The organism is Streptomyces sp. NPDC007157, assembly GCF_040634235.1.
Classification (GTDB): Bacteria; Actinomycetota; Actinomycetes; order Streptomycetales; family Streptomycetaceae; genus Streptomyces.
Window position 1 is genome coordinate 57,354 of the sequence record NZ_JBEYFE010000019.1, and the last position, 110,406, is coordinate 167,759.

General features: G+C 71.3%; 108 protein-coding genes and 4 pseudogenes (2 of these 112 running past the window's edge). 52 read left to right on the forward strand and 60 right to left on the reverse strand.

Going from position 1 to position 110,406, the window contains the following annotated elements:
* A protein-coding gene (locus ABZ642_RS30250) for a M1 family metallopeptidase (protein WP_360489611.1) crosses the window boundary here: on the forward strand, window positions 1-1,343 show its 3' portion. It extends 31 nt beyond the left edge of the window; 1,343 of the gene's 1,374 nt are visible here — the last part of the coding sequence; its start codon lies beyond the left edge, outside the window; the stop codon is at window positions 1,341-1,343.
* A gap of 12 nt (window positions 1,344-1,355) precedes the next feature.
* Complete coding sequence (locus ABZ642_RS30255; RefSeq protein WP_360489612.1) at window positions 1,356-1,754, forward strand: YchJ family metal-binding protein; 399 nt, start codon at window positions 1,356-1,358, stop codon at window positions 1,752-1,754.
* 16 nt (window positions 1,755-1,770) lie between these two features.
* Here ABZ642_RS30255 and ABZ642_RS30260 read toward each other — a convergent pair whose 3' ends face one another.
* On the reverse strand, window positions 1,771-2,472 hold the full coding sequence (locus ABZ642_RS30260) for a FadR/GntR family transcriptional regulator (protein ID WP_360489613.1): 702 nt from the start codon (window positions 2,470-2,472) through the stop codon (window positions 1,771-1,773).
* A gap of 160 nt (window positions 2,473-2,632) precedes the next feature.
* Here ABZ642_RS30260 and ABZ642_RS30265 point away from each other — a divergent pair, with 160 nt between their 5' ends.
* The 3 genes from ABZ642_RS30265 to ABZ642_RS30275 all read left to right on the forward strand — a co-directional run bounded on the left by ABZ642_RS30265 (window position 2,633) and on the right by ABZ642_RS30275 (window position 5,751).
* Window positions 2,633-3,154, forward strand: a complete 522-nt coding sequence (locus ABZ642_RS30265) for a gluconokinase (protein ID WP_360489614.1) — start codon at window positions 2,633-2,635, stop codon at window positions 3,152-3,154.
* 81 nt (window positions 3,155-3,235) lie between these two features.
* A complete protein-coding gene (locus tag ABZ642_RS30270) occupies window positions 3,236-4,633 on the forward strand; it encodes a gluconate:H+ symporter (protein WP_360489615.1) in 1,398 nt (465 codons plus the stop codon).
* Between the two features lie 119 nt (window positions 4,634-4,752).
* Window positions 4,753-5,751: a nitronate monooxygenase gene (locus ABZ642_RS30275; protein ID WP_360489616.1), complete on the forward strand. Its 999-nt coding sequence runs from the start codon at window positions 4,753-4,755 to the stop codon at window positions 5,749-5,751.
* A 19-nt stretch (window positions 5,752-5,770) separates the two neighbouring features.
* On the opposite strand, the gene ABZ642_RS30280 is transcribed toward ABZ642_RS30275, so the two are convergent.
* The 3 genes from ABZ642_RS30280 to ABZ642_RS30290 all read right to left on the reverse strand — a co-directional run bounded on the left by ABZ642_RS30280 (window position 5,771) and on the right by ABZ642_RS30290 (window position 8,145).
* Window positions 5,771-6,394, reverse strand: a complete 624-nt coding sequence (locus ABZ642_RS30280; RefSeq protein WP_360489617.1) for a cytochrome b/b6 domain-containing protein — start codon at window positions 6,392-6,394, stop codon at window positions 5,771-5,773.
* Window positions 6,378-7,100 (reverse strand): molybdopterin-dependent oxidoreductase, encoded by a 723-nt coding sequence (locus tag ABZ642_RS30285; RefSeq protein WP_360489618.1) that lies wholly within the window; start codon window positions 7,098-7,100, stop codon window positions 6,378-6,380. The genes ABZ642_RS30280 and ABZ642_RS30285 overlap by 17 nt, the downstream gene beginning before the upstream one ends.
* 73 nt (window positions 7,101-7,173) lie before the next feature.
* Window positions 7,174-8,145, reverse strand: a complete 972-nt coding sequence (locus ABZ642_RS30290) for a hypothetical protein (RefSeq protein WP_360489619.1) — start codon at window positions 8,143-8,145, stop codon at window positions 7,174-7,176.
* Window positions 8,146-8,536: 391 nt separating this feature from the next.
* On the opposite strand from ABZ642_RS30290, the gene ABZ642_RS30295 reads away from it, so the two are divergent.
* The 4 genes from ABZ642_RS30295 to ABZ642_RS30310 all read left to right on the forward strand — a co-directional run bounded on the left by ABZ642_RS30295 (window position 8,537) and on the right by ABZ642_RS30310 (window position 10,885).
* Window positions 8,537-9,430 carry a DMT family transporter gene (locus ABZ642_RS30295; RefSeq protein WP_360489620.1) on the forward strand — a complete coding sequence of 298 codons (894 nt, stop codon included), beginning with the start codon at window positions 8,537-8,539 and terminating at the stop codon, window positions 9,428-9,430.
* A gap of 33 nt (window positions 9,431-9,463) precedes the next feature.
* Window positions 9,464-9,973, forward strand: a complete 510-nt coding sequence (locus ABZ642_RS30300) for an NUDIX domain-containing protein (protein ID WP_360489621.1) — start codon at window positions 9,464-9,466, stop codon at window positions 9,971-9,973.
* 208 nt (window positions 9,974-10,181) lie between these two features.
* Entirely contained in the window at window positions 10,182-10,574 is a 393-nt protein-coding gene (locus ABZ642_RS30305) for a DUF202 domain-containing protein (RefSeq protein ID WP_360489622.1), read from the forward strand.
* Window positions 10,571-10,885 (forward strand): DUF202 domain-containing protein, encoded by a 315-nt coding sequence (locus ABZ642_RS30310; protein WP_360489623.1) that lies wholly within the window; start codon window positions 10,571-10,573, stop codon window positions 10,883-10,885. Before ABZ642_RS30305 ends, ABZ642_RS30310 begins: the two co-directional genes overlap by 4 nt.
* A gap of 9 nt (window positions 10,886-10,894) precedes the next feature.
* On the opposite strand, the gene ABZ642_RS30315 is transcribed toward ABZ642_RS30310, so the two are convergent.
* Window positions 10,895-11,836 (reverse strand): NADP-dependent oxidoreductase, encoded by a 942-nt coding sequence (locus ABZ642_RS30315; protein WP_360489624.1) that lies wholly within the window; start codon window positions 11,834-11,836, stop codon window positions 10,895-10,897.
* A 127-nt stretch (window positions 11,837-11,963) separates the two neighbouring features.
* Between ABZ642_RS30315 and ABZ642_RS30320 the strand changes: the two genes are divergently transcribed.
* The 3 genes from ABZ642_RS30320 to ABZ642_RS30330 all read left to right on the forward strand — a co-directional run bounded on the left by ABZ642_RS30320 (window position 11,964) and on the right by ABZ642_RS30330 (window position 14,674).
* Window positions 11,964-12,260: a hypothetical protein gene (locus ABZ642_RS30320; protein WP_360489625.1), complete on the forward strand. Its 297-nt coding sequence runs from the start codon at window positions 11,964-11,966 to the stop codon at window positions 12,258-12,260.
* A 170-nt stretch (window positions 12,261-12,430) separates the two neighbouring features.
* Window positions 12,431-13,453 (forward strand): phosphotransferase family protein, encoded by a 1,023-nt coding sequence (locus ABZ642_RS30325; protein WP_360489626.1) that lies wholly within the window; start codon window positions 12,431-12,433, stop codon window positions 13,451-13,453.
* A gap of 6 nt (window positions 13,454-13,459) precedes the next feature.
* Window positions 13,460-14,674, forward strand: coding sequence for an acyl-CoA dehydrogenase family protein (locus ABZ642_RS30330; RefSeq protein WP_360489627.1), 1,215 nt, complete (start codon window positions 13,460-13,462; stop codon window positions 14,672-14,674).
* A 64-nt stretch (window positions 14,675-14,738) separates the two neighbouring features.
* Here ABZ642_RS30330 and ABZ642_RS30335 read toward each other — a convergent pair whose 3' ends face one another.
* The 5 genes from ABZ642_RS30335 to ABZ642_RS30355 form a co-directional block, all read right to left on the reverse strand.
* Window positions 14,739-15,452, reverse strand: coding sequence for a class I SAM-dependent methyltransferase (locus ABZ642_RS30335; protein ID WP_360489628.1), 714 nt, complete (start codon window positions 15,450-15,452; stop codon window positions 14,739-14,741).
* A gap of 97 nt (window positions 15,453-15,549) precedes the next feature.
* Window positions 15,550-16,245 (reverse strand): type 1 glutamine amidotransferase domain-containing protein, encoded by a 696-nt coding sequence (locus tag ABZ642_RS30340; protein WP_360489629.1) that lies wholly within the window; start codon window positions 16,243-16,245, stop codon window positions 15,550-15,552.
* A 109-nt stretch (window positions 16,246-16,354) separates the two neighbouring features.
* Window positions 16,355-16,948, reverse strand: coding sequence for a TetR/AcrR family transcriptional regulator (locus ABZ642_RS30345; RefSeq protein ID WP_360489630.1), 594 nt, complete (start codon window positions 16,946-16,948; stop codon window positions 16,355-16,357).
* Window positions 16,949-16,977: 29 nt separating this feature from the next.
* Complete coding sequence (locus ABZ642_RS30350) at window positions 16,978-18,654, reverse strand: AMP-binding protein (RefSeq protein ID WP_360489631.1); 1,677 nt, start codon at window positions 18,652-18,654, stop codon at window positions 16,978-16,980.
* Window positions 18,651-19,415 (reverse strand): SDR family NAD(P)-dependent oxidoreductase, encoded by a 765-nt coding sequence (locus ABZ642_RS30355; RefSeq protein WP_360489632.1) that lies wholly within the window; start codon window positions 19,413-19,415, stop codon window positions 18,651-18,653. Before ABZ642_RS30355 ends, ABZ642_RS30350 begins: the two co-directional genes overlap by 4 nt.
* A 252-nt stretch (window positions 19,416-19,667) precedes the next feature.
* Here ABZ642_RS30355 and ABZ642_RS30360 point away from each other — a divergent pair, with 252 nt between their 5' ends.
* Window positions 19,668-20,903, forward strand: a complete 1,236-nt coding sequence (locus ABZ642_RS30360; protein ID WP_360489633.1) for a DUF1343 domain-containing protein — start codon at window positions 19,668-19,670, stop codon at window positions 20,901-20,903.
* Between the two features lie 79 nt (window positions 20,904-20,982).
* The gene (locus ABZ642_RS30365) at window positions 20,983-22,302 is read left to right on the forward strand and encodes a serine-threonine protein kinase (protein WP_360489634.1); all 1,320 of its coding nucleotides are present in this window, start codon (window positions 20,983-20,985) and stop codon (window positions 22,300-22,302) included.
* A gap of 24 nt (window positions 22,303-22,326) precedes the next feature.
* Here the strand turns inward: ABZ642_RS30365 and ABZ642_RS30370 are convergent, their stop codons facing one another.
* On the reverse strand, window positions 22,327-25,116 hold the full coding sequence (locus ABZ642_RS30370; protein WP_360489635.1) for a penicillin acylase family protein: 2,790 nt from the start codon (window positions 25,114-25,116) through the stop codon (window positions 22,327-22,329).
* Between the two features lie 268 nt (window positions 25,117-25,384).
* On the opposite strand from ABZ642_RS30370, the gene ABZ642_RS30375 reads away from it, so the two are divergent.
* On the forward strand, window positions 25,385-25,987 hold the full coding sequence (locus ABZ642_RS30375; RefSeq protein ID WP_360489636.1) for a hypothetical protein: 603 nt from the start codon (window positions 25,385-25,387) through the stop codon (window positions 25,985-25,987).
* 104 nt (window positions 25,988-26,091) lie between these two features.
* Here ABZ642_RS30375 and soxR read toward each other — a convergent pair whose 3' ends face one another.
* Window positions 26,092-26,550: a redox-sensitive transcriptional activator SoxR gene (gene soxR / locus ABZ642_RS30380; RefSeq protein WP_360489637.1), complete on the reverse strand. Its 459-nt coding sequence runs from the start codon at window positions 26,548-26,550 to the stop codon at window positions 26,092-26,094.
* 113 nt (window positions 26,551-26,663) lie between these two features.
* On the opposite strand from soxR, the gene ABZ642_RS30385 reads away from it, so the two are divergent.
* The gene (locus tag ABZ642_RS30385) at window positions 26,664-27,125 is read left to right on the forward strand and encodes a MaoC family dehydratase (RefSeq protein WP_360489638.1); all 462 of its coding nucleotides are present in this window, start codon (window positions 26,664-26,666) and stop codon (window positions 27,123-27,125) included.
* 87 nt (window positions 27,126-27,212) lie between these two features.
* Here ABZ642_RS30385 and ABZ642_RS30390 read toward each other — a convergent pair whose 3' ends face one another.
* The 3 genes from ABZ642_RS30390 to ABZ642_RS30400 form a co-directional block, all read right to left on the reverse strand.
* Window positions 27,213-27,836 carry a TetR/AcrR family transcriptional regulator gene (locus ABZ642_RS30390; protein WP_360489639.1) on the reverse strand — a complete coding sequence of 208 codons (624 nt, stop codon included), beginning with the start codon at window positions 27,834-27,836 and terminating at the stop codon, window positions 27,213-27,215.
* Between the two features lie 91 nt (window positions 27,837-27,927).
* Window positions 27,928-28,215 carry a YiaA/YiaB family inner membrane protein gene (locus ABZ642_RS30395; protein ID WP_360489640.1) on the reverse strand — a complete coding sequence of 96 codons (288 nt, stop codon included), beginning with the start codon at window positions 28,213-28,215 and terminating at the stop codon, window positions 27,928-27,930.
* Window positions 28,216-28,274: 59 nt separating this feature from the next.
* The gene (locus ABZ642_RS30400; RefSeq protein WP_360489773.1) at window positions 28,275-29,426 is read right to left on the reverse strand and encodes an acyl-CoA dehydrogenase family protein; all 1,152 of its coding nucleotides are present in this window, start codon (window positions 29,424-29,426) and stop codon (window positions 28,275-28,277) included.
* 65 nt (window positions 29,427-29,491) lie between these two features.
* On the opposite strand from ABZ642_RS30400, the gene ABZ642_RS30405 reads away from it, so the two are divergent.
* A complete protein-coding gene (locus tag ABZ642_RS30405) occupies window positions 29,492-30,139 on the forward strand; it encodes a TetR/AcrR family transcriptional regulator (RefSeq protein ID WP_360489641.1) in 648 nt (215 codons plus the stop codon).
* Between the two features lie 139 nt (window positions 30,140-30,278).
* Window positions 30,279-31,220: a DMT family transporter gene (locus ABZ642_RS30410; RefSeq protein WP_360489642.1), complete on the forward strand. Its 942-nt coding sequence runs from the start codon at window positions 30,279-30,281 to the stop codon at window positions 31,218-31,220.
* Window positions 31,221-31,234: 14 nt separating this feature from the next.
* Here the strand turns inward: ABZ642_RS30410 and ABZ642_RS30415 are convergent, their stop codons facing one another.
* The 9 genes from ABZ642_RS30415 to ABZ642_RS30455 all read right to left on the reverse strand — a co-directional run bounded on the left by ABZ642_RS30415 (window position 31,235) and on the right by ABZ642_RS30455 (window position 40,062).
* Window positions 31,235-32,323, reverse strand: coding sequence for a Zn-dependent alcohol dehydrogenase (locus ABZ642_RS30415; RefSeq protein WP_360489643.1), 1,089 nt, complete (start codon window positions 32,321-32,323; stop codon window positions 31,235-31,237).
* 13 nt (window positions 32,324-32,336) lie between these two features.
* Complete coding sequence (locus tag ABZ642_RS30420; protein ID WP_360489644.1) at window positions 32,337-33,725, reverse strand: aldehyde dehydrogenase family protein; 1,389 nt, start codon at window positions 33,723-33,725, stop codon at window positions 32,337-32,339.
* 102 nt (window positions 33,726-33,827) lie between these two features.
* Window positions 33,828-34,280 (reverse strand): DUF3574 domain-containing protein, encoded by a 453-nt coding sequence (locus ABZ642_RS30425; RefSeq protein WP_360489645.1) that lies wholly within the window; start codon window positions 34,278-34,280, stop codon window positions 33,828-33,830.
* Window positions 34,281-34,468: 188 nt separating this feature from the next.
* Window positions 34,469-35,125 (reverse strand): class F sortase, encoded by a 657-nt coding sequence (locus tag ABZ642_RS30430; RefSeq protein WP_360489646.1) that lies wholly within the window; start codon window positions 35,123-35,125, stop codon window positions 34,469-34,471.
* Window positions 35,112-35,891, reverse strand: coding sequence for a hypothetical protein (locus ABZ642_RS30435; RefSeq protein WP_360489647.1), 780 nt, complete (start codon window positions 35,889-35,891; stop codon window positions 35,112-35,114). Before ABZ642_RS30435 ends, ABZ642_RS30430 begins: the two co-directional genes overlap by 14 nt.
* 101 nt (window positions 35,892-35,992) lie before the next feature.
* Entirely contained in the window at window positions 35,993-37,237 is a 1,245-nt protein-coding gene (locus ABZ642_RS30440; protein ID WP_360489648.1) for an MFS transporter, read from the reverse strand.
* 23 nt (window positions 37,238-37,260) lie between these two features.
* Entirely contained in the window at window positions 37,261-38,673 is a 1,413-nt protein-coding gene (locus ABZ642_RS30445) for a CitMHS family transporter (protein WP_360489649.1), read from the reverse strand.
* A gap of 138 nt (window positions 38,674-38,811) precedes the next feature.
* Entirely contained in the window at window positions 38,812-39,429 is a 618-nt protein-coding gene (locus tag ABZ642_RS30450) for a TetR/AcrR family transcriptional regulator (RefSeq protein ID WP_360489650.1), read from the reverse strand.
* A gap of 90 nt (window positions 39,430-39,519) precedes the next feature.
* Window positions 39,520-40,062, reverse strand: a complete 543-nt coding sequence (locus ABZ642_RS30455) for a hypothetical protein (protein WP_360489651.1) — start codon at window positions 40,060-40,062, stop codon at window positions 39,520-39,522.
* A 157-nt stretch (window positions 40,063-40,219) separates the two neighbouring features.
* Here ABZ642_RS30455 and hmgA point away from each other — a divergent pair, with 157 nt between their 5' ends.
* Genes hmgA through ABZ642_RS30470 form a run of 3 tightly spaced genes read left to right on the forward strand, consistent with a single transcriptional unit; the run spans window position 40,220 to window position 43,515 of the window.
* Window positions 40,220-41,575, forward strand: a complete 1,356-nt coding sequence (hmgA, locus tag ABZ642_RS30460) for a homogentisate 1,2-dioxygenase (RefSeq protein ID WP_360489652.1) — start codon at window positions 40,220-40,222, stop codon at window positions 41,573-41,575.
* 26 nt (window positions 41,576-41,601) lie between these two features.
* Window positions 41,602-42,351 carry a GntR family transcriptional regulator gene (locus ABZ642_RS30465; protein WP_360489653.1) on the forward strand — a complete coding sequence of 250 codons (750 nt, stop codon included), beginning with the start codon at window positions 41,602-41,604 and terminating at the stop codon, window positions 42,349-42,351.
* 12 nt (window positions 42,352-42,363) lie between these two features.
* Window positions 42,364-43,515, forward strand: coding sequence for a type ISP restriction/modification enzyme (locus ABZ642_RS30470; protein WP_360489654.1), 1,152 nt, complete (start codon window positions 42,364-42,366; stop codon window positions 43,513-43,515).
* 144 nt (window positions 43,516-43,659) lie between these two features.
* On the opposite strand, the gene ABZ642_RS30475 is transcribed toward ABZ642_RS30470, so the two are convergent.
* Window positions 43,660-44,370: a TetR/AcrR family transcriptional regulator gene (locus ABZ642_RS30475; RefSeq protein ID WP_360489655.1), complete on the reverse strand. Its 711-nt coding sequence runs from the start codon at window positions 44,368-44,370 to the stop codon at window positions 43,660-43,662.
* Between the two features lie 63 nt (window positions 44,371-44,433).
* Here ABZ642_RS30475 and ABZ642_RS30480 point away from each other — a divergent pair, with 63 nt between their 5' ends.
* From ABZ642_RS30480 to ABZ642_RS30490, 3 genes are all read left to right on the forward strand, one after another.
* Window positions 44,434-45,369 carry an ATP-binding cassette domain-containing protein gene (locus ABZ642_RS30480; RefSeq protein WP_360489656.1) on the forward strand — a complete coding sequence of 312 codons (936 nt, stop codon included), beginning with the start codon at window positions 44,434-44,436 and terminating at the stop codon, window positions 45,367-45,369.
* A complete protein-coding gene (locus ABZ642_RS30485; RefSeq protein WP_360489657.1) occupies window positions 45,366-46,142 on the forward strand; it encodes an ABC transporter permease in 777 nt (258 codons plus the stop codon). The genes ABZ642_RS30480 and ABZ642_RS30485 overlap by 4 nt, the downstream gene beginning before the upstream one ends.
* 156 nt (window positions 46,143-46,298) lie before the next feature.
* Window positions 46,299-47,495, forward strand: a complete 1,197-nt coding sequence (locus tag ABZ642_RS30490) for a CaiB/BaiF CoA-transferase family protein (protein ID WP_360489658.1) — start codon at window positions 46,299-46,301, stop codon at window positions 47,493-47,495.
* A 15-nt stretch (window positions 47,496-47,510) separates the two neighbouring features.
* On the opposite strand, the gene ABZ642_RS30495 is transcribed toward ABZ642_RS30490, so the two are convergent.
* The 3 genes from ABZ642_RS30495 to ABZ642_RS30505 all read right to left on the reverse strand — a co-directional run bounded on the left by ABZ642_RS30495 (window position 47,511) and on the right by ABZ642_RS30505 (window position 49,252).
* Window positions 47,511-47,783 carry a hypothetical protein gene (locus tag ABZ642_RS30495; protein WP_360489659.1) on the reverse strand — a complete coding sequence of 91 codons (273 nt, stop codon included), beginning with the start codon at window positions 47,781-47,783 and terminating at the stop codon, window positions 47,511-47,513.
* A gap of 126 nt (window positions 47,784-47,909) precedes the next feature.
* Window positions 47,910-48,713: an anti-sigma factor gene (locus tag ABZ642_RS30500; RefSeq protein WP_360489660.1), complete on the reverse strand. Its 804-nt coding sequence runs from the start codon at window positions 48,711-48,713 to the stop codon at window positions 47,910-47,912.
* Window positions 48,710-49,252 carry a sigma-70 family RNA polymerase sigma factor gene (locus ABZ642_RS30505; RefSeq protein WP_360489661.1) on the reverse strand — a complete coding sequence of 181 codons (543 nt, stop codon included), beginning with the start codon at window positions 49,250-49,252 and terminating at the stop codon, window positions 48,710-48,712. The genes ABZ642_RS30500 and ABZ642_RS30505 overlap by 4 nt, the downstream gene beginning before the upstream one ends.
* A 206-nt stretch (window positions 49,253-49,458) precedes the next feature.
* Between ABZ642_RS30505 and ABZ642_RS30510 the strand changes: the two genes are divergently transcribed.
* The 4 genes from ABZ642_RS30510 to ABZ642_RS30525 all read left to right on the forward strand — a co-directional run bounded on the left by ABZ642_RS30510 (window position 49,459) and on the right by ABZ642_RS30525 (window position 56,050).
* Window positions 49,459-50,982 carry a DUF4331 domain-containing protein gene (locus tag ABZ642_RS30510; RefSeq protein ID WP_360489662.1) on the forward strand — a complete coding sequence of 508 codons (1,524 nt, stop codon included), beginning with the start codon at window positions 49,459-49,461 and terminating at the stop codon, window positions 50,980-50,982.
* 179 nt (window positions 50,983-51,161) lie between these two features.
* Window positions 51,162-52,568 carry a tetratricopeptide repeat protein gene (locus tag ABZ642_RS30515; RefSeq protein ID WP_360489663.1) on the forward strand — a complete coding sequence of 469 codons (1,407 nt, stop codon included), beginning with the start codon at window positions 51,162-51,164 and terminating at the stop codon, window positions 52,566-52,568.
* A gap of 29 nt (window positions 52,569-52,597) precedes the next feature.
* A complete protein-coding gene (locus ABZ642_RS30520; protein WP_360489775.1) occupies window positions 52,598-54,397 on the forward strand; it encodes a nickel transporter in 1,800 nt (599 codons plus the stop codon).
* A 12-nt stretch (window positions 54,398-54,409) separates the two neighbouring features.
* Window positions 54,410-56,050 carry a serine/threonine-protein kinase gene (locus ABZ642_RS30525; RefSeq protein WP_360489664.1) on the forward strand — a complete coding sequence of 547 codons (1,641 nt, stop codon included), beginning with the start codon at window positions 54,410-54,412 and terminating at the stop codon, window positions 56,048-56,050.
* A 58-nt stretch (window positions 56,051-56,108) separates the two neighbouring features.
* Here the strand turns inward: ABZ642_RS30525 and ABZ642_RS30530 are convergent, their stop codons facing one another.
* Window positions 56,109-56,906, reverse strand: coding sequence for an SGNH/GDSL hydrolase family protein (locus ABZ642_RS30530; RefSeq protein ID WP_360489665.1), 798 nt, complete (start codon window positions 56,904-56,906; stop codon window positions 56,109-56,111).
* Window positions 56,907-57,097: 191 nt separating this feature from the next.
* Here ABZ642_RS30530 and ABZ642_RS30535 point away from each other — a divergent pair.
* From ABZ642_RS30535 to ABZ642_RS30560, 6 genes and pseudogenes are all read left to right on the forward strand, one after another.
* Window positions 57,098-57,394 (forward strand): annotated as a pseudogene (locus ABZ642_RS30535) (S8 family serine peptidase); the annotation flags it as partial.
* A gap of 155 nt (window positions 57,395-57,549) precedes the next feature.
* On the forward strand, window positions 57,550-57,996 hold the full coding sequence (locus ABZ642_RS30540) for a hypothetical protein (RefSeq protein ID WP_360489666.1): 447 nt from the start codon (window positions 57,550-57,552) through the stop codon (window positions 57,994-57,996).
* Between the two features lie 421 nt (window positions 57,997-58,417).
* Entirely contained in the window at window positions 58,418-59,239 is an 822-nt protein-coding gene (locus ABZ642_RS30545) for a glycosyltransferase family 2 protein (protein WP_360489667.1), read from the forward strand.
* Complete coding sequence (locus ABZ642_RS30550; protein WP_360489668.1) at window positions 59,236-60,249, forward strand: glycosyltransferase family 2 protein; 1,014 nt, start codon at window positions 59,236-59,238, stop codon at window positions 60,247-60,249. The genes ABZ642_RS30545 and ABZ642_RS30550 overlap by 4 nt, the downstream gene beginning before the upstream one ends.
* Window positions 60,242-61,042 (forward strand): polysaccharide deacetylase family protein, encoded by an 801-nt coding sequence (locus ABZ642_RS30555; RefSeq protein WP_360489669.1) that lies wholly within the window; start codon window positions 60,242-60,244, stop codon window positions 61,040-61,042. Before ABZ642_RS30550 ends, ABZ642_RS30555 begins: the two co-directional genes overlap by 8 nt.
* Window positions 61,035-64,910 (forward strand): lipopolysaccharide biosynthesis protein, encoded by a 3,876-nt coding sequence (locus tag ABZ642_RS30560; protein ID WP_360489670.1) that lies wholly within the window; start codon window positions 61,035-61,037, stop codon window positions 64,908-64,910. Before ABZ642_RS30555 ends, ABZ642_RS30560 begins: the two co-directional genes overlap by 8 nt.
* Before the next feature lie 24 nt (window positions 64,911-64,934).
* Here ABZ642_RS30560 and ABZ642_RS30565 read toward each other — a convergent pair whose 3' ends face one another.
* A complete protein-coding gene (locus ABZ642_RS30565; RefSeq protein ID WP_360489671.1) occupies window positions 64,935-66,359 on the reverse strand; it encodes a xylan 1,4-beta-xylosidase in 1,425 nt (474 codons plus the stop codon).
* Window positions 66,360-66,534: 175 nt separating this feature from the next.
* Here ABZ642_RS30565 and ABZ642_RS30570 point away from each other — a divergent pair, with 175 nt between their 5' ends.
* Window positions 66,535-67,629 carry a DUF5925 domain-containing protein gene (locus tag ABZ642_RS30570; RefSeq protein WP_360489672.1) on the forward strand — a complete coding sequence of 365 codons (1,095 nt, stop codon included), beginning with the start codon at window positions 66,535-66,537 and terminating at the stop codon, window positions 67,627-67,629.
* Between the two features lie 15 nt (window positions 67,630-67,644).
* Window positions 67,645-68,415, forward strand: a complete 771-nt coding sequence (locus ABZ642_RS30575; protein WP_360489673.1) for a DUF72 domain-containing protein — start codon at window positions 67,645-67,647, stop codon at window positions 68,413-68,415.
* Between the two features lie 239 nt (window positions 68,416-68,654).
* On the opposite strand, the gene ABZ642_RS30580 is transcribed toward ABZ642_RS30575, so the two are convergent.
* Complete coding sequence (locus ABZ642_RS30580) at window positions 68,655-69,023, reverse strand: GntR family transcriptional regulator (protein WP_360489674.1); 369 nt, start codon at window positions 69,021-69,023, stop codon at window positions 68,655-68,657.
* 70 nt (window positions 69,024-69,093) lie between these two features.
* Between ABZ642_RS30580 and ABZ642_RS30585 the strand changes: the two genes are divergently transcribed.
* Both ABZ642_RS30585 and ABZ642_RS30590 read left to right on the forward strand, forming a co-directional pair.
* On the forward strand, window positions 69,094-70,023 hold the full coding sequence (locus tag ABZ642_RS30585) for a GNAT family N-acetyltransferase (protein WP_360489675.1): 930 nt from the start codon (window positions 69,094-69,096) through the stop codon (window positions 70,021-70,023).
* Entirely contained in the window at window positions 70,004-70,504 is a 501-nt protein-coding gene (locus ABZ642_RS30590) for a DUF402 domain-containing protein (RefSeq protein WP_360489676.1), read from the forward strand. Before ABZ642_RS30585 ends, ABZ642_RS30590 begins: the two co-directional genes overlap by 20 nt.
* Before the next feature lie 47 nt (window positions 70,505-70,551).
* Here ABZ642_RS30590 and ABZ642_RS30595 read toward each other — a convergent pair whose 3' ends face one another.
* Window positions 70,552-71,166 (reverse strand): methyltransferase domain-containing protein, encoded by a 615-nt coding sequence (locus ABZ642_RS30595; RefSeq protein WP_360489677.1) that lies wholly within the window; start codon window positions 71,164-71,166, stop codon window positions 70,552-70,554.
* Window positions 71,167-71,306: 140 nt separating this feature from the next.
* Here ABZ642_RS30595 and ABZ642_RS30600 point away from each other — a divergent pair, with 140 nt between their 5' ends.
* Window positions 71,307-71,441: a hypothetical protein gene (locus ABZ642_RS30600; protein WP_360489678.1), complete on the forward strand. Its 135-nt coding sequence runs from the start codon at window positions 71,307-71,309 to the stop codon at window positions 71,439-71,441.
* A gap of 21 nt (window positions 71,442-71,462) precedes the next feature.
* Here the strand turns inward: ABZ642_RS30600 and ABZ642_RS30605 are convergent, their stop codons facing one another.
* The 3 genes and pseudogenes from ABZ642_RS30605 to ABZ642_RS30615 form a co-directional block, all read right to left on the reverse strand.
* Window positions 71,463-71,912 (reverse strand): N-acetyltransferase, encoded by a 450-nt coding sequence (locus tag ABZ642_RS30605; protein WP_360489679.1) that lies wholly within the window; start codon window positions 71,910-71,912, stop codon window positions 71,463-71,465.
* A gap of 363 nt (window positions 71,913-72,275) precedes the next feature.
* Window positions 72,276-73,136 carry an alpha/beta fold hydrolase gene (locus ABZ642_RS30610; RefSeq protein ID WP_360489680.1) on the reverse strand — a complete coding sequence of 287 codons (861 nt, stop codon included), beginning with the start codon at window positions 73,134-73,136 and terminating at the stop codon, window positions 72,276-72,278.
* Between the two features lie 169 nt (window positions 73,137-73,305).
* Window positions 73,306-73,520: pseudogene (locus tag ABZ642_RS30615) on the reverse strand (MarR family transcriptional regulator); the annotation flags it as partial.
* Window positions 73,521-73,950: 430 nt separating this feature from the next.
* Here ABZ642_RS30615 and dnaE point away from each other — a divergent pair.
* Both dnaE and ABZ642_RS30625 read left to right on the forward strand, forming a co-directional pair.
* Complete coding sequence (gene dnaE / locus ABZ642_RS30620) at window positions 73,951-77,403, forward strand: DNA polymerase III subunit alpha (RefSeq protein WP_360489681.1); 3,453 nt, start codon at window positions 73,951-73,953, stop codon at window positions 77,401-77,403.
* A gap of 5 nt (window positions 77,404-77,408) precedes the next feature.
* Complete coding sequence (locus ABZ642_RS30625) at window positions 77,409-78,389, forward strand: ImpB/MucB/SamB family protein (RefSeq protein WP_360489777.1); 981 nt, start codon at window positions 77,409-77,411, stop codon at window positions 78,387-78,389.
* A gap of 99 nt (window positions 78,390-78,488) precedes the next feature.
* On the opposite strand, the pseudogene ABZ642_RS30630 reads toward ABZ642_RS30625, so the two are convergent.
* Together ABZ642_RS30630 and ABZ642_RS30635 are read right to left on the reverse strand one after the other, a co-directional pair.
* Window positions 78,489-78,671, reverse strand: a pseudogene (locus tag ABZ642_RS30630) (aldo/keto reductase); the annotation flags it as partial.
* An 84-nt stretch (window positions 78,672-78,755) separates the two neighbouring features.
* The gene (locus ABZ642_RS30635) at window positions 78,756-79,736 is read right to left on the reverse strand and encodes an aldo/keto reductase (protein ID WP_360489682.1); all 981 of its coding nucleotides are present in this window, start codon (window positions 79,734-79,736) and stop codon (window positions 78,756-78,758) included.
* Between the two features lie 216 nt (window positions 79,737-79,952).
* On the opposite strand from ABZ642_RS30635, the gene ABZ642_RS30640 reads away from it, so the two are divergent.
* Window positions 79,953-80,819: a helix-turn-helix transcriptional regulator gene (locus tag ABZ642_RS30640; RefSeq protein ID WP_360489683.1), complete on the forward strand. Its 867-nt coding sequence runs from the start codon at window positions 79,953-79,955 to the stop codon at window positions 80,817-80,819.
* Window positions 80,820-81,006: 187 nt separating this feature from the next.
* Here the strand turns inward: ABZ642_RS30640 and ABZ642_RS30645 are convergent, their stop codons facing one another.
* The gene (locus tag ABZ642_RS30645; RefSeq protein ID WP_360489684.1) at window positions 81,007-81,489 is read right to left on the reverse strand and encodes a nuclear transport factor 2 family protein; all 483 of its coding nucleotides are present in this window, start codon (window positions 81,487-81,489) and stop codon (window positions 81,007-81,009) included.
* A gap of 105 nt (window positions 81,490-81,594) precedes the next feature.
* Between ABZ642_RS30645 and ABZ642_RS30650 the strand changes: the two genes are divergently transcribed.
* Together ABZ642_RS30650 and ABZ642_RS30655 are read left to right on the forward strand one after the other, a co-directional pair.
* Entirely contained in the window at window positions 81,595-81,867 is a 273-nt protein-coding gene (locus tag ABZ642_RS30650) for a LysR family transcriptional regulator (RefSeq protein ID WP_360489685.1), read from the forward strand.
* A complete protein-coding gene (locus ABZ642_RS30655) occupies window positions 81,827-82,255 on the forward strand; it encodes a hypothetical protein (RefSeq protein ID WP_360489686.1) in 429 nt (142 codons plus the stop codon). The genes ABZ642_RS30650 and ABZ642_RS30655 overlap by 41 nt, the downstream gene beginning before the upstream one ends.
* An 82-nt stretch (window positions 82,256-82,337) precedes the next feature.
* Here the strand turns inward: ABZ642_RS30655 and ABZ642_RS30660 are convergent, their stop codons facing one another.
* From ABZ642_RS30660 to ABZ642_RS30705, 10 genes are all read right to left on the reverse strand, one after another.
* Window positions 82,338-84,416 carry a SpoIIE family protein phosphatase gene (locus ABZ642_RS30660; protein WP_360489687.1) on the reverse strand — a complete coding sequence of 693 codons (2,079 nt, stop codon included), beginning with the start codon at window positions 84,414-84,416 and terminating at the stop codon, window positions 82,338-82,340.
* Window positions 84,417-84,652: 236 nt separating this feature from the next.
* Window positions 84,653-85,732 carry a S1 family peptidase gene (locus ABZ642_RS30665; protein WP_360489688.1) on the reverse strand — a complete coding sequence of 360 codons (1,080 nt, stop codon included), beginning with the start codon at window positions 85,730-85,732 and terminating at the stop codon, window positions 84,653-84,655.
* Window positions 85,733-85,963: 231 nt separating this feature from the next.
* On the reverse strand, window positions 85,964-86,812 hold the full coding sequence (locus ABZ642_RS30670) for a slipin family protein (RefSeq protein ID WP_360489689.1): 849 nt from the start codon (window positions 86,810-86,812) through the stop codon (window positions 85,964-85,966).
* Window positions 86,813-86,935: 123 nt separating this feature from the next.
* On the reverse strand, window positions 86,936-87,835 hold the full coding sequence (locus tag ABZ642_RS30675) for a S1 family peptidase (RefSeq protein WP_360489690.1): 900 nt from the start codon (window positions 87,833-87,835) through the stop codon (window positions 86,936-86,938).
* A 250-nt stretch (window positions 87,836-88,085) separates the two neighbouring features.
* Window positions 88,086-88,865, reverse strand: coding sequence for a DUF1684 domain-containing protein (locus tag ABZ642_RS30680; protein ID WP_360489691.1), 780 nt, complete (start codon window positions 88,863-88,865; stop codon window positions 88,086-88,088).
* A 93-nt stretch (window positions 88,866-88,958) separates the two neighbouring features.
* Window positions 88,959-89,774: an LLM class flavin-dependent oxidoreductase gene (locus ABZ642_RS30685; protein ID WP_360489692.1), complete on the reverse strand. Its 816-nt coding sequence runs from the start codon at window positions 89,772-89,774 to the stop codon at window positions 88,959-88,961.
* Between the two features lie 22 nt (window positions 89,775-89,796).
* A complete protein-coding gene (locus ABZ642_RS30690; protein WP_360489693.1) occupies window positions 89,797-89,955 on the reverse strand; it encodes an amino acid ABC transporter ATP-binding protein in 159 nt (52 codons plus the stop codon).
* The gene (locus tag ABZ642_RS30695) at window positions 89,952-90,083 is read right to left on the reverse strand and encodes a hypothetical protein (protein WP_360489694.1); all 132 of its coding nucleotides are present in this window, start codon (window positions 90,081-90,083) and stop codon (window positions 89,952-89,954) included. Before ABZ642_RS30695 ends, ABZ642_RS30690 begins: the two co-directional genes overlap by 4 nt.
* 36 nt (window positions 90,084-90,119) lie before the next feature.
* Window positions 90,120-91,877: an FAD/NAD(P)-binding protein gene (locus tag ABZ642_RS30700; protein WP_360489695.1), complete on the reverse strand. Its 1,758-nt coding sequence runs from the start codon at window positions 91,875-91,877 to the stop codon at window positions 90,120-90,122.
* Window positions 91,874-92,038, reverse strand: a complete 165-nt coding sequence (locus ABZ642_RS30705; protein ID WP_360489697.1) for a hypothetical protein — start codon at window positions 92,036-92,038, stop codon at window positions 91,874-91,876. The genes ABZ642_RS30700 and ABZ642_RS30705 overlap by 4 nt, the downstream gene beginning before the upstream one ends.
* Before the next feature lie 872 nt (window positions 92,039-92,910).
* Between ABZ642_RS30705 and ABZ642_RS30710 the strand changes: the two genes are divergently transcribed.
* On the forward strand, window positions 92,911-93,351 hold the full coding sequence (locus tag ABZ642_RS30710) for a cell division protein SepF (protein WP_351699550.1): 441 nt from the start codon (window positions 92,911-92,913) through the stop codon (window positions 93,349-93,351).
* A gap of 37 nt (window positions 93,352-93,388) precedes the next feature.
* Here the strand turns inward: ABZ642_RS30710 and ABZ642_RS30715 are convergent, their stop codons facing one another.
* Together ABZ642_RS30715 and ABZ642_RS30720 are read right to left on the reverse strand one after the other, a co-directional pair.
* On the reverse strand, window positions 93,389-94,582 hold the full coding sequence (locus ABZ642_RS30715; RefSeq protein ID WP_360489699.1) for an acyl-CoA dehydrogenase family protein: 1,194 nt from the start codon (window positions 94,580-94,582) through the stop codon (window positions 93,389-93,391).
* Window positions 94,583-94,683: 101 nt separating this feature from the next.
* Window positions 94,684-96,285, reverse strand: a complete 1,602-nt coding sequence (locus ABZ642_RS30720; RefSeq protein WP_360489701.1) for an MFS transporter — start codon at window positions 96,283-96,285, stop codon at window positions 94,684-94,686.
* A 260-nt stretch (window positions 96,286-96,545) separates the two neighbouring features.
* On the opposite strand from ABZ642_RS30720, the gene ABZ642_RS30725 reads away from it, so the two are divergent.
* Together ABZ642_RS30725 and ABZ642_RS30730 are read left to right on the forward strand one after the other, a co-directional pair.
* Complete coding sequence (locus tag ABZ642_RS30725) at window positions 96,546-97,925, forward strand: hypothetical protein (RefSeq protein ID WP_360489703.1); 1,380 nt, start codon at window positions 96,546-96,548, stop codon at window positions 97,923-97,925.
* A gap of 238 nt (window positions 97,926-98,163) precedes the next feature.
* Window positions 98,164-99,195, forward strand: a complete 1,032-nt coding sequence (locus ABZ642_RS30730) for a phosphatase PAP2 family protein (protein ID WP_360489705.1) — start codon at window positions 98,164-98,166, stop codon at window positions 99,193-99,195.
* A gap of 112 nt (window positions 99,196-99,307) precedes the next feature.
* On the opposite strand, the gene ABZ642_RS30735 is transcribed toward ABZ642_RS30730, so the two are convergent.
* Complete coding sequence (locus ABZ642_RS30735) at window positions 99,308-99,523, reverse strand: I78 family peptidase inhibitor (RefSeq protein ID WP_360489707.1); 216 nt, start codon at window positions 99,521-99,523, stop codon at window positions 99,308-99,310.
* A gap of 462 nt (window positions 99,524-99,985) precedes the next feature.
* Window positions 99,986-100,666: a transglycosylase family protein gene (locus tag ABZ642_RS30740; protein WP_360489709.1), complete on the reverse strand. Its 681-nt coding sequence runs from the start codon at window positions 100,664-100,666 to the stop codon at window positions 99,986-99,988.
* A gap of 542 nt (window positions 100,667-101,208) precedes the next feature.
* On the opposite strand from ABZ642_RS30740, the gene ABZ642_RS30745 reads away from it, so the two are divergent.
* Entirely contained in the window at window positions 101,209-101,994 is a 786-nt protein-coding gene (locus ABZ642_RS30745) for a hypothetical protein (RefSeq protein ID WP_360489711.1), read from the forward strand.
* 193 nt (window positions 101,995-102,187) lie between these two features.
* Window positions 102,188-102,598: a hypothetical protein gene (locus tag ABZ642_RS30750; protein WP_360489713.1), complete on the forward strand. Its 411-nt coding sequence runs from the start codon at window positions 102,188-102,190 to the stop codon at window positions 102,596-102,598.
* Between the two features lie 55 nt (window positions 102,599-102,653).
* Here ABZ642_RS30750 and der read toward each other — a convergent pair whose 3' ends face one another.
* The 6 genes from der to ABZ642_RS30780 all read right to left on the reverse strand — a co-directional run bounded on the left by der (window position 102,654) and on the right by ABZ642_RS30780 (window position 107,630).
* Window positions 102,654-104,132, reverse strand: a complete 1,479-nt coding sequence (gene der / locus ABZ642_RS30755) for a ribosome biogenesis GTPase Der (RefSeq protein WP_360489715.1) — start codon at window positions 104,130-104,132, stop codon at window positions 102,654-102,656.
* A gap of 77 nt (window positions 104,133-104,209) precedes the next feature.
* The gene (locus tag ABZ642_RS30760; protein WP_360489779.1) at window positions 104,210-104,797 is read right to left on the reverse strand and encodes a lysophospholipid acyltransferase family protein; all 588 of its coding nucleotides are present in this window, start codon (window positions 104,795-104,797) and stop codon (window positions 104,210-104,212) included.
* A 125-nt stretch (window positions 104,798-104,922) separates the two neighbouring features.
* Window positions 104,923-105,609, reverse strand: a complete 687-nt coding sequence (cmk, locus tag ABZ642_RS30765) for a (d)CMP kinase (RefSeq protein WP_360489717.1) — start codon at window positions 105,607-105,609, stop codon at window positions 104,923-104,925.
* 96 nt (window positions 105,610-105,705) lie between these two features.
* Window positions 105,706-106,791, reverse strand: a complete 1,086-nt coding sequence (locus ABZ642_RS30770) for a prephenate dehydrogenase (RefSeq protein WP_360489719.1) — start codon at window positions 106,789-106,791, stop codon at window positions 105,706-105,708.
* Window positions 106,788-107,150, reverse strand: coding sequence for a chorismate mutase (aroH, locus tag ABZ642_RS30775; protein ID WP_360489721.1), 363 nt, complete (start codon window positions 107,148-107,150; stop codon window positions 106,788-106,790). Before aroH ends, ABZ642_RS30770 begins: the two co-directional genes overlap by 4 nt.
* A 96-nt stretch (window positions 107,151-107,246) precedes the next feature.
* Entirely contained in the window at window positions 107,247-107,630 is a 384-nt protein-coding gene (locus ABZ642_RS30780) for a YidB family protein (protein ID WP_360489723.1), read from the reverse strand.
* Window positions 107,631-107,732: 102 nt separating this feature from the next.
* Between ABZ642_RS30780 and ABZ642_RS30785 the strand changes: the two are divergent.
* From ABZ642_RS30785 to ABZ642_RS30795, 3 genes and pseudogenes are all read left to right on the forward strand, one after another.
* A pseudogene (locus tag ABZ642_RS30785) lies at window positions 107,733-107,822 on the forward strand (hypothetical protein); the annotation flags it as partial.
* An 81-nt stretch (window positions 107,823-107,903) separates the two neighbouring features.
* The gene (locus tag ABZ642_RS30790; protein WP_360489781.1) at window positions 107,904-108,404 is read left to right on the forward strand and encodes a Rieske (2Fe-2S) protein; all 501 of its coding nucleotides are present in this window, start codon (window positions 107,904-107,906) and stop codon (window positions 108,402-108,404) included.
* Window positions 108,405-108,426: 22 nt separating this feature from the next.
* The gene (locus tag ABZ642_RS30795; RefSeq protein ID WP_360489725.1) at window positions 108,427-109,170 is read left to right on the forward strand and encodes a nucleotidyltransferase domain-containing protein; all 744 of its coding nucleotides are present in this window, start codon (window positions 108,427-108,429) and stop codon (window positions 109,168-109,170) included.
* Here the strand turns inward: ABZ642_RS30795 and ABZ642_RS30800 are convergent.
* Both ABZ642_RS30800 and ABZ642_RS30805 read right to left on the reverse strand, forming a co-directional pair.
* Window positions 109,096-109,848 carry a nucleotidyltransferase domain-containing protein gene (locus ABZ642_RS30800; RefSeq protein ID WP_360489727.1) on the reverse strand — a complete coding sequence of 251 codons (753 nt, stop codon included), beginning with the start codon at window positions 109,846-109,848 and terminating at the stop codon, window positions 109,096-109,098. The two genes, ABZ642_RS30795 and ABZ642_RS30800, sit on opposite strands and share 75 nt — an antisense overlap.
* Window positions 109,849-109,852: 4 nt before the next feature.
* Window positions 109,853-110,406 carry the 3' portion of an ADP-ribosylglycohydrolase family protein gene (locus ABZ642_RS30805; RefSeq protein WP_360489729.1) on the reverse strand. Its footprint extends 469 nt past the window's final position, so 554 of the gene's 1,023 nt are visible here — the last part of the coding sequence; its start codon lies beyond the right edge, outside the window; the stop codon is at window positions 109,853-109,855.

The window sequence follows — 110,406 nt, forward strand, 5'->3', positions numbered from 1 at the left end:
CGTACTTCCCGGACAACGGCGATCCCCGGTACCGGGTGCATCGCTATGAGCTCACGCTGGACTACCGGCCCGGCCCCAACCGACTGACCGGCTCGGTACGGATCAACGCCATAGCGGGCCGGGCGGCGCTGCCCGAGTTCCAGCTGAACCTGGCCGACTTCAAGATCGGCCGGATCCGGGTGGACGGGCGTCAGCCGCACTGGACGCACCGCGGCGGCAGGCTGCGGGTCAAGCCCGCCAAACCGCTGCGGGCCGGGGCCGCGTTCACCGTGGAGATCCACTGGTCCGGCAACCCCAGGCCGGTGAACAGCCCCTGGGGCGGGATCGGCTGGGAGGAGCTGACGGACGGCGCGCTGGTGGCGAGCCAGCCGGTGGGCGCGCCCTCCTGGTTCCCGTGCAACGACCGGCCGGCCGACAAGGCGTCCTACCTGATCTCGGTCACCTGCCCGTCCGCGTACTCGGTGGTGGCCGGCGGCCGGCTGCTGACCCGGACCACCAAGGCGTCCACGACGACCTGGGTGTACGAGCAGGCGGCGCCGACGTCGAGCTACCTGGTGGGCCTCGCGATCGGCAAGTTCCAGACGGTGATCCTCGGCGACCCGGGGTTCGGCGGGATCCCGATGCACGGGCACATACCCGCGCATCTGCTGCCCGAGTTCTCGCGGGACTTCGCCCGGCAGCCCGCGATGATGGACCTGTTCCAACGGCTCTTCGGGCCCTACCCGTTCGAGGAGTACGCGGTCGTCGTCACCGACGAGGAGTTCGATGTCCCCGTCGAGGCACAGGGGTTGTCGCTGTTCGGCGTCAACCACGTGGACGGTGCCCGGGGTTCGGAACGGCTGGTGGCGCACGAACTGGCGCACCAGTGGTTCGGCAACAGCGTGTCCATCGCGGACTGGCGGCACATCTGGCTGAACGAGGGGCTCGCCAAGTACGCGGAGTGGCTGTGGTCGGAGCGGTCCGGTGGCCGCAGCGCCCAGCAACTGGCGGCCATCGCGCACCGGGCGCTGTCCGGGCTGCCGCAGGACATCCGGATCGCCCATCCGGGCCGCAAGGCGATGTTCGACGACCGGCTCTACGAGCGCGGCGGGGTCGCGGTCCACGCGCTGCGCTGCGCACTCGGCGACGAGCGGTTCTTCCACATGCTGCGGGCGTGGGCCGGCCTGCACCGGGGCGGGACCGTGACGACCGCCATGTTCACGGCGCACGTCAACCGATTCGCGGACGAGCCGCTCGACGCTCTCCTCGACGCCTGGGTGCACGGCGCGGCACTGCCCGCGCTGCCCACCCTGACCGTGCCGGCCCGTCCGGTGCAGCCGCCCACCAACGCCGAGTCGGCGTAGGGGGGCGGACTCTTGGCAGCGAAGCGATCCCGGCGGCAGCCCGCCGCCGACTGCCCGTGCGGCCTGGCGGAGACGTACGAGCAGTGCTGCGGCCGGTTCCACCGCGGTGCGGCGGCGGCGCCCACCGCCGAGGCACTGATGCGCTCGCGTTACAGCGCCTTCGTCAAGGGTGACGAGCCGTACCTGCTGCGCACCTGGCATCCCCGGACCCGCCCGGACCGGCTCGACCTGGACCCCGGGATGCGGTGGACCGGCCTGGAGATCCTGGCGACGACCGACGGTACGGCCTTCCACGCCACCGGCACGGTGACCTTCCGCGCCTCCTTCCGGGGCGGGTCCCTGCACGAACTCAGCAGGTTCGAGCGGGTCGACGGCGCCTGGGTGTACCTGGACGGCGACTTCCCGGAGTAGGGCGGCCCGGGGCGGCCTAGGGCGCCAGGATGTCCAGTTCCTGGAGGGCGCCGACCGTGATCTCGCGGGTCAGCTGCTCGGCGCGGTCCGCGTCGCCCTCCCGTACCGCCTCGGCGACCCGGACGTGGAGGGTGACGGCGGCCGGGTCGGGGTCCTCGAACATCACCTCGTGGTGGGTACGGCCCGCGAGGACCTCCGCCACCACGTCGCCGAGTCGGGCGAACATCTCGTTGCCGGATGCGTTGAGGATCACCCGGTGGAACGCCATGTCGTGGATCAGGTACTGCTCCAGCCGGTGGCCGCGTGAGTTGGCCACCATGCCGAGCGCGCACTCGGTGAGTTCGGCGCACTGCTCCGCCGTGGCGCTCTTCGCCGCCATCCGCGCGGCCACCGGCTCGATCGCCGAGCGCAGCACGGTCAGCGAGCGCAGCTGGTGGGGGCGGTCGGCGCCGGCCAGCCGCCAGCGGATGACCTGCGGGTCGTAGACGTTCCACGCGGCCTTCGGGCGGACCGTCACGCCGACCCGGCGGCGGGACTCGACCAGGTGCATGGACTCCAGGACCCGGACCGCCTCGCGCATCACCGAGCGCGACACCTCGAACTGCTGGGCCAGTTCGTCCGTGCGCAGGACGCTGCCCGGCGGGTACTCGCCGGCGGTGATCGCGGGGCCGAGGGAGTCGAGTACGCGGCCGTGCAGCCCGCGGCCCATGGTGCTCATGCACTCAGCGTACCGAGCGGATCACAGAGCCAAAAAGTCAGACTTATTTGTCACAGACTCTTGAATTCGTCGTACCTAATGGGTTTCAGTGAGGCCGACGCCGGATGTCGTACACCGGTGTCTCTCGTCGAGGAATCCCGAGGAAGACAGCGAGGCAGTGATGCGGACCCCCCATGTCGTCGTGGTGATGGGCGTCGCCGGCACGGGCAAGACCACGATCGGTCCTCTGCTCGCCGCCCGGCTCGGCGTCCCCTACGCCGAGGGCGACGACTTCCACCCGCCGGCCAACATCGCCAAGATGTCGGCCGGGCACCCGCTGGAGGACGCCGACCGGTGGCCGTGGCTGGACGCCATCGGCTCCTGGGCGCACGGGCGGGAAAGCCTGGGCGGAGTGGTCAGCAGTTCCGCGCTGAAGCGGTCGTACCGTGACCGGCTCCGCGCCGCCGCCCCGGGGGTCGTCTTCGTGCACCTCACCGGTGACCGGAAGCTCATCGAGGACCGGATGTCGCATCGGCAGGGTCACTTCATGCCGACCGCGCTGCTGGACTCCCAGTTCGCCACGCTCCAGCCGCTGGAGGCGGACGAGCCGGGGGTCGCCGTGGACGTCACCGGCAGCCCCGAGGAGATCACCGCCCGGGCCGTGCGGGCCCTGGACGCGCTGCCCGACCTCACCCGGCGGTAACGCCCCCTCTTCGGCAGTACCCCCCCTTTTTTTTGCCCCGTATCCGCAAGTTCTCCGTCCCCGTATCTCCAAGGAACCACCGTGACCAGACTCAGCGTCGAGATGCTGGCAGCGGACACCGTCGCGCCCATCACCTCGGCCGGACATGCCCAGCTCGGCATCGCCGTCCTTGCGGCCTTCGCCGTCATCGTCCTGCTCATCACCAAGTTCAAGCTCCACGCCTTCCTGGCGTTGACCATCGGCTCGCTCGCGCTCGGCGCGTTCGCCGGGGCACCGCTGGACAAAGTCATCACCAGCTTCACCGCCGGCCTCGGCTCCACGGTCGCCGGCGTGGGTGTCCTGATCGCGCTCGGGGCGATCCTGGGCAAGCTGCTCGCCGACTCCGGCGGTGCCGACCAGATCGTCGACACGATCCTCGCCAAGGCCGGCGGCCGCTCCATGCCGTGGGCGATGGTGCTGATCGCCTCCGTGGTCGGTCTGCCGCTGTTCTTCGAGGTCGGCATCGTGCTGCTGATCCCGGTGGTGCTGATGGTCGCCAAGCGTGGCAACTACTCCCTGATGCGCATCGGCATCCCGGCACTGGCCGGTCTGTCCGTGATGCACGGCCTGGTGCCGCCGCACCCCGGCCCGCTGGTCGCGATCGACGCGGTCGGTGCCAACCTGGGCGTGACCCTGGCCCTCGGCGTCCTGGTGGCCATCCCGACCGTGATCGTCGCCGGTCCGCTGTTCTCCAAGGTCGCCGCCCGCTGGGTGGACGTCCCGGCCCCCGACCGGATGCTCCCGCAGCGTCCCTCGGAGGAGCTGGAGAAGCGCCCCGGCTTCGGCGCCACCCTCGCCACCATCCTGCTCCCGGTCGTGCTGATGCTGGCCAAGGCGCTGGTGGACATCGTCGTCGACGACCCGGCGCACACCGTCCAGCGGGTCTTCGACGTCATCGGCTCCCCGCTGATCGCCCTGCTCGCGGCCGTGATCGTCGGCTTCTTCACGCTGGGCCGTCCGGCCGGGTTCTCCAAGGAACGGCTCCAGCAGACGGTCGACAAGGGTCTGATGCCCATCGTGGGCATCCTGCTGATCGTCGGTGCGGGCGGCGGCTTCAAGCAGACGCTGATCGACTGCGGTGTCGGCCAGATGATCCTGGAGATCTCCAAGGACTGGTCGATCCCGGCGCTGCTGCTGGCCTGGCTGATCGCGGTGGCGATCCGGCTGGCGACGGGCTCCGCGACGGTGGCGACCGTCTCGGCGGCGGGCCTGGTGGCCCCGCTGGCGGCGGACATGTCGACGGCCCACACGGCCCTGTTGGTCCTGGCCATCGGCGCCGGCTCGCTCTTCTTCAGCCATGTCAACGACGCCGGTTTCTGGCTGGTCAAGGAGTACTTCGGGCTGAGCGTCGGACAGACCGTCAAGACCTGGTCGATCATGGAGACGATCATCTCGGTGGTCGCGGGCGGCCTGGTCCTGCTCCTGTCCCTGATCATCTAGAGGCACTGGGAGCACGGCGCCGTCCGGCGGCGGACCGGAGCCGGTCGTCCAGGGTGGCGCCGGCCTTCGAAGGTGCGGGGCGGACCGTCGGTTTTCCGGCGGTCCGCTACCGTTCGGCCATGTTGCGGACGAGATTCACCGACATGTTCGGACTTTCCCATCCCGTCATGTGTGCCCCCATGGCCTTGCACAGTGGCGGGACACTGGCTGCCGCGGTCTCCGCCGCCGGCGGACTCGGCTGTTTCGGGGGTACGCATCCCTGGCGGGGGCCCGACTGGATCCGTGCGGAGATCGCGACCGTCCGCGCCGCGACGGACCGGCCCTTCGCGGTCGGGTTCATCACGCCGTTCCTCCCTCTCACCGAGGCGCTGTTCGACGCCACGCTGGAGGAGCGGCCGGCGGTCGTCGCGCTGTCGTTCGCCGATCCCCGGCCGTGGCTCGCCCGGGCCAAGGACGCGGGAGCCCGGGTGATGTGCCAGGTCCAGGACTACGAGGACGCCGCGGCGGCCGTGGCCGCGGGGACCGATGTCCTGGTGGCACAGGGCAACGAGGCCGGCGGTCACACCGGGACGATGGGCCTGCTGCCGTTCCTGGCCGGCCTCGTGCGCCGGTACCCCGATGTCCCGGTACTGGCCGCGGGCGGCATCGGCGACGGACGCACCCTCGCGGCCGTCCTCACCGCCGGTGCGGACGGCGCCTGGCTGGGCACGGCGTTCCTCGCCACACCCGAGGCGGTCGAGGTGCACGACATCCACAAGCGCCTGATCGTCGAGAGCGACGGCGGCGACACCGTATGGACCCGGGCCTACGACATCGTGTCAGGTCTGCCGTGGCCGACCGGTATCGGCGAACGCGTCCGCCGCAACCGGTTCACCGACGAGTGGTCGGAGCGCGAATCGACGCTGCGGGACCGCGCGGAGGAATTCAGGGATGTGGCGGGCGGCAACCCCTTCGGGGCCCCACCCGACCCCGGCACGAGCGAGATCCTCTACGGCCAGTCGGCGGCCTTCGTCGAGGGCGTGCGCCCTGCCGCCGACGTGGTCCGCGCGATCAGCGATGAGGCCGAAGCGATCCTGGACTCGCGGCCGCGCTCGCTGCTCGGCCGGCCGCCGGCCTGATCGACGTCCCGGCGGGGAATCAGGGCCGCCACAGCGGATGCTCCCGCTTCGCCCACTCCTTGCTCACCTTCCCGGTGCGCAGCCCCCGCCTCGCCTCCGGGTCGGCCATGGCCATGCCGATGTGGCCCGCCAGGACGACGCCGATCGTCAGGGCCAGCCAGTCGTGGACGAAGGTGGCCGAGGTGCGCCACATCAGCGGGGTGAGGTGGGTGAACCACATCAGCAGGCCGGTGGCGAGCATGACCAGGGTGGCGCCGGCGATCCAGTTCGCGTAGATCTTCTGACCGGCGTTGAACTTGCCCGCCGGGCGGGAGGACGGGCGTTTGTCGCGGCTCAGGGCGGCCCGCAGCCAGAGCCTGTCGTGCGGGCCGAAGCGGTTCAGGAAGCCGAGGTCCCTGCGGAAGGCGCGGGAGGCGAGGCCGAGCAGGACCGGGACGGGCAGGGCCAGGCCCGCGCACTCGTGGACGCGGACGACCAGTTCGCGGCGGCCCACCAGGACCGCCAGCTGCGGGATGTAGAGGAAGGCGGCCGTCAGGACACAGATGCCCATCAGCGCCGCCGTCGTGCGGTGGATCCAGCGCTCGGCGGGGGTGAAGCGGTGCAGCCGCCCGGTGGCGGCCGGTGCCTCAGCTCGTAGGCTCATCGTCGCGTCCGTTCGAACGGCCGACCCAGGCGTCGACGTCGTAACCGAGGTGTTCCCAGTATCCCGGCTGCACCTTGTCGGTCACCGTGATGCCGGAGAGCCACTTGGCCGACTTGTAGAAGTACATGGGGGCGACATAGAGGCGGACCGGCCCGCCGTGGTCGTGTCCGATGGCCTTGTCCTGCATGCGCAGGGCGACCAGGATGTCCGGCCGCCGCGCCTGGTCGAGGGTGAGGCTCTCGGTGTACGCGCCGTCGAAGCAGGTGAAGCGGATCGCCTTCGCGGTATCGCTTACTCCCGCCAGATCCAGCAGGTGCGAGAGGCGGACCCCCTCGAACGGGGTCTCCGGCACCCGCCACCCGGTCACGCACTGGACGTCCTTGACCAGCCGGGTCTGCGGCAGGCCGCGCAGGTCGGCCAGGCTGAACGTGCGCGGCCTGTCGACCAGGCCGTCGATCTTCAGCTGGTAGTCCGCGGCGGTCTTGTTCGGCACCGACCCGGTCACCGAGTAGTAGCGGAAGCCGCCGCCGTTGGGGAGCAGGCCGGTCAGGCCCGTGGGGTCCTTGCCGGAGAAGGTGCCGAGGACCGACTCGGTGACGCGTTGCAGCACCGGCGCGGTCACGACACCGAGGGCGCCCAGGCCTACGGTGCCGAGGAACACCCGACGGCCGATCGGCCGACCCTCCTCGGGTCGTTCAGAGTTCACTTACTCATTCGAACACCCTCGGGGCGGGCCCGGCCAGGGAATCCGGCCGCCGTAAGAAATCCACAACATCTTCTTATCGGCCGCCGAGCGCGCGCTCCCGGGCCGCCCGGAACGCCTCGCACGGGTCGCGGTCCGGGTAGGACCAGGGCGCCGGGGTGGCATGCCGGCCGATGCGCTGGAACAGGGCCGCGGCCTCCGCGTACCGGCCGGCGCCGGAGGTGGCGTGGGCGAGGTGGTTGAGGTCGACATGGCGGCGCGGGTGCTCCTCGATCCCCCACTCCAGCCACCAGTCGAAGGCCGCGCTCAGGGCCCGCCGGGCGGACGGCTCGGCCCAGTGGCCGGCCGCGGCCGGGTCGGCGGGGGCCCGGCCGGTGGCGGCGAGCACCCGGTGCCGCTCGGTGTAGGCGACGACGGGGAGGACGGCGAGCGGGGAGTCGGCCGGGGCCGCGGCGGCCGAGCGTTCCGCGAAGGCGCACAGTTCGTACGTCCCCTCGGTCTCGGTCTCCGCGATACGGGCGGCCATCAGGTGGTGGGCGTGGTGGTGCTCGGGATGGCGGTCGCGCACCTCGTGGAACATGCGGCGCGTCTCGTCGTCGGTGCCGAGGCGGCGGGCGAGCAGCAGGAGGCCGAGCCACGGGGTGGGGTCGGCGGGGGCGAGCGCGGCGGCGCCCGAGCAGGCCTCGCGGGCCCGGTCGGGGGGTTCCTTGCCGCGCAGGGCGCGCCGGACCAGGGTCAGGGCGTAGAGGGTGGCGGCACCGGCGGAGCCGGGCTCGGCGAGCAGCCACTCGCGGGCCCAGGCGATGGCGTAGGGCTCGCGGGCGAGGGCGGTGACCCGGTGGCCCCGACGGTCCCAGTCGTCACCCGTGTGGAGCAGCAGGGAGCGGGCGGCCTGCCAGCGGCCCTGGGCCAACGCGGCTCGCGCGGAGATGAGTTCGGCGTCGTCGAGGGCGTCGTCGGGGCAGTGTTCGCACCCGCGGTGCGCTGCGGCGCGGGGACCTTCTGCGACGGCCCGGCCTGGGCCTAAGAGGGGCGGGGTTGTGGGCACCGCGGAACTTCCTGGTTGTCGGGCTGCCATCGGCCGATCACGCACAGCAAACCCCCAGCCAAGACTTTGCGTCAAGCTGAACGGGGCTGGTACCCCGTTCAACTACCCCGAACGCAGCGGAACTTGACGCGCGCCGGGGCCCGTTGGGCGTACCGTGGCCGTGGGGCTCCGGGTTCCGGCTGTGGCGTACGCCATGGCGCGGGCCGCCCAGGCATCGGACCATGGCCGTACCGGTCCCACCGCCGCCCTGATCCACCTGCCGTGTTCGGCTCGGGCACGTGACCGAGTCAACCGCCCGGTTCCGGGTACTCCCGGGGCAACACCCATCCGCGAGCGCTACAGTCGGCCACTACGCATCCCGTAGCCCGGCCGCATGATCGAGGTACGCAGCGTGTCCGTTCTGGTACTGATTCTCGCCGTGAGTGCGGCCTGTTGCCTCGGCTTCGGGTTCGTGCTCCAGCAGAACGTCGCCCAGAAGGCCCCGCTCAGCGACTTCCTCTCCTTCCGGCTGCTGCTCGACCTGATGAGGGTGCCGCGCTGGCTCGGCGGGATCGGCCTGATGGTGGCCGGCATGGTGCTCGGCGCGATCGCCCTCGGCAAGGGGGAGATCTCCCTGGTCGAACCGCTGCTGGCGACGAACCTGCTCTTCGCCCTCGCGCTCTCCCGGCACCAGACCAAGCATCCCCTGAGCCACCAGGGCTGGGCCGGACTCGGCCTGCTCGCCGGCGGGGTGACCACGTTCATCCTGGCCGGCCAGCCACGCGGCGGTGACGCCATCGCCAACCCGCTGCGCCACTGGCTGATCATCGGCGTGGTGGTGGGCCTCGCCCTGGTGCTCACCACCTATGCCAAGCGGTCCCGGCTCAGCGCGGGGCCGACCCTGCTCGCCCTCGCCGCCGGCCTGCTGTACGGCGTACAGGACGCGCTGACCCGGGTCACCAGCACCCGCTTCTCCGAGGGCGGCATCACCGAGGTACTGACCGGCTGGCAGCCGTACGGCGTGCTGGTGCTCGGGGTCAGCGGGCTGATCCTCGTCCAGAGCGCGTTCGAGACGGCGGAGCTGCGCAACTCGCTGCCCGCGCTCACCGCCGCCCAGCCGCTCGCCGGGATCCTGTGCGGCGTCGGCTTCCTCGGGGACCGGCTGCGCACCGACACCGGGGCGCTGGCCTGGGAGGCGGCCGGGCTCGCGGCGATCGTGGCGGGCATCGTGCTGCTCGGGCTGCACCCCGCGATGCCGCGCGGTCCGGCGCCGAAGGAGCCCTCGCTGGACCTCCAGCCGCGCTGACGCCCCGGGGCTCCGGCCTGCTTGGATGGCGGCATGAAGCCTGCTGACGAAATCCTCGACATCGTCGACGAGCACGACCGGGTGATCGGACAGGCCCCCCGCGGTGAGGCGTACGCCCGGGGCCTGCGCCACCGCTGTGCCTTCATCCTGGCCCGCGACGCCGCCGGCCGTGTCTTCGTCCACCGCCGCACCGCGACCAAGCTGGTCTTCCCCTCCCTGTACGACATGTTCGTCGGGGGCGTGGTCGGCGCGGGCGAGTCCTACGACGACGCGGCGCTGCGGGAGGCGGAGGAGGAGCTGGGCGTGTCCGGGCTGCCCCGGCCGACGTACCTCTTCAAGTTCCGGTACGACGACGGCGCCGGCCTCAGCTGGTGGTCGGCGGTGTACGAGGTCCGCTGCGAGCTGCCGGTACGGCCGCAGGTGGAGGAGGTGGCCTGGCACGACTTCCTCACGGAGGAGGAGCTGACGGGGCGGCTCGGGGAGTGGGAGTGGGTACCGGACGGACTGGCGGCGTGGGAGCGACTGCGGGAGTGGCGCGGCTGAGGTGGGGGGCTCACCGGCGCCGGCAGGGTGCCTCCCCCAGGGGGTACCCCCAGCGCCCACCCGACCCGCCCGGGGGCACCTCCCAGACTCTTGAAGGCGCGACGGCCCGCAGCCGGGACGTGCCCCGTAAGGGGTGCGGGGAACTGCGCGAGCAACCCCGCCCACCCGCAGCCGAACCCCCGGCCTTCCCCCGGTAGGGTCCCTGCACGTGATCGAATTCGCGCGGAACGTCCGTTTGTGGTTCGCCCCCGAGGTGGTGCGTGAAGAGGGAACGACCCCCGACTACCGCTTCTCCCTCGCCAACGAGCGGACCTTCCTGGCCTGGTTGCGCACCGCCCTCGCCCTGATCGGCGGCGGTTTCGCCGTGGACCAGTTCCTGCCCGACCTCCGCTGGGCCTGGCGGGTCGGCCTCGCGCTCGCCCTCCTCGCCGCCGGCGTGCTGTGCTCGCTGCGGGCGGTGAACCACTGGGTGCGCTGCGAGCGGGCCATGCGGCGCGGCGAGGATCTGCCGGTCTCCCGGTTCCCGGCCCTGCTCGGCGTGGTCGTCGCCGTGGTCGCCGTCGCGATGGTCGTCGTGGTGCTCGTCGGGTGGGAAGGATGACCACGCCGGCCCGCGACCCGGGGCTCCAGCCGGAGCGGACCCGGCTGGCCTGGCGCCGTACAACCCTGTCGGCGACCGTCGCCGCCGTACTCGCCGCGAAGACCGCGGTGCACGGCAGCACCTCGGCCGTCGGCGTGCTCGCCTGCGCGGCCTGCTGCGTCCTGTGGCTGGGCTTCCTCCTGGTCGCCAACCGCCGGATCCGCGCCCTGACGGCCACCGACCGCCCCTCGGCACTGGCCCCGCGGCACGCGACCGCGGCGGTACTGTGCACGGTCGCCGTCGCACTGTGCGCCGCCGCGCTGGTCGTCTAGGCCTGGGGCCTAGCCCTCCTCCGGCCACTCCACCGTGACCACCAGCTTGCCGCGGGTGCGCCCCTCCTGGCTGCGCCGCTGCGCGTCGGCCGTCCGCTTCAGCGGAAACGTCTCGGCGACATGGACCGTCACCACTCCCTGTTCCGCGAGTCCGGCGAGCCGTTTCAGGTCCTCGGCGTCGGGGCGCGCCCAGCAGTAGCGGCCGCCGAAGTCGACGACGTCCGGGTCGGCGATCGAGGCCATCCGCCCCTCGGGGGCGAGCATGTTCGCCGAGCTGGTCAGGGCATCGCCGCCGACGGTGTCGAAGACCGCGTCGACACCCTCCGGGGCCAGTCCCCGTACGCGTTCGGTCAGGCCGGGGCCGTAGCTCACCGGCTCGCCGCCGAGGCTCCGGACGAAGTCGTGGTTGCGTTCGCTCGCCGTACCGATGACCCGGGTCCCGAGGTGGGCCGCGATCTGGACCGCGACGGAACCGACCCCGCCGGCGGCGGCGTGCACCAGGATCGTTTCGCCGCGCTTGACCTCCAGGGCGTGGACCAGCACCTGGTAGGCGGTGAGCCCGGCCAGCGGCAGCCCCGCGGCCTCCTCGAAGGAGAGGTTGCGCGGCTTGCGGGCGAGGGTGCGCACCGGGGCGGCGACGTACTCGGCGAAGGTGCCCCGGGACAGGAAGTCCTCCCGGACGTAGCCGATCACCTCGTCGCCGACCCCGAACTCGGTGACGGCCGGACCCGGCTGAACGACCACGCCGGAGACGTCCCATCCGGGGATCACCGGGAAGACGGCGTCCATGATGCCGTGCAGATCGCCCTCCCGGCACTTCCAGTCGACCGGGTTGACGGCCGCCGCCCGGACCTTCACCAGGACCGTGTCGGGGCCCACCTTCGGGTCCTTGACCTCGCCGTACTCCAGTACATCGGGTCCGCCGTACCGGCTGTAGCTGATGCCCTTCATGCAACCGACCCTCCGGGCTACTCGGACGCCACGCAACCGGGATGCCCGCATATGTGCCGTTCGCGTGGCAGCCTGTCCGTCGGCAGCACGCCACCTTCCCGACCCCGTACCGCTGAAGGCGACCACCATGACCACCCTTCATCAGGAACACACCTCGCACGGCCACAGCCACGGACCGGACTGCGGGCACGACCAGGTGCCGCACGGCGACCACCTCGACTACGCACACAACGGGCACCTGCACCGCGAGCACGGTGGCCACTGGGACGAATGCGAGCCCGACGGGCACGTCACCCACGAGACCCACGACCACCGGCACGGCGACGGCTGCGGCCACATCGGCGTACTGCACGGCGACCACATCGACTACCTGCACGACGGCCACCGGCACGCCGAGCACGACGGCCACTGGGACGACCACTGAGACGGTCCCCGACCCGAACGACGGCTCCCTGCTCTGCGCGCGCGGGGAGCCGTCATCCCATGGCCGGATCGTAGGGTGGTCCCGGTCACGTTTGGCTCACCCGCTGGACGACATACCGACTGGTCGGCATCATGAGTGACGTCCTGTTCACTCGTTCGTAGGAGCGATGCATGAGCCCCGACCACCCGCCCGGACTGGATCTCGACCGGCTGCGCGGACTGCTCGACCGTGAGCGCCCCGGCCTGGCGACCGGTCCACTGACCGGAAGGCTGATCGAGGGCGGACGGTCGAACCTCACCTACGCGGTCTCCGACTCCACCTCGAAGTGGGTCGTACGACGGCCGCCGCTGGGCCACGTCCTGGCCACCGCGCACGACATGAAGCGCGAGCACCGGGTGATCAGCGCGCTGTACCCGACCGAGGTGCCGGTGCCGCGGCCGGTGCTGCTGTGCGAGGACACGGAGGTCCTCGGGGCGCCGTTCTACGTGATGGAGTTCGTGGCGGGCACCCCGTACCGCACCGCCGACCAGCTCGTCCCGCTCGGTCCCGAGCGCACCCGCAACGCCGTGCTCTCCCTCGTCGACACCCTCGTCGAGCTGCACGCCGTGGATCCGCAGGAGGTCGGCCTCGCCGACTTCGGGCGCCCGGAGGGCTTCCTGGACCGGCAGCTGCGCCGCTGGGGCAAGCAGCTGGACGCCTCCCGCAACCGCGAGCTGGCCGGCATCGACGAGTTGCACGCCGCCCTGGGCCGCCGGCTGCCCGGCTCCCCCGCGCCCACCGTGATCCACGGCGACTACCGCCTCGACAACGTGCTGATCGGCGACGACGACACCATCAGGGCGATCCTCGACTGGGAGATGTCCACGCTCGGCGACCCGCTGACCGACCTGGGCCTGCTGGTCATGTACAGCCAACCGCTGGGCACACCCGACTCCCCGGTGTCGACGACCGCCGAGGCGCCCGGCCACCCGGACCCGCGGGAGCTGATCGAGCGCTACGCGGCCCGCTCGGGGCGGGACGTCTCGCACATCGCCTGGTACACGGCGTTCGCCTGGTTCAAGCTCGCCGTGATCCTGGAGGGCATCCACTACCGGTACACGCAGGGCCAGACGCTCGGGCAGGGCTTCGACCGCATCGGCGAACTCGTGCCCGTCTTCATCGACCACGGACTGACCACTCTCCAGGAAGGCTGACCGGCCATGGACTTCGCGTTCGACGCGCGCACCGAGGAACTGCGCGCCAAGCTGCTCGCCTTCATGGACGAGTACGTCTACCCGGCCGAGGCGGTCGCCGAGGAGCAGCGCGCCGCGCTCGCCTCGCCGTGGGACACCCCGGCCGTGGTCGGGGAACTGAAGGCGGAGGCGCGCAGGCAGGGCCTGTGGAACCTCTTCCTCCCGGACGCCGAGTACGGCGCGGGGCTCACCAACCTCCAGTACGCGCCCCTCGCCGAGATCACCGGCCGCTCCCCGCACCTGGCGCCCACCGCGCTGAACTGCGCGGCCCCGGACACCGGCAACATGGAGGTACTGGCCCAGTTCGCCGACGAGGCGCAGAAGAAGCAGTGGCTGGAGCCGCTGCTGGCCGGTGAGATCCGCTCCGCGTTCGCCATGACCGAGCCGGAGGTGGCCTCCTCCGACGCCACCAACATCACCACGCACATCGAGCGGGACGGCGACGACTACGTCATCACCGGCCGCAAGTGGTACATCTCCGGGGCGATGAACCCGGACTGCAAGATCTTCATCGTGATGGGCAAGACCGACCCGGACGGCGCCGACATCCGGCGCCAGCAGTCCATGGTCCTGGTCCCGCGCGACACCCCGGGTGTCACCGTGAAGCGCGCGATGCAGGTCTTCGGCTACGAGGACCACTCCCACGGCGGCCATGCCGAGGTGGTCTTCGACCACGCGCGCGTGCCGGTGTCGAACCTGGTCGGCGAGGAGGGCGGCGGCTTCGCCATCGCCCAGGCCCGGCTCGGCCCCGGCCGTATCCACCACTGCATGCGGCTGATCGGCATGGCCGAGCGGGCGATCGAGCTGATGTGCCGGCGGGCCGTGTCCCGCACCGCCTTCGGCAAGGAGCTGGCGCGGCAGGGCGTGGTCCACAACTGGATCGCGGACGCCCGGGTGACGGTCGAGCAGCTGCGGCTGCTGGTCCTGAAGACGGCCTGGCTGATGGACACCGTCGGCAACCGGGGCGCCCACGCCGAGATCCAGGCCATCAAGATCGCCACGCCGCGGGCGGTCGTCGGCATCATCGACCGCGCGATCCAGCTGCACGGCGCGGGCGGCGTCAGCCAGGACTTCCCGCTGGCCGACCTGTACGCCGGGGCCCGGACGCTGATGATCGCCGACGGCCCGGACGAGGTGCACCAGCGGTCGCTGGCCCGCCGGGAGCTGAAGAAGTACACGTAGGCGACGCGTGGCCGGGGCCGGTGCGGGCATCGCCGATGCCCGCACCGGTCTCTCACCGGCCGCCTCAGCCCGTCCGGCCCACCACGAGCTGGTAGAAGATCGGCTCGCCGGTCGTCGTCACCCGGTGCTGGAACCGGGTTCGCTCCAGCAGGACAAGATCTCCGCCGGCCACCAGCCGCTCGACGGCGGCGCCGAACCCGTCCTGATCCGCTTCGTCCATCCACCGCTCGTCGATGGTGAAGGCCACGGGCGCGCCGGGGGGCAGCACCGCGAGCGCGTTGACCAGCGCCCGCGGTGTGGCGTGCGTGCCGCCGAACGCGCCGGCCGACACCAACCCGCCGAACGCGTACGGGCGTAGTGCCGCACGGAGTCCGTCGCCGAGCTGGAAGTCGCCGACCACGTAGTCGGCGTAGACGCCCGGCCGGTCGCGCAGACTCGCCTCCCGTGCCGCCGGCAGCGCGTCGACCCCGACGACCCGGGCCACGCCCGCGCGCCGCACGAGTTCACCGACCAGTCCGGTGCCGGCGCCGACGTCGAGCACCGTCATCGAGCCCGGCTCCAGCCCGAGGCTCGCGGCGGCGCGCACGAAACCCTCCGCCGCGACCTGCGGCGACCTGCACCGCAACCGCTCCTGGACGACATGCTCGTAGAGGCCGGGCACGGCGTAGATCCGCGTGTACTCGTGCAGGTGCACCGTCTCGTGCTCGCTCAACTCGATGTACTCGCCGTCGGTCACCGGCGGCCCGAGCAGCCGGACATCCGCAAACGCATCTGCCATGCCGGGGAGACTATGCGCACGTGCCGGTGCGCCGCCACCAGCGGCTGAGCCCGGGCGGCCTCCCGGTCGGTGGTCTTCCGGTACCTTCCGCCGTCGCCTACTTGAGGATCTGGAGCAGATGGTCGGCCAGAATCGTCGCCGAGTGGGGGTTCTGGCCGGTGACGAGATTGCGGTCCTCGACCATGTAGGGCTCCCACATCGGGCCTCGGCTGAAGTCGATGCCGACCTTCTCCTTCAGTTCCGTCTCCAGCAGCCAGGGCGCCCGGGAGGCCATGCCGACGGCTTCCTCCTCCTCGTCGGTGAAGCAGGTGATGCGGTATCCCTCGAAGGGCGACTTGCCGTGGATCCTGGTGGCGAGGATCGAGGCGGGGCCGTGGCACACGATCGCGAGCGGCCTGCCGGAGGCGAGCTGCGCGGTCAGCAGGCGGCCGACATCGGCGTCGAAGGCCAGGTCCGCCATGGGACCGTGGCCGCCGGGCAGGTAGACCGCGTCGTAGTCCTCCAGACGGACGTCCGAGAGCTGGATCGGCCGCCGCATCACCTCGGCGGAGCGGATGATCTGCTCCAGTTCGAGGGCCATCTCCTCACCACCGGCCATCGACGGACGCAGGCTCATCATGTCGACGTTCGGAGTCACGCCGCCGGGCGTCCCGACCACGACCTCGTGACCGGCTTCCGTGATCTTCTTGTAGGGCATGGCGAATTCTTCGGCCCAGTAACCAGTCGCGTACCTGGTGCCGTCCTTGAGAACCCAGTAAGTCGCCCCGCTGACGATGAAAAGGACTTTCGCCATCGCACTCGGTCTCCTTCCCCCCGAGTCGACTCGTGGAGGAATTCAGCCTTTTCAGCCTAGGCACACACCGGGCCGGACGCATGTGCCCAGGGTCTCCAAGCCCTGCCGGTCAGGGGCGCAGGGCTCGCAGCAGCAGGTCGGCCAGCTGGTCGGCGACCTCCTGGGGGGTCATGGGGCCGTCCGGGCGGTACCAGGTCGACAGGTGGTGGACCGAGCCGAAGTGGTAGTCCACGACCAGGTCGGCTGGGGTCTCCTTGGAGAAGACGCCCTCGCGCTGGCCCTCCTCGATCAGCGCGCGGAAGCGTTCGTGGTAGCGCCGGCGCTCGGCGCGCACCTGTTTGTTCTTCTCCGGACTCAGATGGTGCATGGACCGGAAGAAGATCGACGCGTCGTCGAGGTTGTCGATCGTCGTCACGACGACGTCGGCGGCGGCCCCCCGCAGCCGCTTCTCGATCGGCTCGTCCGCGTTCGCGAAGGCGTCGAGCCGCTCCTGCTGCACGCGCAGCACGCGCGCGTACACCTCGTGCAGAAGGTCGTCCTTGGAGCCGAAGTAGTGGTACAGCGCCCCCTTGGTGACGCCGGCCGCCTCCACGATCTCCTGCACCGAGGTGCGGTCGTAGCCCTGCTCGGCGAAGAGCCGGGTGGCGGCGGCCAGGAGCCGCTGCGGAACAGGGGCTCCGTCGCCGTCCGTCGTCCTGGGCACTGCCGCCACCTGCCTCTCTCGTATGTCTGCTAACCCTGTTGCGGTCGGGAACGAAGTTCCCGTCGGAGGATCTTCCCACTTGCCGTCTTCGGCAGGTCGGGCAGGATCTCCACCAGCCGCGGATATTTGTAGGCGGCCAGCCTCTCCTTGCAATAGAGGGCCAGATCGTCCGGATCGGTTGCAGCGCCGGGGCGAAGACTGATGTACGCCTTGACGGTCTCCCCGCGGTAGCCGTCCGGTACGCCGACGACGGCCGCCTCGCGCACCGCCGGGTGGGTGTACAGCACGTCCTCGACCTCGCGCGGCCAGACCTTGAAGCCGGACGCGTTGATCATGTCCTTCTTGCGGTCGACGACGTACAGCCAGCCCTGGGGGTCCATGAAGCCGATGTCGCCGGTGCGCAGCTCGCCGTCCGGGAAGGTCTCGGCGGTGGCCTCGGGCCGCCGCCAGTACCCGGGCACGACCTGCGGCCCGCGTACGACGATCTCGCCCTGTTCGCCGAAGGGCACTTCGCTGCCCTCGTCGTCGACGATACGGACGATCGTGTCGGGGCCGGGCACCCCGACGGCCAGGGTCCCGGAGACCGGGTCCACGGGCGCCTCCAGGGTCGGCGGCACGGCGGCGCAGGGCGCGGTGCATTCGGTGAGCCCGTAGCCGTTCCTGATGTACGGCCCGTAGCCGGCCCGGAACTTCTCCACCAGGGCCGGCGGCAGGGGCGCGCCGCCGGAGGAGATGGTCGCGAAGGAGGCGAAGTGCTCCGGGGTGACGTCCGGGTGGGCGGCCAGCGCCATGAAGGCGGTGGAGGGGCCGACCGTGTAGTGCGGCCGGTGCTCGGCGAACGCCTCCAGGACCAGGCCCGGCTCGAAGCGGTACGTCAGCACCAGCGTGCCGGCGCTGGTCAGGGATGCGCCGAGCTGGCAGACCATGCCGGTGATGTGGAAGAGGGGCGCGAGGGCGTAGTAGACCGGCGCGTCGGGCAGCCCGAGCCCGGTCTTCTGCCGCTCGGCGTTGTACATGATGTTGCCGTGCAGGTTGGTGGCGCCCTTGGGGGTGCCGCTCGTCCCCGAGGTGTAGCTGATCAGCGCGATGTCGGACGGCACCGGGTCGCGTCCCTCGGGGGCCATGCCGCCGCGGCGCGCGACGGCCACCAGGTCCTCGGCGTCGGCGGCCTGCGGCAGCCGCTCGAAGGCCAGCACGCGCGCGTCGTCCCGGGTCTGGAAGTCCAGCTCGCTGGCGGTGAGCACGATCCGCACCGATGAGTCGGCGGCCGTGTCGCGCAGATACGACTCCCAGGCCCGCTGCGAGCAGACCAGCGCGGCCACCTCGCCGTCCCGCAGGACGTGGGAGACCTCCCCCGACTTGTACATCGGGTTGACCGGTACGACGGTCGCGCCCGCCTTCCAGGCGCCGAGCACCGCGATCACGAAGTGCGGCGAGTTCTGCAGGATCACGGCGACCCGGTCGCCGCGCTCCAGACCGTGCTCGGCGAGGTACCCGGCGACGGAGTCGCTCAGCTCGTCGACCTCGCGGAAGCTGAGCCGGGCGTCGAAGTAGGCGAGGAAGGTGCGGTCGGGCGCCTCGGCGACGGCGGCGCGCAGTGCGTGCACCATCGAGGCGGGGGGATCGACCGGGCCGCGCTGGGCCTCGTCGAGAAGCGCCACCCAGGGCCGGGCGGCGTAGAGGGACTGGGTCTGCGGCTGGGTCACCGGGTGGCCTCCCACTTCTGCTGGATGTGGTTCATGTTGGTCAGCCAGCGGTCCGGGGCGGCGGCCCGCGCCTGGTAGAAGTCGGCGACCTCCGGATGCGGCAGGATCAGGAACCGGTCCTCGGACATCCCCTTGAACAGCGCGTCGGCGACGGCGTCCGGCTCGATCGCGGTCGGCTGGAGCACCAGGTCGCCCGCGCTGCCGGTGGCGGCGAGCATGTCGGTGCGGACGCCCTGCGGGCAGATCGCGTGGACCTTGAGGCCACGGTGCCGGTACGTCAGCGACAGCCACTCGGCGAAGGCGTACGCGGCGTGCTTGGTCACGCTGTACGGCGCGGCCCCGATCATGGTGAGCAGCCCGGCGGCGGACACCGTGGACACGAACCGGCCGCTGCCCCGCTCCAGCCAGTCAGGGAGCAGCTCCTGCGCGGCCCGCACATGGGCCATGACATTGACGTCCCAGGCGGCGGCCCAGACCCCGGCCTCGGCCGACTCGGACCCGCCGGAGGCGAGCCCGGCGTTGGCGCAGTAGACGTCCACGCCGCCGCCGAGCGCCTCCCGGGCGGCGCCGACGATGCCGGACGCGTCACCCGGGACGGCGATCCCGCCGATCTCCTCGGCGACGGCGGCCGCCTTCTCCGCGTCCAGGTCGTTCACGACGACGCGGGCGCCTTCGGCGGCGAATCGACGGGCCAGAGCGGCCCCGATGCCACCTCCCGCCCCGGTGACGACGACTCGGGCATCTTGCACGGCTCCCACCATCGGTCTCCTTCGACACGACGCGACCAGACTCGGCTCAGCACGGACACACTAACCGGTCGGTATGTTTGAGAAAAGGGCGACCGTCACACCCCCTAAGGGCACGGGGCCACTGTCCGACACGCGACGACCGCACTCCCCCAGGGGCACAGGCCCACTGCCCGACACGCGACGACTGCAACCCCCTAGGGGCGCGGGGAACTGCGCGACCAGCCATACACGATCCGCACCCGGACGACTACGGAGGCCACCCCCATGCGCCCGTCCAGACGAAGTCTGCTCACCGCGGCCACGGCGGCAGCCGTGACACCCGTACCCACGGCGTCCCCGGCCGACGCCCCCGGCCGCTTCGAGACCGGCTTCGACCGCCTCTCCGCCGACGGCTACTCCCTCCTCGGCCGGCAGAAGGTCGGCATCGTCACCAACCCCACCGGCATCACCACCGACGTCCGCCACATCGTCGACGTCATGCACGCCGACCCCCGGGTCCGGCTGACCGCGGTCTTCGGCCCCGAGCACGGATTCCGCGGCACCGCCCAGGCCGGCGGCTCCGAGGGCCGCTACGACGACCCGGCGACCGGCCTCCCCGTCTACGACACGTACCTCAAGAGCGGACAGCCCCTCGCCGACGTCTTCACCGCCTCCGGCGTGGACACGGTCGTCTTCGACATCCAGGACGTCGGCGCCCGCTTCTACACGTACATCTGGACGCTGTACGACTGCATGGAGGCCGCCCGGCTGGCGGGCAAGCGCTTCGTCGTGCTCGACCGCCCCAACCCGGTGACCGGGCGCGCCGCCCAGGGACCGGTCCTGCACAGGGAGTTCGCCAGTTTCGTCGGCCGGCAGCCGATCGCGCAGGCGCACGGGATGACGGTCGCCGAACTCGCGAAGCTGTTCAACGCGGAGTTCCTGACCGCCCCGGTCGCGCTGGACGTCGTGACGATGACGGGCTGGCGGCGCGACCGCTTCCACGACGCCTACGGACTGCCCTGGGTGCCGCCGAGCCCCAACATGCCCACCCCGGACACCGCCCTCGTCTACGCGGGCACCTGCCTCTTCGAGGGCACCAACCTGTCCGAGGGGCGCGGCACGACCCGCCCCTTCGAACTGCTGGGCGCGGAGGGCATCGACGCGCGGTGGGCGGTCGCCGCCAACGGAGTCGGGCTGCCGGGCGTGCGGTTCCGGGAGGCGTACTTCGCGCCCACCTTCTCCAAGTTCCAGGGCAGGACCGTCGGCGGGGTGCAGCTCCATGTGCACGACCGGGCCGCGTACGACCCCGTACGGACCGGGATCGCGCTCCTGGTCACCGCCAAGAAGGTGTGGGGGGACTTCGCCTGGCGGTCGGACAACTGGATCGACAAGCTCACCGGATCCACGACCGTGCGCACGATGACCGACGCGGGCGCGGGCACGGACGAGATCGTCGGCGCCTGGCAGGACGAACTCGCCGCGTTCCGCCGGATCCGAAAGGAATTTCTGCTCTACAGGTGAGGCGCGTCGTATGGCCAACCTTGCCCGACGGCGGGACGATGCGCGCAGATCGCACCGGTTCGGGGACGAGGAGCCTGCCATGGCGGATCCCGGGATGAGCGTGGCTCCCTACTGGGAGCTGACCTTCGACGCGGACGGCGACCCGGAGGGCGCCGAACGCGACCGGCTGCTGGGCGAGGTCACGGCTCACGGCCTCCATGACCTGATCGTCTTCGCGCACGGCTGGAACAACGACCGTTCGGGCGCCACCTCCCTGTACCGACGGTTCTTCGCACCGATCCCGAAGCTGGTGCCGAAGGCGAGGATCGGGTACGTCGGGGTGGTGTGGCCGTCGATGCGGTTCTGCGACGAGCCGATCCCGGACTTCCCGAAGTCCGTGGTGGCCACGGAGGCGGAGCAGAGACCGGCCCCCGTCCTCGACAAGGACACCCGGCACGCGCTCCTGGACACGTTCCCGGGGCGGGCCACCGTGGTCGACCAGATCGCCCGGATGCTGGACCAGCGCCCGGCGAACGGGCTGGCGGAGTTCGGGCGGCTGGTACGGCTGCTCGTCGAGGTCCTGCCGGGCGGCCCCCAGCCGCTGTTCGCGGCGGACACGGTCGCGGAGGGCGTCCCGCAGAGCGAGCCGGTGCTGTTCACGGGGGACGCGACGGCCCTGTGCGAGGAGTTCGCGCAGACGCTGGCCGCCCTCCGGCAGGGCCCCGGCGCGGCGGCGTTCGCGCTGCCCGACCCCTGGGACGGCGCGAAGGAGCTGCTGCGGCAGGCGACGTACTACGCGATGAAGCGGCGCGCCGGGACCGTCGGGGAGCGTGGGCTCGGGCGGGTCGTCGGGCAGTTGGCCGGCGTGGCCCCGCAGCTGCGGGTGCATCTGGTCGGGCACAGCTTCGGCGGCCGGCTGGTGTCGTTCGCGCTGCGCGGGCTGCCCGGCGGGGTGCGCACGGTGAAGTCCGTGACGCTGCTGCAAGGGGCCTTCTCGCACTACGCGTTCGCCGCCCGGCTGCCCCACGACCCGCGCGCGGGCGGGGTGCTGCAGGGCCAGGAGAACCGGATCGACGGCCCGCTGGTGTGCTGCTACTCCCGCTTCGACGAGGCGCTCGGCACGATGTATCCGCTGGCCTCCCGGATGGCGGACGACTGCGAGTCGGTGCTGGGTGTGGACGTGGGCGACGCGCTGGGCGCCCGGTGGGGCGCGCTGGGGCACGACGGGGTGCAGGCGGTGCCGGGCACCCGGTCGCTGGACCTGGCGGCGGCCCTGCGCGGTCCGCTCGCCGCGCCGGGTTGCGTGAACGTCGACGCGGCGGCGGTCGTGAAGAGGGGCGGCCCGCCGTCCGGGGCACACAGCGACATCGTGCACCCCGAACTGGCGCGGGTGGTGCTGGCGGCGGGGCGGATCGGCTGACCCCGCCGCCGTGGACGTACCGGCTCAGCGGTGCGAGGTGAACTCCACGACCTGCTGGAAGGTCGGGCGGTTCTGCCAGCTGATGTTGTAGTGCTTGATGCCGCCCAGGGTGCGCTGGACGATCGAGTCGGCACACCACTGGTCGCCGGCCGAGCACAGCGAGTCCCCGGGGTAGACCGTGGACGCACTCGTACCGGCCGCCGTCTTCAGCGTGCTGATCAGGATGTCCCGGCAGGCGCTGAGGCTGCCGCCGCCGCAGTACTGCTCGGCCAGCGGCCCCGACACGCTCTGCCCGAGCACCGACCGGATGTCCTTGTCGACATAACTCCACCAGCCGTACTGGAAGGAGCTTCCGGCGTGTGCCCCGGTCGGACCGTGCGCGGCCGACGGAGTCTCGTCGATGTACAGGTTGTTGGTGAACGCGGTGTACAGGTCGGTGCCGAGGCCGGGCTGGAACTCGGCCTTCACCAGCAGCGGCCACCAGGCGTCCAGGATCCGGACGGCGTCGGAGTTGGCGTACGTCTTCGAGCCCGCCGAGGTCTCCGTGCGCTTGCCGCCCGCCGTCAGCCAGGTCTGGAGCTTGGTGACGGCCGCGGCGGCCGTGGAGTCGGTCACCGTGCTGCTGTTGATCACCTTCAGCAGATCCGGCAGCACGTCCTCGGCCCGCAGGTCGGTGAGCGACGCGTCCGACATGGCCTTGACGAGCGAGGAGCGGGTGACTCCCCCGGCCGCGACGAGCTTCTTCACCCGGTCGTCAAGGAGGTTGCCGCGATGGACGGATCCGTCACCCCAGCTCGCTGTCGTGTAGTTCAGCGCCTGTTTGTTGTTCCAGGAGATGTAGTAGTCCTGGTCGATGGAGTTGGGGTGCTGGGAGGCCGGGGTGTAGTCGGACGTGTTGGTGGCCGGGTCCCAGTTCTGCCACTCGTAGGCCGCCTGCGCCCAGACCGGGAACTCGGGGTCGACACCGGTCGCCCGCACCGGGTTGTTGCCGCTGTTGTAGTACGCGGTGTGGGAGGAGTCGGCGTAGAACCAGTTGAAGGTGAAGTTGATGTGCTGCGCCGCGCTCTGGAAGGTCTGCGGGCTCTTCACGTAGTCGGGGTCGTTGAGCATCTGGAAGCCGATGATCGAGTCGGCCTCGTGCATGTAGGAGGAGCGCAGGGTGGTGTAGGCGACCTTCTTTCCGCCGACGGTCGCGCGGTATTCGACGGGTCCGTACTTCGTCTTCCACACGCGCATCGTGTACGAGCCGGCGGCCGTGCCGTCGGCCGTGGTCGGCTTCCAGGAGTTCTTCTGCTCGACCTCGTCCATGGCCGTGCAGGTGCCGTGGTACAGGTAGTGGTAGTCGTCCTGGCAGAGTTCGACTGCGTAGCTGTCGATGATGTCCTGGCCGGAGGTGGTGGCGGACCAGGCGTAGTCCTGGCCGCGGCCGAGTTCGACGTACATGCTCAGGCCGGCGAAGGAGGCACCGCGGGCGCTGATGCCCGGGCCCTGGATCTCCTGGAGCATGAGCAGCTGCGGGGCGAAGTACCCGGTCTGCGGTCCGAAGACGGCGACGGGGTGACCGCTCGCGGTGTACTTGCCGCTGACCACCAGCGCGTTGGACATCCCGCGCTTGGCCGAGCTGAGGGCGGTCGCGGTCGCCGCGGCGGAGGCGGCGGAGGCGCTCTGGTCCGCGCCGGTGCCGGTGGCGTCGTAGACCAGTGGCTCGGTCGTCACCGAACCGGAGTCCGGCAGTGCCTCGCCCTGCGGGTCGGACGGCTTGGTGCCGTACGGGAAGCTCTCGCCGTTGTGGACGGTGAGCGCGGCCTCGGGGTCGTTGCGCTCGCGGAACGACTCCCAGACCTTGGTGCCCTCGGTCACCCCGTACTTCTGCTGGGCGGCGAGCAGCGAGAGGGCGTTGTTGACCTCGCCGCCGCCGCCGGAGCCGAACAGCGTGCCGACCACGGAGGCCAGCGCCACCAGGTCGGTGATCTTGAAGTGGTCGATGGTGCCGGCGTTGGTGATCGAGTCCTTGTGACCGGTCAGGACGTACTCGCCGGGGAAGTAACGGCCGCTGTCGGAGGCGTCGATGTAGGAGTTGATGCCGGCGAGGTAGGCGTTGGCGTCGGCGAGGGCCTGCTGACCGCGGGTGCCGTTGTTGGCGACGGCGTTGTCGATCTGCGCCTGGAGGTCGGCCTCGGTGTAGGGGGCGTTGCGGTAGAACTCCTGCTCGAGGCCCTGGTTGGAGGCGACGCCGCCGGCGAAGGTGGTGAGCTGGCCGCGCCCGACGTGACGGAACACGTCCATCAGCCACAGCCGGTCCTCAGCGGCGGCATAACCGGCGCCGAACTCGGTGCCGTATCTGGTGGTACCGGTGATGTGCGGGACGCCCGTCTTCTTGTCGCGGACGATCGTCACATCGCTGCGGCCCGCCGGACTCTCCGTGGAGGCGACTTGATCGGAAGCGACCCCGAACGACGAGTCGTTGAAGAACGTGTTGATCTTCGCGTCGGTGAGGGTGGGGTAACCCGTGGCCAGGTTGTTGTAGGGGCCGAGCTGGTCCTCGGCATGGTCGGGCTGGATGCCGAAGGCCTGGTTGAGGAGGACCTGGGCGAGGGTGGCGTTGCCGTTCTCACCGGGCGGCAGGATGTCCGAACACTGGCCGCCGCAGTAGTCGTTGGAGGCGGTGGCCGCCGCGGCCGGAGTCGCCTGGGCCAGCGGGGAGAGCAGGCCGGCGACGAGGACGCATACAGATGCCGCTTTCAGGAACCCGGGAAGCTTGCGGGGAGTTCTCAGTTTGTCGAACAACGCGTGATGTCTGGTGCGCCGGGGCATGGCGACTCCTCACGACGGGGGTGGTGCCGGACGTTACCGCCGGTATCCCCGGGATTGAAGATGAACATGCGTCAAGTTTTGGAGTGGTCGCCCGCGTCGGTGGCGTCACCGGCCGTCGGTCAAGGCGGGCGGCCTTATGGACGGCATCGGAAATCGGATGGAGCCGATTCGAGTGTCGATACGTCTATACGGCAACGCCGCGCGAAGTCCGTGCGACGCCGCCGAAGTGACCGAAGTACAGGTGCAGGTGTGACGGAGGTGCAGGGCGATGGCCGGTTTCCGGAGTCTGGCGAGACAGGTGCGAGACCCACGGTGTGATCTGGCGCTACGGCGCTATTCGCTGCGCAAGTGCCTGGAGCGGTTCGCCCCTTACGGGCACCGCGCGACCTGGGACCATCTCTGCTCGCGGGCCGGGTTCGGTCCTGAGGACCGGTCCCCCGATCCAGCGCGTCTCGTGGGCGCACTGGAGGAGTTGGAAGAGGCGCGGGCGGTCTGGCAGGCCTACGAGGTCGAGTTCGCCGAGCGCCGCAAGAAGGAGAAGCACGACGGGCTGCGCCGCCCGGGCAGCGTGGACGACTGGCACCGGCTGACCTGGGGCGGATTCGGAGTGGCCTGGTGCGACGACCCACGGGTCCACCCCGACGAACCACTGGCCGAGGTGCTGCGACGGCTGATCGCCGCCCTGGAGCGCGAACCGGGCGCGGTCTGCCCGGTGTGCGCGGGGGAGCGCCTCATCTGGAAGTACGACCTGGACCACGAGCCCTCCGCCGGTCCGGTCTGCGCGGACTGCGGGATTCTGGTGCCGCGTCCGGTGCTCACCCCCGAGGCCCTGGCCTACGCCAGGCGCGGGCGGCTGCTCATGTCGGCCTGACCACCTGGGGGTGCGCCGGGGATGCCGCACCCCCCCAACTGCCGGTGATTCCGGCCACTGTCCATGACGACCGTCACCCTCGCGCAGGCCGGCGCCGGCCGCGTTCAGGGGCGTTCCGGCAACAGGCGTGAGCCCGCCCGGCGTTGACCGAAGGCGTCGTCCGGGTTGGACAATACGCAGGTGTCCAGCGAGAGACAGCCGCAGCCGATGCAGTCGGTGAGGTGATCGCGCAGCCGGTTGAGCTGCTTGATGCGTTCCTCCAGTTCGGCGCGCCACGCCCGCGAGAGACGGGCCCAGTCCTCCCGGGTCGGAGTGCGTTCCTCGGGGAGTTCGCAGAGGGCCTCACGGATGGTGGCCAGAGGGATGCCGACGCGTTGTGCCGCCCGGACGAAGGCCACCCGGCGCAGCGTGTCGCGGGTGTAGCGGCGCTGGTTGCCGGCGGTCCGCCGACTGCTGATGAGACCCTTGGCCTCGTAGAAGTGGAGTGCGGAGACGGCGGCGCCGCTGCGCGCGGACAACTGGCCGACGCTCAGCTCTTGGATCTTCTCGGGAATCTGCGGCACCTCGCAGAGCCTACCGACCGGGGTGAGCCGCGCTCCGTTGACAGGGAGCCCGCACCCGACCATGCTAAGCAGTTGCTTAGGAATGCACGCACGACCGCGAGAGGGCCGGGAACATGGCAGAACCGAGGATCTTCACCTCCCCCGACGAGCTGAAGGCGGCCGTGGGCGAGCAGCTGGGCCACACCGACTGGCTGGAGGTCGACCAGAAGCGGATCGACCTGTTCGCGGAGGCGACCGGCGACCACCAGTGGATCCACGTCGACCCGGAGAAGGCGGCCGCGGGCCCGTTCGGGACGACCATCGCGCACGGCTATCTGACGCTGTCGCTGCTCCCGCTCTTCGGCCCCCAGCTGATCAAGGTCGAGGGCGTGAAGATGGGCGTGAACTACGGCACCAACAAGGTCCGTTTCCCCGCCCCTGTCCCGGTCGGCTCCCGGCTGCGTGCCACCGCCACGATCACCGACGTGTCGGACGTCACGGGCGGTGTCCAGGTGAGCGTCGCCTTCACCGTGGAGCGCGAGGGCGGCGACAAGCCGGTCTGCGTGGCGGAGTCGGTGTCCCGGTACTACCTGTAGGACCACCCGGCCCGCCGGGTTGCTCGGGCCGCCGGGTTGCTCGGCCTGCCGGGTTGCTCGGCCTGCCGGGTTGCTCGGCCCGCTGGGCTACTTGGCCCCCACCATCCGCAGCACGAGGTCGGCGTAGAGCGCGCCGACCTGCTCGGGTGTGCGGGGGCCGTCCACGTTGAACCAGCGGGCGACGTCGATGCAGAGGGAGAGCACCGCGAGGGTGGTGCCGTGGATGTCGATGACGTCGAACTCCCCGGACTCGACGCCCTCCTGGATGATCCCGCGCACCTCGGCGTCGACCTGGCGGCGCAGTCCGAGGATCTCGGCGCGGGCGCCGGGGCCGAGGGCGTCCAGTTCGTACTGCACGACCCGGGCGGTGGTGCGCCGCCCGGCGTGCCAGCGGACGAAGGAGCTGACGCCGTCCGCGAGCCGCTCGGTGGCGGTGCCCTCGCGCCGGGCTGCCGTCCGGAGGATGTCCAGGGCCTTGTCGTGACCGATGCGACTGATCCGGTGGAGCAGCTCTTCCTTGGTCTTGTAGTGGATGTAGAGCGCGGCGGGGCTCATACCGGCGCGGCCGGCGATGTCACGGGTGGTGGTGGCGTGGTAGCCGCGCTCGGCGAAGGCCTCCACGGCGGCGACCAGCAGACGCCGGGCCGCGTCAGGGGTGACCTCTTCCCACGGCTCTACCTCGCCGCCGGTCGTCTCCTCCGCCGTACTCATCGCTCGCTCGCCCCTCTCGATACCGGAGCTCCACCATACCGCCGAAGCTGAGCGAGCGCTTAGTGTGCCCGCTCAGAGCTTGTCCCGCCGCTCAGAGCTTCTCGAAGGGGTCGTGTTCGGCGAGCAGCTTCTCCAGCCGCGCCTGGTCGACGCGGCTGACGATCTGCCCGGCCTCCTGGCGGTCGCGGATGACCTTCGCGAGCGTGAAGGCAGAGGTCACGAGGTAGAGGACGGCGATGCCCAGGAAGGCGCGCACCCAGGCATCGGCGTGCAGCTGGAAGATCCCGATGGCGGTGGCCGTGATGGCGACGGCGAAGGAGGCGACGGCCTGGCCGTAGTAGGCGGCCGTGTTCTGCTGTCTGACCGGTGTGTCATTCATGGTTCGATCATCGGCGGACGTGGCCCGCGCCACATCCGTCGGGATACTCAGGGACCTACTCAGAACGCCGAAACACCCGTCAGCGCCCGCCCGATGAGCAGTTTCTGGATCTGGCTGGTGCCCTCGTAGAGGGTCATCACCCGGGCGTCACGCAGGAGTTTGCCGACCGGGTACTCGTCGATGTAGCCGTAGCCGCCGAAGACCTGGAGGGCGTTGTTGGCGGCGCGCACGGCGGCCTCGGAGGCGAAGAGCTTGGCCTTGGAGGACTCGGTGGCGAACGGCAGGCCGCGGTCGACCAGATCGGCGACCCGCCAGGTCAGCAGCCGGGCCGCGTCCACGTCGACGGCGATGTCGCTGATGAGCTCCTGGACCAGCTGGTGGCCGGCGATCGGCGTGCCGAACTGTTCGCGCTCCCCCGCGTACCGCACGGCCGCGTCCAGTGCGGCCTGGGCTATGCCGACGCAGCCGGCGGCGACCGACATCCGCCCCTTGGCCAGCGCCGACATGGCGACCGAGAAGCCCTTGCCCTCGGGTCCGAGCATCGCGGCGGCGGGGACGCGGACGTCCTCCAGGACGAGCTCCGCGGTGGCCTGGCCACGCAGGCCGAGCTTGCCGTGGACGGCACGGCGGGTCAGGCCGGGGGTGTCGGCCGGCACCAGGAAGGCGGAGACGCCCTGGTGGCCGGGCGCGTCGGTGGAGCGCGCGAAGAGGAGCACCACGTCGGCCCAGGTGCCGTTGGTGATGAACATCTTGGAGCCGTTGACCACGTAGTCGTCGCCGTCGCGAACGGCGCGGGTGGTGAGGTTGCCCGCGTCGGAGCCGGTGCCGGGTTCGGTGAGGCCGAAGCAGCCGACGTACGAGCCGGAGGTCAGCCCCGGCAGCCAGCGCCGCTTCTGCTCCTCGCTCCCCCAGGCGGCGACGGTCTTGGCGACGAGGCCCAGGGAGACCGACACGATTCCGCGCACGGAGGAGTCGCCGCGGCCGAGTTCCTCGGTGACCAGGCAGTACGACAGGTGGTCGCCGCCCGATCCGCCGTACTCCTCGTCCACGGTCAGACCGAGGAAGCCGACCTCGCCGAGCTTCTTCACGATCCCCCGGTCCACCTCCTCGGCACGGTCCCAGGCGATCACGTGCGGGGCGATCTCGCGCTCGACGAAGTCCCGGGCGAGCTGCCGTACGGCGGCCTGCTCCTCGCTGAGTCCCAGGTTCACCATGCGATCACCCCACATTTAAATTAGCACTGCTAGTTTCTTGGTGCAGCCCTACTATGTGCGCCATGGCCCGACCGCGCAAGCCCCTCCTCAGCACCGACCGAATCGTCCGGGTGGCACGGGAACTCGTGGACGCGGAGGGTCTGGCGGCCGTATCCACCCGCCGGCTCGCGGCCGAGCTGGGGGTGAGCGGTCCCTCGCTCTACAACCACTTCCGCACCAAGGACGAGATCCTGGAAGCGGTCGCGGACTCGGTGAGCGCGCAGGTCGACCTGTCGATGTTCGAGGGCGGCGACGGGCGGGACTGGCGGACCGCGCTGCACGACTGGGCCCTGTCGTACCGGACCGCGCTCCGCGACCACCCGAACATCGTCCCGGTCCTGGCCCGCGGCCCCGGCCGCCGCCCCGCCGGACTACGGCTCGCGGACGCGGTCTACGGCGCGATGGTCGACGCGGGGTGGCCGCCGGCGCAGGCGACGTCGATCGGGGCACTGATGCGGTACTTCGTCATGGGGTCGGCGCTGGGGTCGTTCGCCGGGGGCTTCGTGGACGACGCGAGCGCCTACGACCCGGCCGACTATCCGCATCTCGGCCAGGCGCATCTGCTGGCGGACCAGCAGGAGAAGATCGACGAGCGGGCGTTCGAGACGGGGTTGCGGGCGTTGCTGGACGGGCTGGCCCAACAGTTCGCGGCCGCAAAAGAGCGGGCATAGAGGCTGCGGGACGTCCGGCGACCGCCCGCGGCCACGACGTGCCCCCGTCAGGGGCGCGGGGAACCGCGCGACCAGCCGCCCACCCAGCCGTCCGAAATCCGCCAGCCCCGCCCCGCCCCTCCTCTCTACCCTCGGTCCCATGACGCATCCCGCACCTCGCCCCCTTCCCGCCCTCCCCGCCCTCGCCGCCGTCGTCACCGTCGTGCTGTGGGCCTCCGCCTTCGTGGCCATCCGGAGTGCGGGGGACTCCTACTCCCCCGGTGCCCTCGCCCTCGGCCGGCTGTTCTCCGGGTCCCTCGCGCTCGGGCTGCTCTGTCTCGTACGGCGCGAAGGGCTGCCGCCCCGGTCCGCCTGGCGGGGCATCGGGATATCCGGCGTGCTGTGGTTCGGCTTCTACATGGTCGCCCTGAACTGGGGCGAGCAGCAGGTGGACGCGGGGACGGCCGCCCTCGTGGTGAACGTCGGCCCCTTGCTGATCGCCCTGCTCGGGGCCCGGCTGCTCGGTGATCCGATGCCGCCCCGGCTGCTCGCGGGGATGGCGGTGTCGTTCGCGGGTGCGGTGACCGTGGGGCTGTCGATGGCCGGTGGAGGCGGTTCCTCGGTGCTCGGTGTGGTGCTGTGCCTGCTCGCGGCCGTCGCCTACGCGGCCGGTGTGGTCTCCCAGAAGCCCGCCCTGGCCCGGGCGAGCGCGCTCCAGGTGACGACGTACGGGTGTCTCGTCGGCACCGTGGCCTGTCTGCCGTTCGCCGGGCAGCTGGTGCACCAGGTCGCCGACGCGCCGCTGTCCGCGACCCTCGACATGGTGTATCTCGGGGTCTTCCCGACCGCGCTCGCCTTCACGACCTGGGCGTACGCCCTCGCCCGGACCACCGCGAGCCGCATGGGCGCGACGACGTACGCGGTGCCGGCACTGGTCGTGCTGATGTCCTGGCTGGCCCTCGGCGAGGTGCCCGGGCCGGTCACCCTGGTGGGCGGGGTGCTGTGCCTGGCCGGCGTGGCGGTGTCCCGGTCGCGGGCGCGGACGCGGGCTCCCCGTACCGTGCCGGCGGCCGGGGAACCGCACTCCGAACAGGTGCCGTGACGCTCGCACCGGCGTCAGAAGACGACCAGCGCCCGGCCACCCTTGCCCGCCAGCATGTTCTCGAACGCCGCCGGGATGCCCTCCAGCGCGATCCGTTCCGTCACCAGCGCGCCCAGGTCCAGACGGCCGGCCCGGACGTGCTCGGCGAGCACCGGCAGGTCGTGGGCCGGGTCCGAGTTGCCGTAGACGCAGCCGGAGAGGGTGCGGCCCCAGTGGAAGAGCTCCAGGGCGTTGAAGGTGACCTGCTCGCTCTTGCCGCCGATGCCGACCACCGTCGTACGACCGCCCCGGCGGGTGGACTCCCAGGCCGCGCGGATGCTGACCGCGCGGCCGGCGCACTCCACGGAGACGTCGACGCCCTGTCTGCCGGTGAGGGCACGGATCGCCCGGGGTGTGGTGTCGGAGGCGACCAGGTAGTCGGTGGCGCCGGCGGCCCGGGCCAGCTCCTCCTTCGCCGCGGAGACGTCCACCGCGACGATCCGGGACGCACCCGCGATCCGGGCCGCCTGCACCGCGGCCAGGCCCACCCCGCCGACGCCGAACACCGCGACGCTCTCGCCCTCCCGGACCCGCGCGGAGTTGTGGACGGCGCCGTAGCCCGTGAGCACCGCGCAGCCGAGGAGGGCCGCGTCGGTGAGCGGGATGCCGGCCGGGAGCGGCAGGACGCAGGACTCGGCGACCACCGTCTCCTCGGCGAACGCGGCCACGTTCAGGCCGGGGTGCAGGTCGGTGCCGTCCGCCGTACGGGCGTAGACGTCGGCTGCGCCGGCCAGCGCGTCGGCGCACAGCCAGACCTCGCCGAGGGAGCAGGCATGACACCTTCCGCAGGAGGGCGCCCAGTTGAGGACGACCGGGTCACCGGGTGACAGCCGGGTGACGCCCTCCCCCACGGCGACCACGGTGCCCGCGCCCTCGTGGCCGAGGACCGCCGGGACCGGCACCCGCATGGTGCCGTCCGACAGGGAGAGGTCGGAGTGACAGACCCCGGCCGCGGCGAGGCGGATCCGGACCTGGCCGGGGCCGGGGTCCGGGAGGTCGATCTCGGTGACCGTGAGCGGGGCGCCCACGGCGGGCAGTACGGCGGCTCGGACCTTGGCGGCCATCGGAGCAACCTCCTTAGAACTGGAGGGACTTGGTCTGGAGGTACTCGGCGAGGCCGTGCGCGCCGAGTTCCCGGCCGACGCCCGACTGCTTGTAACCGCCGAACGGTGCGAGGGGGTTGAAGCGGCCGCCGTTGATGTCGACCTGACCGGTCTCCATGCGCCGGGCGAAGGCCACCGCCTCCGCCTCGTCCCCGGCCCAGACGGCGCCCGCGAGTCCGTAGACCGTGCCGTTGGCGATCCGGAGCGCGTCCTCCTCGTCCACGTACCGCAGGATCGACAGCACCGGGCCGAAGATCTCCTCCTGGGCGACGGTCATCTCCGGGGTGACGTCGGCGAACACGGTCGGGCTGACGAAGTAGCCCTGCTCGCGCGGGGATTCGGGCCCGCCGGCGACCAGCCGGGCGCCCTCCGCGATGCCCTTCTCGATGTAACCGCGCACCCGTGCCTGCTGCCTGGCGCTGACGACCGGCCCGATCCGGTCCCCGTACTTGGCGGCAGCGGCGGCCGCCAGCTCCACCGCCTGCGCGTACTGGTCGGTGTGCACCAGCATCCGCGTCCAGGCGCTGCACGTCTGGCCTGAGTTGGCCATCACGTTGGCCACCCCGACGTTGACGGCCTTGGCGAGATCGGCACTCGGCAGGATGACGTTCGCGGACTTGCCGCCGAGTTCGAGGGCCACCTTCTTCACGGCCGCGCCGGCCACCGCGCCGATCCGCTTGCCGACGGCCGTGGAGCCGGTGAAGGAGACCAGGTCGACCCCCGGGTGCTCGACGAGGGCCTGCCCGGCGACCGGGCCGAGGCCGGTGACCAGGTTGAACACACCGGCCGGGAAGCCCGCCTCGGCCACCGTCTCCGCGAACAGCTGGGCGGTGAGCGGGGTGTCCTCGGCGGGTTTGAGTACGACCGTGCAGCCGGCGGCGAGCGCCGGGGCGACCTTGGCGACGATCTGGTGCAGGGGGTAGTTCCAGGGCGTGATCGCGCCGACCACACCGACCGGCTCCTGGTGGACGGTCGAGTTGCCGACCTTCTCCTCGAAGAGATGGGTCGCGGCCAGTTCGGCGTACGAGCCGGCGACCGCGATCGGCAGGCCCGCGTGCACGGCCTGCGAGAACTGCGGCGGCGAGCCCAGCTCGGCGGTGACCGTCTCGGCGATCTCGTCCTGGCGGGCCGCCAGGGCGTCACGGAGCGCGCGGAGCCGGGCGGCCCGCTCGGCGGGCGGGGTGGCGGCCCAGGCGTGGAGGGCGGCACGGGCGGCGCGTACGGCGGTGTCGACGTCCAGCGCACCGCCCGCCGGGACCCGGCCGATGACCTGCTCGTCGACCGGGTTCACGACCTCGATCACGTCCTGGCTCTCGGCGGCGCGCCAGGCGCCGTCGATGTACAGGCCGTCGTGTGCCTTCATGCTGCTTCCTCCCGGCGGGGCTGGGTCTCCGGCTCACAAACTAGCGGCGATAGTTTTTTGGCGCCAGGGATCGGCGGCGGAGACACGTGCGGGGCAGGATCATCAGAAGTCGACCTGGGCGCGTTCGTCCACCCGCCCCACGCTCTCCTGGGCGAAGGCCTTCTCGTAGGCCCGCCGGATCTCCTCGATCTTCCGGTCGCCGCGCTTCGCCGCCGACTCCGGATACAGCAGGGTCAGCTCGTACGACCGCTCCTTCTCGATCGCGCCGTGCGCGTCCCGCCACTGCCCGCGCCCGCTCTGCACGGTCAGCCCGTCGGGGAAGTCCGGGGTGACCTCCTTGTCGACGAAGGCCGTGAACTGCCGGTCGGTGACGGCCGGGCCACCGTCCGGCCGGGCGGTGCCGAACAAGAGCCGGGTCTCGACATAGGCCTTTCCGCGCACCGGCACGGCCGTGGGCCGGTCGTCGGCCAACGCGGTGTACGCGGCAGGGGTGCCGGCCAGCAGAACTCCGGCCAGCGCAAGGGCCGACCGGTTACGGAGCGAATGAGTACGCATGCCCCCTTCTTAGGGGTTTGTTCCTGCCAAGTCCCGGATTCCCGCCGGGATTCACCCGTCCAGGTCGAACGGCAGCGCCCCCTCGGGGGCGCGGCGAACTGCGCGACCGGCCACGACGGCGCGGCGGCCCGCATGCGACCGACGGGCCGCAGCGGCCGGGCGGTGCGGGCGACCGCCCGCACCCCCGGTCACCGCGTCGCGGTCAGGTGGGCGAAGACCACCACGTTGCTGGTGTAGCCCGTCCTCCGGCTGAAGAGGCCACCGCAGGTGATGACGCGGAGTTCGGGACGCCGGGTTTTGCCGTACACCTCTTCGCTCGGGAAACCGGCCTTGTCATAGACCTTCACCCGGTCCACGGTGTAGACGGCGGTACGGCCGTCCGCGCGCCTGGCCTCGATCCGTTTACCGGGCTTCACCTGGGCGAGCGCCGCGAAGACGGCGGGCCCCGTCCTGGTGTCGCGGTGGCCGACGGCGACCGCGAGGCCGGACTCACCCGGCGTGGCGCCGCCCTGGAACCAGCCGATCAGCTTCGGGTCGTCGACCGGCGGTGTCTCCAACTGCCGTTCCCGGTCGAGCCGGACCCCGATGACCGGCGCGTCGACGCCCAGGAACGGGATGCGCATCGACGTCGGCCGGGACCGGGGCAGCGGGCGGGGCGGGGGCCCGTCGGACCCGTCCCGGCCCGCGCCCGGGCCGGCCGCCGCCAGGGCGTCCGACCCGTCCGGCCCGTCGGACCCCCAGCACCGGACCACGGTCACCAGGATGATCGCCAGCAGGGCCGTTCTGGCGAGGCGGTAGGCGCGGGTCCGGTACCAGGGCCTGCGTCTGCGCCTACGCGGCGCCATGGGGCCGACGGCGGATCAGCCGGACGTACACCACGCCACTGGCCGCGACCAGGCCCACGGCCGTGGCCGCGGCCACGGGCGAGAACGCGGCCGCCGTGTCGGCGAGGCCGCCGCCACCCGCGTGCACACCGCCCTGCGGGCCGCCGTGGTCGTCACCCTGCGTCCAGGCCGTGTCGCCACGCTGGGAGTCCTCGATCTGCCCGTTGGGGCCGTTGGGACCACCCTGACCACCCTGACCGCCCTGACCGCCCTGGCCGTGCTCGCCGTTCTGGCCATTCTGGCCGTTCTGGCCACCGGGGCCGTTGGGGCCGTTCTGACCGTCCTGGCCCTGCGCCCCGTCCTGCTTGCCGTCATGGCAGTTGAGCCGGAAGACCTTCTCCTTCAGCGCGCCGGCCACCGTCCATGAGAGCTTGTACTGCCCGTCCGCCAGCCCCAGCGGGTCGGTGTGGCCGGCGCCTCCGGCGAGCTGGATGGTGCCGGCGACGGTGGCGGCGGTGGGCAGCGGGGGCTGCGGCGTGATGGTGTAGGCGATGCCGGGGAGGACGTCGAAGTTGACGGCGTCGAGATAGAACCTGCAGACCACCGGGTCTTCCTTGGAGACCCCGTAGGGCACGCCCACCCGGTGGATCCTGATGTCGCCGTTCTCCCCTACGGCCGCCGCGATCGGCGCCGCCACCCACGACGCGCCCGCCGCGGCGAGGGCGGTGAGGACGACGGTGGCGCCCGCACGGGGACCGGCGGCGCGTGGCAGTGTGAGCGTGGGCATGCAAGCTCCTCCGAGTTAGACGATTTTCATACAAATCGGCCTTTCGTCTGGACTGTCACCCATGCACTCCACGGCCCGTGGCATCGACATTCGACGCGCCGTCAGATATCGCTCGTGCGGCGCAACGCCGGGCCCCTGCGCCGCGGACGCCGCACCGGACCGCCGCCCCCGGATGGCCCCGCCGCCCCCGGCGAGCGCACCGCCACCCCCGCCGAGACCAGCAACAACGCGCCCAGCATCACGAACGGCGCGGCCACTCCGGCCACCCCCGCCACCAGCCCCGCCCCGGCCGGCGCGGCCACCTGGCCCAGGCGGTTGCCGGTCAGCCGCAGGGCGAGCGCCGTGGACCGGGCACCCTCGGGCGCGGCCTGGACGACCGTCGTCATCGACAGCGGCTGCCCGACGCCCAGGCAGAAGCCGAGCGCGGCGAGCATCAGGGCCAGGACCCACACCGGCACCGGCAGCGCGATCCCCGCGCACAGCACGGCCGCCAGGAAGCACGTCACGGTCAGCAGGCGCGGCCGGCCGAGCAGGCGCAGCAACGGCGTCAGGACCAGACGGCACGCGATCGTCGCCCCCGCCCGGACACTGAGCAGGACGCCGATCACCGCCGGTGCGATGCCCCGGTGCTCGCCGACCACCGGGAGGTACGCGGTGAGGATGTCGGTCGCGGACAGGACCGACAGGCTGATCAGCATGCCCGCCGGGACGCCCCGGGCGCGCAGGATGCCGCCCACCGGGACGCGCCCGCCCGGCTCGGGACGGGACGTCACCGCCGTACGGTCCTCGATGCGCCACAGCGAACTGAACGCGACCGCGGCCCCCGCACCCGCCACGACGAGGGCGAGTGCGCTGCTGCCCGCCATGTCGGGGCCGCCGATCAGCGCACCCGCGGCGACCGGGCCGATCAGCTGGCCCAGCGACGCGCCGATGGTGAAGTGGCCGAAGTTGCGGTCCTGTTCGTGCGGGGCCGACTGGCGGGCCACCAGCGACTGCGCGCCGATCACGAAGCAGAGATGGCCTAGGCCCATCACCCCGCTCCACAGGGCCATCGCCCAGAGGGAGTTCGCGAGGCCGCTGAGCGCGCATCCGCCGGCTATCAGCACCACGCCGACCGGCAGCAGGGGTGCGCAACGGCCGTGGTCGGTGCGGCGGCCGAGCGGTACGGCGGCGAATAGCGGGAGCAGGGCGTAGACACCGGCGATGACACCGACGGCCCGTTCGTCGGCGCCGAGCGCGAGCGCCCGGTAGGAGACGGCGGGCCGGGCCATCGACACCGCGCCCTGCGCGAAGCCGAAGGCGATGACGAGGCGGAGCAGCCAGCCGCGGTTCCTGCCGGGCGCCATGGTGAAGTCCTCCGTGGGGTGGGTCAGATGATGCCGAACAGAATTCCTGCCCCGAGCACCACGAGTGAGGTGAGCGCGGCCCACTTGACGACGAAGCGGGTGTGGTCGCCGAACTCGACCTTGGCCATCCCGACCAGGACGTAGACGGCGGGCACCAGGGGGCTCGACATGTGCAACGGCTGGCCGATGATCGAGGCGCGGGCGATCTCCACCGAGGAGACTCCGTGCGCCTGCCCGGCCTCGGCGAGCACCGGGAGGATGCCGAAGTAGAAGCCGTCGTTCGACATGAAGTACGTGAGCGGGATGCTGAGTACGCCGGTGACGAGGGCCAGGTGCGGTCCCATGCCGTCGGGGATGTTGTCGACGAGCCAGGTGGCCATGTGGTCGACCATGCCGGTGCCCTGGAGGACGCCGGTGAAGACGGCGGCGGCGAAGACCATGCCGGAGACGTTGAGGACGTTCTCGGCGTGGGCGGCGAGACGGGCCTTCTGGGCGGGCATGTGCGGGAAGTTGACGGTCAGCGCGAGTGCGGCGCCGAGCAGGAACAGCACCGGGATCGGCAGCCACTCCATGATCATGGAGGTGAGCAGGGCGACCGTGAGCAGCGCGTTGAACCAGTACAGCCTGGGGCGCAGGGTCTCGCGGTGCGGGTCGAGGCCCTGGAAGCCGTCGTCCTCGGCCGGCCGGTCCGCCTCGGTGCCGGAGCCGGTTCCCGTGCCGCCGCCGCGCACCGCGGACTCGCCCGAGCCGGCGCCCGCGCCGACCAGTACGGTCTCCGTTTCCCTCTCCTTCTCCTCGACCAGCGCCTCGTCCAGCGTCAGCACACCGAGCCGCTTGCGCTCGCGGCGGCCGAGGACGTAGGCGAGGGCGATCACGAAGACCAGCCCGACGGCGAGCGCCGGGATCATCGGCACGAAGATGTCGCTGGCGTCCAGTTTCAGCGCGGTCGCCGCACGGGCCGTCGGTCCGCCCCAGGGCAGCGTGTTCATCACGCCGTTGGCCATCGCGGCCACCCCGGTCATCACGACCAGGCTCATCTTCAGGCGCTTGTACAGCGGGTACATGGCCGAGACGGTGATCATGAAGGTGGTGGAGCCGTCGCCGTCGAGGGAGACGATGGCGGCGAGCAGGGCCGTACCGACGACGATCCGCAGCGGGTCGGCCTTGCAGAACCTCAGAATCCCCTTGACGATCGGGTCGAAGAGGCCGACGTCGATCATCACGCCGAAGTAGACGATCGCGAACATGAGCATCGCCGCCGTGGGCGCGAGGCTGGTGACGCCGTCGATGACGTAGTCGCCGAGCTTGGCCCCCTTGCCGACGAACACGCAGAACAGCGCGGGGATCAGCACGAGCGCCGCGATCGGCGACATCTTCTTCAACATGATCAGGACCAAAAAGGTCGCGATCATGGTGAAGCCGAGGATGGTCAGCATGAGTGGAACACCTAACGTTCGCCCTTGAACTCCCACCAGGGCCGGCGGTGCGATGACGTTAGGTCGCGTCAAACGTCGTTAACAAGACGTTGACACGCGAGCAATAAGCGCAAAACTCCAGGTCACGAGGGTGTGACCTCAGTCCAGCACCCGCGCCAGATAGGCCCGCAGCAGTTCCCGGGTCTCCGTGATGATCGTCTCGTCGCCCTCCGGGTCCATCCGGAAGGACAGGTGGACCAGGGTGTCGGCGGTCTCCACGGCCACCAGGAACGTGCGGCGCAGGTCCTCGTCCGGGGCGCGGCCGATGTAGTCGGAGAGCAGGTCGGTGAGGCGGTCGGCGACCCTGCGGTTGGGTTCGGCGTGGCGGGCGCCGACCGGGATCTGGTTGCCGAAGTCGACGAGCGAGAAGCCGGGGGCGGTGCGCTTCATGGCCAGGTACTCGTCCAGCACCGCGTCCATCGCCGCCCGCCAGTCGCCCTTCGGCGCGTCCTTCAGCCGCTCGGCGACCCGCTCGGTGTAGCGCTCCAGGTTGCGCTGGGCGAGGGCGTCGACCATCTGCCGCTTGTTGCCGAAGAAGCGGTAGACCGAGCCGATGGGCACCTCGGCGCGCACCGCGACGGCCCGGGTGCTCAGCTCCTCGTAGCCCACCTCGTCGAGGAGGTCGGCGCAGGCGTCGAGAATCCTGGTCAGCCGTTCCGCACTGCGGCGCTGGACGGGAGCTTTGCGTAGCGAGGGCGCTGGGGGCACGGGCTTCATGATGCCTTTCCGCAGGGATCAGGTGAACCTCGCCCCCCAGTACGGAGACGGATGGCCCATGCACTCATCCGGGTGTGCCGCCGTCGCCGCTCACGGCACCCGTGCGCGTGCCGTCGGTGTCGCCTTCGCCGTCTCCGCACCCGACGCCGTGACGTCCGCCGTGCTCTCGACCGGTTTGCCGTGTACGGCCCACACCGTGCCGTCGTCCGCGTAGAGCCGGGCGGTGATGTGGTGGGTGCCGTGCGGGACGAGCTCGGCGGGGAGGTGGTACGCGGGGGTGCGCAGCCGGGTGACCAGGCCGCCGTCCACGAAGAGGTAGGCGAGGCCGCGCCCGGCGACCGCGCGGGCCGCGGTGCCGGCCCGGGAGAAGTGGAAGCGGTGCACGTCGAGCCGTACGTCCCAGCCGCCCGCGGTGTCGGGCGTGACCACCGTGCCCACCTCGGGCGCCTGCTTCTTGTCGATCTCCCGGTAGTGGCGTCCGCCCTCGTCCGTGTCGTCCAGGATCTTGCCCACCGGTGAGGGCGACCCCGTCTCCCGTTGCTCGTGCGCCTCCCCGGTCCCGCAACCCGCCGCCGCGACCAGCAGCAGCACGCAGACCGCGAGCGCGCCCGGTAGTCCACGCGTCCACGACATGCCCGGGAGCGTAGAACAGCGCGCCGGAGACCGGATCCCCCTGAAGTCGGGTTCTCGCCGTCCCTCGCAGGGATGATCCCGGCCCTCTTGCACCTGCCCCGACTCAATCCTACGGTGATACATAGGAATCAGGTACGCACCGGCCCAGGGAGCGATCATGAGCGATGGGGGCACCTCCCGCGCGAGCGTGTTCGAGCGTGAGGGAGCGCGGAAGACCGCGGAGGGACTGACGTATCTCTCGGGGTTCGGCAACGAGCACTCCTCGGAGGCGGTGCCGGGCGCCCTGCCCGAGGGCCGCAACTCCCCGCAGCGCGCTCCCCTCGGCCTGTACGCGGAGCAGCTCAGCGGTACGGCCTTCACCGAGCCGCGGGCCAGCAACCGCCGCTCCTGGCTGTACCGGATCCGCCCCTCGGCCGCCCACCCGGCGTTCACCCGGGCCGCCGGCGACGGGGCGCTGCGCACCGGCCCCTTCACGGACGTCACCCCGGACCCGAACCGGCTGCGCTGGAACCCGCTGCCGGAGCCGGCGCCCGGTACGGACTTCCTCGCGGGCCTGTGGACCCTCGGCGGCAACGGCGACGCGACCCAGCGCACCGGCATGGCCGTGCACCTCTACCACGCCAACTCCTCGATGGAGCGGGTCTTCTCGAACGCGGACGGCGAACTGCTGATCGTCCCGGAGCGCGGCGGGCTGCTGCTGCGCACGGAGTTCGGCCTGCTGCATATGGAGCCGGGACATGTGGCGCTGATCCCCCGTGGGGTCCGCTTCCGTGTGGAACTGCTGGAGGCCACGGCCCGGGGCTATGTGTGCGAGAACTACGGCTCGCCCTTCCGTCTCCCCGACCTGGGCCCGATCGGTGCCAACGGCCTCGCCAACGCCCGTGACTTCCAGGCCCCCGTCGCCGCCTACGAGGACGTGGAGGGTCCGGTGGAGGTGGTCAACAAGTTCTGCGGCCACCTGTGGACCGCCACATATGACCACTCCCCCCTGGACGTGGTCGCCTGGCACGGCACACATGTGCCCTACCTCTACGATCTCCACCGTTTCAATGTGATCGGCAGCATCTCGTACGACCACCCCGACCCGTCGATCTTCACGGTGCTGACGTCCCCGTCGGACACTCCCGGCCTGGCGGGCGTCGACTTCGTGGTCTTCGCCCCGCGCTGGCTGGTCGGCGAGAACACCTTCCGGCCGCCGTACTTCCACCGGAACGTGATGAGCGAGTACATGGGCCTGGTCGAGGGCGCCTACGACGCGAAGGCGGAGGGCTTCGTGCCGGGCGGCGGCTCCCTGCACAACATGATGTCGGCGCACGGCCCGGACCGGGAGACGTTCGACCGGGCGAGCGCGGCCGAGCTGCGCCCGCAGAAGATCGACGACGGCCTGGCCTTCATGTTCGAGACCCGCTGGCCGGTGACGCTCACCCCGCAGGCGGCGACCGCCGAGCACCTGCAACAGCGCTACGACGACGTGTGGCAGGGCATGGAACGTCACTTCCGGCCCTTGCACTGAAGATCCCCTACCGGTACGGATGGCCCGTGACCTCCTTCGCCCCGGACTCGATCGTCCTGAACCGCAAGCTGCCGCTCTGGTACCAGGTGTCACAGTCGCTGCGCGCCTCGATACTCGGCCGCTCGCCCCGGGACCCGCTCCGGCTGCCCACCGAGGAACAGCTGGCGGAGCACTACGGCGTGAGCGTGCTGACCATGCGGCAGGCGCTGAAAGAACTGGAGGACGAGGGCCTGATCAGCCGGCACCGCCGCCGGGGCACCTTCATCGAACCGGACGCCCGGCGGGGCACCCCGGTACGGCTCCTCGGCTCGGTGGACGCGATCGTGGCCCAGCAGTCCGGTATGACGGCCGAGCTGCTGGACCACGGCACCGCGCCCGTGACGGGCGAACTCGCCGACTACTTCCCGGATCTCGACGAGGTGGCGACGTACCACCGGCTGCGCAGCGACGAACAGACGGGTGAGCCGACCAACCACGCCCGCAACCACGTCCGCCCCGAACTGGCCGAACGCATCGACCCGGAGGACCTGGCCCGACAGCCCATGACCAAGGTGCTCCGCGACGTGGTCGGCGCGGACATCAGCCGTATCACGGACACGGTCGAGGCCCGGCTGGCCGACCCGGAGACGGCCCGGCTGCTCCAGGTCCCCCTCCTCAGCCCGATCCTGCACTACACGGGGGTCACCTACGACACCGCCGGCCGGGTCCTGGACCTGGCGGTCATCCACTACCGGGGCGACCGTTTCTCCTTCACGGTCACCCTCGACGCCACCTGAACTCGTCGTACGATGCCGGGCGTGACGCACGACGACGCTCCGCTGCTGGCGGACCTCATGCCGTGGTCCGTCGCACCACTACGGCTCGGCCGGGGGTGGCCGACGGCCCCCGATCCGTCGACCCTGAAGGCCCGCTGGGACGCCCTCCTCAAGGCCGAGGGCCCCGATCGCGAGGCCCTGTTCGAACCGACGCGCGCCCGTACGGTCCGTTCGGCCGTGCCCCAGCTGCCGGGGCAGCCGACCGGCACGGGGCGGCTGGCGCAGGCCTCGGGCCCGTGCGCGGATCCGGTCCGCGTGCTGTCAGCTCCGTTCGACGAACAGTGGCTCGTCCCGGACCACCGCCTCATCGACGCGGCCCGACCGGAGTTGTGGCGGGTGGCGGACGACCACCAGATCTTCGCGGTGGAGTCGGCGGAGGGCATGCCGTTGCTGGCGACCTCCCTGCTGCCCACGCTTCGCGCGGGCCGCGTCCGCCCGCTGTACCGCCGCCCGGGCGGCGCGGAACCGAACCTGGCACCGGGCCTGCTGGAGCACCTCGCCGACCGCCTGGGCAGCGCTCCCGCCCCGCCGGACGTCCTGGCCTGGGCCCTGGCGACGATCCGCCCGGACCACACGGTCCCGCTCACCGGGGATCCCGACCTCTGGTCCCGGGGCGTGCGGTTGGGCCACCGGGCCCTATGGCTGCTGCGCCGCGACGGCGAACGCCCGAAGCTCCCGGGCGGCCGCCGCCCCTACGTCCGCGCCCCGCTCCCCTCCCGCCCGCTCACCGTCCGCTACGACCCGGAGGAGGAGACCCTGCACATCGACGAGGGCCGCGTCTCACCGGTACCGCCGGAGGCGTGGGAGTTCGCGATGGGTGACGTGAGGATCCTGGAGGCATGGTTCGCGGCACGGACGACCCCGGCGGAACCGGGGACTCTGGCGGCGATCGTTCCGCAGGCCTGGCCCCAGTCATGGACGTCGGATCTGCTGGAGCTGATCACGGTCCTGACCTTGCTGGCCGAGGTACGCGTCGGACAGGCCGAGTTGGAGATCGGGGCACCGATCACGGCGACGGACCTGACGGCAGCGGGCGTACTCCCACCGCCGGAGACCTCCCGCAGACCGGCGTCGATCCTGGAACACACGGAAGAAGGCCCGGCGGGTCAACTGACGCTGCTGTGACCAGCCTTCGCGGGGGGGGCGGGCCGACTTCGACGTGCGGCTACCGCCGCGCGGGCGCGACCAGCCGGCGCGCGGGCACGCCCAACCACCGCGTGGGCGCGACCAGCCGGCGCGTGGGCACGCCCAACCGCGCCAACCCGCGGACTACGACGACGCGAACCCGTCCAGAACCCTCTCCAGCGCCCGCCGGAAAACCCCCTCCAGATCGATCGGCCCCGCGTCCTCCGCGAACGCCGCGGCCATCCGCGGATACGCCCCCGAGGCGATCTGTCCCCCCAGATAGGCGATCCGCACCGCGTTCTCCTGCTCCTCCGACCACGGCAGACTCCGAGCCCGCTCGGCCGTGTCGAGTTCGTTCCGCACATAGGTGGTCACCACGCCGTTCACCATGGCGATCAGCTCCAGCTTCGTCCCGTACGGAGCGTCCAGCGGATCCAGGCAGGCCAGACAGTGCTCCAGGTACCGCAGCGCATGGGGGCTGAACCCATAGACCGGTGACATGAGACGTGGCATCCAGGGATGCCGATACATCAACTCCCGTGTCTGCCCGGCGACCCGCACCATGTCGGCCCGCCAGTCCCCCGTCGGCTCCCACACCTCGTGCTCCGCGCTGACCGCGTCAACCATCAGCTCGTACAAGTCCTCCTTGCGGGGGACGTAGTTGTACAGGGACATCGTCCCGCACCCCACCGCGGCCGCCACATGCCGCATCGACACGGCGTCCAGCCCCTCCGCGTCGGCGATCCGCACCGCGGCCGCCGCGATGTCGGCGCGCGTGAACGCGGGCCTCGGCCCCCGCCCCGCCCGTTCGGGGCGGGCCCAGATCACCTCGGGTTCGGCCCCTCGGACTGACATCGGTCATCACCTCGCCCACCATGCTAGTTACGTACGCCGTACGTAGTGCGCTATGGTCGACCCATGACTACTACGTACGCTGTACTTAGTGAAGGTCTGGAGAAGCGCTTCGGCGCTGTGCATGCGCTGCGCGGCCTCGACCTGGCCGTCCGGCGGGGTTCGGTCTGCGGACTGCTCGGGCCGAACGGGGCGGGGAAGACGACGGCCGTACGGCTGTTGACCACACTCCTGCGGCCGGACGCGGGCTCCGCCCGCGTCGCGGGGCACGACGTCGTCCGGGAGGCGGCTGCCGTGCGCCGCGGCATCGGCGTCACGGGCCAGTACGCCTCGGTCGACGGCGACCTCACCGGCCGCGAGAACCTGCGTCTGTTCGCCCGGCTGCACCGGGTGCGGGGGCCGAACGAACGGGCGGCCGAGCTGCTCGACCGCCTGGGCCTCGCCGAGGCCGCCGACCGCAAGGCCGCCGGCTACTCGGGCGGTATGCGCCGACGCCTCGACCTGGCCGCGAGCCTGGTCCGCCGACCCGAAGTGCTGTTCCTCGACGAGCCCACCACCGGCCTCGACCCGGTGAGCAGGAACGGCATCTGGGACGCGGTGCGGGAGCTGGCGGCCGACGGTACGACCGTGCTGCTGACCACGCAGTACCTGGAGGAGGCCGACCGACTCGCCGACGACATCGTGCTGATGGACGGGGGCCGGGTGGCGCAGACCGGCACACCGGCCGGGCTCAAGGCGCTCGTCGGCTGGTACGCGGAGGCGGTCGTCGCCGATCCGGACGCACTGCCGAGGGCCGCCGCCGTCCTCGACCACCTCACCAAGACCGAGCCGCAGTTCGACCACGACCGGCACACCGTCGGCGCCCTCACCACCGACCCGACGCTCACCCTCCCCCGCCTGGTGCGCGAACTCGACGCGGCGGGCGTGCCGTTGCTCGACGCGAGCCTCAGGCCGCCGACCCTGGACGACGTCTTCCTCCGACTGACGGGAAGTCCCGTATGAGCGCGCTCGCGTACGACGGTGCGGCGATGGTGGGCCGGCAGCTGCGCCGGGTCCGCAACAGCCCGGGCCTCGCGGTCCTCACCCAGATGATGCCCGTCAACATGCTGCTGTTCTTCGGCTATGTCTTCGGCAGCGCGCTGGCGATGCCGGGTCCGGAGTACCGCTCCTTCCTCGTCCCGGGGCTGCTGGTGGCGACCGCGGCCGGCGGGGTGATGACCGGGATGTTCCAGGCCGCCCAGGACACCCACCGGGGGGTGACGGACCGTTTCCGGACCATGCCGGTGAGCCGTGCCGCGGTACCTCTGGGGCAGGCCGTGGCCGATCTCGTCGTCACCACGGCGGGTACCGTGCCGCTGCTCCTGGTGGGCCTTGCTGTGGGCTGGCGCGTCGAGGGATCGGCGGTCGCGGCCGTCGGCGCGGTGGGCCTGCTGCTCCTGTTCCGGTTCGCCTGCACGACCGTCGGCATCTTCCTCGGTCTGCTCAGCCGCAGTGAGGAGGCCGCGGGTCAGCTCGGCGCGGCGTCCTTCGTCCTGCCGCTGCTCTCCAACGCCTACATCCCCACCGGCAACCTCCCCGGCTGGCTGCGCACGGCGGCCGAGTGGAATCCGATCAGCGCGGTGACGACGGCCCTGCGCGACCTCTTCGGCAACGCGCCCGTCCCCGTGGGCGCCGCCTGGCCGGTGGCCCACCCGGTCGCGGGCTCGCTCGCCTGGAGCGCGCTCCTGATCGCCGTCTTCCTGCCGGCGGCGGTACGCCGGTACGACCGCGGCTGACACAACCGGCAGCGGCGGCAGGACCGGCGCCGCCGACCGCCCCGGCGGCGGTGGCGCGGCCGACGGCCCCGGTGGCGGTGGCGGTGGCGCGGCCGACGGCCCCGGCCATGACGGCACTGCTGACAGAACCGCCGGTCGCGGGACATGATCCAGCCCATGGACCGTCTCCCGCTGCCCCTGGAGGGCATCACCGTCGTCGCCGTCGAACAGGCCGTGGCCGCGCCCTTCGCCACCCGGCAGCTCGCCGATCTGGGGGCCAGGGTCGTCAAGGTCGAGCGGATCGACGGCGGCGACTTCGCGCGCGGCTACGACACCGCCGCCCACGGGCTGGCCTCGCACTTCGTGTGGTGCAACCGGGGCAAGGAGTCCATCGCGCTGGATCTGAAGGACCCGCGCGGACTGGACGTCGTGCGACGACTCGTCGCGGACGCGGACGTCTTCGTGCAGAACCTCGCGCAGGGGGCCGCCGCCCGGCTCGGCCTCGACGCGGCCACGCTGTGCGCCGCGCACCCCCGCCTGGTCGCCGTGGACGTGTCCGGATACGGCGCGTCAGGACCGTACGCCGGCAAACGCGCGTACGACATGCTCGTGCAGTGCGAGGCGGGGCTGGTGTCGGTCACCGGGACGCCGGAGCAGCCGGTGAAGGCCGGGATCCCGGCGGCGGACATCGCGGCGGGCATGTACGCCTTCTCGGGCGTCCTCGCGGCGCTGGTCCGGCGCGGGACGACCGGCCGGGGCGGGCCGGTGGAGGTGTCCATGCTGGACGCGCTCGCCGAGTGGATGGGGCATCCGCTGCATCACACCCTGCACGGCGGGACCCCGCCGGAGCGCACCGGCCTGGCGCACGCGGTGATCGCGCCGTACGACGCCTACCCGACCGGGGACGGCGGGCGGGTGCTGCTGTCGGTGCAGAACGACCGGGAGTGGCGGCGACTTGCCGAACAGGTGATCGGGCGGCCGGAGTTGGGTTCGGACCCGGCGTTCGCGACGAACGCCGCACGGGTGGCGAACCGGACCCGGACCGACGAGCTGGTCGCGACGGCCCTCGGATCGGTCGGCGCCGACGAGGCCGTGGCACGCCTCGAAGCCGCGGGCATCGCGTGCGCGCGGCTGCGGGACCTGTACGAGCTGGCGGAGCATCCGCAGCTGGCGGCCCGGGAACGGTGGCGGGAGGTGGGGTCGCCGGTCGGGCCGCTGCGTGCGCTGCTGCCGCCCATCACGCTGCCCGGTGGGGACGAGGCACGGATGGGAGACGTGCCCGCGCTCGGACAGCACACCGAGGCGCTGCTGCGTTCCGTGGGGATGACGGACGCCGAGACAGCAGCGCTGCGCCGGGACGGTGTGGCTGCCTGAGCGCGAGCCTGACGGTCAGTTCTTGTCGCTGCCGCCGAACAGCGAACGGCGCAGTCGACGCAGTGGCGCGAAGAGGGAGACGCGGCTGACCCGCGCGCCCCGGTCGCTGCGCTGCGCGGGTTCACGCGCGGTCAGCTCACGCATCAGCGACGTCGCCTCGACCGCCTGCTGCTGCGGTATGGCGGGACCCGCCAGCACCGACAGATGGCGGTCGAGGCGCGAACTGGTGGCGCCGCTCCCGCAGGTGATCGCAGGAACCCTCGCCCTGCTGCGTGTTATCTGATCCATGTCACTCCCCACCCGTACGAGTCCACCCGGCCCGGGCAGGGTAACCCTATCGCCCCGATGGGGCACTCGTGTATCGCGGTCACAGGATTCACCTTCCCCGCAAGGCTGTTGACGACCCCTCTTCGACTACTCTCCGAATCCGACCGATTTCAGGGCGAGTTGGACAACCGGCTGGCTGGTGGGCTGCGCCGAGCCGCCGGCGGGCTCGACGGTTACGGCGAGTGACGTGGCGGACTTGTCGAGTCCGGTGGCGATCAAGGGCGTGTCGGCCTTGAAAAGCCCGAGGGAGCGCGGTTGCACATGGGGGCGCATCAGCCAGAGCTGGTGTACGCGCCCCTTCGGCAGAGCACCGTATCCGCTGAGCGTGACGACGGCCTGCCCCTGCGACGCGGAGACCACCGCGCCGATACTTCGGCCCTGGGCGTCCTTGCCGCTCGTCGCACGGGCGTCGGTCGCGGCCAGAACGTGGGCGATGTCACGCGACTGGGCCCGCTCCGCGTCCAGTTGGTCCTGGGTCCGGCCGGCCTGCACCGCGAAGAGGGAGGCGACGACCAGCGCGGCGGCCGCGGTGGCGGTGGCGAACGGCACGAACAGGGAGCGCTGCCGCCTGCGCGGCGGCGGGGGCTGCCCGCCCCAGACATGCGGCGGCAGGTTGGGGACGTGCTCACGGGCGGGGGTCGGAGCCTGCGGGGTGGCGCGTACGGCGGCCAGCACCCGGTCGCGCATCGCGAGGGGCGGTGAGGCGGCCGTGGACCAGGCCAGCCGTACCGCGTCCTCGGTCAGCGCCCGGACCTCGGCGGCGCACCGGTCGCAGTCCTTGAGGTGCTTCTCGAAGCGGCGCCGTTCGCCGGGCTCCAGGGCGTCCAGGGCGTAGGGCGCCGCCAGCGAGTGCAGGTCCTCGCGGTGCAACAGGCGGCCGACCAGGCTCATGCGACACCTCCCAGGCAGTCGCGCAGCCGGGTGAGTCCGTCGCGCATCCGTGTCTTGACCGTGCCCAGCGGCAGTTTGAGCCGCTCGGCCACCTCACGGTACGTGTAGCCGTCGTAGTAGGCGAGGGTGACCGACTGGCGCTGGAGGGCGGTGAGCCGGTCCAGGCAGCGGCGTACCCATTCGCGCTCCAGACCGGCCTCCACCTCCTCGGCGACCTGGTCGAAGGCCGGTTCGCCCGCGCGCAGGGCCTCGCGCTGTTCGCGTTCGCCGGCCGCGCGGGCGCTGCGCACCCGGTCGACGGCACGGCGATGGGCGAGGGTGAGGATCCAGGAGAGGGCACTGCCCCGGCCCGGGTCGAACTTGGGTGCGGAGCGCCAGAGTTCGAGGAGCACCTCCTGGGCCACCTCCTCGGACTGGGCGGGGTCGCGGACCACACGCCGTACGAGCCCGAACACCGGACCGGACACCAGTCCGTAGAGGTCCTCGAACGCCTTCTGGTCGCCGGCCGCGACGAGCACCAGCAGTTCGTCCGCCTCCACCCCGTTCCCCCTTCTGTGGCCGCACCCGGCCCGTCCTCCCACACCAGGCGTTCGCAACTGACGCACCTCCGGCAGAAGTACGTATGCGGGAGGCAAAAACGCGGGTCGAGCAGGAAGAAAAGATTTTTTTCTTCGGACCAATCCAAACGGCCCTCCTGCTCCGTATACCCGTCCGTCAAGCAAGTTGGGACCGAGGGACGGACGGCATGACACCTCTAATCTCCAGGAGTGGCGCGGGTCGCAAGGGCCTTGTCTCGCTCATCTGTGGGGCACTGGCCACCGGCGGGATCACAGCCGCCAGCGTCGCCGCGCTGGAACCGGGAGCGGCCTCCGCCTCCTCCCACCGGGAAGCCCCGCTCATCTCGGGCACCCCCCAGTACGACAACACCGACCTGTACGCGTTCGTCAGCCCGGACAAGTCCGACACGACGACGATCGTGTCGGACTACATCCCCTTCGAGGAACCGGCCGGCGGCCCGAACTTCTACCAGTTCGCCGACGACGCCCAGTACGACATCCACATCGACAACAACGGTGACGCGAAGGACGACCTGATCTTCCGTTACACCTTCCGCACCCAGATCAAGAACAAGAAGACGTTCCTCTACAACACGGGTGTGGTCGACAACCTGACCGACCCCGACCTGAACGTCACGCAGGCGTACAACCTCGACCTGATCAAGTTCAAGAACGGCAAGCAGCAGCACACGACGAGGATCGCCAGCGACATCCCGGCGGCCCCGTCGGACGTCGGCAAGGCGTCGATGCCGGACTACGGGAAGCTGCGCTCCCAGGCCATCTACAAGACGGTCAACGGCGGCGCGACCTTCGCCGGGCAGGCGGACGACCCGTTCTTCGCCGACCTGCGCGTCTTCGACCTGCTGTACGGCGGCAACCTCAGCGAGGTCGGCCGGGACACCCTCAAGGGCTACAACGTCAACACGATCGCCCTCCAGGTGCCGAACTCCCTGATCCGGCAGTCGGCGTCGCGTCCGACCGTCGGCATCTACGCGACGACCCAGCGCAGGAACGCGCAGGGCTACTACGCGCAGGTCTCGCGCCTCGGCAACCCGCTGGTCAACGAGGTCGTCAACCCGCAGAAGGACAAGGACAAGTTCAACGCGTCCCAGCCCAAGGACGACGCGCAGTTCCTGAAGAACGTGACCAATCCGGAACTGCCGAAGCTCATCCAGGCGATCTACAACATCAAGGCGCCGTCCGAGCCCCGCAACGACCTCGTCGACGTGTTCCTCAAGGGCGTCAAGGGCCTCAACCAGGAGCAGCCGTACGCGACGCCTTCGGAGATGCTCCGCCTGAACACGTCCATCAAGCCCACCGCGAAGCCCAAGCGGCTCGGTGTCCTGGACGGTGACAACGCGGGCTTCCCGAACGGGCGCCGGCTCACCGACGACGTGATCGACGAGGCACTGCAGGTCGTCGAGGGCGAACTGGTCGGTTCCAAGAACGACCTGGGCGACGCGGTCGACAAGAACGACAAGGGCTTCGAGAAGTACTTCCCGTACGTGGCCGAGCCGACGTCCGGTTCACGCGGAGCGCTCGCCAAGGCTGCCGGAAGCAGCACGAAGAGCGCCCTGGGCGACGCCCTGACCAGCTCCGACAGCAGCAACACGACGCTGATCGCCGGGTCCGCGGCCGCGGGTGCGGCAGGCGTGCTGCTGATCGGCACCGCGTTCGGCTGGTGGCGCCGTCGGATGCAGCGGCCCTACTGAGCGCCGTCGCGATTCAGGTAGTGGGGTGACTGCCGGCCCGGTAGTGGCTGGTCGCGCAGTTCCCCGCGCCCCTTACGGGGCGCTGAATGCAACCCATTGACTGGCGCGGCCCGCTCCCCACTCAATCCCCCACGGCAGCGGGCCGCGCCACCCCCATGCGACATCTATGAGGAGAGGGCATGGCCCCGGGTACGAACGACAAGCAGCCCGCCGAGCCGAAGGACGACGAGCGGGTCGCCGCCCTGCGCCGCTTCGCCGCCGCGGGGCGGCACTGGCGGCGGTCCCGACTCGCGGGCTCCGCGGTGCTGTTGGCCATCGCGCTGACCGGTGGGGCGATCGCCTTCGGGGCGTCCGGGAACAGCGGTACGCCGATGGCCGCGTCGAGTGCCGTGTCACCGGCGCTGCTCGCGAGCGGGGATCTCGACAGCAGCATCGCCTCCCTCCAGGCCCATCTCCGCACCCAGCCGAAGGACTCCGACAGCTGGGCCACCCTGGGCCTCGCCTATGTCGAGCAGGCGCGCACCAAGGGCGATCCGTCCCGCTACCCGCAGGCCGAGAAGGCCCTCGCACGCGCGCTCCGGATCACCCCCGACAACGACCAGGCGCTGGCCGGCCAGGCCGCGCTGGCCGCCGCCCGGCACCAGTTCGCTCAGGCGCTCACCTACGCGGACCAGGCCCTGAAGCAGAACCCGTACAACGCCGGCGCCCTGTCCTCCCGTATCGACGCCCTGGTCGAACTCGGCCGCTACGCCGACGCGGCGAAGGCGGCCGACCTGGCCGACCAACGCAAGCCGGGCGTACCCGTGTTCACCCGGTACGCGTATGTGCGAGAGCTGCGGGGTGACGTGAAGACGGCCCGGCAGGTACTGCGGCAGGCACTGTCCACGGCCACCGCGAAGGGCGACATCGCCTACGTGGCCGCGCAGCTCGGCCTGCTCGCCTGGAACCAGGGTGACTACGGAAGCGCGCTCGACTACTACGCCCGCGCGCTGACCGCCGACGAGAACTACCTCCCCGCGCTGGAGGGCCGGGCCCGCGCCCAGGCGGCGAGCGGCGACCGGGCCGCCGCCATCAAGGGCATGGAACTGGTCGTCTCCCGCTATCCACTGCCCCAACCGCTCGTGGAGCTCGGCGAGTTGTACGAGGACCGGAACGCCACGGGCGACAAGGCCAAGGCCGCGGACCAGTACGCGCTCGTCGAGGCCTGGATCGCGCTGGCCCGCGCCAACGGCGTCAACGCCGATCTCGACACCGCGCTCGCCGCCGCCGACCACGGCGACAAGGCCGAGGCGCTGAAGGCCGCCCGCGCCGAGTGGGCGCGCCGCCACACCGTGCACACGGCGGACGCGCTGGCCTGGGCGCTGCACGTCAACGGCAAGGACAAGGAAGCGCTGCCGTACGCCCGTCAGGCCACCGCCACCGGCTACCGCAACGCCTCCTTCGGCTACCACCTGGGCATGATCGAGCTGGCCGACGGCGACAGGGCGGCCGGCCGGGCCGCCCTCACCAAGGCCCTCAAGCTCAACCCCGGCTTCTCCCCGCTGGGCGCCCGTACGGCCCGCAAGGCGCTGGAGGCCTCCAAGTGAACCTCCGCCGCGCCGCCGCGGTCTTCGTCATGGCCGCCGGCCTCACACTCCTGCCGGCCACGGCCGCGAGCGCCCACCCGCTCGGCAACTTCACCGTCAACAAGTACGACGGTCTCGTCGCCGCCCCCGGGCAGCTCCGCGTCGACCATGTCGAGGACCTGGCCGAGATCCCGGCGACCCAGGCCAAGCCCGACCTGAAGCGGCTGGGCACGGCCGGGTGGGCCGAGCAGCGCTGCACGACCGCGGCCGACGGCAGCACCCTCACCGTCGACGGCAGGGCGACCGCGCTCACCGTCGGGACCAGCCACGCCGAACTGCGGCCCGGCCAGGCCGGTCTGAACACCCTCCGCGTGGAGTGCCGGTTCACCGCGCCCCTCCCCAAGGGCAGCACGGTCGCCCTCTCCTTCCACAGCGCGGGCGCCGACACCGGTCCCGGCTGGCGGGAGATCACGGCGCGCGGCGACCGGATGACGCTGACGAGGACGGACGTGCCGAAGACGTCCGTCTCCCACGAACTCACCAGCTACCCCAAGGACCTGCTCTCCTCCCCGGCGGACATCACGACCGCCGCGGTGCGCGTACGGCCGGGCGGCCCGGCGCTCGCCGAGGAACGGCAGGACGCCCCGGGCGCCGCGATCCTCCCCCGGGGCGTCGACCACTGGACCCAGGCCCTGACCGACCTGGTCGCCCGCAACCACCTCACGGTCGGCTTCGCGACGCTCGCGCTGTTCATCGCGATCGGCCTCGGCGCGATGCACGCGCTGGCGCCGGGCCACGGCAAGACCCTGATGGCGGCGACGGCGGCGGCCCGCGGCGGCCGCGCCCGCCTCCGCGACGTCCTCCCGCTGGCCGCGTCGGTCACGGTCACCCACACGCTGGGCGTGGTGGCCCTGGGCGTCCTGGTCACGGCAGGCTCGGCGGCCACCCCGTCGGTGATCGCCTGGCTCGGCATCGCGAGCGGCCTCATGGTCCTGGCGGCGGGCGCGAACCTGACCCGCAGGGCATGGCGGACCCGGACCCACGAGCAGGCGCACGCCCACAGCCACAGCCACCACGACCACGATCACGAGGTGGCCGAGAAGCGCGAACTGGCCCTGGTCGGAGCCCACGAGCACGGCCGCGCCAACGCCCACACGCACGATCACGGCGACAGCCACGCGCACGCCCACGGCGAAGGCCACACGCACGCCCACGGCGAAGGTCACCTGCACGCCCACGATGGCGGGCACGACCACCCTCATGACCACAGCCGCCCCCATGACCACAGCCATGCTCATAGCAACGCCCATGCTCATAGCAACGCCCATGCTCATAGCAACGCCCATGCGCATGACCATGGCGCCCGGCCACACACTTCAGCCCGTCCGGCGCTTGAGGACGAGGCCGTTCAGGCCGAAGAGGGGTCCGGGGGCGCAGCCCCCGAAAGCGGTCACACCGCCATGCCGCACAGTCACGGCGGGTTCACCCACACCCACGACACGGCCCCCACCCTCCGCGGCACCCTCCTCCTCGGCTTCGCCGGGGGCATGGTCCCGAGCCCCTCCGCCGTGGTCGTGCTCGTCGGTGCCGCCGCTCTCGGGCAGGCCTGGTTCGGGCTGCTTCTCGTCGTCGCCTACGGCATCGGTCTCGCACTGACCCTGACCGCCGCCGGGTTCGCCGTCGTCAAGTTGGGTACGGGAATGACCCGGGTGCTGGACAAACGCCCTCGGTGGACCACCCACCCCATGGCCACACTGGTCCGCAGGACCACCCCGCTCGCCTCGGCGCTCGTGGTCGTGGCCCTGGGCGCCGGACTGGTCCTCAAGGGCGCCGCATCCGCACTGCTCTGAGTTACGTTTGTGATGAATCAGCGCGAGCTGCCGTGGGGAGCACCCGTGACCGAAGAGCCGGGCCGTGAGCGAGTGATCGCGGGCCGCTACAGATTGTTGTCCCCGCTCGGCGAGGGCGGAATGGGCACCGTGTGGCGGGCCCGGGACGAGGTACTGGGCCGCGAGGTCGCCGTCAAGGAGGTACGGGCGCCGGCCGGGCTGCCCGGCCCCGACGTCGACCGGATGTACGCCCGCCTGGAGCGCGAGGCCTGGGCCGCGGCCCGGGTCGCGAACCGCAATGTGGTGACGGTGTACGACGTGGCGATGGAGGGCGGACGGCCCTGGATCGTCATGGAGCTGATCCGTGGGGTGTCCCTCGCCGACGTACTGGACACCGAGGGCCCGATGTCCCCGCAGCGGGCCGCCGGTATCGGCGCCGAGGTGCTGTCCGCGCTGCGGGCCGCGCATGCCGCCGGGGTGCTGCACCGGGACGTGAAGCCGGGCAACGTGCTGCTGTCGAACGACGGACGGGTGGTGCTCACCGACTTCGGGATCGCCACCGTCGAGGGCAGCTCGGCGCTGACCATGACCGGCGAGGTGATCGGCTCACCCGAGTTCCTCGCCCCGGAGCGGGCGTTGGGGCGCGCGTTCGGCCCCGAGTCGGACCTCTGGTCGCTCGGTGTGCTGCTGTACGCGGCGGTGGAGGGCACCTCCCCGTTCCGGCTGGACACCCCGCTGAACACGTTGCGTGCCGTGGTGGACGAGGAGCTGCCGCCGCCGTACCGGGCCGGGCCGCTCGCGCCCGTCATCGAGGGGCTGCTCCGCAAGGACCCGGCCGACCGGCTGTCGGCCGAACAGGCCGAGCACGACCTGCGGTTGGTCGCGGCGGGCGGTACCCCCTCTTTCGGGGGCACGCCCGGCACCGCCGCCACCGTGCCGGTCCCGGGGCGGTACGACGCCCCCACCCGCGTCGCCCACCAGCAGCAACCGCCGTCCCCCACACCGCCGTTGCCCACCCCCACGGACACCCGGCCGCCCGCGTCCGACCGCGACGGCAACCGCAGGGCCGGTACCGTGCTGGTCATCGGGCTGGTGCTGGTCGTCCTCGCGCTGGGCGGGCTGACGTACGCCCTCCTCAACCATGACGACGGCGACGGCGGCGGCAACAACGCCGGCCCCAGCCAGTCGGCCAGCAACCTCAGCTCCCCGGCGCCCAGCCGGAGCAGCAAGGAGGAGTCCAAGTCCCCGTCGCCGTCCGCGAGCAGCAGCACGGCCGCGCAGAGTGTGAAGGTCAGCGTGGCCGGATCCCGCACCGACTACTCGGGGAGCTGTCCGCCGTCGACCGCACAGGCCCCCGCCTTCACGGCGACGTTCACGGTCGGGAGCGTGCCCGCGGAGGTGCGGTACCGCTGGGTGCTGAAGAACGGCTCGCTCGACGACCAGGGGTGGAAGACGCTGTCCTTCCCGGACGGCGGCGGGAAGACCCGGCAGACCGGGGTGACCGTGACGACCTGGTCCGACAGCGGGACGCTGAACGACGCGATCGCCGTCGAGGTGCGCGGTCCGGTGAGGACCACGTCCAACTCGGTGCCGTTCTCGGTGACCTGCACCAAGACGACGGAGACCCCGACCGGCGGGGCCTCCTCTTCGCCTTCGCCTTCAAGCTCGTCCTGAGGACCGGCCAGCTCGTCCTGAGGACCGAAGGGCGCGCGTCGGCACTGAGAACCGAAGGTCACGCGTTGCTGGTCAGGACCGGCAGATAGCCGCCGGAGTGGCCGGCCGCGGTGGGGTGGTACGACTCGCCGATGTCCAGCCAGTTGACGCTGTGCAGCCAGGAGCTGCTGGAGCAGATCTCGTGGCCGGTGAACGTGGTGCGGATGTCGCCGAAGACGAAGCCGTGGTCGGCGGCGCGCTTGGCGATCGCGGCGTCGATGTAGTCGGCGGCGTTGTTGATGGCGGAACGCTTGGCCGCGGAGAGGCCGAGGCAGGTGGTGCCCAGCTTGTAGAAGCGGGGGTAGCCGAGGACGACGACCTTGGCGTTGGGGGCCTTGGCGCTGATGGCGTCGTACACGTTGTCGAGCTTGCCGGGGAGTGTGGAGTCGACATAGGCCTCGGCGGTGCTGATCCGGGACAGGCAGGTGCTGTCGGAGCTGAGCACACAGGTCGTCATGACGTCGGCGAAGCCCGCGTCGTTGCCGCCGATGGTGATCGAGACCAGGGCGGTCGAGGAGCTGAGGGTGCCCAGCTGACCGGAGAGCACGTCGCCCGTGGTGGCGCCCGAACAGGCCAGGAACGAGAACGAGGACGGGCTGTGGGCGGCGTTCCACAGGTACGGGTAGGCGTTCGTGCTGCGGTCGCAGCCGCCACTTGAGCTGATGTAGCTGCCGGCGCCGACACCGGACGAGTACGAGTCGCCGAGCGCCACGTAACCGCCGGTCGCGGCCTGGGCTTCGGTTGCGGCCCCGGCGAGAGCGAGGCCGGTGGCGAGGAGGAGTGAAGTCACGTATGCCGTAATTCGGGAACGTCTCATGGAACCTCCCTTTAGCAGGATCTCTGCCACAACTGTCGTACCAACTACGCGTGTTGACGGGAAGTGTCCATGCCAAAACTTTTCGGGCCCCAACCGGCCCCCACCGGACCGATCCTGTGCGTTACCGGTGCGCTGTCGGTGCGTTGGATTGCGTGTCCACGACAAACCTGTGACAGGTCGTCAACTCCCTTGACTCGGTCGACGGTGACACCACCGCCTCCGACGACAACGGCCACGGCCACGGCCACGGCACCCATGTGGCGACCACCATCGCGGGCTCGACCTACGGTGTGGCCAAGAAGGCGAACATCGTGGCGGTACGGGTCCTCGACAACAGCGGCTCGGGCACCACGGCCGGTGTGATCGCGGGCCACACCTCGGCCACCCCGGCCCAGGTCGCCACGGCACTCGTCAACGGAGCGACCTCCAACGTGCTCACCAGCGTGGGCACCGGCTCCCCGAACAAGCTCCTCAAGCTCGTGTCGTAATCGATCAGGGTAGGGACCCAGAACGAGCGACTTGTTCCCCGGAGACAACCCGTGTCTCCGGGGAACGGTCATGTGCGGAGACCCGCTTGACGCCCCCCGTTTTCCTGCGCGACATTGAAGTCCGGCATCCGACGCCTTGGGGGGCAAAGTCGGCCATGCAGACCATACGGTTCAAGACACCATCGCCAGAAGGCGACGAACGGGCACGGCCAGGACCGGGGAGGGACCTGGGACCGCTGCTCGCGGGCGCCGCGACCGCCGTCGCCGGGACCGGCGCGCTGCTCGCACTGACCGATTCGGGCTCGGCACTGCGCGGCCCGTTCACGCTGCTCTTCCTGATCGTCGCGCCCGCCGGGGCGATCGGTCCGGCGCTGCGCGGGCTCGATCCGTTCGCCCGGGCGCTCACCGCACTGGCGGGCGCCGTCGCCCTGGACATGCTGATCGCACAGGGCATGCTCGCCACACACCACTGGTCCTGGCGCGGCGGAGTCGTCGCCGTGACCGCGATCAGCGTTCTCCTGCTTCTGCTGGTACGCCTGCGACCGGTGGAGCGAATTCTCAAACGGACGTCCCGACGGACCGGGAAAATCCGTTCGAGTTAAGGAACAAGGTCGGCCAAATTTACGTAACGGCCAAACCAACAAAAACGTGAGGCGCACTTCCAGGCCTTGCCATACTGGTTCAATCATCAATACCGTCGTACATCTCACCCGCATCGGATCGTCATCAAGCGGCACCAGGGGAGGGCTCAAGGACCGCGATGTTCCGGAGTGGGGCGCGGTAGGGGGGTGCCGTGCTCGGTGACCGCAATGACCACTGCCATTTCGAATGTGACCACTGTTGTTTCCGAGTCGTGCCGCGCGACCGGCTGCCGTTTTCCGGCAGACCGGTTAGCTTTGCCAGCTCACCTGCGGATACGGAGATCCTTCTTCCGTGCCACGGGTGATAACCCCCCTTTCGAACCGGACACAGAAGCGGGCCGCCCAGGGGCGGGTGGTCCACCGGACGAGAGGGACAAGACTCATGAGTTCTGTTCTGCGCCAGCCTGCCTCGGACCAAGATCCGTTAATGGCTGCCGAATACCGACCGATCTCCTCGCACCTGGCGATCACACCGCCGGTGAGCGTGGTGATCCCCGCCATGAATGAGGCGGAGAATCTCCCCTACGTCTTCAAGACACTTCCCGGGTGGATACACGAAGTGGTCCTGGTGGACGGCAATTCCACCGACAACACCGTGGAAGTCGCGCGGGAGTTGTGGCCCGACGTGAAAGTCGTCGAACAGAGTGGCAAGGGCAAGGGGGACGCCCTGATCACCGGGTTCGAGGCGTGCACCGGCGACATCATCGTCATGGTGGACGCGGACGGCTCGGCCGACGGCCACGAGATCGTGTCGTACGTCTCCGCGCTGGTCTCGGGCGCCGACTTCGCCAAGGGCTCGCGCTTCGCCAACGGTGGCGGCACGGACGACATGACCTTCATCCGCAAGCTCGGCAACTGGGCGCTGTGCACGATCGTCAACCGCAAGTTCGGCGCCCGCTACACCGACCTCTGCTACGGGTACAACGCCTTCTGGCGGCACTGCCTGGACAAGATCGACCTCGACTGCACCGGCTTCGAGATCGAGACCCTGATCAACGTCCGGGTGGTCAAGGCGGGCCTGAAGGTGCAGGAGATACCCAGCTACGAGTACCTGCGCATCCACGGCACCAGTAATCTGCGCGCCGTGCGGGACGGGTTCCGGGTCCTCAAGGTGATCCTCGGGGAGCGCTCCAACCGGCGTGCGCTGCGCCGGCAGGTCCGGCACTCCCCGATGCTCAGCACGGGCCAGGGAGAGTCGTCTTGAGCGATCCCGACATCTCCGTCGTGATCTGCGTGTACACCGAGGACCGCTGGGAGGACATCCTCGCGGCGGTCTCCTCGGTGCGCGCCCAGTCGTATCCGGCGCTGGAGACCCTGCTGGTCGTCGACCACAACCCGGCGCTCCTGGAACGGCTCACGAAGGAGTACAAGCAGGCCACGGACGTCCGGGTGCTCGCCAACGCGGGCCCCCGCGGCCTGTCCGCGGGCCGCAACACCGGTATCGCCTGCTCCTACGGCGAGGTGATCGCCTTCCTCGACGACGACGCCGTGGCCGAACGGGACTGGCTGCGCCGCTTCGCCGAGGGGTACGCCGACCCGAAGGTGATGGCGGTCGGCGGCCGGACCATGCCCGTCTGGGCCTCGGGCCGCCGCCCGGACTGGTTCCCGGAGGAGTTCGACTGGGTGGTCGGGTGCACCTACCGGGGGCTGCCACCGGGCCGGGTCCGGGTCCGCAACGTCCTCGGCGGAAACGCTTCTTTCCGGCGTACCGCGTTCGACGTGGCGGGCGGCTTCGCCACCGGCATCGGACGGGACGGCGACAAGCGCCCGCTGGGCTGCGAGGAGACCGAGCTGTGCATCCGGCTCACCCGGGCCCGCCCGGACGCCGTGCTGCTCATCGACGACCGCGCGGTGATCCACCACCGGGTACCGCGGGCCCGTGAGCACTTCGGCTACTTCCGCACCCGCGCCTACGCCGAGGGCCTCTCCAAGGCCCTGGTCGCCCGGAGCGTGGGCGCCGGCAAGGGACTCGAGTCCGAACGCCGGTACACCACGCGTGTGCTGCCCGCGGGGGTCGCTCGTGGCCTGCGGGACGCACTCCTGGCCCGGCCGGGCGGCGCCGGCCGGGCCGGCGCGATCGTCACCGGGGTACTGACGGCCGCGGGCGGCTACGTGGTGGGAAGCGTGCGGGCGCGGCGGGGCGGGGCGACCTTCACCGTCGCCGAGATCGAGGAGCCTCTCATGGCCGAGGCGGAGGGGGGACCTCATGACTGAGGCACCGGTGCCGATCCTCATGTACCACTCGGTCGCGACCGCGCCGAACGAGGCCACCCGCGCGCTGTCGGTGGCACCGGAGGCGTTCGCCGAGCAGATGGCGCTCATCGGCGACCTGGGCCTGACCCCCGTCGACACGGCCGGCCTGGCCGCGGGCTGGCGCGCCGGCGGCCCGCTCCCCGACCGGCCCGTCCTGATCACCTTCGACGACGGCTACGAGGGCGTGCACCGGCACGCCCTCCCCGTCCTCGCCAAGCACGGTTTCGCGTCCACCCTGTTCGTCTCGACGGGCTGGATCAGGGGCGCGTACGACACCGGAGGCGGCCTGGACGCCATGCTCGACTGGGACCAGGTGCGCGAACTCGCGGCCGCCGGCTGCGAGATCGGCGGGCACAGCCACACCCATCCGCAGCTCGACCAGCTGGCCGACGACCGGCTGCGCGCGGAGCTGGTGCGGTGCCGGGAGATCGTCGCCGAGCAACTGGGCACCGAGCCGACCTCGTTCGCCTACCCGTACGGCTACTCCAGCCGCCGGGTCCGGCAGGCGGTGCGGGACGCCGGATACACCCAGGCGCTCGCCGTCGAGAACGGCCTCGCCCGTCGCCGCCAGGGTCCGTACGCGCTGCACCGCGTCACCGTACGCCGCAGCACGGACGCCGCGGAGTTCGCACAGCTGCTCGAAGGCCGTGCGATCGCCCGCAACTTCGCCAAGGACCGTGCCCTCACCAAGGGGTACGCCGTTCTCCGCAGAGCCCGTCAGCTCCGCCGGAAGGCCATTCGTTCCCGTGTCTGACACGACGACCACCACAAACGAGGCCGCGACCCACGACACCGCGGCGCCCGAGCAGTCGGGGCGCCGCCTTCGGCTGCCCGGCAGAGTCAGCTCGTCCGGCGGCAGCCCGCTCTTCCGGAACGCCTACGCGCTGATGCTCAACACCGGCATCTCCGCCGTGCTGGGCCTGGGCTTCTGGCTGGCGGCGGCCCGCTACTACTCCGAGTCGGCGGTCGGCCAGGGCTCCGCCGCGATCGCCGCGATGAAGCTCCTCGCGGGCCTGACCGCGGTGACCCTGACCGGCGCCCTGGCCCGCTTCATCCCGGTGGCGGGCAAGGCCACTGGGCGGCTCATCTTCCGTACCTACGCGGGCAGTTCCCTGATCGTGGCGCTGGCCGCCGGGGTCTTCCTGATGACCCTCGGGATGTGGGGACCGTCGTACCGCTTCCTGCACGGGCCACTCCCCGGACTGGGGTTCGTCGTCGCGGTCGTCGCCTGGAACCTGCTCACGCTCCAGGACGGCGTGCTGACCGGGCTGCGCAACGCGCCCTGGGTGCCGGTGGGCAACACCGTGTTCTCGGCGGTCAAGCTGGGCCTGCTGGTCGCCTTCTCGGTGGCCGTCCCGATGGCCGGTGTGTTCGTGTCCTGGGTCGCGGCGATCGCCACCTCGGTGGTGCCGCTGGGCTGGCTGGTGTTCCGGCGCCTGGTGCCCCGGCACATCAAGGCGACCGAGGAGCACGCCAGGCCGCCCACGCTGAAGGAGATCGGCAGGTTCCTGGCCGGTGACTACACCGGTTCGCTGTTCTCCCTCGCCGTGGTCTACCTGGTCCCGGTGATCATCGCCTCGCAGGTCAGCTCCGAGGACAACGCGTACTTCTACATCACCACCACCATCGGCGGCACCACCAACCTGCTCGCCATCAACATGGGCGCCTCGCTCACCGTCGAGGGCTCGCACGACCCGGCCCGGCTGGCCGCCAACACCCGGGCCGCGCTGAAGCGGATGGCCCGGATCATGATCCCCATCTGCTCGCTGCTGTTCTTCGGGGCGCCCTGGATCCTCGGTGTGTTCGGCGCGGGCTACGCGGACGCGGCGACCCCGCTGCTGCGCTGGTTCGCGGTCGGCGCGCTGCTCAGGGTCGTGATGGAGACATACTTCGCGGTACTGCGCGCCCAGAGCCGGACCGCCGGACTGGCCTGGCTGCAGGGCCTGTTGTGCGTGCTGGTGCTCGGGCTGACCCTGCTGCTGCTGCCCCGGATGGGACTGACCGGCGCGGGCGTGGCCGAGATCTCCAGCCTCGCGGTGATCGTGACGATCGCGGCGCCCAAGCTGTGGCGGACGCTCCGCGCGGCTCCGGCCGAGGTCCCGGAGGACGCGGCACCGAACGGGGACCTCGCCGACCTGGGGACGCTCCCCCACGCTCGGCTTCGCTCGCGCGGGGAGACCCCCATGGCCCCGGCCACGACCGCGGCACCGCGCAGGCGGGGCCCGGCGTGGGCGCTGGACACCGACACCCTCGCCCTCGGCATCCATGTGGACTTCGACCATGTGGAGCGCCGCCCGGATGTCCGTCCGGGTCCGGGAACCCCGCCCTCGGGCACGCCCGTCGTCCTGCCGGACGACCGGCCGACCTGGGCGCTGCGGCCACCGCGGAACCTGGGACTGCCGGTGGAGACGGGGGTCCCCCCGGTCGAGCAAAGCCGGGACTGGGGAAGGGAGCCGGGCTCGGAGGCCTCGCTCGGGCCGGCCGAGTCCTCGCCACCGAAGGAGGCGGAGGTCGACGCGCCGTTCGGGGAGGCGGTCGTACCGGAGGAACACGAAGAGGTGCCGGCCGAGCCTTTGGCGGAGCCCGCGCTGTCGCTCCGGGAGCGGCTGATCCCGACCCGCCAGGGAGTCGTCCTCGGCTGTCTTCTGGTCGCCGCCCTCCTGCTCTACTGGGTGCCTGCCGCCCGGCTCGACGACGCAGACCTGGACCGGATGGGCGGGCTCGGGCTGATCTCGGTGCTGCCGCTGCCGACGCTGGTCGGGGCGGCGCTGCTGGTCACGGTGTTCGCCGCGCTGCTGTGGCTGCGCCGCGAGCACAAGGCGCTGCTCCTGGTCACCCTGCTGGCGACGGTCGTGTCGCTGCACGCGCTGCCCGCCGTGATCGAGACGGAACCGCGGTTCCCGACCGCCTGGCAGCACCTCGGGTTCATCGACTACATCGACCGCACCGGGTCGGCCGTCCCCGACCTGGACGCCCGCTGGAGCTGGCCGGGCTTCTTCGCGGCGGCGGCCTTCATCGGCCGGGCCTGCGGGGTCACGGACTTCACCGAGGTCATCCGCTGGTGGCCGACGTTCGTCCAACTCGCCTTTCTGGCACCGATGTTCCTGCTCGTACGGTCGCTGCGGGCGAGCTGGCGGGCCAAGTGGACCGGCATCTGGATCTTCGTGCTGTGCGGCTGGGTCGGCCAGGACTACTTCTCCCCGCAGGGCTTCACGTACCTCCTCTACCTGATGTTCGTGGCGATCCTGCTCGTCTGGTTCCGCGCCCCGCATGTCGTCTGGACGAGGTTCCGCCCGGGCGAGGCCGAGGTCGAGCCGACCGACCGCCGCCAACAGGCGGTCATGCTGATGGTGTTGATCGGCCTGTACGCGGCGACCGTCCCGGCACACCAGCTGACCCCGTTCATGATGCTGGGTGTGCTGGCGGCCCTGGTCCTGGTCGGCAGGTCCGAACTGCGCGGCCTGCCCATCCTGTTCGGGGTGGTCGCGGCCGTCTGGCTGGGCTTCATGGCCGAGCCGTACTGGTCGGGTCACTTCAACGACCTGTTCGGCGGGGTCGGCGGGGTCGGCAGCAATGTCTCGACCTCGGTCTCCGGCCGCATCCAGGGCGGCAGTTCGACCCACAAGCTGGTCCTGTACGTCCGGGTCCTGCTGGCCGGCAGCGTGCTGGCCCTCGCCGTCTGGGGCTGGTGGCGCCGCCGCTTCCACAAGTACCGCGAGCGGTCCCTGCTGGTCCTGACCTTCGTCCCGTTCCTGGGCTTCGGCATGCAGTCGTACGGCGGCGAGATGGCCCTGCGGGTCTTCATGTTCGCCCTGCCGGGCGCGGCCCTGCTGACAGCTCTCGCCCTGTTCCCGCGTACCGGCGCCACGGCGAAGGAGCGCGAGAAGGACCGGGTCAGCCTGGCGCCGGTGGCGGCGCTCATGGCAGGTCTGCTGCTCATGGGCGGCTTCCTGGTGGCCCGTTGGGGCAACGAGTCCTTCGAGCGGGTCCGGCCCGGCGAGGTCGCCGCGATGGACTATGTGTACGCCCATGACAAGCCGACCGTACGGCTGCTGTGGCTGAGCAACGACACGGTCAACGACGTGACCCCGGCGATTCCGTGGGGCGCGAAGGACATGGAGCGGGTCGACTACGTGCCGACACTGGCGCCGACCGACCCGGTGCTGGTGTCGAGCCTGGTCAAGGCGTTGAAGGAGGCCGGCCCGAACTCGTATCTGATGATCAACAGGAGTCAGGTCGTCTATCTCCGGCTGGACGCCGGATACTCGGCGACCTGGGAGAGCCGGCTGATCCAGAACCTGGACGACCGGCAGGATCTGACGAAGGTCCTGGTCAACGACGACGTGACCATGTACACGTTGCGCACGCGGCCCTCGGGTGCGGTGGCGAAACCTGATCCGGGGCCGATCGGGCCGCGGATCACCTGGACGCCGTGGTCGGTGGTCGGCGCTCTCGCCGCCGTGGCCCTGATCCTGCTGCTGACGGCACGCGAGGTGGTCCGGGTCGCGGTCCGGCCCGGGGTACGTCAGCTGCGGTGGCTCCAGGGCAGCTTCTGGTTCTCGCTGCCCCTGCTCGCGATGGTGCTGGCATCGCTGGCGCAGCGGTTCCTGACGCTCAAGTAGGAGGGGCGAAGTGGCTCATCCGGCTCACCGGGTGAGCCACTTGACCTCGTACCCCTTCAGGTCGAACCGCTTCCCGTCCACCTGCGCGCTGATCGTCCGGCCCAGAGTGTTGACGACGAGCACGGTCCTGTCGCTGGCGAGGACACGCACGTTGGGCGAGTCGTCCTCGGCGACGGGGACCGTCTCGTACCGGGTCCCCGGCGGGAACGCCTTCCCGAACCTCGACACCAGGTCGTACATGGGGAGTTGCCGTCCCCCGTCGGCGCTGTCGGTGGTGGTCCACAGACAGCCGGCGCAGTCGCCGCCCTTCTCGTCCTCCGGGTTCCAGTAGAAGCCGGAGCCGGCGCCGCCCTTCACCATGGCGATCATGCCGGTGGCCTGGACGGCGACCCGGTGCGGTTCGGTCCAGCCGTCGCGTTCGTCGCCGCCGTCGGCGGGCTCGACGTAGTACTCGGCCCACCACAGCGGCAGGTCGTGCGTCTGCTTCCGCACCCACTCGCCGACGTACGTCAGCTTGTCGGTCGCCGCGAACTCGTCCGGCAGCAGGTCGTCGTCGTTGGTGTAGCTGGACCCGTCGACGACCACGAAGTCGGCGCCCGCCTTGTGGGTGTTCCAGTAGTCGAAGGCGTCGATCACCCGCTGGTCCATGACGCCCCAGGGGCCCTTGAGGGTGGGTGAGGCGTTCTCGGTCTGGCGCGGGTCGAAGCTGTCCATGACGAGGTACGGCCCGCCGACCATGATGTCCTTGTCCACGGCCTTCAACGCCTTGTAGACGAGGTTGTACAGCTCGGTGTAGCCCTCGTAGTCCCAGCGGGCCTTGCCGTTGTTCCAGAAGCCCTTGAACTCGTTCCAGACGATGAAGTGCCGTACGTCCGGATAGCGCCTGGCGACGGTCGCGGCGAGGTTCGCGTAGTCCTGGTAGTGGTCGGGGGTGGGGGCGGTCTCCAGGGCGGCCTGGCTCCAGTCGGTGTTGTTCACACCGGCCCTGCCGCCCTTCATCCAGTCCGGCGAGCAGCACAGGGTGATCACCGGGGTGGCGCCCGACCGGCGCATGAAGTCGACCCGGCGGTCCAGGGCGCCGAAGTCGTAACGCCCCTTCACCGGCTCGGGGTTGTCGGCGCCCCAGCCCATGATCGCCTGGTCCTGGGGCAGCCCGCCGTCCCGGGCCAGCAGGTTCTCGACCCGGTCGGTGGCGGTGGTGCTGCCCTCGTCCGCGCTGTACTGCGTGTGGGTGAAGCCCCAGCCCACATACGGCTGGGCCGCGTCGGGCGGGGTGGCCGGGGTGCCGTGCACCTTGTCGCCGTCGCGGGTCGTGCCCGCGGTGCTGCCGCCTCCGCCGGGCAGGGTGTTGACCAGTGTCACGATCAGGGCGAGCGCGGCCACGCCCACACCGAGCAGGGCGGTGAGCCGCCACCGCCGAGCCCCCGAATTCCACTCATGACGTCCCATCAAAGACAACAGTAATGGCGGAAATCGCCCCCGGTGCAGGTATCGGCGATCGACAGCTGTGTAACAGGACCAGGGGGGCACTCCGGATACTCCGGAAGCTCGGCGCACATCCGACACTCTCCGCTCACTTCGGAAAACGGGTGCGCGGCGGGCCCCGGTGTCGGATCATGGCGGCATGTCTGCCAAGCCGCACGAGACGCTGCCGATCCGGCTCAACGTCGACGACTCCGACTCTCCGTCCGACGTCGTCGACGCGCTGTTCCTCGGCCGCTTCGCGACGGGCGAGCAGCCGTACTCGCACGCGGCCAACATCGACCGGGTGCGCACCGGGGCGACCCTGCTGCCGAAGGAGGCGCGGGTGCTGCGGGTGGCCCGCGACGACGACCGCAGCGCCACGCTCGCGGAGGGCGACGGCTGGACGCTGCTGGTCTCCCGCTGGAACCGGGGCGCGGACGTCACGGTCACCGCGACCACCGCCGAGCTGGCCGCGAAGGTGCTGAACGAGGCGACGGACGGCGCGGCGGACGAGCCCGAGCCCCAGCCGGACAACGTGACCATGGGCTTCTGGTACGTCTCCCCCAGGCGCGGCCCGCACCGCACCACCCGGCAGATCTCCGCCGGCACCTGGGACGAGGTACGCGCCAACTACACGACGCCGGTGGCGGACGCGATGGACCGCCTGATGAAGACGACACCCGAGGACATCGCCGGCCGTCTCCTGCTGCTGCACGGCCCGCCGGGCACCGGCAAGACCTCCGCCCTGCGCACGCTCGCCCGCTCCTGGCGGGACTGGTGCCAGGTGGACTGCGTCCTCGACCCCGAACGGCTCTTCTCCGACGTCGGTTATCTGATGGACATCGCGATCGGCGAGGAGGACGGCGCCGGCAAGGGCCGCTGGCGGCTGCTCCTGCTGGAGGACTGCGACGAGCTGATCCGCGGCGAGGCCAAGCACACCGCGGGCCAGGCGCTGTCGAGGCTGCTGAACCTCACCGACGGGCTGCTCGGCCAGGGCCGCAACGTCCTGGTCGGTGTCACCACCAACGAGGACCTGGAACGCCTGCACCCCGCCGTGGTCCGCCCCGGCCGCTGCCTCGCCCGTATCGAGGTGGGCGCGCTGACCCGCCCCGAGGCGGTGAACTGGCTCGGCACGGAAGAGGGCGTGGGCCGCGAGGGAGCAACCCTGGCGGAGCTGTACGCACTGCGCCGGGGCACGGCACCGACCTCGGTACCGGGCGCACGGGAGGACGCGGACGCGGGGCTGTACCTGTAGTGCTTTGATGGGGGTATGCCCCTGTTCATCGGGACCTCGGGCTGGCAGTACAAGGACTGGCGGGACGTCCTGTACCCGGCCGACGTGCCCGTGCGGCGGTGGCTGGAGGAGTACGCGGCACACTTCACGACCGTCGAGCTGAACAACGCGTTCTACCGCCTGCCGAGCCGCGAGAACTTCGCGTCCTGGCGGGACCGGGTCCCCGCGGACTTCGTGATCGCGGTGAAGGCCAGCCGCTATCTCACGCACATCAGACGCCTGAAGGATCCCGGGGAGCCGGTCGACCGCCTGATGACCCACGCGGCGGGTCTGGGCGACCGGCTGGGTCCGGTCCTGCTCCAGCTCCCACCGACCCTCAAGGCCGACCCGGCCCTGCTGGACGCCTGCCTGGCGTGCTTCCCGCGCGACACGAGGGTGGCGGTGGAATTCCGCCACGACTCCTGGTGGACGCCGGAGACCCGCGAGGTCCTGGAGTCCCGGGGCGCGGCCCTGTGCTGGTCCGACATCCGGGCCCACCCCATGACCCCGTTCTGGCGCACCACCGGCTGGGCCTACGTCCGCTTCCACGAGGGCCGGGCCACCCCCTGGCCCCGCTACGGCCGCCGCGCCCTGGAGACCTGGGCCGACCGCATCGCCACGGCGTACCCCGAGAAGGCCGACGTCTACACGTACTTCAACAACGATCAGGGCGGAGCGGCGGTGCGGGACGCGGCGGCGTTCGCGAGGGTCGCGGAGCGGGCGGGGTTGCCGGTGACACGAACACCACAGCTGACCACCAGCGGCTGATCGCCTTCCCCCGCCACTTCATTTCCCACCACCCCATCCATCTCCCTCACCGCTCCCCTCCCGGCTTCACTTCCCACCGCCCCATCCGTCTCCCTCACCGCTCCCCTCTCCCTCACCGCTCCCTGCTCTCCCGCCGCTTGAATTCTTTTCCCGCCGCGACGGCGACCAGCCGCCACGGCGCCTCTCGGCGGTGCCGAGCCCTGCTCAGCCGAAGCCCGAAACCCCCTGCCCCCTGCCCCCTACCCCCCATAGGCCGCCCGCAGGGCATCCCGCACGGCGGCCAGCGCCTCCTTCTCCCCCAACCCCAGCCGGCGCACCCGCTCCACGTACGCCTGCGCGGCCGACGACGCCTCACGTTCCGCGGCCGATCCGGCGGCAGCCACGAACGTGCCGTTGCGGCCCCGCGTCTCGATCACCCCGTCCGTCTCCAGCGCCCGGTACGCCTTGGCCACCGTGTTCACCGCCAGCCCCAGCGACTCGGCCAGCCCACGCACCGTCGGCAGCCGGTACCCCACCGGCAGCACCCCGCCACGCGCCTGCTCGGAGATCTGCGCCCTTACCTGCTCGTACGGCGGCGCGCTGTCATCGATGTGGATCTTCAGAGTCACGGCCCGATTCTCCCGTATCCGCCGGAAAATGAGAGGCATCCCGCATTCGCCTCCGCATAGCGTGCGTCCCATGACAGTGATCGTGCGCGATCTGCGCCCCGATGTCCGGTCGGACGCCGAAGGCTTCGCCCTGGTCCGGCGGCTCACTCTCCCCTACCTGCTGTTCACCCCGGAGTCCCTGGTCCACGACCTGACGCGCACCCATCCCGACGCCCGGTTCCGTCAGCTGGTCGCGGAGGAGGACGGCGAGATCATCGGCACGGCCCAGGTCGGCCTCGCCCACGAGAGCACCGAGCCGGGCCAGGGCTTCGCCAACGTGTACGTACACCCGGAGCGCACCGGACGGGGCGCCGGCGCCCTCCTCGTCCGTACGGCGGAGGCACACCTGTCGGACGCCGGCGCGACCACCTCGTACGCCTGGGTCCTGGACGCCCCGTCCCACCGCGCCTTCGCCGAGCGCCGCGGTTACACGGCCAGCCGCGCCGCCCACTTCCTCCGCCTCGACCTCGCGCACGGCACACTCCCCCCGCTCCGGACTCCCCCGCCCGGCGTCGAACTCCGCTCCGCCGCCGACTTCTCCGACGACCCGCGTCCGCTCTTCGCCCTCGACGCGGAGACGACGCTGGACGAACCGAGCGACATCGACACCGAGTTCGCCGACTACGAGGCCTGGCTGGACAGTACCTGGCGGCATCCCCTGTTCAGCCGGCAGCTGACCTCGGTCGTCCTGGTCGACGGCCGCCCCGCGGCGTTCAGCGCGGCGCGCACCGACGGCGGCACCCGGTACGGCACCGTCATGACCGGCACGGCCCGGGCCTTCCGCGGCCGGGGTCTGGCCAAGCTCGCCAAGAACGACTCCCTGCACCGCGCCCGCGCCGCCGGCTGCACGGAGGCGTTCACGGGCAACGACAGCGGCAACGGCCCGATGCTGGCGATCAACAAGTGGTTCGGGTACGACATCTGCGCGACGGAGGTCAGGTATGTCCGCGAACTCGGCTGAGCCGCTTGCCACGGTGGACGTCGTCCTGGTCAAGGCGGGCCGGACAAAGATCCGTTACCCCGCCGAGCTGCTGCACGACGACGGCACCCGGATCGCCGTACGCGCGCCGTGGGCCGGTGACACGCCCCGCGACTTCGGCTTCGTCCGTTTCGAACAGGGCGATGTCTTCACCGAGTTCTACTGGCGCGACCGCTGGTACGCGGTCAAGGAGGTCCGCGCCGCCGACGGCACGCTGAAGGGCTGGTACTGCGACATCACCCGCCCGGCGACGCTCACCGGCGGTGAACTGGTCGTCGAGGACCTCGACCTGGACCTGTGGCGGTCCGCCGACGGCACGGACGTACGCCGGCTGGACGAGGACGAGTTCGCCGAGAGCGGGCTGGCGGATCGTGACCCGGCCGCCGCCACGGCCGCGGTGACGGCACTCGACACGCTGGAGGCCCTGGCCCGCGAAGGCGGTTTCGACGCCCTGCTGTCCTGACGCCCCCTGCCGGCCGTCACACCGTCGCTGACACCCCCTGCTGGCCGTCACACCGTCGCCACCACCGCGTACCGCTCGTCGCTCACCGCCTTGCCCCACAGCACCGCCTGCGCCGACAGCGGCTCCACGCGCACGTCCGCGGCGAGCGGCGCCAGGAGGGCGGTGAGCCGCTCGGCGGGTATGCCGACCGGGGCCACGGTCCCCCACACCCCCTCCACCAGCACGAACCGCCCTCCGGGACGCAGCAGGCCGCGCCAGTGCCGCAGCACGCGCGCGGGGTCGGGCAGCGCCCACAGCACATGCCGTACGAGCACGGTGTCGAAGAGCCGCTCGCCCACCGGTGGTGCCGTCGCGTCGCCGAGCAGGAACACCGCGTCACGGCCGGCGAGCTTGGCGCGGGCCCGCTCCACCATCGCCGGCGAGCTGTCGACCCCGGTGACGTGATGGCCCTGCTCGGCGGCGAGGAGGGCCAGGCTGCCGGTGCCGCAGCCGAGATCCACGAGATCGGCGGGGCGTCCGGGCAGCCAGGTCCGGAGCCGCTCCGCCCAGGCCGCGCGCACCTCGGGCGGCCCCAGCCCATGATCCGGCTCGGCGTCGAAGGTGGCGGCCTGCGCATCCCAGTCGACACTCACCGCAACTGTCCGATCACTCTCGTTCGTCATGCCCCCAGCGTGACACCCACCACTGACACTCGGTCCGTGTGACAGCGACCACTGACAGACCGGCACCGATGAGGAACTCTCGCCGAAAGGGTCTACCTCCGTGACACCACGGAACTCGGTAGGCACTGAAGGAGGCAGCCATGCGCCGCGCAACCGTGCAGAAGCCCCTGAAGAAGACGGACCGCCGCCGGATCCGCGAGGAGGCCGACGAGCGCCCCGCCGGACGCCCGGAGGTGCGGAAGGACATCGCACGCACCTGGTGGCCGGACGGCTGACCGCGCCCGTCCCCGCCCCCTTCAGCCCAGCCGCTTGCGGTAGTGGACGCGGTCGTACGGCCCGTCCACGCGCCGCCCGACGACTTCATAGCCGTACCTCGGGTAGAGCTCCTGGTTCTCCCACATCAGCGCGTTGGTGTAGAGCCTGACCTCGGACAGGCCGAGTGCACGCGCGCGTGCGTCCACGAACTCCAGCAGCCGCCGCCCCACCCCCTGGCCACGCGCGTCGGGGTGGACGGCGATGCTGTCGAGGAACAGATGGTCGTCGTGGACCTCGATGACGACGAGCCCGATCACCGGCTCCCCGACGACGAACACCCGGCCCGCGGCCACATTCGCCATGTGGTCCGCCTCCATGGGCTGCGGCACCACCCCTATGCGGGCGATGTAGTGGTGGTACGCCATGTCTGTCACGGCCTTCACGGCCGGTACGTCGGCGGCCCGGGCGGGCCGGATCTCGTCGTTCGTCATGGCGGAAACGCTAGCTACCTCAGCACAGCCTGAGCACTCCCTTAAGACGACCATAAGGATCTCCTTCGCCCCCTCCCAGCAGGCGATTTCACGGTTTCTTGGGGCTAGCTTTCTGATCGCCCCCCACGGGATCCAGCCCGACCGGATCCTGCCCGGCGGGACCGAGCCCGCCCCGAGGACCGTTCCGAGGACCGTTCCGAGGAGTTCCCGCATGTTCGCAGCACGCCGCAGGGCCGCCGTCGCCGGCGCACTCTTCCTGTCCGCACGGCGGCGGGCGCACCGGCGCTGATCCCTCATGACTCCGGGGCCTGACCGGCGGCTCAGGCCGGACAGGCCCCGGCGGCGTTCAGTTGGGCGGGCCGCTCAGCTGAACGCCGACGCGCAGCTGGTGGCGGTGGCGTGTGCCGGGTCGAGCGCGTTGGCCACCTCGTGGAAGGCGATCCGGTCGAAGAGCCCGATCGCCACGTGCTCGGAGAGGTCGAGCGAGCACAGGTTCTGGAGCAGCACGTTGTGGACGTCGGAGCCGCTCAGGTACTGGCTCTGCCAGGGGGTGGCCACCTCGTCGTACTTGGTGGCGATGACCGTGTAGTGCACGCCGGGGACGGTGTCGCCGCCCGCGTTGAGCTTGGCGAGGAAGGCGGAGTCGGGGATCTGGTCGGCGAGTCCGGGGGTACTGGCCTTGATCAGGTCCGCGGCGCCGGGGAAGTACGGCAACAGGTTGGTGAGGCCGCTGATGGTGGCGCCGTGGTTGTCGGGGGCGAGGCCGACGAGGGCGTTCACCTTGGCGGCGCCGCCGAGGAACCTGAGGTAGTAGCGGGGCATCATGCCGCCCTGGGAGTGGCCGACGAGGTCGGCCTTGGCGGCACCGGTCGCGCTCAGCACCTTGTCGACGTAGGTGGAGAGTTGCTCTGCCGACTTGTCGATGGGGCCGAGGCCGTAGAAGAGCGGGACGCCGGACAGCTGGCCGTAGTCGAGGGAGAAGACGCAGTAGCCGCGGTCCTCCAGATACGGGGCGAGGGAGAGCCAGTTGTCGACGGAGTTGCCCAGCGTGCCGTGGACCAGGATCACGGGGCGGGGGTGGGCGGCGGAGGGGCGGCAGGAGTAGTCGTTCCAGCCGCTGCTGGGGGCGCTCGACGCGTGGGCGGTGGCGGCGGGGACGGTGGCGACGGCGGCGGCGAAGAGCAGTGCGGTCAGGGGTCTGAGCACTCGTTTCCAGGGCAGCATCGTGTGATCTCCTTGCGGCTCAAGGGAGTTGCGACGGCCTTACGCCCTGTGATCCGGATCACGAGGATGCTGTTCACCCATCAAGTTACGGACGAGTAGTGCAAGCGTGAAGTTACGCGTCGGTAAAACTTCCGAGTAACCGGTCGCGCGCCATGCACCTGATGGGATGTCACCAGCCGGGCCTGTGGGGACCATAGGGTGCGATACGCGCCAAACCCTCGCGCAACACGCGCACTTCACCCTCCCCCAGCGCGTCACTCCAGTCCCGCACGACCTCGACGGCCACCTCCTCCGCCACCCCTTGCGTACGACTTCGTCGACAAGCCGACCTGCCGCCCGCTCGGCCACCCCGAGGTGCGCGGCGGGCTCGGCGACGGTCACCCCGAGATGCGCAGCGCGCCCGGCATGACGGCCATCCCGAGATACGCGAGCCCGGTGACGGTCACCCCGCCCGGGGCGAGCCGCGCGAAGGCGGAGTCGCGGGCGGGCGCGAGCCCCTCGAAGCCGCGGGCGACGACCCCTCGCGATGCGCCGGCGCCGCCTTCGGGGGCCAGCCGGCACCACCGCCGTAACAGAAAGCGTCGATATAGCTACAAGCGGCCACCATCCGGCCACCTGGAGTCCCAACCGCCCCGGCGGGAGGGAGGGGTGACGGAGCGGCACCTCCCCTCTCGCCGCCCACGCCACCAAAGAATCGTTTACGCGTTCGATTCCAGTCGCCTACCTGGGCTGATGAGGTTAGAGTAATCGAACGAGCGTACGATGAATATGTCGGGCGTACTACCGAAAAGGGGTGGAGTGATGGAGGTGCGGCATGACGGGCTTCGCCCATCTGCACGTCGCGTCCGGTTACTCCGTCCGCTACGGCGCCTCCCACCCCGAGCAGCTCGTCCGACGGGCGGCCGAGCGGGGCATGCCGGCGCTCGCACTCACCGACCGGGACACGGTCACCGGGGCCGTGCGGTTCGCGCAGGCCTGCGCGAAGGACGGGGTCCGGCCGGTCTTCGGCATCGACCTGGCGGTGGCGGCCCTGGCGCCCCCGCCACCCGCCCAGCGCCGCCGCACCCCGGCGCGCGGTGGCGCGCACGTCATGGAGCCGCCGCTGCGGTTCGCGCTGCTCGCACAGAACCGGGAGGGCTGGGCGCGGCTGTGCCGCATCACCTCGGCCGCCCATGTCGGTGCCGTGTCCGGTACACCGCCGGTGGTGCCGTGGCAGGCGCTGCGCGAGTACGGCGGCCCGGGCCTGACCGTGCTGCTCGGGCCGCTCTCGGAGCCGGTGCGGGCGCTGTCGGTGGGCCGGGAGGACGTGGCGATGAGGTTGCTGGCGCCCTGGACGGAGATCTTCGGGAGGGATGTTCGATTGGAAGCCGTCGCGCAGAAACGTTCCGGCACCGGTCCGGGGTCCCTGCGCCTGGCCGCCCGCACCCTCGCGCTGGCCGACCGCACCGGCGCCACCGCGGTGCTCTCCAACGCCGTCCGCTACGCCGACCCCGACCAGCACCGCCTCGCCGACGTCCTGGACGCGGCCCGGCTGCTCAGACCGATCGACCGGCGCCGGCTGGACAGCGGACAGCGCTGGCTCAAGGACGAGCGAGGAATGGAGACCGTCGCGCGAATGATCGTCGAATGCGCCGGAGGAGACATCCGCCGGGCCCGCCGGCTCCTGGCGGACACCGCGGACACCGCGACCGCGTGCACCGTGGATCCGGTGTCCGACCTCGGGCTCGGCGCTCGGCACTTCCCGGAACCGTCGCTCTTCGGCGCCGAGCCCCGAGCGGGCGGAGCCGCACAGCTGCTGCGCGGGCAGTGCGAGGCCGGCCTGGCCGGGCGCGGCCTCGACCGCGACCGTACGGCGCTCGACCGGTTGGACGAAGAGCTCGAGGTGATCTCCGAGCTGGGCTACGACTCGTACTTCCTCGCCGTGGCCCAGGTCGTCGCCGACATCCGGGCCAAGGGCATCCGGGTCGCCGCCCGCGGCTCCGGTGCCGGCTCGCTGGTCTGCCACGCCCTGGACATCGCCACCGCCAACCCGCTCGACCACCGCCTCCTGTTCGAACGCTTCCTGAGCACGCGCCGGGCGTCCCTGCCCGACATCGACATCGACGTGGAGTCCGCCCGCCGCCTGGAGTGCTACGACACGATCTTCGAACGGTTCGGCAAGGAGCGGGTGGCGGTCACCGCCATGCCCGAGACCTACCGGGCGCGCAGGGCGCTCAGGGACACCGGCCTCGCGCTCGGCATCGCGCCGGCCGAGATCGACCGGATCGCCAAGAGCTTCCCGCACCTGCGCGCCTCCGACATCACCGGCGCCCTCGCCGAACTGCCCGAGCTAAGGCAGCTGGCGGCCGAGGCACACCGCTACGGCCCCCTGTGGGAGCTGGCCGAAGGCCTCGACTCCCTGGTCCACGGCATGGCCATGCACCCCTGTGGCGTGGTCATCAGTGACGCCACCCTCCTGGACCGGCTGCCCGTGCAGCCCACCCCGCAGGGCGACTACCCCATGGCCATGGCCGCGAAGGAGGAGATCGAGGCGCTCGGCAACATCAAACTCGACGTCCTGGGCGTGCGCATGCAGTCCGCGATGGCCCACGCCGTCACCGAGATCGAACGCACCACCGGCAACCACATCGACCTCGACAACCCCCGGCAGGTGCCGCTCGACGACGTCTTCGCGTTCAAGCTCATCCAGGCCAGCCAGACCCTGGGCCTGTTCCAGCTGGAGTCCCCCGGCCAGCAGGACCTGCTCTCCCGGCTCCAGCCCCGCGACGTCCAGGACGTCATCGCCGACATCAGCCTCTTCCGTCCCGGGCCGGTCGCCGGCGGCATGCCCGAGCGGTACATCGCCGCCCGCCACGGCGGCACACCCGACTACGCCCACCCGGACCTCGAACCGGTGCTCGCCGACACCTACGGCGTGACCATCTGGCACGAGCAGATCATCGAGACGCTCTCGGTGCTGACCGGCTGCGACCGGGCCTTCGCGGAGATCACCCGGCGGGCGCTCGGCGACAAGGAGCAGCTGCCCAGGATCAGGGACTGGTTCCACGAACGGGCCCGCGCGCGTGGCTACGGCGCGGCCGTCCGGGACGAGGTCTGGAGGACCGTCGAGGCCTTCGGGGCGTACGGCTTCTGCCGGGCCCACGCGGTCGCCTTCGCCGTACCCGCTCTGCAGAGCGCCTGGCTCAAGGCGCACTATCCGGCGTTCCTGCTGGCCGGCCTTCTCGAACACGACCCCGGGATGTGGCCCAAGCGGGTCCTCGTCTCCGACGCCCGTCGCCGTGGGGTCCCCGTCCTGCCCGTCGACGTCAACCGCTCTCGGGTCCGGCACACCGTGGAGAAGGCCGACGGGGACCAGTGGGGTGTACGTCTCGCCCTCTCCGCGGTGCACGGCATCAGCGAGGAGGAGTGTGCGCGGATCGAGGAGGGGCAGCCGTACGGATCGCTGTCGGACTTCTGGCAGCGGGCACACCCCAGCAGACCCGTCGCCGAACGCCTCGCCGAGATCGGTGCCCTGAACGGTCTCCACGACGGCCGCCTCACCCGGCGCGATCTGCTGCTCCAGATCGCCGAGTTGCACCGGCAGTCCCGCAACCGTTCCGCGCACGAGGGCCAACTGCCCATCACCGCGGACGCCGTCGGCGGAGCCGAGCCGAGCGGTCTGCCGGAGATGACCGGCCGTGAGGCGCTGAGCGCGGAGCTGAACACCCTCGGCATCGACATCTCCCGGCACCTGATGGAGCACCACCACCGGCTGCTGCGCGAGATCGGCGCGACCGACGCGACCCATCTGGCCGGACTGCGCGCCGGACAGCAGGTGCTGGTCGCAGGGGTACGGGCCTCCACCCAGACCCCGCCGATCGCGAGCGGCAAGCGGATCATCTTCGTCACCCTGGAGGACGGCTCCGGCCTGGTCGACCTGGCCTTCTTCGAGGACTCCCACCCGGCCTGCGCGCACACCGTCTTCCACAGCGGACTGCTCCTGGTCCGCGGCACGGTCCAGGTGCGCGGCACCCGCCGTACCGTCGTCGGCACCATGGCCTGGGACCTGGACGAGATCGCCGCCGCCCGCCGCGACAACGGCCCCGAAGCCGCCCTCGCCCTCCTCGGCGCGAGCCGCCCGCACCCGACCCCGGCCCAGCCGCACCGCACCCTGACCGACGGCACCGCGGGCGCCCGCCTGCACCCCTACGCCGACCTCCAGCCCGCCGGCACCCGCTCGGCCGACCTGAAGAAGTTCGGCCACCGAAGCCCCGGGAGCGCGGGATGAGCGAGGTGACCACACGGCAGCGGCACATCGTCCACCTCCACCTGCACGCCTCACTGAATGAGGCTCAGTACGCCGATATAATCGAACTGGTGTCCGGAATCACGCCCCACGTCCAGGCCGTCCCGCCCAACGCCGTACAACTGGACCTGACTTCGGCGCTCCGGTATTTCGACCTGTCTCCCTACGACATGGTCCAGACGACGATGATGAGGCTGAAGGCGCTCTACGGCATCGACAGCAGCGCAGGGCTCGCGGGCAACCGCATGCTGGCCGCCATGGCGGCCGACGCGTCCGCGCCGGGAGACACCACCTGGGTCCCCACCGGCCGTGTGACCGACTGGCTGTATCCGCGGCCGGTCACCGCGCTGCCCGGCGTCGGCCGCGCCATGGCGGAAACGCTCAGCAGATACGGCCTGCACACCATCGGCCAGATCACCGACCTGCCCCCGGCGACCCTGCAACGGCTCCTCGGTGCGGGTCCCGCCCGGCTGCTGGCCGAACGCGCCCGCGGCCGGGACCCTCGCCCGGTCGTCCCCGCGGAACCGGCGGAACACCTGATCGCCGACCTCGTACTGGAGCGGGACTGCCTCGACCCGGCCCAGCACCACCGCGCCGTGCTGGGACTCGCCGACCGGATCGGCCAACGCCTGCGCGGCGAGCGCCAGGTCGCCGGCCGGCTCACCCTCACCATGCGATACGCCGACCGCAGCTCCAGCACCCGCACGCGCACCCTGCCGGAACCCACCAACCACTCGCCCGCCCTTGCCGCGGCTGCCCTGGGTCTGCTGACCGCCCTGGGGCTGCAGCGAGCGCGAGTCCGTGCCTTCGCGATCCGTGCCGATGACTTGCTGCCGGCCGACAGCGCCTACCGCCAGCTCTCCCTGGATCCCAGCGATGCCCGCGCCCACGCAGCGGAAGCCGCCGCGGACCGCGCCCGGCGGCGTTTCGGCCCGGAGGCTGTACGCCCCGCAGCTCTGGCGAACTGACCGCTTGCGCCAAGAACCCCTTGTCCCTGGCGTTCCCGTGAGTGCCCTGGGGTGTATTCCCGGGTGGGCATTTGACCGGGCGCTGGGTGGTTGGGTTCTGCGGGCCCAGTTCCCGACGATCTCTTCCGAGGCGCCGAAACTGTAGATGTCGGCCGTGTCCCAGAAGGTGATCCCGAGGTCGAGTGCCTGCCGGAGGAACGGTGCGGCAGCGTCGTGGCCGAGGGCCCGCTTCTCCCGGGATCCGTCGCCGAAACCCATGGTGCCCAGGGCGATGCGGCCGATGCCGAGGCCCGAGGACCCCGGACGTGTCTATTGCATGGCCTCGTCTTTCCGGAGCGTGTCGCGTCGGCGGTCAGCGATCAGCGATCAGCGGTCGACGCTGGCCATGTTCGCCTCGTCGTGGCGTTCGCCCGAGGCCGGCGTGAGGTTGTTCAGGCGGTCGAGCTGAGCGGCGCTGAGCTCGATGCCGTCGGCGGCGGTGTTCTCCTCGACGCGCGAGACCCGCCGGGTGCCGGGGATGGGGGCGATGTCGTCGCCGCGGGTCAGCAGCCATGCCAGCGCGGTCTGGGCCGGGGTGGCGCCGATCTCGGCGCCGATGGCCTGCACTTCGTCGACGATGCGCAGGTTGCGCTGGAAGTTCTCACCGGTGAAACGAGGGTTGGTCTTGCGCCAGTCGTCATCGGGGAAATCGGCGACGGTGCGGATCTGGCCGGTCAGCAGGCCGTGCCCGAGCGGCGAGTAGGGAACGAACCCGATGCCCAGCGCACGCAGCAGCGGGAGGATCTCGTCCTCGACGTCGCGGGTCCACAGGGAGTATTCGGTCTGCAGCGCGGCCACCGGATGCACGGCGTGTGCCCGGCGGATCGTCTCGGGGCCGGCCTCGGACAGCCCGATGTGACGCACCTTGCCCTCGGCGACCAGCTCGGCCAACGCACCGATGGTCTCCTCGATGGGAGTGCTGCGGTCGACGCGGTGCTGGTAGTAGAGATCGATGCGGTCGGTGCCGAGCCGCTTGAGCGAGCCTTCGACCGCGGCCTTCACGTTCGCGGGGCTGCTGTCGACGACGCCGGGGCCGCCACCGGCGTGGGAGACGAGACCGAACTTCGTCGCCACGACGACGTCGTCGCGCCGGCCCTTGATGGCCTCGCCCACGATTTCCTCACTGTGGAAGGGGCCGTAGATCTCGGCGGTGTCGATGTGGGTGACTCCGAGGTCCAGCGCCCGGTGGATGGTGCGGATCGACTCGGTGTCATCGAGTGCTCCGCCCGTCGTGTAGGTGCCGGCCATGGTCATGGCTCCCAGGCCGATCCGAGAGACATCGAGTCCGCCCAGAGAGATGTGCTTCATCACAGAACTCCGCTTATCAGTTTCGTTGCGGGAAAACTCGGGCGGTTATTTTTGAGACGCTGCCGCCTCGTTTTTGCCCGGTCGCGCATTCAGCGTCACATGCTCAGAGACCTCCGCAAAGGGGAGGGTTCCTTACCGGGAATGAATGTTCCAGGTAGAGATCTCTACCCCCCAGCCGTGCTGTGCCGGAGCGGATCCGGCAGTACCGTGGCGCGCATGAGCAGGGACGCACACCTCAACGAGCTGGGGGATTTCCTCAAGGCCCGCCGTGCCGAGCTGAGCCCCCAATCCATGGGGCTGCCCGTCAACGGGACCCTGCGCCGGGTCCCGGGCCTGCGCCGGGAGGAGGTGGCGCTGCTGGCGGCGATCAGCACCGAGTACTACACCCGCCTGGAACAAGGCCGTATAGAGGCCTCCACCCCGGTCCTGATGACCCTGGCCCGGGTGCTGCGCCTGGACGACGACCAGCGCGACTACCTGCTCGGACTGGCCGGGAAGGAAAGCGCACGGCCACGTCGGCGCCCGGCACAGAACGTCCGTCCGCAGATGCGACGGCTCCTCGACAATCTCATCGACACCCCCGCTCTCGTCCTCGGCCGACGCATGGACATCCTCGCCTGGAATCCCCTCGCCGCGGCCCTGATGACGGACTTCTCACAGATCCCGGAAAAGCAGCGTAATTCTGCGCGGCTGGTATTCACCGATCCCGCGATGAGAAAGCTGTACACGGACTGGGAAGAAGTCGCCCGTACCACCGTCGCTTTTCTGCGCATGGAAGCCGCTGACAACCCGGATGACCCCCAGCTCAATGAACTCGTCGAGGAGCTCTCCGCGCAGGATCCGCAGTTCCGCGAGTGGTGGGCCGCTCACGACGTGGCCCACCACGCCATGGGCACCAAGGCCTTCCACCACCCGGTGGCCGGTGACCTCACCCTCGACTGGGAAACCCTCGCCTGCCCCACCGACCCCGACCAGCAGCTCACCGTCCTGACCGCGGAACCCGGTACTCCCTCGCACGAGGCTCTGCGCTTCCTCGCGTCCTGGGCCACCGCCCACCGGTCCAGCGCGCCCACCGTCGGCTGACTCCGGCCCATCCGGTCGAGGCGGCCAGGTCGGTCGTCACGCGGCTGTTCGTGCGGCCGGTGAAAGAGCACCCGGCGCGGGGCGGTGCATGGGCCCGGTACCGCGGGACAGGGGCAGGCCGGTGCCCTGGCGTGCGTGGACGATGATCTCGGGGCCGCCGTACCGCCGGTGGATGATCGCCCGCATCTCACCCTCCGGGCAGGACCAGGGGCTGGTCGAGGAGGATCGTGTGGTGGAAGATGCGCCAGACTCCGTCGACCCTGCGCAGTCGCGGCCGGTAGTAGCCCGACTCGATCGGGGTGATCGTGCCCTGTGCGCCGGACGCTCCCGCGGGCCAGCCCTCGGCCGGACGCTCGTGCCCCTGGATGTTGAAGACGACGAACTGGGCGTCGAGCGTCGCCTCGTCGCCGTCGACCTCGATGATGTGGTCGTGGGTCGTGTGGTGGCTCCACCCGCGCGGCGGGTGCGGGGCCATCAGCCCGGCGACGGCCTTGCCGATGGTCTCGGCCCCGGTGAGCTCGGCGAGCTTCTCCCGGGTACCGCCGTTGTTGTAGTAGCTCTCGGCCACGGCGTCCGCCACGAACAGCGCCGACATCGCCGTGCCGTCGCGGTGGTCGACCGCTCGCACATACCGGGCCAGCACCTGGGCCACCGCGCGCTCGTCGTCCATCTTCTCTCCTCTTGACTTCTTGTCGGTCCGAGAACGAGCCCAGCGTGCCGCCTGGTCGACGGGGAGAGCGATGCAGACTTCGGCGCGGATCATTACCCTGGAGGTATGGATCGCCTTGAGGTTCGGCAGCTCGAATACTTCGTCGCGGTAGCCGAGGAACTGCACTTCAGCCGAGCCGCCGAACAGCTGGGCATCGCGCCCCCGCCGCTGTCCCGGGCCATCGCGCAGTTGGAGCGGCGCCTGGGCGTCACGCTGTTCGAACGGACAAGCCGACGCGTCGACCTCACCTCCGCGGGCCAGGTCCTCCTGGTCGAGTCCCGCAACGCATTGCAGGCAAATGGCCCTGCTGTGTGCGACCGAGGACCCCCTCGGTCTTGAGAGCAGCGACATCGGCGAGGAGTACCCGGTCGCGCTGCTGCCCGCGAACCATCCCCTCGCCGGGCTCCCGGACATCTCCCTGGCTCGTCTGCGCAGCGATCCCGCCTACGCCCCCGAGCCCCCCGCGACCGGCCTGGACGAACTCACCGACCGCGTCGCACTCGGACGGCTCGTGGTCGTCGTGGGCCACAGCGTGACGGACCGGCTCGGCTCCGCCGTGGTCGGGATTCCCGTCACCGACCTGCCCCCCACCGACCTCCGGCTCGCCTGGCCGGCGGAGTCGCGCGACCGCCGGATCGCGAACCTCCTCGACCTGGCGAACAGCATCGTGCCGTCGGCGCCGCCGCACCCCACCGCCGAGACCACCGTCACCCCCGCCGCCGGCTGACGGCCGTCACCCACAGCGGTCCTTCCTCCTTGCCGGGCACGTGACCCGCCGGCGGCGCGAACCGGCGGTGCACGGCCGATGGCTACGGGCGGCGGCGGTCCGGGGGCGGGAGGATCTGTTCGGCCCATACGGTCTTGCCGTCGGGCGTATGGCGGACGCCCCAGTTCTGTGCGAGCTGGGCGACGATGAACAGGCCGCGCCCCCCTTCGTCGGCGGTCTTCGCATGGCGCAGCCGCGGCGCGAGGGAGTTGCTGTCGTGGACTTCGCAGGTGAGGGTGCGGTCCTTGATGAGCTGCAGCCGGGCGGGCGGGGCGCCGTAGCGGACCGCGTTGGTGACCAGTTCGCTGACGATCATTTCGGTGGTGTAGGCGGTCTCCTCGTCGACGCTCCACCGCACGAGCTGGTGGCGGGCCTGGCTGCGGGCCGTGGCGACGGCCTTGGGGTGGTGGCCGAGATGCCAGGTGGCGACCTGGTCGGCGGGGAAGCGGTGGGCGCGGGCGAGGAGAAGGATGATGTCACTGTTCCGGCTGTCGTTCCGCAGCCGGTAGAGCACGTCGTCGCACAGGTCCTGCAGTGGCCGCCCGGGGTGGGCCAGCACCCGTCGCAGGGTGTCCGGGGCCGGTGAGGCGTGCAGCAGGGCCGCGGTGTAGAAGGCGAGGACGCTGCCGTCGGCGACGGAGACCGTGGTGGCGGCGAAGGGCGGGCCCGCGGCGCTGCCCAGGGGAGGTCCGCTCGGCATGTCCAGGAGCTCGGTGGTCCCGTCGGGATGGGCGATGACGGGTGGGGGATGCCCGGCCAGGGCGACGGTGCAGGTCTGGGCGAACGGGTCGTGGACCGCGTACAGACAGCTTCCCGTCAGGGGCAGGGGGTCACCGGGCGGCAGCGCCACGCGTTCCTCGGCGAGGCTGACGGCGGTGTCGTTGAGGCGGGCGAGGAGTTCGTCGGGCTCCAGGTCGAGAGCGGCCAGGGAGTGGACGGCGGTGCGCATCTGTCCCATCGTGATGGCCGCGTGGATGCCTTCGCCTGCGACTTCGCCGACCACCATTGCGGTGCGGGCGCCGGACAGGGCGAAGGTGTCGAACCCGCCGCCCCCGCCCGCCTCGGACGGCACATGCAGGTATGCGGTCTCGACGGTGCTCCGCGGCGCGGGCTGGGGTGGCAGCAGGTGCCGCTGGACCGTCAGGGCGATGGTGTGTTCGCGGGTGTAGCGGCGGGCGTTGTCGATGCACAGCGCGGTGTGAGCGGCCACTTCGAGGGCGAGGGTGACATCGCCCTGGTCGTAGACGTCGGCGTGGTCGGTGCGGTACAGGCTCAGCAGTCCCAGCACGGTTCCGCGCACGGTCAGGGGTGCCGTGATGAGGAGGCGGGCACCGGAGGCGCGGATGGCCCTGGCGCGTGGCGGGTCGGCCGCCAGCCAGGGCGTGTCGGGGGTCAGGGTGACGAGGCGGGGCTTGAGGTCGCTGAGCGTCTGGGCGTAGGGCGTGGGGAAGGGCAGGGCCCGTACGTCGCCCACCGGGTGTGCCTGGATCTGCTCCTCGCCGCCGCTGTGACGGTAGGCGGCACGGCGCAGCGGCACCTCCGGTCCCAGCGGGCTCAGCGGAGGTTCCTCGCCGCGTATCACGGCGTCCACCACTTCCACCACGACGATGTCGGCGAGGTCCGGCACCACGGCCTGGGCCAGCTCCTCGCAGGTGGCGACCACGTCGAGGGTCCGTCCCACGTGCTCGCGCACGGAGCCGAGGACCCGCATGCGGAGACCGACCCTTTCGCACTCGGTGACATCGAGCATCTCCGTGAGCACGCCCCAGGCCCTCCCCTGTGCGTCCTCCAGACGGGACGCCGAGACGGAGAACAGGTACTCCGGCCCCGGTGTGCCCTTCCGCCGCACCCCCACGAGTCGCCCCCGTACCGGCTTGCCGCTCTCCAGCACGCTGAGCAGCATCGCCTCCACCTCACTGGGTGCGGAAAGGTCGTACACGTCGGTGATGTACCGGCCCACGATCCGGTCGTGGGGCGCTCCGTGCAGATCCGGTCTGGTGAGGCTGAGCCGCAGGATGCGCAGCTCCGTGTCCAGGATCAGCAGGCCGGTAGGCGACTGGTGGAACAGGGCTTCCAGCACTGCGGCACCCTTGCCCAGCGAGACGGCTTCGTTGTGCGCCACGGCAACCCACCTCCCTAGTCCAGCCTGCACCGAGCCCCGATGAGCCGCTCCCTCGCCCGGCTATCGCGTCGTGCGCACGACAAGGCCGTACCGGCTCGCGCCCCCTCCGGCTCGCGCCCCCTCCGGCTCGCGCCCCCTCCGGCTCGCGCCCCCTCCGGCTCGCGCCGCCCGGCGCGCGACACGGAGATGCCCCGCCCCTCGGACCGGGGCGGGGCATCTCGGGGATTCGGCGCGGGTCAGCCGATCTGGGTGCCGGTGGCCGACAGCGCCTCCGTCACCGGCTGGAAGAACGTCTCCCCGCCGGAGGTGCAGTCGCCGCTGCCGCCCGAGGTCAGGCCGATCGCGTTGCTGCCCGAGAAGAGCGAGCCGCCACTGTCGCCCGGCTCCGCGCACACGTCGGTCTGGATGAGCCCGCTCACCGTGCCCTCCGAGTAGTTCACGGTGGCGTTGAGCCCGGTGACCGTGCCGTCGTGGACCTGGGTGGTGGAGCCGCTGCGGGTCACCTTCATGCCCACGGTCGCCTCGGCCGCGCCCGTGATCTTCTGGGTGGAGCCGTCGTAGAGGTCGACCTCGCTCGGGTGGTCCACCTCGGAGGTGTACTTGACCAGACCGAAGTCGTTGCCCGGGAAGCTGGACTGGGCGTTCTGGCCGATCACGTTGCCGGAGGAGTCCGACCAACTGGAGATGGCGTCGGTGCAGTGCCCGGCGGTCAGGAAGTACGGCTCGCCGCCCTTGACCACGTTGAAGCCGAGCGAGCAGCGCCCGCCCGATCCGCTGATCGCGTCACCACCGGCGATGAAGGGCTTGAACTCCCCCTTCGAGTGCCGCAGTTCGACCTTCTCCCCGAGTCCGTCGACGACCTTGGTGAGCTTGCTCAGCGCGGTCCCGGCGACCGTCTTGTCGGCGGTGACGACGACCTTGTTGGTGACCGGGTCGGTCGCCCACGAGGTACCGGGGATGGTGGCGTCCTGCTTCAGCGTGGTCCGTGCGCCGTCGAGTTCGGCGAGGGAGTTGGCGACGAGTCTCGCCTTGGCCCCGGCGGCCTCGACGGTCCGCGCGGCGGTGTCGTCGAGCACGTTGACGACGAGGCTCTTCGCCTTGGCGTCGTAGTACGTGCCGGCCGCGTCGGTGCCGAGGTCGGCGACGAGCGTCGAGGCGAGCTTTCCGGCCGCCGGCACGGACAGGATCTGCGGTCCGGCGGTCTTGGTGGGCTCACTGGCGTTCGCACTCTGGAAGGTCACTCCGGCGGCGACGAGCGCGGCTATCCCCGCGCCCGCCAGGGCCGCCCGGCGCCTGGGTATGCGTCGGTGCTTCAACTCATGTCCTCCTGTGGGGGGTCGGCCCGAAAGGTTGTGGGGACCTCGGGGCCGGAAGGCTGGTTGACGGGCGCCTACTATTCCGACACCCACAGGGAGCACACAAGGTCGACTTCAGGACTCGCGTGCGCGGATGTTGTGCGCCCCCTGTGCCCGGGCCGTTCACAGTCACCCCTGGAGGATTCGCACTGCAAACACTACGGGCGAGTAACCTTCGGCGGAGAGTAACCCTTACCGCTGGCCGGAATTCGCCCCTCCAGGCTCGCCCGGCTCACCTTTGGCCCCGTTCACCGGGGACCCGTCCGCCGCGGGCGGCAGTTGCTGCTGGGCCCGCTCCAGGAACCGCAGCAGTTCCACCGGGAACGGCAGCACCAGGGTCGAGTTCTTCTCGGCGGCGACCGCCACCACCGTCTGCAGCAGCCGCAGTTGGAGCGCGGCGGGCTGCTCGGACATCTCCTTGGCCGCTTCCGCGAGCTTCTTGGAGGCCTGGAGTTCGGCGTCGGCGTTGATGACCCGGGCCCGGCGCTCCCGGTCGGCCTCGGCCTGCCGGGCCATCGACCGCTTCATGGTCTCGGGCAGCGAGACGTCCTTGATCTCGACGCGGTCGATGGTGACGCCCCACTCCACGGCCGGGCTGTCGATCATCAACTCAAGGCCCTGGTTGAGCTTTTCGCGGTTCGACAGCAGGTCGTCCAGCTCGCTCTTGCCGATGATGGACCGCAGCGAGGTCTGTGCCATCTGCGAGACCGCGAACCGGTAGTCCTCGACCCGGACGATCGCCTCGGCGGCCCCGGTCACCTTGAAGTAGACGACCGCGTCGACCCGTACGGTCACGTTGTCCCGGGTGATGCCCTCCTGCGCGGGCACGGGCATTGTGACGATCTGCATGTTGACCTTCTGGAGCCGGTCCACGAACGGGACGATCATGGTGAACCCGGGCTCGCGCACCTCCGGTCGCAGCCGGCCCAGGCGGAACACCACGCCTCGCTCGTACTGTCTGACGACCCGTGCCGCGGCCAGTGCGTAGACCGCTCCGACGGACACGAGAGCGGCTCCGGCCGCCACCAGCGCCTCGACCATGCCGGCCCCCAGGGGGTGACTCCAATGGTCCTTCGACGGTAACTCCGGCACCCCGTCAAAGGGGAGCCCCCGCACGCCGGTTGCGTACGGGGGTCCACTGGGAGAACGGATCCGGGAGGATCGTCAGCCGACGCTCACGCCGTAGTAGCTCAGCGCCTCGGTGACCGGCTGGAAGAAGGTCGTACCGCCGGAGGTGCAGTCGCCGCTGCCGCCGGAGGTCAGACCGTAGGCGACGGAACCGCCGTAGAGCGGGCCGCCGCTGTCGCCGCCCTCGGCGCAGACCGTGGTCTGGATCATGCCGTAGACGATGTCACCGCTGCCATAGTTGACGGTGGCGTTGAGCGCGGTGACCCGGCCGCTGTGGGTGCCGGTGGTCGAACCGCGGCGGTACACCGTCGTCCCGACGGACGGGGTGGCCGCGCTGGAGATGGTCTGGCTGCCGACCGCGCTCGGGTGCGCGATCGAGGTGTTGGTGTAGCGGACCAGCGCGAAGTCGTTGGTCGGGAAGCTGTAGCTGACGTTGGTGCCCAGGACCGTGGTGTGGCCGGAGTTGCTGTACCAGGTCGAGGCCACCTCGCCGCAGTGTCCGGCGGTCAGGAAGTAGTACGTGCTGCCGCTGTGCACGTTGAAGCCGAGCGAGCAGCGGTAGGCGCCGCCGTAGATGGCGTCACCGCCGGTGATCAGCTTCTTGAAGGTGCCGGGGGTGCGCTTGACGGTGATCGCGCCGGCGTCGGCGCCCGCCTGCTGCTTGATCTTGGCGATCTCGGCGGCGGAGACCGTGGAGTCGGCGGTGACGACGACACGGTTGGTCTTGCTGTCGACGGCCCAGGCGGTGCCGGGGACGTCCGCCTTCAGAACGGAGCTGTTCACGGCCTTCAGTTCGTTCGCGCTGAAGGTGTGGACGGGACTCGCGCTCGCGGTGGGGACGGCGAACGCTGCCGCGGCCAGGAAACCGGTGCCCACGGCGATCAGCCGGGTCCGTCTCGTGATACCGCTGCGGGGGGTCGTGCGCTTGATCCTCACTTTTCGTTCCCTCCCAGGGGAATCAGGGGGCCCGCGTGGGGTCGGGGCCCGTGAGGCGCAGCCAGGGACGACGTCCGGGTTCCGGACACGCAATGCCCCTGACAAGCGCTGAGGGGGAGTATTCGGGCGAACGACCGGTACCCGCAAGAGTGCCTTTCGGCCGTGCGACTGTGTTCGAACCATGCCGACTTTGTGCGATCTCGTCGCGGTCCGGGCGAGTTGACTCCCGGTCACAATTCCCGCGAAACCCTCAGGCCACTGTGCGCTCCCCCGCCTCGACCGCGAGGCCCAGCCTGTTCCCCGGCGGCGGGAAGGGGCAGATGAAGTGGTCCGCGAAGGCGCAGGGCGGCAGCTGCGCCTGGTTGAAGTCGACGGTGGTGGAGCCGTCGGCGCCCGGGGCGGCCGAATAGAGGAACCTGAAACGGTAGCTGCCGGCCCCGCTGGAGGCGTCGGCGAACACCGCCCACAGCCGGCCGTCGGCCTGCTCGGCGACCTGGAGCGTCAGGTCCTCGCCCGCCAGGGTGAAGGCGAGTTCCCCGGCGAGCACGAGCGCGCGTTCCACTCCGTCCGCGGTGTCGACGCGGACGGTGCGCCGGTCGCCGTCGTACGGCGTGAAGCGGCCCGGCACCGACCAGCGCGGGTCGTAGGGGGTGGCGTCGATACCGAGGAAGGTGCGGCGGGCCGGCGCGGCCGGGTCGTAGTCCCGTACGCCCCAGACGCCTTCGCGGACCAGCACGACCAGCCGGCGCTCGCCGCGGGTGACCCGGGCCGACGGTTCGCGGTCGGCGGCGAGCCGGACCGCGCCGGCGAAGGGCTCGCCGTCCAGGGCCAGGCCGTCGGCCGCGGTCGCGGTGAGCAGCACGGTGTCGCCGTCCACCGCCCAGGTGCCGGGGACTCCGGGGAGCCGGCCGTCCGGGTGGTCCTCGATCCAGTGGGTGCCGGTCAGCGCGAGCGGCCCGTAGGGGGCCGACACGGTCTCCACGCGGTGTTCGTGCCAGCGCTTCCAGTCGTCGTTCGCGTCCTCGGTCATACGATCAGCCCTTCCCCTGCTCTCGGCATGGTCCACCTCGTGTCTCTCCTCCGCGCTCAACCCGTCCACAACAGCCGGGAGCCCCTGGTTGTTTCAGGGCGCCGCGAACTGGCCGGCGGGCCGGGCCAGGCCCAGGTGCTCGCGCAGGGTGCTGCCCGGATAGAAGGTGCGGAACAGCCCGCGGTGCTGGAGCAGCGCCACGGTGCCGTTGACCAGCCGTTCCAGATCGCGGCGCGGTTCGGCGGGGACCAGGTGGAAGCCGTCGGCGGCGCCCTCGCCGTGCCAGCCGGCGATCAGCTCCGCGAGGTCCACCGGACCGCCCCGGTACAGCGGCCCCTGCACGGTCTGCCGGGGCCCGCCGCCACCGTGCCCCGGCTCGGCCGCGCGCTCCCCGTCCCCCAGATCCACCAGCAGGCTCACCAGCACCCGCAGCGCGTCCGGCTCCCGCCCGGACTCCTGTGCCCGGCTCCGTAGTTCATCGCGTGCGTCGGCGGCCTGCGCGGAGCTCGCGGCCCGCACCAGGACGACATCGGCGTACCGGGCCGCGGTCCGCCGGGCGGCCCCCTCGGTGGCGTCGGCCACCCGGACCGGATGCCCGGGCGAGGGCGCCGGCGCGTCGCTCCACCAGCCGGCCCGGCCCCGGCTGACCTGGTCGAGGTGGGCGAGCGCGGTCTGCGGGGCGGTCACCAGCGGCACCAGCCCGATCCGCCGGGTGGCCGGGGCCACCTGCGACAGCACGGCGAGCGGGTCGGTCTCCGCCCACCCGAACCGGCCGTCGAGCGTGACGAAGTCAAGGCCTCCGCTCTCGGCGAGCCGCACCAGCTCGACATAGTGCTCCGCGTCGAACACGCCGACCTGGTCCACGGCGGCGGCCAGGTGCAGCAGCCCCCGGCCGTACGAGCCGGTCATGACAAGCCATCCTCTCCGCACATCACAGCGCCTCGGAAGGAAACGCCCTGGTCCGCTCCTCCCGCGGAGCGTCCGGCACCTCCGTCGGGGGTCCGGTTTCCGCGACCCGTTCGCCGGCCACGAAGACAACGGTGTCGGCGACCTCCCGGGCGAACCCGGTCCCGTGCGTCACGGCGATCACGACCTCGGCTCGTCGACCAGATGGGCGTCCTGGAACACGAACCCGATCCGGGTCCGCTGCTTCAGCACCTCCCGCTCGGGCGGGCCGAATCTCTTGCGCACGGAGCTGATGTCGACCGTGACGCTCATGGAGTGAGTCCCTCCGGAGAAGTGGTGGGAGGCGGACTAGGCGGCGGCCCGGCCCGTCAGGTCCCGCAGGAAGGCCAGTGCCGCCCGCGCCGTGGCGTCGTTCTGCCGGAACGCGGGCCCTCCGGTGCGCGGCCGGGTGAACGCGCCGGGCGTACGTCCGTCGGTGAACGGCCCGAGCGCGAACCGCCGGGGGTGCGGCCGCCCGCCCTCGTCCAGAACCCGCCCGTCGGCGGGGTCCACCCGGAGCAGCCCGTCGGGCGTCTCGGCGGCCCCGTCGCTCTGCAGCTCGCGCAGCAGCGCGTCCCGGGCCCGCCGCACGGTCGGTTCGGGCAACCGCGCCTCGACCAGCGCCCGCGCCTCGACGGAGAACCCGGGCACGGTGTCCGCGGACGCCCGGAACACCCCGTCCCGCGCCGTCACCGTCATCCCGGCGCCGACGAACCTGACCACCCCCGCCCGGGACAGCGCGAGCAGCTGCCGCAGCCGGGGCCCGGGCGGTCCGGAGGCGAGATAGCTGAAGAACCCGTGCCACCAGGACCCGATGTCCCCGAGCCGCACCAACTGCCCGTAGACGGAGAGCAGTCCGAGGAAGACCGCCAGATCGGGGCTGTGCTCCGGGTCGTGACGGCGGCTCAGGTCGCCCTCGACGTAGGCCCGCAGCCCCTCCTGGAACTCCTCGTGCGACCCGTACCGCACCCCGTCCAGCGGGCGGTCCAGCGCCGCGAGGTCGAGCCGGTCGGCCGGGTCCGGTACGGCGGCGGCCACCAGCGCCCGCACCTCGGCGTCGCCCTCGGCGGCGGCGTACTTCTCCTCGAAGTCCCGCCAGGCGACGGCCGTCCGCTCGGGGTGGACGGCGAACAGCCGGTGGTAGTGGGCGAAGCCCAGCTCCTTCTCCACCAGCGGCCACACGTCCCGGCGGAAGTCGAACCCGCCCGGCCGGGCGCGCAGTTCGTCGACCTCGCCGGGTCCGAGGAACCGGGGCAGCGGCGGGCGTTCGCCGGTCCAGTCGTAGCCGATCTTCGAGTGGTACGGCACTCCGCGCCGCGACCCGACATACAGCACCGGCTCCTGTCCGGACGGCACATAGGTGTCACCGTCGTACCGTCCGCCCCGGCCCTCCGTGAGCAGCACCATCAGGTCGACGAAGGCGAGCCCGAATCCCCGCACCAGCACCGGTTCGCCGGGCCGCAGTGCGGACAGGTCGCTGTCGGCGGTGAAGTCCGGCGGCAGATGGACCAGGCCGTGCGTGTCGGCGTACGCGGCCAGGGCGGTCTGCTCGGGGTCGAGCTCGGCGTCCAGGTGGCCGAGGGCGAGGACCACGAGGTCGGCGAGGAGCGGGCGCGGCCGGCCCTCCAGCCAGACCTGCTGGCGCCCCTCGCGGGGCCCGCTCACCCGCAGGGCGCGGCGGGGGTGGTGGTGCACCGTGACGCCCTCGGGCAGGTCGGCCACGGCGCGGTCGTACACGTGCCGCAGATACCGGCCCTGGATCTGCCGGTCGGCGAAGGTGGAGCCGTCCAGGCCCGCCCACTCGTGCAGGGTCGGCCCCTCGCGCACCGGGCCGGTCATCCGCACCGTCTCGTCGGTGAACATGGTGACGTCCTCGGCGTGCGAGTTCATCCACAGCAGGGGCGACTGGGCGGCCCGCCAGATACGGCCGGCGCCCGGTGGATGCGGGTCGACCAGATGGATGTCGAGGCCCGAACCGGCGTACAGCTCGGGCGCGTTGGCGGCGATCCGTTCGAGGAGCCCGGTCCCCCGCGGACCGGCCCCCACGATCACCAGCTGGGGCCTCATCGGGCCGTCCCCGTGCCGCTCAGGACGGAGTCCGAGGCGCAGCGGTCGGCGACGACGGCCGCCCACTGCCCGTACCGGCGCTGCGGGACGGTGCTCAGGACGTCGGCGGGCCCGGGTATGCCGGAGAGGGTGGGGGCTGGGGCGAGGGTGTCGGGTGACATGCGAAGGCTCCGTGGCGGATCGATCGAACACGGTGGACGCGCGCACGGTGGTGCGGCGGGTGCCTTCACACGGAACGCCGCTGGGCGGCGCTCTTACGGCCGAGCCCCTCAGCAGGGCCGTCCGTCGACTCTACGGGGCCGTTTCCCCACTCTGTCAAGGGTGTCCGGACTGTGAGCAGCGCGTCTCAAGTCAGTTGACGGAGAACCGGAGACCTGTTCCACTTGGCCTATGCATCCGCAGCAGTGGCTGGTCACCCGCTCCCACATCGACTTCGGTCGCGTGTGGTCCTGTTCCTGTTGAGCTGACCCACTGCGCGCCCCGCCGACGGCGGGGGCTCTTCGCGTTCTCCCTCGCACTCCTCGCTTCGCCTTCACACGCGCACCCCTCCCCTCGCGCCCCGCACCCCGCACGCCTGCTGACCCCAGGAGACCGCTCGACGACATCCAGGCGTCTGTGAACAAACTCGTCACCGCCGGTACGTACGACCGAATTCCGAAGAAGCGGGGACGACCGCGCCGGCGATCGGCACCTCCTGGATCTCCCCGCCGGAACCGAAGAACTGACAGTACGTCAGGGCTGATACGACGCTGAGCTGCGCCGTCGTATCGGCCTACTGTCGGTTCGACGCCCGCCGCCGGTTCACCCGGACGCACCGCCCATCACCCATACGCCCGGAACAATCATATTTCACTCACAGTCAGCAGCCGTGCGAGCTACGGCCCTTGGCACAGTTGGGCTCTCGACGTATTCGCTCTGCACCAGTACCGTCACAAACCCCCCGCGCGGCGTCTATCCACTTGGCGCGCCATCCGCATCATGGACGACCATAGGGATGCGGAAGCATGAAAGACCGCTGTGAGAGGAGGCGTCCATGGGATCGGTACGCAAGGCGAGTGCCTGGCTTGGCCTCGTCGACGACAACGATGACGAGCGCTACTACGACGACGACTACTCCGAAGGGACCGAGCAGCCCGGGGATGCCTGGGTCACCGACCCCCGGGTCAAGGTGGCCTCGGACACCGCCGAGGAGAAGGGCCGCCGGATCGGCACGGTCACCCCGGACAGCTTCCGGGACGCCCGCGCGATCGGCGAGCTGTTCCGCGAGGGTGTGCCGGTCATCGTGAACCTCACGGCCATGGAGGCCGGCGACGCCAAGCGGGTCGTCGACTTCGCGGCCGGGCTGATCTTCGGCCTCCGGGGTTCGATCGACCGGGTGTCCAACCGGGTCTTCCTGCTCTCCCCCGCCAACACGGAGATCGTCAACGGTGAACCGGCCTCGCGCCGGGAGGACGGTTTCTTCAACCAGAGCTGAGGCAGGGCCGCTCGCCGGCCCTGCCCCCGCGCAGGGGTCACCGGAAGGCGTCGAGTCCGGTGAGCGCCTTGCCCAGCACGAGCTGGTGCATCTCGACGGTGCCCTCGTAGGTGAGCACCGACTCGAGGTTGGTCGCGTGCCGCATCACGGGATACTCCAGCGAGATCCCGTTCGCCCCGAGGATCGTCCGTGCCGTACGGCAGATCTCGATCGCCTCTCGTACGTTGTTGAGCTTGCCGAAGCTGACCTGCTCGGGACGCAGGCGGCCGGCATCCATCCGCCGCCCCAGGTGATGGGCGAGCAGGATCCCCTTGTGCAGTTCAACCGCCATGTCGGCGAGTTTGGCCTGGGTGAGCTGGAAGCCGCCGATGGGCCTGCCGAACTGCTCCCGCGACTTCGCGTAGTCGACGGCCGTCTCGAAGCAGGTGCGTGCCGCACCCATGGCGCCCCAGACGATGCCGTAGCGAGCGTGCGACAGACAGCTGAGCGGACCCTTCAGGCCGGTGACCTCCGGCAGGACGGCGTCGGCCGGCAGCCGTACGTCGTCGAGGACCAGCTCGCTGGTGACGCTCGCCCGCAGCGACCACTTGTGCTTGATCTCCGGCGCCGAGAACCCGGGTGTGTCGGTGGGCACGACGAACCCCCGGATCCCGTTGTCGCTCTGCGCCCACACGACGGCCACGCCGGCCACCGAGCCGTTGGTGATCCACATCTTCCGCCCGTTGAGCACCCAGTCGCCGCCGGCCTCGCGCTTGGCGTACGTCCGCATGGCGGCCGGGTCGGAGCCGTGGTCGGGCTCGGTGAGGCCGAAGCACCCGATGACATCACCGGAGGCCATGGGCGGCAGCCAGCGCTGCTTCTGCGCCTCGCTGCCGAACCGGTGGATCGCGTACATGGCCAGCGACCCCTGCACGGACACGAGCGAGCGGATGCCCGAGTCGGCGGCCTCCAGTTCCAGACAGGCGAGCCCGTACTGCACGGCGGACGCACCCGCGCAGCCGTACCCGGTCAGCGACATCCCGAGGGCCCCGATGCCGCCCAGCTCCTTGGCGAGCTCCCTGATACCCGGCAGCTCCCCGCTCTCGTACCACTCGGCGACGAACGGCAGCACCCGGTCCGCCGCCCAGCTGCGCACGGTCTCCCGGACGGCGAGATCCTCCGGCTCCAGAAGATCGTCGATGCCGAGCGGATCACCGGCATCGAACGGGGGCAACTTCCCGGACGCGGACATGAAAACCCTCCCAAAACTAGCACCGCTAGTTACACCAGGTTACGCGGAGTCCGCCGCTTCTCCCACCCACCCGCACGGGCAGTGCGCGGGAGATCGTCGGATCACGCCGAGACGCGGGACATCTGGGGCTCCCTGGGGGCCGGGACCTCCACCGCCGGCTCCTCGCACTGCATCACCCGCGGCAACCGCAGCGCCATCACCGCGCCCAGCAGCAACAGTCCCGCGCTCACCAGCAGCGTCACATGCAAACCGTGCACGAAGGAGTCCCGCGCCGCGCGGCGCAACGCCGCACCCGTCGGCCCGCCGAGCCGGCCGGCGACCTCGTAGGCCTCGCCCAGTGAATGCCCCGCCGCGGCGGACGCCGACTCCGGCACCCCGGGCACCCGGGACAGCCCCGGCGTGTACGCCGCGTTCATCACGCTGCCGAGGAGCGCGATCCCGAGGCCCGCCCCCAGCTGGTACGAGGTCTCGCCGATCGCCGCCGCCCCACCGGCCTGCGCCGCGGGAGCCTCGCTCAGCATCGACTCGTACGCCCCGAAGAGCGTGGTCTCCAGGCCGAAGCCGAGCAGCACGAAGCCGAAGAGCAGCAGGCCCGCGTTGTCCACCCCGCCCATCGCGGTCAGCGTCAGCACCGCCGCCGCGGTGAGGCAGAAGCCGAAGCACACCATCCGGCGCGGCCCGAAGCGCCGCAGCAGCCGGGCCCCGGCGAGCCCGGCCGCCATCGCGGCGAGCGTCAACGGCAGCAGTCGTAGCCCCGTCTGCAACGGCGAGAGGCCCAGTACCAGTTGCAGATACTGCGCGGCGATCAGTTCGAGACCCACCAGCGCGAGCATCGCAAGGACGATGCAGCCCACCGCCGTACTGAACGCCGGCCGCGTGAACATCTTGAGGTCGACCAGCGGGAACGTACGCCGCCGTTGCCGTCGTACGAACAGGAACAGCAGCAGCGCACCGAGTACCAGCGGCACCGTCGTGAGCGCGTCGGCGGCCGGTTCGCCGCTGCCCAGCCGCTTCACGGCGAACACCACGCCGAAGAGCCCGGCCGCTGCCATCAGGGCGCCCACGACGTCCCAGGGGCCGTTGCGGTCGCCGCGCGACTCGGGGAGCAGAAGCCGCCCCACCGGGAGACTGACCAGCATCAACGGGATGTTGATCAGGAAGACCGAGCCCCACCAGAAGTGTTCGAGCAGGAAGCCGCCCAACAGCGGTCCGACGGCCGCGCCGACCGCCGCCACCGCGCTCCATACACCGATGGCCAGGGCCCGTTCACGGCGGTCGGGGAAGACCTGCCGGAGGATCGACAGCGTCGCAGGCATGATCATCGCACCGCCGACGCCGAGCAGCGCCCGGGCCCCGATCAGCGCCTCGGCCGTCGGCGCGACGGCCGCCGCCGCCGAGGCGACCCCGAACAGGGCGTACCCGAGGAGCAGGACGCGCCGCCGGCCCACACGGTCGCCGAGCGTGCCGAAGAGGATCAGCAGCGAGGCGCAGACCAGCGGGTAGACGTCGACGATCCAGAGCAGTTCCATGGCGCCGGGCTTGAGGTCCTCGGTGACGGCCGGCACCGCGACATGCAGCACGGTCGCGTCGAGGGCGACCAGCAGCAGGCTGACGCAGAGGACGACGAGGACGACCCAGCGGTTGGCACCGGCCCCGGTCGCCCGACGGCGCGGCCGTACGGCTGCCGTGGTCGTCCCGGACATGTACGTACCTCCCAGATGATCCCTCGCGTGCGGCGGATCGGCGGGGCGGGGACTCCCCGTCGTACGGCCGGAGAGGAGCGGGATCTCCGGCCCGCGCATACGAACGCGAGTGACACGTCAGCGTACGCGAGTTCGTTCCCGTGGCACGTGGCGGACCTCTCACACGCTCCACGGAAGTCGTGTGGCGTACGCCACTGGCCCCGCTTCGCACCACGCCGCGGCGAACCCTCCGGTTCCGTGTCCCCCTGATAATCGAGCCCGTGACCGATCTTGAAACGCCCGTGGCGGTACCGCGCGCCCCTACCCCGCGCCGGGCGGCGCCGGCCCTGCTCGGGTACGTCGCCGTGCACGCCCTCGGGCTGCTGGCACTGGCCGTGTGGAGCGGGGCGCGCGGCAAGAGCGCGTACACCTTGTTGACGGCGCGCTGGGACTCGCTGTGGTACGCGCGGGTCGCCGAGTTCGGGTACGGCTACAAGGTGCGGCTGCCGAACGGCGACGTCCACTCCGACCTGGCCTTCTTCCCGCTGCTGCCCTGGCTGGAGCGTGTGCTGCACGCGCTCACGCCCCTGTCGTACGCCGGCGCGGGCTTCACGGTCAGTCTGCTCGCCTCGCTCGCCGCGGCCTGGGGGATCTTCGCGGTCGCCGACTTCGTGTACGGCTCACGGGAGAACGGGCGCGCGGCGCGGCCCTGGAAGGGTGACGGCGGGCGACGGGTGGGCGTCTGCGCGGTGCTGCTGTGGGCCGTGCTGCCGGTCGGGATCGTGCAGTCGATGGCGTACAGCGAGTCCCTTTTCACGGCGCTGGCCGCCTGGTCGCTGTACGCCGTGCTGACCGGCCGCTGGCTGAGCGCGGGCACGCTGGCAGCGCTGGCGGGGCTGACCCGGCCGGTGGGGCTCGCGGTCGTGGCGGCGGTGTGGACGGCGGGGGTGGTCTCGTTCGTGCGGGATCGCAGCGGGGGCGCGCGCGACAGTGGCGAGAAGCGCGCGAGCGGCGCACGGTATGACGGACGCGCCCCCGAACCGTCCAGCGCCGCCCGCGCCCGGCGCGTTCCACGAACGACCGGCGCGCCCCGGACAACACGCGCCCCGCGCACGACACGCACCCCGCACACCGCAAGCAGCGCACACGCCTCCGGCGCGCCCCCCTGGCGCCGCGTCCTCGGCATGCTTCTCGCCCCCGCCGGCGCCGCCGCCTATGTCCTGTGGGTCGGCCATCGCACCGGCAGGGGTCCGCTCGGCTATCTGGACGTCCAGGCGGGCTGGCGCAACGGCTTCGACGGCGGCTACGCCTTCGCGCGCTTCGTCGCCGACAAGTTCGCGTCATTTCCGTCCGCCCTGGCCGGAGCGGGTTTGATCGCCGCCGTGTGCCTGCTGCTGTGGCTCTACGTGATCGGCGTTCGGCAGCGGCAACCGCTTCCCCTGCTGGTCTACACGGGCGTCGTCCTCGCGCTCGCGCTGTGCGCGTCGAGCTACTTCGGCTCCAAACCGCGCCTGCTGATGCCGGCCTTCCCGGTGCTGCTGCCGCTGGCCAGGGCCCTGGCCCGGGCGCGCACCAGTAGATCGATACTGGTCACGGCCGGTGTGGCGGTGGCCTCGGCGGTGTATGGCGCGTTCTGGCTGAACGGCTCGGGGCCACCATGATCATCGACGTGGCGACGGTGAGCAGTCGGAGGATTCCACGCCACGCTTTGGTTAACGAATTCATAAGTGCCATAAAACGGCCGCCCGACATGATCAAAGGAATTGAAGGACAGGCGCGCCGAGGATTACGAAATCCTTAGAATTCGGAGACCTCCTGAGAGGTTTCCCACATCACATCGTCATCACAAAGCCGCAGTTTCGACCGGGAACAGAGCTCACTCGCTGTAACGTCGATTGGGTGCGTACCGAACGAAACCTCACCCGTCTGGACCGGGTGTTCGCCAGACTGGACCGTGAGCCGGAACGACCGGCCCACTTCGATCTGCCGAAGATGAGCAGGCACCGGGTCGTGTTGTTCACCGCGACCCTCGCCTTCTACCTGGCGATCGTGTGGGCCGTCGTGATCACGTCCTGGCTGATCCGGCTCGACTGGCAGGTCATGTTCTTCCGGCCGTACCAGCAGTGGTCGGGAATCCACTGGTTCGTCGACTACTACGTGGTCCTCGGCCAGCGCGGCCCGACCGCCGTGATGGTCGCCGCCTGGCTGGGCTGGCGCTCGTGGCGACAGCACACCCTGCGCCCGCTGCTGACCCTCGGCGCCTCACTGCTGCTGCTCAACATCACGGTCGGCGCCGCCAAGCTCGGCATGGGGCGGCTCGGACCGCACTACGCGACCGTGATCGGCTCCAACGAGATGGGCCTGGGCGGCGATATATTTCCCAGCGGCCACACCGCCAACGCGGTGGTGACCTGGGGAATTCTGGCGTATCTGGCCTCCACCCCGCGAGCCCGCCGCTGGCTCTCCGCGGCCTCCGCGGTCACCTCGCTCGGCGTCGGCATGTCCACCGTCTACCTCGGTACGCACTGGCTGAGCGACGTGTTGCTGGGCTGGGCCGCCGGGCTGCTGATCCTGCTGGCGCTGCCGTGGTGCGAGCCGTTCATCGCCCGCGCCGAGACCGGGATCTTCGACCTGCGCGACCGCTGGCGCGCCGGCCGCGGCCGTACGGCACCCGTGCCCGCGCCCGTCCCGGTCTCACCGGTGGTGCTCAAGCCGCGCACGGCGCCCGCCGAGGACGCGCCCGCACCGGAGCGCGAGCCGGTCTCCTCGGCCCGCTCGCCCCGGGCCCCGATCCATCTGGCCCCCGGCCCGCACACGGCCCGCTCGGAGCGCACCCCGGTGACCCCGGTCGGCAGCCGCCGCCCGCAGCACCCGGAGCGTCAGCCGCGCGGCGGCGCCACCCAGCCGGCCCGCCCGCTGACGGGCGGCTGACGGCCGAACGGAGACACGACAGCGCGGGAGCCCGGTACGCACAGCCGGCCCCCACGCCGAAGGCCCCGGTTCCCCACTGCGGGAACCGGGGCCTTCGGCGTCGTACGGTCAGTCAGCCCTTCCAGGCACGTGCCACGACGCCGTCCCGTACCTCGAAGTTGAGCCGTCCCGTCCGGTACTCCATGGTGATGATCGCGCCCGGCGGCAGCGAGCGGACCGTCGGCCACCCCCGCTGCCGGGCGAGCCGTTCCGCGTCGCCCGCGTCGAGGCCTACATACCCCTGCGGGCTGTCCTGGGGCTCCTTCGGCGGAGCCGGATTCGGTGCCATGCGGCCACGCTAGGCCGCTTCCGGCGGCGACGGAAGTCGAGAACGGCCGGCGAAGTCCGCCGTCCGTCTCCGGTCACACTTCTGTCACAGAATCACGACACGCGTTTCGCTTGAACTCTGTCACACGTACGGGCGGTTCAGTACGCCTTCCTGGCGCATTCTCGTGCAATTCTCTGATGCCGGTAGGGTCTTCCGAAAAGCCAGCCGGAAAGAACCGGAAGTCAGGATCAGGGGCGCTCAGGGGCACTCATTCCATTCCGAATCGGCGAGCCGCCGCGGAAGCTGACACCGCATAAGAGTTTCACCGCTTCGGCACAGAACCCCCGTACGGCCCCGGGCCCGGGCCGGTTCCGGCGGCACGAACTCGAAGCCGGTCGACCGCACATGAATCCCCCTCACAACGCACCGGGCCCCGCCCGGTCGGACCGGGCGGGGCGTGGCGGTGCGGGGCAGGGGCACGCGTCAGAGCGCGAGGCGCTGCCCGGGCACGATGAGGTTCGGGTCGTCGCCGATGACGGCCTCGTTGGCGGCGTACACGCGCTGCCAGGTGGTGCCGTGGCGCTCGGCGATCTCGCTCAGGGTGTCGCCCTCGCGGACGGTGTAGTCGCCCCGGGCGGAGTCACGGCCGGTGTGGGTCGCCGGGCGCTGCGCCTTCTTCTGTGCGGGGGCCGACCTGGTGGCCGAACCGCCGGTGGACCTGGTGGCCGACTCGGCGCTGCTCTTCGTGGTCGCCGAGGCACCCTCGGGCGCCGAACCGGCCGCACCGGCCCGCGCCGAGCAGACCGGCCACGCGCCCCAGCCCTGGGCCTGCTGGACCTTGGTGGCGACGGCTATCTGCGCTTCCCTGGAGGCCTGGTCGGCCGTCGACGCGTAGGCGGAGCCGCCGTACGCGCGCCAGGTGGAGGCGGAGAACTGGAGTCCGCCGTAGTAGCCGTTGCCGGTGTTGATGTGCCAGTTGCCGCCGCTCTCGCACTGGGCGATGCGGTCCCACACTCCGTTGTCCGCCGCCTCGGCGTTGCCGGTCGCGGCCAGCAGGCCCAGCGGGGCGAGCAGCGCCGCTCCGGCCAGGGCCGCCGTCGTACGGCCCTTGCGGGAGCCGTTCTTGGCGACGGTCTCACGGGTGGTATCGGCACACTCGGACATGTATTTCCCTCTCCACATACCCGGGATCCCCCAAGCGGGACGCGGTCCCCGCGCGATGGACGCGGTTCGTCGCGCTCGCCCCGTCCGCCGCGGCCGGTACTGCGATGGTGCTCTGCCTGGTGCCGGCCGGCGGACGTACCCGAGCGGTGCTCGTTGCACACGGCGGAGGAATCTAGAGATCTGGAACGCCCGAAATCAACCAACTCCCCGTCAGGCCAGGCCAGTTCAGCGTTACCGTTGGTAGCGGCGATTTTCAGACACCCGCTACATTCCCTGATTTCAGGATTTGTCGACCATAGGATCGATGGATCTGTGATTCACTTCACCACGTCAAATTCCTTTGGCTTGCGAAGAGTTGACGGGGAGTGCCGGATTCCGCACGACGAGTGACCCTGTGCGATGGATGGTTGGATCCCGATCCCCCCGGGGCGTGACCACCACCACAGATCACCCGTTGTCTTCTTCATGAGCCCGCAACCCCCTGGGGCTCACGGACCGGGATCCGCCCGGGCCTTCACGCACCGCATCCCGAGGGAGCCACCGTGCCGCGCATGCTCGACGTCAGCGACGAGGTACGCGCCGAGATCGGCGACGAAGAAGCCGACCGGCTGCTCGCCGGAGACAACGCCCCAGGCAGTTACGACTGCACGTCCTGCCGCACCCCGGGCGACTCCGAACAGGAGCGCACCAGCACCGTCCTGTTCATCGGGGACGAGACCGCCGTCCTCGCCTTCGCCCACGCGGGCTGCCTGCCCTCGCAGGTCGTCCAGGTCACCGAGGAGCAACTGCAGGGCGCGGTCCGCTCCATCAGCGGTGACAGCGCGCCCGGCGGCGGGCCGCGGAAGTCCGTGCCCGAGCAGGCGGTGCTCGGCGTGACCAGCGGACTCGTACTGATCGCCGGGGAACTGCACCCCGCGCTCGTCGTCGAGCCGACCTCGCCGATCGTGCGGCCGGGCACGGACGGCGTGGGCGACGACTTCCTGCCGCTCCTCATCGAGCAGGGCTTCATGCCGGTGACGGAGCTGGCCGCGGTGCCGCCGGTGCTGCACGGATGGTCGGTGCTGCTGGCAGTGGGCCAGCTGCACGCGGTGCTCCAGCCGGGGAACAACGGCGGGCAGCCGGTTGCCTGGTGGCAGGCGCACCAGCCGTTGCAGGTGACCGACGGGTGGCGGGCGGCCGCCAACAAGCACCAGCAGGTGCTGATGTTCGCGGCGCCGGTCGGGTCGATCGGGCGGCAGCCTCGGGAGGACCTGCTGCGTGATGCGCTGGACAAGGCCGCGGCGAACGGGAAGCTGGTGGCGGCGGCGTTGCCCCTTGCGGGGGTCTGAGGGTCGCCCAGAGGCGGGAAGCTGGTGGCGGCGGCGTTGCCTCTTGCGGGGGTCTGAGGGTCGCCCAGAGGGTGGAAGGTGCCGGTCTCGTCGGCGGGTGCGAGTGCATCGTGGCTGGTCGCGCAGTTCCTCGCGCCCCCAACGGGGTGCTGCATAGCCGCATCTCTTTGGTGACCCGGTCGTTTGGACATACGTGCACGCATACGACTTTCCGCCCCGCCGGCCGTCCTTCTCCACTGTTCCGTCCGCTCGGGCGGGACAGGAGAGCCTGGGCGCGCTCTCGGCCACGCCGATCTACGACTCTCTCTACGCGGAGTGGGTCAAGGCCTTCCGCACGCTGCCGGGTGACCGCAGCGGTGAGGAGGGGATGGGGTTCGTCGCCTTCGGGACGACCCCCTTCAGTACCGGCAGCACGCACGGTCTGGGGATGTACGGAGGGAACTCGTACAGCGCGTACAGCGCGGGCGCCTACAGCGCCCGGAACGGCGGTGACCAGCCGCAGCCGCCGCAGTGGCAGCGGATCGGGACGCTCGGGCGCTCCCACGACACCGGGATGATCCCCGTACCGGCAGCGCTTCCGCCGGGACCGCGCCGGGGTCAGTGACGGATATGCCTGAGGGGCGGCCCCCGATGACGGTGGCCGCCCCTCAGGCGTACGGCTACTTCTTCCTGCCGCGCTTCTCGCGCACCCTCACGGAGATATGGATCGGGGTGCCCTCGAAGCCGAACTCCTCGCGCAGCCGGCGTTCGATGAACCGCCGGTAGCCCGCCTCGATGAAGCCGGACGCGAAGAGGACGAACCGCGGGGGCTTCGTGCCGGCCTGGGTGCCGAACAGGATGCGGGGCTGCTTGCCACCCCGGACCGGGTGCGGATGGGCCGAGATCAGCTCGCCGAGGAAGGCGTTCAGGCGGCCGGTGGGGACGCGGGTCTCCCAGCCGGCGAGGGCGGTCTCGATGGCGGGGACCAGCTTCTCCATGTGCCGGCCGGTCTGCGCGGAGACGTTGACCCGGGGCGCCCAGGCGATCTGGCCGAGCTCGGTCTCGATCTCGCGTTCCAGGTAGTAGCGGCGCTCCTCGTCGAGGGTGTCCCACTTGTTGAAGGCGACGACGATCGCGCGGCCCGCCTCGACGGCCATGGTGACGATCCGCTGGTCCTGGACCGAGATGTTCTCGGAGGCGTCGATCAGGATGACCGCCACCTCGGCCTTCTCGACGGCGGCAGCGGTACGCAGCGAGGCGTAGTAGTCGGCGCCCTGCTGGAGGTGGACGCGCTTGCGGATACCGGCGGTGTCGACGAACTTCCAGGTGATCCCGCCGAGCTCGATCAGCTCGTCGACCGGGTCACGGGTGGTGCCGGCGAGTTCGTTGACGACGACCCGCTCCTCGCCCGCCACCTTGTTGAGCAGGGAGGACTTGCCGACGTTCGGGCGGCCGATGAGCGCGATCCGGCGCGGGCCGCCGACCGCCGTGCCGAAGGTCTGCTCGGGCGCCTCCGGGAGCGCCTCCAGGACGGCGTCGAGCATGTCGCCGGTGCCGCGGCCGTGCAGGGCGGAGACCGGGTGCGGCTCGCCGAGGCCGAGGGACCAGAGGTAGGACGCGTCGGCCTCTCCGCTGGGCCCGTCGACCTTGTTGGCGGCCAGCACCACGGGCTTGCCGGCCTTGCGCAGCAGTCGTACGACCGCCTCGTCGGTGTCGGTCGCGCCGACCTTGGCGTCCACGACGAAGACGACCGCGTCGGCCGCCTCGATCGCGTACTCGGCCTGGGCGGCCACGGAGGCGTCGATACCGAGGACGTCCTGCTCCCAGCCGCCGGTGTCGACGACCTTGAAGCGGCGGCCGGCCCACTCGGCCTCGTAGGTCACCCGGTCGCGGGTGACGCCGGGCTTGTCCTCGACGACGGCCTCGCGGCGGCCGATGATGCGGTTCACGAGCGTCGACTTGCCGACATTCGGGCGGCCGACGACCGCGAGCACCGGCAGCGGGCCGTGGCCCGCCGCCTCGATGGCACCCTCGACATCCTCGATGTCGAAGCCCTCTTCGGCGGCGAGCTCCATGAACTCCGCGTACTCGGCGTCGCCGAGCGCCCCGTGGTCGTACTCGTGCTCAGCCGAGTCGCCGGGCTGGATGTGGTCGTTCATGAAGTCCGTACCTCGTCGTTCATCGTGGTGATCGGTGGATAGGCCCCTTATCGGGCTGATCCACTACTTAGTGTCGCCTAGCGTCCGGTCAGACGCCTGGCGTTTTCCAGGTGACTGGTGAGCTGCTTCTGGATGCGCTCGGTGGCCTGGTCCAGGGCGGTGCGGGTGCGCCGGCCGCTGCCGTCGCCCGCCTCGAAGGGGTCGCCGAAGACGACGTCGACACGGGCGCGCAGCGGGGGCAGCCCCTTCACCAACCGCCCGCGCCGCTCGGAGCTTCCCAGCACGGCCACGGGCACGATCGGCGCCCCGGAGCGGACCGCGAAGTAGGCGAGGCCCGCGCGCAGCGAGGCGAAGTCGCCCTCACCCCGGCTGCCCTCGGGAAATATGCCGAGCACTCCCCCGGCCGCCAGCACGCCGAGCGCGCGGGTGACCGCCGTGCGGTCGGTGGACTGCCGGTCCACCTTCAGCTGCCCGATCCCGTTCAGGAACGGGTCCAGCGGCCCGATGAACGCCTCCTTCTTGATGAGGAAGTGCGTCGGCCGGGGCGACACCCCCATGACCATCGGGCCGTCGATGTTGTGGGAGTGGTTCACGGCGAGGATCGCCGGGCCGTGTGCCGGCATCCGCCAGGCGCCGAGCACGCGCGGCTTCCACAGCCCGTACATGAGGCCGACACCGATGCGCCGCCCCACCTCGGCGCCCCGCTGCGACGGGATCGACGGGCCGGCCGGGCTCGACGGGCTCGACGGGCTCGACGGGTTCGACGGGTTCGACGGGTTCGACGGAAGGCTCACTTACCCGCCCGCTTCTCCTCGACGAGGGTGACGACGCACTCGATGACCTGGGCCAGCGTCAGCTCGGTGGTGTCCACCTCGACCGCGTCGTCCGCCTTGGCGAGCGGCGAGGTCTTGCGGGTGGAGTCGGCCGCGTCCCGCTTGACCAGCGCCTCGCGGGTGGCGTTGACGTCGGCGCCCTTGAGTTCGCCGCTGCGCCGAAGCGCGCGGGCCTCGGCGGAGGCGGTGAGGAAGACCTTCAGGTCGGCGTCGGGCAGCACGGTCGTGCCGATGTCCCGGCCCTCGACGACGATCCCGGTCTCGGTGCCCTTGGCCAGCGACCGCTGCAGCTCGCTGATCCGCGTGCGCACCTCCGGGACCGCGCTGACCGCGCTGGTCTTGGAGGTGACCTCCTCGGTGCGGATCGGGCCGGCGACGTCCACGCCGTCGACGGTGATCGTCGGGTGGGCCGGGTCGGTCCCGGAGACGATCTCCGGCTTGCCGGCGACCGCGGCGATGGCGGTCGGGTCGGTGAGGTCGATGCCGTTGTTCACCATCCACCAGGTGATCGCCCGGTACTGGGCGCCGGTGTCCAGGTAGCTCAGGCCGAGCTGGGCGGCCACGGCCTTGGACGTGCTCGACTTGCCGGTGCCCGAGGGGCCGTCGATCGCGACAATCACGGGCTTTACGGCGCCGTTTTCCACGGGGGGACACCTTCCGGGTGCAGGGTGGTGGGTGGTGTGCGGGGCGCCGTCGCGCCCCGCACAAGGTTACCGGCCCCCGCGACCGCCTGATTCAGCCTATTGCCGCAGCGCCCAGCCGCGGTCCCGCAGCGCCGTGGTGAGCACCGGCACCGCCTTCGGCTCCACCCAGATCTGGACGTGACCGGCCTGCTGTCCGGTCGCGTGCTCGATGCGCACGTCCTCGATGTTGACCCCGGCCGCGCCGGCGTCCGCGAAGATCCGGGCCAGCTGGCCGGGCTGGTCGTCGATGAGCACCGCCACGACCTCGTAGGCGCGGGGCGCGGACCCGTGCTTGCCGGGCACCCGGACCTGGCCCGCGTTGCCGCGCCGCAGCAGGTCCTCGATGCCGGCCCCGCCCTCGTGCCGCTTGGCGTCGTCCGAGGACTGCAGGGCGCGCAGCGCGCGCACCGTCTCGTCGAGGTCGGCGGAGACGTCGGCGAGCAGGTCGGCGACCGGGCCGGGGTTCGCGGAGAGGATGTCGATCCACATCCGGGGGTCGGAGGCGGCGATCCGGGTCACGTCCCGGATGCCCTGTCCGCACAGCCGTACGGCCGCCTCCTCGGCGTGCTCCAGACGGGCCGCGACCATGCTGGAGACCAGGTGGGGCATGTGGGAGACGAGGGCGACCGCGCGGTCGTGGGCGTCGGCGTCCATGACGACCGGCACGGCACGGCAGTGCGAGACCAGCTCCAGGGCGAGGTTCAGCACCTCGGTGTCGGTGTCCCGGGTGGGGGTGAGCACCCAGGGGCGGCCCTCGAAGAGGTCCGCGGTGGCCGCCAGCGGCCCGGACTTCTCGCGGCCGGACATGGGGTGGGTCCCGATGTACGACGACAGGTCCAGGCCCCGCGCCTCCAGCTCGCGGCGCGGGCCGCCCTTGACGCTGGCCACGTCGATGTAGCCGCGGGCCAGCCCCCTGCTCATCGCGTCGGCGAGGACGGCGGCCACATGGGCGGGCGGGGCGGCGACGATCGCCAGGTCGACGGGGCCCTGCGGGGCCTGGTCGGTGCCGGCGCCGAGCGCGGCCGCCGTGCGGGCCTGCTCGGGGTCGTGGTCGGCGAGGTGGACGACGACGCCCCGCTGGGAGAGGGCGAGTGCGGCGGACGTGCCGATGAGACCGGTGCCGATGACGAGCGCGGTTCTCACTGGGCGATGTCCTTGCGCAGGGCGGACGCGGCGCCGAGGTAGACATGGTTGATCTCGGTGCGGGGCCGGTCGGACTCGATGTGCGCGAGGATCCGGACGACCCGGGGCATGGCACCCTCGATGTCCAGCTCCTGGGCGCAGATCAGGGGCACGTCGACGATGCCGAGCTTGCGCGCGGCGGCCGCCGGGAAGTCGCTGTGCAGGTCGGGCGTGGCCGTGAACCAGATGCTGATCAGGTCGTCGGCGGTCAGCCCGTTCCGCTCCAGGACGGCCGTGAGCAGCGCTCCGACCTGCTCGTCCATGTGACCGGCGTCGTCCCGCTCCAGCTGGACCGCCCCCCGGACCGCTCGTACCGCCACGGCGCTGCTCCTGTTCTGACGTCGGCGCTTGGTCCGTCCAGCCTAGTCAGGCCGCCGGGGGGCCGGTGCGCGGTGCCCGCCCGCTGAGACGACGGCTCACCGGGACTGCTGCCCGACCAGGTCCTCGGCCGAGGCCTGCGGCACCTCGCCCGCGGGGGTCAACCTGTCGACGGCCTGGGGCAGCTCCCGGGCGATCCGGTCCGCGGCCCGCCCTGGACCGACGCCGGCCCGTTCGGCGACCTGCTGGAGGGTGTGGTCGGGCAGGGTCCGCCGGATCTCGGGCCGGTCGGTGCCGGTGCCGGCGTGGGAGTCCTTCTGAGCGGTGGGACCGGACCTGGCCAGGGTGTCGAGGAGGCCGTCCAGCGAACTGCCGCCCTGTCCCTGGCTGAGGGCGCCGATCAGCGTGGACAGCAGTCCGGCGCCGTTCCCGTCGCCGCCCAGCAGGCTGCCGAGTATGCGGTCGAGATCGTTGCCCGCCATGGCCGCGCCTTTCGGGGAGTCTTCTCGGTACCGGTTGTGTCCCGTCGCCAATCTGACCCGAATCGCCCCGTCCCGCTACTCGGGGTGAATTGCCCGGTGGCGGTGCGCGGCCGCCCCGCGTTGAGCTATCAGACGTACGAATCGCGCGTTTTGTCGCACTCCATCCCTACTTGCTTCTTCTTGGGTGCTTTCAGTGCCAAGATGCTGCTGCTCCGCTCGGAGCGACTCCCTGGCGTCCGCCTTCTGGTTCTTTCGCACGTTCGGAGTGATGACATGCCCGACGCATCCACCCGCCGCACAATGCTCACGACGGGCGCGTCGGCGCTCGCCGCATGCTGCGTGGGATGCAGCAACAGCAACAACAGTTCCTCCAGCTCCTCCGCGTCACCCGCCGCCTCCGCGTCGCCCTCTGAGTCGGCGGCGGCATCGGCCTCCGCATCGGCCTCCGCCGGGGCGTCCTCCTCCGGGTCGGCGAGCGCGGCCACCGGCAAGGCGCTGGCGCAGACCAGCGAGATCCCGGAGGGCGGCGGCATGATCTTCAAGGAGCAGAAGATCGTGGTGACACAGCCGAAGAAGGGCGAGTACAAGGCCTTCTCGGCGATCTGCACCCACGAGGGCTGCACGGTTTCGCAGGTGACGGACGGCACCATCGACTGCCCCTGCCACGGCAGCAAGTTCCACATCGCCGACGGTTCGGTCGCGCACGGCCCGGCCACGAGGCCGCTGCCCTCCGAGTCCATCACGGTGAGCGGAAATTCGATCTCCCTGACGTGACCGGCCGCGTACGCTCCCGGGCATGCAGCCCGAGGACCTGGTACGCGACCACACGATCTACACCTGTGTCATGGGGTCCAGGGCCTTCGGACTGGCCACGGAGGACAGCGACACCGACCGCCGGGGCGTGTTCCTCGCCCCCACGCCCCTGTTCTGGCGCTTCGAGAAGCCGCCGACGCATGTGGAGGGTCCGGGCGAGGAGCGGTTCTCCTGGGAGCTGGAACGGTTCTGCGAACTGGCGCTGCGGGCCAACCCCAACATCCTGGAGTGTCTGCACTCGCCCCTGGTCGAGCACATCGACGGCACCGGCCGCGAACTGCTCGCGCTGCGCGGCGCCTTCCTCTCCCGCCGCGCCTACGACACCTTCACCCGCTACGCCCTCGGCCAGCGCCGGAAACTCGACGCCGACGTCCGGACGCACGGCGTCCCGCGCTGGAAGCACGCGATGCACCTGCTGCGGCTCCTGACCAGCGCCCGCGATCTGCTGCGCACCGGCGAGCTGACGATCGACGTCGGCGACGCGCGCGAGTCACTCCTGGCGGTGAAGCGCGGCGAGATCCCGTGGCCGGAGATCGAGACCCGGATGGCCCGGCTCGCCGCGGAGACCGAGCGGGCCCTGCCCGGCACCCCGCTCCCGGCGGAGCCGGACCACGCGCGCGTGGCGGACTTCCTGTTCCGGACCCGCCGGACCTCAGCCCTCCAGACGCACCCGGACCACCAGGTCGTGCAGGGCGTCGTACGCGCCGGGCATGTCGGGCAGCGCTGAGCTGTTCTGCGCCTCGTCGAGCAGCCCGTGCAGCCGCTCCACGTCGGCCGCCACGCGCGCGTGCTCGACGTCGGCGCCGCCGTGCTCGTGGGCGGCCTTGGCGGCGATCAGCTCGGGCAGGTAGCCCGGGGCGGTGGGCACCTCGCCCAGGAGCGTGGGCAGATGGGCCTGCACCTCACCGCTGCGCATCAGATGGATCCCGGTGAGCAGCACCCGGAACGTGTAGAGCAGCGGCTTGAGTTCACGGGTCCTCTCGAACAGCCGCCACTGGGTGAGGGCGAAGCCACGGTAGTGATGGGCGTGGTGACCGGTGAGGACGTCCGGGGCGAGCGCGGCCAGCTCGCGGTGGGTGTCCGTGGTGTGCGCGACCAGGGGAGACAGGAGCTGCTCCAGCACATAGCCGTTGCGCCGGAGCATCAGCCGGACGAACTTGCGTAGGTCATGGGTGACGAGGTCCATCTCCGTGCCGTGGCGCACCCACATCCGTGAGCGGGTCTCCTCCGGCTCGCGCAGCCCGACCAGGTCGGCGGCGGGCAGCAGATGGGCGCCGCGCAGATCCACGTCGGAGTCCCGGGACGGGAAGCCGTACAGATGCGCCCCGGAGACGGTCGCGAACAGCAGGGGGTGGGGCTGCTCCGCGACGACGGGCGCCAGGTCCAGGTCCAGCTCGTCGATCATGTGGTCAAGCGTCCCAGAGCGCGCCCAGGGCCTGTAGGTCACCCCGGTACTCGATGCGGTCGGCCCACTCCGTCGGCCAGGCCTCGACGCCCAGCCAGGCGCCCGCGAAGGCGCCGGTCAGGCAGGCGATGGAGTCCGAGTCGCCGGAGGAGCAGGCGGCCCGGCGCAGGGCCGTCACCGGCTCGTCGGGGAAGAGCAGGAAGCACAGCAGCCCGGTGGCCAGGGCCTCCTCGGCGATCCAGCCGGCGCCGGTGGCCAGGCACGGGTCGGCCTCCGGGGAGGCGGTCCGCACGGCCTCCTGGAGGCGGTCGAGCATCGCCAGGCACTCGTCCCAGCCGCGCGCGATGAACGCCTCGAGGGTCGGATCCTGGCTCCGGGTCCACAGGTCGCCGAGCCAGGTGTGGTGGTAGTGGGTGCGGTTGTCGACGGCGTACGACCTCAACTGCCCGACCAGAGCGGCCGGTTCGGTCCCCGTCGCCAGCAGCCGTACGGCACGCGCGGTGAGGTCGGAGGCGGCCAGGGCGGTGGGGTGGCCGTGGGTGAGGGCGGACTGCAACT

What these genes read in the sequence shown, in the direction of transcription:
- ABZ642_RS30570 (WP_360489672.1), top strand. Translation starts at nt 66,535, where the DNA reads ATGTCTGCCAAGCCGCACGAGACGCTGCCGATCCGGCTCAACGTCGAC.
- ABZ642_RS30410 (WP_360489642.1), top strand. Translation starts at nt 30,279, where the DNA reads ATGACGCATCCCGCACCTCGCCCCCTTCCCGCCCTCCCCGCCCTCGCC.
- ABZ642_RS30430 (WP_360489646.1), bottom strand. Translation starts at nt 35,125, where the DNA reads ATGGCGCCGCGTAGGCGCAGACGCAGGCCCTGGTACCGGACCCGCGCC.
- ABZ642_RS30715 (WP_360489699.1), bottom strand. Translation starts at nt 94,582, where the DNA reads ATGTCCGCGTCCGGGAAGTTGCCCCCGTTCGATGCCGGTGATCCGCTC.
- ABZ642_RS30780 (WP_360489723.1), bottom strand. Translation starts at nt 107,630, where the DNA reads ATGGCGGGCAACGATCTCGACCGCATACTCGGCAGCCTGCTGGGCGGC.
- ABZ642_RS30425 (WP_360489645.1), bottom strand. Translation starts at nt 34,280, where the DNA reads ATGCGTACTCATTCGCTCCGTAACCGGTCGGCCCTTGCGCTGGCCGGA.
- ABZ642_RS30800 (WP_360489727.1), bottom strand. Translation starts at nt 109,848, where the DNA reads ATGATCGACGAGCTGGACCTGGACCTGGCGCCCGTCGTCGCGGAGCAG.
- ABZ642_RS30405 (WP_360489641.1), top strand. Translation starts at nt 29,492, where the DNA reads ATGGCCCGACCGCGCAAGCCCCTCCTCAGCACCGACCGAATCGTCCGG.
- ABZ642_RS30510 (WP_360489662.1), top strand. Translation starts at nt 49,459, where the DNA reads ATGACACCTCTAATCTCCAGGAGTGGCGCGGGTCGCAAGGGCCTTGTC.
- ABZ642_RS30495 (WP_360489659.1), bottom strand. Translation starts at nt 47,783, where the DNA reads ATGGATCAGATAACACGCAGCAGGGCGAGGGTTCCTGCGATCACCTGC.
- ABZ642_RS30365 (WP_360489634.1), top strand. Translation starts at nt 20,983, where the DNA reads ATGGCGGATCCCGGGATGAGCGTGGCTCCCTACTGGGAGCTGACCTTC.
- ABZ642_RS30540 (WP_360489666.1), top strand. Translation starts at nt 57,550, where the DNA reads ATGCAGACCATACGGTTCAAGACACCATCGCCAGAAGGCGACGAACGG.
- ABZ642_RS30260 (WP_360489613.1), bottom strand. Translation starts at nt 2,472, where the DNA reads ATGAGCACCATGGGCCGCGGGCTGCACGGCCGCGTACTCGACTCCCTC.
- ABZ642_RS30545 (WP_360489667.1), top strand. Translation starts at nt 58,418, where the DNA reads ATGAGTTCTGTTCTGCGCCAGCCTGCCTCGGACCAAGATCCGTTAATG.
- ABZ642_RS30385 (WP_360489638.1), top strand. Translation starts at nt 26,664, where the DNA reads ATGGCAGAACCGAGGATCTTCACCTCCCCCGACGAGCTGAAGGCGGCC.
- ABZ642_RS30445 (WP_360489649.1), bottom strand. Translation starts at nt 38,673, where the DNA reads ATGCTGACCATCCTCGGCTTCACCATGATCGCGACCTTTTTGGTCCTG.
- ABZ642_RS30470 (WP_360489654.1), top strand. Translation starts at nt 42,364, where the DNA reads ATGCCGGGCGTGACGCACGACGACGCTCCGCTGCTGGCGGACCTCATG.
- ABZ642_RS30635 (WP_360489682.1), bottom strand. Translation starts at nt 79,736, where the DNA reads ATGAAGCACATCTCTCTGGGCGGACTCGATGTCTCTCGGATCGGCCTG.
- ABZ642_RS30650 (WP_360489685.1), top strand. Translation starts at nt 81,595, where the DNA reads ATGGATCGCCTTGAGGTTCGGCAGCTCGAATACTTCGTCGCGGTAGCC.
- ABZ642_RS30325 (WP_360489626.1), top strand. Translation starts at nt 12,431, where the DNA reads ATGAGCCCCGACCACCCGCCCGGACTGGATCTCGACCGGCTGCGCGGA.
- ABZ642_RS30655 (WP_360489686.1), top strand. Translation starts at nt 81,827, where the DNA reads ATGGCCCTGCTGTGTGCGACCGAGGACCCCCTCGGTCTTGAGAGCAGC.
- ABZ642_RS30720 (WP_360489701.1), bottom strand. Translation starts at nt 96,285, where the DNA reads ATGTCCGGGACGACCACGGCAGCCGTACGGCCGCGCCGTCGGGCGACC.
- ABZ642_RS30740 (WP_360489709.1), bottom strand. Translation starts at nt 100,666, where the DNA reads ATGTCCGAGTGTGCCGATACCACCCGTGAGACCGTCGCCAAGAACGGC.
- ABZ642_RS30565 (WP_360489671.1), bottom strand. Translation starts at nt 66,359, where the DNA reads ATGGGACGTCATGAGTGGAATTCGGGGGCTCGGCGGTGGCGGCTCACC.
- ABZ642_RS30480 (WP_360489656.1), top strand. Translation starts at nt 44,434, where the DNA reads ATGACTACTACGTACGCTGTACTTAGTGAAGGTCTGGAGAAGCGCTTC.
- ABZ642_RS30395 (WP_360489640.1), bottom strand. Translation starts at nt 28,215, where the DNA reads ATGAATGACACACCGGTCAGACAGCAGAACACGGCCGCCTACTACGGC.
- ABZ642_RS30375 (WP_360489636.1), top strand. Translation starts at nt 25,385, where the DNA reads ATGGCCGGTTTCCGGAGTCTGGCGAGACAGGTGCGAGACCCACGGTGT.
- ABZ642_RS30300 (WP_360489621.1), top strand. Translation starts at nt 9,464, where the DNA reads ATGAAGCCTGCTGACGAAATCCTCGACATCGTCGACGAGCACGACCGG.
- ABZ642_RS30355 (WP_360489632.1), bottom strand. Translation starts at nt 19,415, where the DNA reads ATGGTGGGAGCCGTGCAAGATGCCCGAGTCGTCGTCACCGGGGCGGGA.
- ABZ642_RS30340 (WP_360489629.1), bottom strand. Translation starts at nt 16,245, where the DNA reads ATGGCGAAAGTCCTTTTCATCGTCAGCGGGGCGACTTACTGGGTTCTC.
- ABZ642_RS30415 (WP_360489643.1), bottom strand. Translation starts at nt 32,323, where the DNA reads ATGGCCGCCAAGGTCCGAGCCGCCGTACTGCCCGCCGTGGGCGCCCCG.
- ABZ642_RS30310 (WP_360489623.1), top strand. Translation starts at nt 10,571, where the DNA reads ATGACCACGCCGGCCCGCGACCCGGGGCTCCAGCCGGAGCGGACCCGG.
- ABZ642_RS30670 (WP_360489689.1), bottom strand. Translation starts at nt 86,812, where the DNA reads ATGGTCGAGGCGCTGGTGGCGGCCGGAGCCGCTCTCGTGTCCGTCGGA.
- ABZ642_RS30710 (WP_351699550.1), top strand. Translation starts at nt 92,911, where the DNA reads ATGGGATCGGTACGCAAGGCGAGTGCCTGGCTTGGCCTCGTCGACGAC.
- ABZ642_RS30520 (WP_360489775.1), top strand. Translation starts at nt 52,598, where the DNA reads ATGGCCGCCGGCCTCACACTCCTGCCGGCCACGGCCGCGAGCGCCCAC.
- ABZ642_RS30585 (WP_360489675.1), top strand. Translation starts at nt 69,094, where the DNA reads ATGACAGTGATCGTGCGCGATCTGCGCCCCGATGTCCGGTCGGACGCC.
- ABZ642_RS30525 (WP_360489664.1), top strand. Translation starts at nt 54,410, where the DNA reads ATGAATCAGCGCGAGCTGCCGTGGGGAGCACCCGTGACCGAAGAGCCG.
- ABZ642_RS30320 (WP_360489625.1), top strand. Translation starts at nt 11,964, where the DNA reads ATGACCACCCTTCATCAGGAACACACCTCGCACGGCCACAGCCACGGA.
- ABZ642_RS30450 (WP_360489650.1), bottom strand. Translation starts at nt 39,429, where the DNA reads ATGAAGCCCGTGCCCCCAGCGCCCTCGCTACGCAAAGCTCCCGTCCAG.
- ABZ642_RS30695 (WP_360489694.1), bottom strand. Translation starts at nt 90,083, where the DNA reads ATGAGCGTCACGGTCGACATCAGCTCCGTGCGCAAGAGATTCGGCCCG.
- ABZ642_RS30575 (WP_360489673.1), top strand. Translation starts at nt 67,645, where the DNA reads ATGCCCCTGTTCATCGGGACCTCGGGCTGGCAGTACAAGGACTGGCGG.
- ABZ642_RS30790 (WP_360489781.1), top strand. Translation starts at nt 107,904, where the DNA reads ATGCCCGACGCATCCACCCGCCGCACAATGCTCACGACGGGCGCGTCG.
- ABZ642_RS30440 (WP_360489648.1), bottom strand. Translation starts at nt 37,237, where the DNA reads ATGGCGCCCGGCAGGAACCGCGGCTGGCTGCTCCGCCTCGTCATCGCC.
- ABZ642_RS30515 (WP_360489663.1), top strand. Translation starts at nt 51,162, where the DNA reads ATGGCCCCGGGTACGAACGACAAGCAGCCCGCCGAGCCGAAGGACGAC.
- ABZ642_RS30420 (WP_360489644.1), bottom strand. Translation starts at nt 33,725, where the DNA reads ATGAAGGCACACGACGGCCTGTACATCGACGGCGCCTGGCGCGCCGCC.
- ABZ642_RS30610 (WP_360489680.1), bottom strand. Translation starts at nt 73,136, where the DNA reads ATGCTGCCCTGGAAACGAGTGCTCAGACCCCTGACCGCACTGCTCTTC.
- ABZ642_RS30315 (WP_360489624.1), bottom strand. Translation starts at nt 11,836, where the DNA reads ATGAAGGGCATCAGCTACAGCCGGTACGGCGGACCCGATGTACTGGAG.
- ABZ642_RS30485 (WP_360489657.1), top strand. Translation starts at nt 45,366, where the DNA reads ATGAGCGCGCTCGCGTACGACGGTGCGGCGATGGTGGGCCGGCAGCTG.
- ABZ642_RS30280 (WP_360489617.1), bottom strand. Translation starts at nt 6,394, where the DNA reads ATGAGCCTACGAGCTGAGGCACCGGCCGCCACCGGGCGGCTGCACCGC.
- ABZ642_RS30370 (WP_360489635.1), bottom strand. Translation starts at nt 25,116, where the DNA reads ATGCCCCGGCGCACCAGACATCACGCGTTGTTCGACAAACTGAGAACT.
- ABZ642_RS30685 (WP_360489692.1), bottom strand. Translation starts at nt 89,774, where the DNA reads ATGACCGGCTCGTACGGCCGGGGGCTGCTGCACCTGGCCGCCGCCGTG.
- ABZ642_RS30760 (WP_360489779.1), bottom strand. Translation starts at nt 104,797, where the DNA reads ATGTACGGGCTGTGGAAGCCGCGCGTGCTCGGCGCCTGGCGGATGCCG.
- ABZ642_RS30530 (WP_360489665.1), bottom strand. Translation starts at nt 56,906, where the DNA reads ATGAGACGTTCCCGAATTACGGCATACGTGACTTCACTCCTCCTCGCC.
- ABZ642_RS30640 (WP_360489683.1), top strand. Translation starts at nt 79,953, where the DNA reads ATGAGCAGGGACGCACACCTCAACGAGCTGGGGGATTTCCTCAAGGCC.
- hmgA (WP_360489652.1), top strand. Translation starts at nt 40,220, where the DNA reads ATGAGCGATGGGGGCACCTCCCGCGCGAGCGTGTTCGAGCGTGAGGGA.
- ABZ642_RS30705 (WP_360489697.1), bottom strand. Translation starts at nt 92,038, where the DNA reads ATGTCACCCGACACCCTCGCCCCAGCCCCCACCCTCTCCGGCATACCC.
- ABZ642_RS30735 (WP_360489707.1), bottom strand. Translation starts at nt 99,523, where the DNA reads ATGGCACCGAATCCGGCTCCGCCGAAGGAGCCCCAGGACAGCCCGCAG.
- ABZ642_RS30500 (WP_360489660.1), bottom strand. Translation starts at nt 48,713, where the DNA reads ATGAGCCTGGTCGGCCGCCTGTTGCACCGCGAGGACCTGCACTCGCTG.
- ABZ642_RS30795 (WP_360489725.1), top strand. Translation starts at nt 108,427, where the DNA reads ATGCAGCCCGAGGACCTGGTACGCGACCACACGATCTACACCTGTGTC.
- ABZ642_RS30390 (WP_360489639.1), bottom strand. Translation starts at nt 27,836, where the DNA reads ATGAGTACGGCGGAGGAGACGACCGGCGGCGAGGTAGAGCCGTGGGAA.
- ABZ642_RS30595 (WP_360489677.1), bottom strand. Translation starts at nt 71,166, where the DNA reads ATGACGAACGAGAGTGATCGGACAGTTGCGGTGAGTGTCGACTGGGAT.
- ABZ642_RS30700 (WP_360489695.1), bottom strand. Translation starts at nt 91,877, where the DNA reads ATGAGGCCCCAGCTGGTGATCGTGGGGGCCGGTCCGCGGGGGACCGGG.
- ABZ642_RS30455 (WP_360489651.1), bottom strand. Translation starts at nt 40,062, where the DNA reads ATGTCGTGGACGCGTGGACTACCGGGCGCGCTCGCGGTCTGCGTGCTG.
- ABZ642_RS30265 (WP_360489614.1), top strand. Translation starts at nt 2,633, where the DNA reads ATGCGGACCCCCCATGTCGTCGTGGTGATGGGCGTCGCCGGCACGGGC.
- ABZ642_RS30475 (WP_360489655.1), bottom strand. Translation starts at nt 44,370, where the DNA reads ATGTCAGTCCGAGGGGCCGAACCCGAGGTGATCTGGGCCCGCCCCGAA.
- ABZ642_RS30605 (WP_360489679.1), bottom strand. Translation starts at nt 71,912, where the DNA reads ATGACGAACGACGAGATCCGGCCCGCCCGGGCCGCCGACGTACCGGCC.
- ABZ642_RS30680 (WP_360489691.1), bottom strand. Translation starts at nt 88,865, where the DNA reads ATGACCGAGGACGCGAACGACGACTGGAAGCGCTGGCACGAACACCGC.
- ABZ642_RS30330 (WP_360489627.1), top strand. Translation starts at nt 13,460, where the DNA reads ATGGACTTCGCGTTCGACGCGCGCACCGAGGAACTGCGCGCCAAGCTG.
- ABZ642_RS30645 (WP_360489684.1), bottom strand. Translation starts at nt 81,489, where the DNA reads ATGGACGACGAGCGCGCGGTGGCCCAGGTGCTGGCCCGGTATGTGCGA.
- dnaE (WP_360489681.1), top strand. Translation starts at nt 73,951, where the DNA reads ATGACGGGCTTCGCCCATCTGCACGTCGCGTCCGGTTACTCCGTCCGC.
- ABZ642_RS30590 (WP_360489676.1), top strand. Translation starts at nt 70,004, where the DNA reads ATGTCCGCGAACTCGGCTGAGCCGCTTGCCACGGTGGACGTCGTCCTG.
- ABZ642_RS30360 (WP_360489633.1), top strand. Translation starts at nt 19,668, where the DNA reads ATGCGCCCGTCCAGACGAAGTCTGCTCACCGCGGCCACGGCGGCAGCC.
- der (WP_360489715.1), bottom strand. Translation starts at nt 104,132, where the DNA reads ATGAACGACCACATCCAGCCCGGCGACTCGGCTGAGCACGAGTACGAC.
- ABZ642_RS30335 (WP_360489628.1), bottom strand. Translation starts at nt 15,452, where the DNA reads ATGGCAGATGCGTTTGCGGATGTCCGGCTGCTCGGGCCGCCGGTGACC.
- ABZ642_RS30600 (WP_360489678.1), top strand. Translation starts at nt 71,307, where the DNA reads ATGCGCCGCGCAACCGTGCAGAAGCCCCTGAAGAAGACGGACCGCCGC.
- ABZ642_RS30555 (WP_360489669.1), top strand. Translation starts at nt 60,242, where the DNA reads ATGACTGAGGCACCGGTGCCGATCCTCATGTACCACTCGGTCGCGACC.
- ABZ642_RS30275 (WP_360489616.1), top strand. Translation starts at nt 4,753, where the DNA reads ATGTTGCGGACGAGATTCACCGACATGTTCGGACTTTCCCATCCCGTC.
- ABZ642_RS30435 (WP_360489647.1), bottom strand. Translation starts at nt 35,891, where the DNA reads ATGCCCACGCTCACACTGCCACGCGCCGCCGGTCCCCGTGCGGGCGCC.
- ABZ642_RS30490 (WP_360489658.1), top strand. Translation starts at nt 46,299, where the DNA reads ATGGACCGTCTCCCGCTGCCCCTGGAGGGCATCACCGTCGTCGCCGTC.